This window comes from Vibrio sp. SCSIO 43086, from assembly GCF_051132235.1.
Classification (GTDB): domain Bacteria; phylum Pseudomonadota; class Gammaproteobacteria; order Enterobacterales; family Vibrionaceae; genus Vibrio; species Vibrio diabolicus.
On the sequence record NZ_CP072678.1, the window covers coordinates 1440803 to 1556145 of the forward strand.

The window sequence follows — 115343 nt, forward strand, 5'->3', positions numbered from 1 at the left end:
GAATCTCCGATTGTGCGACGCACGCATCTCTCGCCCCGGTGATGAGACAGACAAACTGACAAGGTTTGGTTTGAGCATTTTCGAGCGCCGAATGAATGTGGTTGGGTAGATTGCTGAGTACATCGTCGTATAAACGATGTGCCTCGGGCCAGTGGCCTTGTTCCATCAGTTGCTCTGCTTTCAAGTAGCGCATCCAGCATTGCTCAATATTCATGTCCATCTCCACAAGAGTTGATTTGTTTTGATATTAAATGAAATTGATTATCAATTGCAAGTGCGTGTTGATATCACTTTTATGCTCATAAAATGTCCAATCAAACTAGGGTGGAAGGTAAATCACTTAAAATTAAGCAAATAATCTCTACACTCAAATGACGAAAATAAGAAAAAAGGAAGTGGATATGGCAATACTAAGATTGGAAGCTAAGCAGCTATATTCTGTAGCAGATCTAGAGAATATGCCATGTAAGTCGACCAAGGAGTTACCTCCAATTGATGAGATTGTGGGCCAAGAGCGCGCGCAAAAAGCGGTCGAGTTTGCGATGTCCATCAAAGAGAAAGGGTATAACATCTACGCCATTGGTCAGAATGGGCTAGGTAAACGCACCATGATCCTGCGCTATCTGAATCGTCACCAGCACGATGCAGCAGCCTTGTTTGATTGGTGTTACGTTGCGAACTTTGAAGATACCCGCACACCCAAGGTGTTGAAGCTGCCTTGTGGTATCGGGAATAAGTTACGTGTTGATATTGAAGCCTTAATGGGCAAACTACTGAATGCTTTACCCCTAGCGTTCGACAATGAAATGTACTTTAGCCGAGCTGAGCGATTAAAAAACCAATTGGCAGCGAAGCAACAAAACGAGCTGGACCGCATTAGCCGAGAGGCAAAAGAGAAAGGCATTAGCTTGACGCTTACCACACAAGGCGATTATCAGTTTGTCGCCATGAATGGTGACGAGCTTCATACGGAAGAGTCTTTTGATGCACTAAGTAAGAAAGAGCAAGAGCAGTTCAGTGATGCTATTGATGAACTCGAAGTACGATTACGTTCGATGGTCCGTGAACTCACAGAGTGGGAAGAAACTTACAGCGACAAAATCAAAAAGCTTAATGATGAAGTGACGCTCGATGTGATTACTCACTTCATTAAAAAGCTCAAAGTGGATTACGCAGAATATTCTGAAATCAAAACGTACTTAACTGAGCTGCAAAAAGATATCGTTGAAAACGCAGATATCTTCCTTGACCAAAGTGGTGAGCAAGGCGAAATTGCAACGGCGTCGTTGGATAAAAAATTGCCACGTCGTTATAAAGTGAACGTCTTGGTAAGTCGCAACAGCAGTGACTTTCCTATCGTGGTTGAAGAAAACCCCAATTACCATTCGCTCTTCGGTTCGATTGAGACAGCCACTTTCAAGGGAACCGTGTTTACCGACTTTTCGCTGATTCGTGCGGGGAGTTTGCATAAGGCGAATGGCGGCGTTCTGTTAATGGATGCACAGAAAGTGCTTGAACAGCCTTACGTTTGGGATGGTTTGAAGCGCGCACTGCGTGCTCGTCAATTGAGCTTTACCTCCCTAGAAAAAGAAGTGACATTGACAGGGGCGGTATCACTCGATCCCGAGCCTATCCCGCTCGACATTAAAATCATTCTGTTTGGTGACTACCGAACTTATCAATTACTGCAGCATTACGATCCAGAGTTCAGTGAGTTGTTCCGAGTGACAGCGGATTTTGAAGATGAGATGAAGCGAACGCCAGAGTCGGAACTGCACTATGCGCGCTTTATTTCTAGCGTCGTGAACGACAACAATATGCTGCACTGTGATAGAAAGTCCATGGGACGGATTATCGAATACAGTTCACGCTTGTCTGGTGATCAAACCAAGCTATCACTCCACTCTGCCAATATTGCGAATTTATTACGTGAGTCAAACTACGTTGCTCGTCAAGCCAACTCCAACATGATCCGTATCGGTCATGTGGAAGAGGCGCTCAAGAACCAAGAAATGCGAGTGAGCCGATTACGCGACAATGTGATGGAAACGTTTGTTAACGGTACAACCTTGATTCGCACTGAAGGGAAGGCTATCGGTCAAGTGAATGCCCTCTCGGTATTAAGCACTAGCGACTACATGTTTGGCGCGCCGAATCGCATCACCGCGACGACGTGTTACGGCGATGGGGATGTTATCGATATCGAACGCAGTGTGGATTTGGGCGGCAGTATTCACTCTAAAGGCGTGATGATTCTATCGGCCTACTTGTCTTCCGTGTTTGGTAAAACGGCGCGAGTACCATTAACCACAACGATTACGTTTGAGCAATCTTATGGAGGTGTCGACGGTGATAGTGCCAGCATGGCAGAGCTATGTGCTGTGGTGTCTGCTTTTTCAAAGCAACCAAACCGACAAGACATTGCGATTACAGGCTCGATGAATCAGTTTGGTGAAGCTCAGCCGATTGGTGGTGTGAACGAAAAAATTGAAGGCTTTTACGATGTGTGTGTGATTAAAGGTCGTCATGAAGGGCAGGGGGTCATTATCCCGCAATCTAACGTTCACAACTTGATGCTCCGTTCCGACATCGTGAAAGCAGTAGAAAAAGGTGAATTTAATATTTGGGCGATTGATCATGTCACTGAAGCCATCGAGCTGTTCACGGGGAAAGTCGCCGGTGAGCCAACCGATGAAGGTTCTTATCCAATAGATACGATTTTTGGCCTTGCTCAAGCTAAGCTCAATTCGTTGAGAAAATAGCCTAAAACAGCCCTAAATGTGAATGTATCTCATCATAAGTGATCACAATTTATCATAACGACAATATCCCGACACTACTGTCGGGATATTGTCAATAACAGATTGAAAATGGGGACTTTTTGTACTAGACAAAAGTGTGATCGACCTCTAATATTCGCCACTTGTTTATTCGTCTGGGAACTTTCCCGTCGCAAGGAAGCATAGATATTCAAATAACCGAAATGCAGCTTCAGTATTGAGAGTTGCTTGAGTTCGTTTGGATATAGGCATCACGCATACAACTGAGGTCCAGTCATGCAGTTATCACTGAAAAATTTGTCAGTACGAACGCAAATTTTGGTTCCGGTATTATTTACCGCGATTGTTTTGTTTATTGCTTTGTGGATTACTAAAAACAATCTTCAAGCTGAGCAAGATGTTATTGCTTCCAACCAAGAGTCTTTGGTTTTCCATAAAGACACTTTGGCGCGTATTGACGATGAAATTTATCCACTTCGTATTACAGCGGTTTACGCTATCTACGACGCTTCCCGTCGTGAAAATTTTCTTAATGAATTGAAAGAAGGCTTAAAGCAGGTTGAGGCTGATTTAAGTGCGATTGAAGCTCGTAATCTGTTTCGTGAAGATGCGATTAAAGTTCGCCAAGCGATCGAAGCCTATGTTCGATATTCAGAGCGCTCAGTGGCCTTCTTTAACCAGTACGATCAAGGCTTGAAATCGGACAGTGAGTACCGTGCATTCATTAAAGAGTACCGTAATGTTGGCCGAGAAATGGTTCAACAAATCAATACTCTGTCGAAGCATGTGAATGATCAAGCAGAGCAGTCAACCATAAGAAGCCATCAACAGAATGAGCGTGTACAAAACAACGCTATGTTGACAGTTCTTGCGGTATTTGCGTTCTCATTGGTGGGGGCGTGGATCTTATCAGGCATGATTGTTACGCCTATTCAAAAACTTCAAGAAGTGATGCGTCAGTTGGCAATGGGCAACTTATCAGTTCGCGCAGATGTAGATGGTGATAACGAAATTGCGAAGCTGAGCAAAGATGTTAACCAAACAGCAGAACAGCTTTATAACACGGTCGACCAGCTAACTCGTATTAGTGAAGAGGTTGCCTCGGCATCGACTGAGCTTGCCGCAGTAATGACGCAAGCAGAAGCGAATGCTCAGCTAGAGCTCGCTGAGATCGAACAAGTTGCATCGGCTGTTAATGAACTTGCTAGCACGGCAAACAACGTGAGCGATAACGCAACGTCTGCGGATTCGACAGCTCGCGAAGCTGATGGTCTTGCGCAATCAGGTCTGGCTATCTTCCAAGAGAGTGCAGAAGCAAGCGCACAGATGTCTCAGGCATTGAACGATGCAGCGCAAGTGGTACTGCGTTTAAAAGAGCAGTCGGTTCAGATCAACGACGTTATTGAAGTGATTCGCGGTGTCTCTGAGCAGACCAACTTACTCGCATTGAACGCTGCGATTGAAGCTGCGCGTGCTGGTGAGTCTGGTCGTGGTTTTGCGGTTGTTGCGGATGAAGTACGTATGCTCGCGGCACGCACGCAAGACTCGACTCAAGAGATCCAAACGATTATTGAAGAACTTCAAGCGCAGTCTGGGCTTGCGAATGACAGCATGCAAGTCAGCCTTGACATGCTCAGTCGTAACAACGAACTGACGCAACAAGCGAATGAGGCATTGGTTGGTATTACCGAGTCGGTAGCCAACATTAACGATTCAAACACGCAAGTAGCAACCGCAGCCGAAGAGCAGTCTCAAGTCACTCAAGACATCAACCGCAACGTGGTTAACATGTCTGAACTCGTTAACCAGAATGTGGCGGGTATTAGTCAAAGCGCAAGCGCGAGTACTGAGCTTTCATTACTTGCAGAGAAGCAGAAAGAGCAATTGAGCTTCTTTAAGCTTTAATTCGCTATTCGCCTAACAAAATGTATAAATCCCTGAGCTATTGCTTGGGGATTTTTTTGTTTGTGAGAAATTGATTTAAAATCAGGAAGTCTATCTAAAACAGTCATTTAGTGAAAATATTTTGCGAGCAAAATCACATATAATGAGATTGTTTTTACATTTTTTGCGTCAATTTTTTTTTGACGCGAACGATTTTTTTACCTCAACCGATAACTTGATGGTTGAGAGGTATTCATATCGTCATTTTACTTGGTGTTTTCTTCTATAAGTGCTGTTTATTCAACGCGTTGCGTGAAAAATAACAACTGCTACTATGCCGCCAGTTTTCTCGTTGGTACAGAAAAGTCCTGTTTTTCTGGTGAGAAAATACATATAAAACAATGATATGGAAAATAACAATGAAATTAAAAACTTTAGCTGTAGCAGTGGCGCTAATGGCATCAGGATCTCAAGTTGTCGCTTCAGAACTATACAACCAAGATGGCACTTCTCTTGAGATGGGCGGCCGCGCTGAAGCGCGTCTTTCTATGATGGATGGTAAGGCAAAAGACCGTACTCGCATCCGTCTTAACTTCCTAGGCAAACAGGAAATCAATGAAAACCTATACGGTGTTGGTTTTTGGGAAGGTGAGTTCGAAACAAAAGAAGAAGGTGCCGTAGATAACAACAGTGATCTTGAAACTCGTTACGCTTACGCAGGCCTAGGCGGTAAATACGGTGAAGTAACTTACGGTAAAAACGACGGTGCATTATTCGTTCTTACTGATTTTACCGATATTATGGCTTACCACGGTAACACTGCAGCACTTAAACTGCCTGTATCTGACCGTACAGACAACATGCTTTCTTACAAAGGCCAATTCGAGCAACTAGCTGTACGTGCTAGCTACCGCTTTGCTGATCGCACAACAGATGCAAAAGGTTTTACAGACAACGAGGAAGATGGCTTCTCTCTATCTGGTATCTACGCATTTGCTAATACTGGTATTGAACTAGGTGCTGGTTATGCAGACCAAAACGATAGTGATGAGTTCATGCTTGCTGCTGCATACTCTGTAGGTGATTTCTACTTCGCTGGTAACTACACAGGCGCAGACGTGGATGTTGCAGGTGAGTCTGCGGATTACAAAGGCTACGAACTAGCTGCATCATACACTATGGGTCAAACTGTATTTACTTCTACATTCAACAAAGGTGAGCTAGAAGATGCTGATACTGTAGAAAACCTAGCTGTTGATGTTACTTACTACTTCAAGCCTAACTTCCGTGGCTACGCATCATACAACTTCGATCTAATGGATAACGAAGGTGCTGATGAAAAAGATGAGCTAGCGCTAGGTCTACGTTACGACTTCTAAGTCGAAACTGTTATCTAAGATTCTGCCTTATTCTTAGTAAACAAAACCCCTTACTTTACAGTAAGGGGTTTCTTGTTTTCCGGGTATCAAAACTGGCCGCTACTTGGTGCTCGTTATCAAAGCTACCTTTTTAGTGTGAGTTTAGTCCCATCAAATTTTAGGTGACTCAGGAGACTTTTAGCGTTGGTTTTACCAACCTCATCAAACTCCATTCCATAGCGAGCATGGTGTGTCGATTTTTGTAAGTTACAAATACGACCTCTCAATGGCGCGAGCATGTGGCTTTCACCGGGCATGGTTAGGTCCAATGAAACGCGATCACCAACCTGAAGTGGTCGGCTCATTGGTGATGTCACAAAGCGGCACCCACTACGAGATAAATCTCTTATCTCGCATTCAGTTCGATAGGCTTCTAAACAAACGCGAGCCCTCAAATTCACTTCGTAACGTACTTCTTTACGAAGCTGAAAGACCTGCATGGTGTTAGGTAGATTTAGCACTAAAATTGGATACGGGTCGCCGAGTCGGTGCTGCAATTGCGCCCGAAATGGAATGACAGCACCTTCCCCTCGATGAGAGTACGCTTTTACATTGATCCAAAAGCCTTCTTGAAAATAGAATTTCAAGTCCTCATCGGAGATGTTCGGAACCTCTATCAATGCGGTATTATTTGAGTGACAGCCGACAAATGTGCTGGTTGTAATAAACTTGGTACCAACAGGTGTCGTGACGTTTAAACTTACTTCACTGCCATGTTCGACCATTGCCATTGCATCGGTGCTATTTAGTGTACTTGCCTGACGTTCGGGTGCCTTCTTGCTTTGCAGAGGTAGTTTGCCGTCTCTGGCAATAGGGCTCATATTTCTCATTATTATTGTCGTACCTGATTTGAGAAGGTAAGGGCGTGAAGTGACAGAGCACTTCCGCATGGTGTTGATTCTATTCAGTGATATAGTTTGATTCAATCAATCCGTAACAAAAATTAGAGAGCAAGATATGCATAAAGTGACTTATGAAGTTGAAAACAACACATTTTGGGTTGATTTAGAACAAGGTTATAAAGCCAAGGTGGTTTATCAGCTTGAGAATAATGTCATGCACATCACATCAACCGTAGTTCCTGAAGCATTACGAGGTAAAGGGTACGGAAAAGTGATGATGGAAGCGGTATTGCTAGAAATTGAGGCACTCGGTTATCAAATCAAACCAGTCTGTCCATATGTCATTCATTATATGGAGAAAAACCAAGCGTGGTCACATCTGCTTGCATGATGATGAACGACAACCACCAACGTTACCAAAGCATTGGCCAGGAGCTAAAGCTCGGGAATTATCAATCGGTAGAAGTCATACAATCGCTATGGGGAGGCTATGGTGAGTTAGTCCGAGTTAATTATTCAACTTGTTCGGTGATCATTAAGCATGTAAAACTCCCTAAGCCTTCAGAGCATCCAAGAGGTTGGAATACTGACCGATCTCACCAAAGAAAGCTGCACTCTTATCAGGTGGAAGTGAATTGGTATACGCATTTTTCCAGAGAGGTGAGCACTCGCTGCCGAGTACCACAAGGTCTAAAAACGTTCCAATCGGAGAATGAATGGCTCATCGTGATGGAAGATCTCGCCGAGGCGGGCTTTCCAAAAGTCATCACAGATGCAAAGCTAGAGCATCTACGAGCCTGCCTTGCTTGGTTGGCGAACTTTCATGCGCGCTACATCGGTGTTCGCTCGGATAAGCTGTGGCATAGCGGCACGTATTGGCACTTGGCAACCAGACCCGATGAGCTTGAGGTGCTGCAAGACACCGAGCTAAAAAATGCCGCTCAATTAATTGATCAAACGCTTTCGCAAGCCAAGTTCAAGACGCTTGTACACGGTGATGCCAAATTGGCGAACTTCTGTTTTGATCGAGAAGAATCAAGCGTTGCTGCGGTCGACTTTCAATACGTCGGACATGGCTGTGCGATGAAAGACGTAGCACTGTTCATGAGCAGCGCCGTCAAGCCAGAACGTTGTGCAGAGATGGAAGTTTGGGTCTTGGATACGTATTTTGCTCAGTTGCAACAGGCGTTAATGGTTTATCATCCGAATCTTGACCCCAATGAAGTCGAGCGCGAATGGCGTCCTTTGTTTGCGGTTGCGTGGGCTGACTTTCAACGCTTTGTGAAAGGCTGGAGCCCTGATCACTGGAAGATCAATCCTTACACAGAAGCATTGACTAGCAGAGCGCTGACTCACTTACGAAAGTGAGTAGAAGTTTAAAAAGAAAAGCCTCCAATTAGGAGGCTTTGATATACTTTTTACTTGGCCTGATACGTGCCATGTAATAGGTATTGATGAACTCGCCATCTCGGAAGGAGCCATCAATGGCTTCGCCCTCAATTTGAAATCCATGCTTTTTGTACAGCCCAATGGCGGCGCCATTATCGGCGTTGACTTCTATCTGAATTCTTCTCACGTTTAGCCAGTTATCTGCCAGTTCAGTGACTGTTTCAATCAACTTGCTACCAATACCGAGCCCATGGAAGCTGTCATGCACTCCGATGCCAAATGATGCTGTGTGCATTGTTCTTGGACGCTGCGAGTGATGAAAGCCAATGTTACCCACTACTTTACCATCGATTTCAGCTACGTAGCTGTAAACGCCAGCGGGCATATTTGACAATCGTTCTACCCACATTGCGAGCGAAGGTTTTGGGAGTTGCAGGGTTTCACGTTGTGCTTTTGGTTGTGAATAGATTTCTACGAGTGCCGCTGCGTCTTCAACGGTTGTTGGACGTACGATAATTTCCATGCTTCTCTCCTTCGCTTTTTAGTATTAATTTTCAATCTAACCACAGTTCCTTATTTTGGATAGTATTTTTTTAAGTTTGAGAGATAAACACCTTTTAAATTAGGTTGTTATAGCGATGTTTTTCTAAAATTTAGTAGTCATTTATCTTTGAATTTAGCGAATAGATTGCAAAGGTGTTGAATTATTGTACTGAAAATGGCGTGCACGGCAGAGTATCGTGGTGAATTTCATTTTGGAGGAAATAAATGGAATTATTCAAACTGTGACGACGGCACTGTACATCAGTTGACTTGAATCAATTGAGGGTGGAGTTACCTCTTATGAGGTATGGGGAAGAGGTACGTTTAGCGCTATTTATGCTTAACTTGATAAAGGAGTTTCGTTGAGGAAATAGCATGAAATCCTCTCAGTCTAAAACATCGCAAAGTCGGCGTCGATTTTTGCGTGATACTGTCCGAACTGCGGCAGGCGTTGGCGCAGCGGCGTGTGTGTTGGGCTTACAATCGCTGCAAAGCCAAGCTCGAGAAACTAAAGGTGTGCCTATTCGCCCACCCGGTGCATTGCCAGAAGGCGATTTCGAATCAGCCTGTATTCGATGTGGCTTGTGTGTTCAAGCATGCCCTTACGACACATTGAAACTCGCGACATTACTTTCTCCTGTAGCCACTGGTTCTCCTTACTTTACTGCGCGCGATATTCCCTGCGAAATGTGCGAAGACATTCCTTGTGTGGTGGCTTGCCCGAGTGGGGCGCTGGATCCGAAGCTAACCGATATTGATGATGCTCGCATGGGGACAGCGGTTCTTATTGACCATGAAACTTGCCTTAACTGGCAAGGATTACGATGCGACGTTTGTTATCGCGTTTGTCCGCTGATTGATGAAGCCATCACGTTAGAGATGGTTCACAATGACCGAACCGGTTATCACGCCAAACTTATCCCAACAGTGAATTCCGAAGTGTGTACCGGATGCGGTAAGTGCGAACAAGCGTGCGTGTTGGATGTCGCTGCTATTAAAGTCGTCCCGACGGATTTGGCGAAAGGCAAAGTGGGCAGTCACTACAATTTTGGTTGGAAAGAGATCGACAAACCACTCGAAAATATCCTCCCTAGTGAGACGCCTGTACCGGAAGGTGCGCTTGAATCGCTAAAAGGAGGTAAGTAATGGCAAAGAACTTAGCTCAAAATGCTGGCAAAGAAGTGGTAGAAAAGCTTGGTTGGTGGCGCGCGCATCGGTTTCTGGTTTTACGTCGGCTATGTCAGCTCACCATCATTGCGCTGTTTATGGCTGGGCCGACATTAGGGGTTCTAACCGGTAACCTCTCATCGAGTATGTTGCTCGATACGGTCCCTTTAAGTGACCCGTTAATTGTGCTTCAAGCTTTGGCGACAGGGCATATACCGGAGTTTAATGCGTTGTTAGGCGTAGTGATTGTCGTGGTGTTCTATGCGATTTTAGCACCGCGCGCATTTTGTGCGTGGGTGTGCCCGTTAAATATCGTGACAGATTTGGCGGCTTGGCTGCGCAGAAAGCTCAACATTAAAGCGAGCTATCGTTGGTCTCCTACTATTCGTTATTGGCTGATCCCTGTTTTGATGTTGGGTAGTGCTCTGTCTGGCGCGATTCTTTGGACATGGTTAGATCCAGTGGCGGCATTGCATCGCGGATTGGTGTTTGGTATGGGCGCAGGTTGGGTGTTGATCGCACTGGTGTTCGTACTGGATTTACTCTTAGTTGAGCATGGGTGGTGTGGGCACTTATGTCCACTGGGTGCTACCTATGGTGTGATAGGCCGAAAAAGCCTGTTGCGCGTTACTGCTGTTCGCCGCGAAGATTGCACCAAATGCATGGATTGCTTTTACGTCTGCCCAGAACCTGAGGTGCTTCGACAACCATTGAAAGAGGGAGATCGTCGAGTTATGGATCAAAACTGCATTAGCTGTGGCCGCTGTTTGGATGTGTGTCCAGAACATGTGTTTGAATTTAAGAATCGTCTAACAGTAAAGAATATCGATTAAGTTACTGAGCCTCATCACTGGCGTTTTTACCTATTTCTCTCGATATTTCAACATCGCGCTTAACCAAGGAATTGAGTGCGATGTTTATTTTCATAACAATATCTCTACACCGTATCTGCTTGGCCAGGGTTGAAAATAATAATGATATTGCGAATTTGTTACATTTGAAGCTATGATGATGCCTTCATATTTAAAGGAAACATCATGACTACCTCATCGCAAGGCTGGAGAACGCCGCAAAATTTCCTCCTGTTAATTTCCATTATCGTGCCCATTGCTTTTTCTACCTGGATGGCGTTGTTGAACAACTTCGTTATCGAGAAAGCGAACTTTGATGGCGCTGATATCGGTTTACTTCAAAGTGTTAGAGAAGTACCTGGCTTTCTCGCTTTCACCGCGGTATTCGTTTTACTTTTTATCCGTGAACAACGCTTTATGCTCGTCTCTTTGGCGATGCTTACGCTTGGTACGGCATTAACTGGTTATTTTCCCACTTTATACGGTCTACTTTTTACCACCTTGTTAATGTCCACCGGTTTCCACTACTTTGAAACACTAAAGCAGTCTTTGTCTTTACAATGGCTATCGAAAGAAGAAGCCCCGGAAATGCTGGGTAAATTTATTTCTGTTGGGGCTTTGGCTTCTCTGTTTACCTACGGCGCCATTTGGGTTTCGCTCGAACAGCTCAAACTTGATTTTAAAACGGTCTACTTAATGGCTGGTGGCCTAGGTTTTGTGCTTATTTTGGTGATGGCATTCGCTTTCCCTCAATTTAAAACAAAAGTGCCTCAAAACAAGAAACTCATTCTGCGTAAACGTTACTGGTTGTACTACGCGCTCACGTTTATGAGTGGTGCTCGCCGTCAGATTTTCACTGTTTTCGCTGGCTTCTTGATGGTAGAGAAGTTTGGCTACTCTGCCGCAGACATTACCTTGCTGTTTTTGATCAACTATGTCTTTAACTTCTTGTTTGCGAAGCGAATCGGCCGCTTCATCGGCGTTGTTGGTGAGCGTAAAGCGCTGATGTTTGAGTACGTCGGTTTGATCTTCGTATTCGTCGGTTATGGTTTGGTGCAAACGGCGGAATGGGCTGCGGCGCTGTATGTTGTCGACCACTTGTTCTTTGCGCTTGCCTTGGCGATTAAAACGTACTTCCAGAAGATTGCTGATCCGGCCGATATGGCGTCTACCGCTGGCGTTGCGTTTACCATCAACCACATCGCAGCGGTGGTAATTCCCGTTACATTCGGGATGATTTGGTTAGTGTCGCCTTCTAGCGTTTTCTACATCGGAGCGGGTATGGCCGCCGTTAGCTTGTTGTTGTCACTCAATATTCCAGCGAAGCCGGAAGAGGGTAACGAAACGCGATTGTTGAGGTGGAGTTAGTGCTCACTACTCAAAAGACTAAGCCATAATCTGGATAGAAAAATGGGATGCATCGGCATCCCATTTTTATGATTATCTCGCGTTAAAACGGATACCAGAACAGTTGTGTGTCCAAAACACGCTTGCTGATCGCAGCAATCACTATCACCGCAATCCCCGCCATAAAAGTCATATCGGCTTTGGTCAGTGGTTTTAAGCTGTACCAAGTGCGAGATGAGTGACGGCCGAAGCCACGCAGCGTCATCGCGTTGGAGATTTGGTCGGCTCTGTCCAAACTAGAGAAAATCAGAGGGCCAAGAATCTTCGCCACGTTCTTCATACGAGTGAACAACGGAGCCTTCTTACTCAGTTCTACTCCGCGTGCTTGTTGCGCGTGCATGATGTTAACAAAGTCCTTTTTCACTTCCGGCAAGTAGCGCAGCGTTAAGCTCACGGCATAGGCGATTTTGTAAGGCACACCTAAGCGGTTCAAGCTGGCTGAAAACTCCGTCGGGTGAGTGGTAAATACAAACACCAACGCGATTGGGAACATGCTGAAGTATTTCAATGTCACTGTTACTAAGTAAAACAACGTCTCTTGAGTGAGCGAGTAATTACCGGGTAACGAGAGTAAAACCGTTGATGAGCCCATGAACTCAGTACCTTGTTGCGGCGCTAACGCGAACATAAACAGGGCATTGATCAGCAATACCGTGCCTGTACCCAGTAAAAGCGGTTTGTAGACATGAAATGGCACTTTGGTCATTTTCAATAAGCCTAAACCAAGCACGATCAACAGCGCGATGATTCGCAAGTCAAATGTGGTCAACACCACCGTCACCCAAGCAATGAAAAGCAAGAACTTAGTAATGCCATTCAACTTATGAAGTGGCGATTGGGTATCGATGTAGTTGATACCAAACTTCATCTTATTGTCTTTCATGCCACTGCTTTCTCTGGTTGGTTTACTTCGCTGCTTTTTTGTTGGCGGTGCGCTTTTTCTACATTGATAAAATGCTGCATAAAGCCATTGGTGTCTTCGATGCCAACTTTCGTAGCCAACTCAAACAGACTTGTTGTGGTGAGGTTCGCTTGGTCTAGTAACTCTGGACTGCTGAATACCTGCGTCATTGGTGCATCCGCGACTAATTTACTGTCTGCAATCACGATAGAGCGTGTGGTGTATTCCAGCACTAAATGCATGTCGTGGGAGATGATCATCACGGTTACGCCCAACTCGCGATTGAGCTTTTCGATGAAACTCAGCATAGACGTGTAGTTCCGGTAGTCCTGACCTGCCGTCGGTTCATCAAGGATCAGAAGCTCTGGTTCCAAGACCAAAATTGACGCAATGGTTACGCGCTTTTTCTGGCCGTAGCTCAATGCTTCGATTGGCCAGTGACGGTATTTGCTCAAACCACACAGCTCAAGGACTTCAAGTACTTTAGCTTCGATCTGTTTCTCTTCAATGCCACGATTACGGAGACCGAAGGCCACTTCGTCGAAAATCATGTGATGGGAAATCATGTGATTCGGGTTTTGCATCACCACGCCCACTTTCTGGCTGCGCTCGAAGATGGTCAGTTCGTTAAGATCTTGACCATTCATGCTCATTGAGCCGCTATCCGCTTCAATAACGCCCATAATCAGTTTGGTGATGGTCGATTTACCCGAGCCATTTTTACCAAGTACAGAGACAAACTCGCCACGCTTGATGTCAAAACTCACGTCTTCTAACGCGTTTTTCTCACCGTCGTAAGAATAGGTGAGGCCACAGACTTCAAGTAAAGTCTCGGCTGGTGTTTTAGGTCGTTGTGCTGTTGAACCATCAAACCATGCTTGTACTGCTGGTTTATATTGCTCTAACGGTAATGTGGTTAAGCTAGAAGGTTTTGCATCGCCCTCAATCGCGCAGCCTGCTTCTTTCAGAGCTGAAATATAAAGCGGTTCGCGGATACCGTAATCTTCTAGCAGAGGCGACGCTAAAATTTCATCTGGTGTTGTATCGGCAATGATTTCGCCGCTTTCCATCAAGATAATACGGTCAACTGAGCGATGCAGAACGTCCTCAAGACGATGCTCAATGATTACGATGGTTTTGCCCGTTTCGCGGTGTAGATCATCGATGATCTCGATGGTTTTTTTACCCGTTTTAGGGTCAAGCGCAGCTAGTGGTTCATCAAACAAAAGGATATCGACGTCATCGACGAGAATGCCCGCCAAAGAAACACGCTGTTTCTGCCCGCCAGATAAATCGTGGGGAGAGCGATCTAACATCTGTTCCAAGTCGACCATTTTGGCCGTGGCTTTGACCAATGGGTACATGTTGATGTTAGAAGTTAGCTGGTTTTCCAGCGCAAATGCGATGTCTTCGCCAATGCTCAAGCCGACAAATTGGCTGTCCGTATCTTGCAGTACGGTGCCAACTTGCTCAGTGTATTGGTGCATGTCGAAAGGGGCGGTGTCTTGACCATTGATGGTCAGTGTTCCACTGGTTTCCCCTTTGATTGCGTGTGGGATCAGTCCGTTAAGACATTGCCCAAGGGTAGATTTACCACTACCACTTGGACCGATAATGACGATTTTCTCTCCTTTCTCTATCCTTAGATTGATATTTTTTAGCGTCGGTTTGTCCAGCGACTCATATCTAAAAGAGAAGTTAGAAAATTCGATTGTCATTCGACATTAAGCCTCTGTTAAGTTACGGCTTTGCTTGTTACGTTTAGCGACAGACTTAAGAATGAAGAAGCCAACAATAGCAATAAGAATGGTGTTACCGATCGCGATAATTGAAAGCTGGGTAAACACTTTAGTAAACGGTTCTGCGTATAAAATCGTGTCGAGGAATGCAGAGCAACCGTAACCAAATACGTTGCCTAATAGCGCAAGTACTACGAATAACGCGAAGTCTTTCATATTGAAATCACCTTTCTCCAAACGGTAGCGCGTTAGAGAAGGGAATAGACCGATAATCAAACCAACAATACCTGAACCAAGTACCCAAGTGAGCCATACGCCCCAACCTGCAAATAGGTCAGTAACCCAGTGACCAATAAAACCAACCAAGAAGCCAACAAGTGGTCCAAATAGTACTGAGAACAATGCTAATACTGCCATTGCTGGTTTTAGCGTTGTGTTTGCAAACACAGGGATGCCAAACATAGGTAAGCCACCGATACCATAAAGAGCAGCACCGATTGCAATAACCACAACAGTTTTAGCGGAAAGATTCATAGATAACCTCAGTTCAATAGTCGATTTTAAAGAACATTTAATTGTTTTGTCGGAAAGCGTTAGTTATTTGATTGTGTAACATATATTCAAAACAACCAAGCTGCTTATTGTTTGCTCTATTTTTCTTCAGGAAATGTGTGATTTGATTCACGCATCCCTTTGACTGGCTTTGGTTTTAGCAAGCATTAAAAATAAGGCGCGCATTATACAGAATATTAATAAAAGTGGGAATGCTATCTATCTGGATGGCTAGAATGAATCAGGGGCTGATCGTCAGCCCCTGATTACACGGTTTGATGTTATTTTTACCGATAAATGAATGCGCTATATGTTCATTAATGGTCGAGGTATAAATAGTTCTGCCAGCTCTTCATGCGAATCAGCACTTTGCGCATCACTGACACGTGAGTAAAGCTGTCTGAGTAAACGGCGACTTCAACCGCGGTACCCATTGGTAGGTGGTATTCGCTCAAATCGTCCGTGATTTTCAGCTTCGCAAATACACGTCCGCTTGTGCGCAGGGCATCGGTACCAAGCAGAGCACCTCTGGCTTGAATTTGGCTTTCACCAATGGCTGGAATCACGTCGATGACTTCGCCACGGAATACCTTGCCCGGTATCGCACGGAACATAAACTCCGCTTCAAAGCCTGCCTTCAAACGTTGTAGCGAGTTTTGTCTGAACGCAGCGGTGTACGTAATGTCTTCGGTATGCACGAAGGTCATTGCAGGGGCAAGCGGCAACGGCACAGCCATCACACCAGGGCGCAAAGCCAATTGCGTAACGTAACCATCGGTTGGCGCACGAACGACGGTTTGCTCAAGGTTGAACTCTGCTTTACGTAGCTCAGCGAGTAGTTGCGCGACTTGGGTATTCTCACCGCCGATTTCCGACTCTAATGCGATCTGTGCTTGCTCTTGCTGCAAAATCGCAACGTCTAGCATGGCTTCTGCCGCTTTGTACGCTTGGCGTCGAGTATCTAGATCTTGTTCTGTAAACGCGCCGCGATCAAAGCCCCTTTGATATCGGCTAAATTCTCTTTGTGCTTTATCTCTATCGGCTTGCGCTTTCAAAACCGCCGCTTCTGCTTCTCTCAAGTCAGACTCTAAACCCAACGCACCTTGGCTTGCTTCTTTCACTTTCGCTTCAAGGCGTGCGACTTCTGCTTCAAAAGGCACAGGGTCGATTTTGAAAAGAATATCGCCGGTTTTGAGCGGTTGGTTCGCTTGAACGGGCACTTCCACAACGCGGCCACGTACACCAGAGACGATAGGCGTGGTTGGGAATACTTGGTTACCTAACTGAGTAAATGGGTGGTTGTAGTTCATAAGAAGGACGAGTGTGCCCACTAACACTACGCCGCCAAGTACGGCTGTGGGTACAGTCCATTTGTTCAAAGGAATATTAAAGACTTTAAAAATGGCGATACAAAGGGCTGTATAAGTCAGAATCAGCAATAAATCCATTATTCGTCCTCTTTACTTTGTTCAGGCAAAGGCTTTTGCTGAATCTTTTGTTGTTTCAACATCGATACTTCGTTTTTGAGTTCGTTGACTTCATCGATGAGTTCTTCAAGGCGGTGATGAATGTCGTGCGTTTCTTGCTCAAGTTGTTTGAAGCCCCAGCCTCGCTCCTTGCGCCACAATGTTGCCCATATCCATAAAAATGGCCACAGTGCATGTAAAGTGAAAAGGCTAACCCAGCCTGCGTAATGAATTGCGTCTTGATGAGGGTGTTCGCGTTCTTTAGCAATTTCATACGGAATATCATGAATAACGATAATCCCGTAGAAGATCACCAAAGCAACGAAGATGAGTAACCCAAGTGCAAAATAGTCTAGAAACATCTTACCTGCCTGTGCTTGTTACCTAATGGAAAATCTTACGTAAATGAACAGTTTAAGTATTTGTCTTAACTATCGTTCAATCAAGTTATTTTGTACTTGAATTATGTTTATGCGATATCCGTATCGATTGCGATTCGAGGACAATAAGAAGTGAAGGCGACTATATTCAAACTAAGTAGTAATAAAGGAAGGAATGGAGAATAAAAGCCACGGTTATGCCCCAAGTGAAGATTGGGGCATGGTTTAAAGTTCGGTACAGACTTGGTTTCGGCCATTGGCTTTGGCGCGGTACAAGGCTTTGTCGGCGCGATAGAAGGTACGTTGGGTATTCTCTCCTTCTCGATGTAAGGTAATCCCGATCGATACGGTCAACCCCCGCTCGCCAAGAATATCGTCCCAACCATATTGATAAATGCGTTCGCGGTAATTCTCGGCATGCATTTCTGCCCGTTCTAGATTGCTATTCTCTAGAATGACAAGAAACTCTTCACCGCCAAAGCGAACGCAAGAAGCGCCTTTAAATTTGAAGTATCCTGCTAATTCTTGAGACACACGTTTAATCGCTTTGTCTCCAACAAGGTGACTGAGCTCATCATTGATGGACTTAAAATGGTCAATATCGATGACCATCAACGCAAATTCAGTATCGTGCAAAAGCAGGTCTTTGAGTTTGACTTCTAACCAACGTCGGTTGTGCAAAGAGGTTAGCGGGTCAGTAAAGACATCTTGCTGTAGTTGGGCGACCGTATTCTTATGTTGTTTGGTGGTTTCCTTGAGCTCTTTGTTTTCAAGTTCTGACAAAATGAGTTTGAGCTGTAGCTCAAAACGAGAAAGTCGACGTAATTGAGTAGAACCCAATTCACCAATTGGAATGTGTTTGACAAGGTCAGATTCAATGCGAAACGCTTTTTTTTCACAGTTTAATGCTTTCTGAAATAACCCTTGAGAAGCGTAAACTTGACTCATTGCGTTGTAAAAATGCTGAGCGACAAGAGGAGACGAGTGTTTCTGAATTCGTTTACCGATAGAGTCCAGCACTAAGTTGGCTAAAGAGATGTGTCCGACACCGTTTAGACAATATGCGGTCTCGATTTTGACCATCGTGGATAACCAGTACGTGGTAGCACTGCCCGTCGTATACTGGACATTCGAGATAGCAAGCAATGCGTTAGGGTAATCCTCTTGCAAACGATGCAGTTTGGCTCGGTAGAGATGAATTTGCGCAGCAAGGTTTTTATCACTGACGAGGATACTTAGCTCTTCACACTCACTCAATAATTCTTGTGCATCTGCGGTACGGTTCAAACTGATGTAACAGGCAAGCATGTAAAGTTTGTAGCGCAGACGTAGGGAGCGACTGCTAATGGCGTGGTCGATCGCATCGATTTTTTGGTAATAACGCAAGGCGCGATGGTGATCCCCATAGGCATCGCACAAATTGCCCATTCCAATAATAGCCAGTACGTACTCATCAATATAGCCATATTCGACGGCGATATTCGTTGCAGCAACATACTCGGTTAATGCTGCGTTGTAGTCACCTACTTCTACCAAACGATCACTCAAGCTTGCTTTTACAGACAGAATATCTTCTACATCGTCGGGTAAAACGAGCAACTCAAGGGCTTGTCGTAGTTCTTCGATGCTGTCGTTGAGCTGTTTAATTTCTCGTCGATACTCGGCACTAATGATATAGCAATGTGCTTTTTCTCGGTTCGTGGATGCAATATGTAACCCGATGTGCTCCCACAGCGTAATCGCTTCTTCACCAGAGACGGAAGAAGGATCGATGCCTGCGTCAGTCACCTTGCTAAGCAGTTGTTCCATGCTTCATTACCTCAATATAGCTTTCTTCGAGTTGCTCCAAAGTGAATGGGAAGGTCAGGATATCTTGCAAATACAGTATCGGTTTGGGACCTTTTAGCCCGCGACGTTTCCATGGATAGATGTCTAACATTGCCTGAACCGTGCGATAGACATCTTCTGCTGCTTGACCTTTCTCTGCAATTAACATAGCTAGTCTGTCACTGGAAATTCGTGAGATGAGATCACTTGAGGTCGTCAATGCATGAACTAGCTCAGTACAAACATCGAGAAATTCGGGGTTTGCATGCTGAATCATAATGATCGCGTGGTTGGAGCGTTTGAGCTCTGTTTTAAACAGAACTAACTGTTCCCACCAGTAGGTCTCGGACACAACATTGGAAAACTGTTTTTCAGGGTCATATTCATGTTGGGAACGGATACGATTAATCAGCTTACGCGCTCGTTGCTCTAGCTGGCGTTTGGAGCCGCGTGCTTTATCCATACTGACTCGATGAGTCTGTTCTTTGAGCATTTTAAGTGCATGTTTACGGTATTTTTTAAACGCGTTAAACGCTGATTCAAAATCACCTTGCTCTTCAGCGACTCGAGATTGCTGAAAGCAGATCTGACTTAGTAGCTCGCCGTTGTCAAAACTAAGTGCGGACTCTTCTGCTGCGAGTAGTAACTTTGCTGCACTATCCGTATTTTTGCGCAAGAGTTCGAGCCTTGCGCGGCTGATAAACGAGTGTGCCTTCATCCAAATTAGATCATGTTCAATAGCGAGTTTATGGGCCTTTTGTGTGGCTTCTTCTGCGGCATCAAGGCGTTCTAGCCCAAGTAGCGCTAAGCCTTTAAAGTCCCAGATCTCGGCTTGCCATGTGCTGTCATCATGATCTTTTAGTACTTCGGTTGCACCATCCAGCACAGTGAGCATTTCGACAAATTTATTCAGTAAGTAATAGTCCCAAGCCAACAGGATACGAGCTTTGCCTTCCAACCAAGCAATACGGACGTTGTTTGCCACTTTAACCGCCAACTCATGAGTGGAAGCGGCAAGTTGATGCTCATTTGTGATGCGCCATACGTTGCCAAGCCCAATTAGAGATTCGATTTGAATTTCAATATCATCAACGAGGGCGGATTGTTCGAGTGCATTAATCCAATATTGTTGGGCTGAGTAATACTTTGCTTGTCCCCAATATTGGAGAGCAAACAAATGAAGAATTTCGGGCAGGTGGTCGTCGGTTTCAAGTTGGGTTTGCTTGCTGTAGGCGTCTTTGACTAGCTTTAAGCCTTGTCGGTAATCCATTAGGCACCAACAGCACTGCGCCATTATCAGCAATGCTCTGATTTCACCATCCACAAATAAAATTTGCTCCGCGCGGATACGGTATTGCTGCGCAATACTGAAGGTGTGTTCAGGGGCCGTTTTTATTTGGCCTTTAAGCTTTTTGAGCTCATCTTCTAGCTGAATTTGGTTTTTATCCAACGTTCACATCCATGACTATCGAACTGGAATTCACACCTAATATTAAGTGGTTAGATGCATGTTTTATTACCAAAACGATGCGGATAGCGCTTTGGTAAACGATTAGGTGCCGTAATGTATACTGTCACAGCCCCTAATTACTACATCTAAATGCCAATAGTTACGATAGGAGCTGTTTGATGGTCAAAGGAGCATCAGTGACTTCTAGCCTTTGTGCGGCGGTAAGACCCTGCTTATCCTGATAGCACAAATTATGCCAAGCTCTGAATATATCTAAAAGAGGTAAAATTCCAGCAGGTCGTAATTTGCGACGTGGCTCGTTAATGAAGCTTTCGAAAAGGATCTGGAAGCGATTTTGATAGAACTGCACATGGCGAGTTGTTGCAACGTTAAACCATTTCTCGGGCTCATTTCTATCACCAGCAAGGTAGCAAATGCCTTTGTGGCTTTCGTCTTGAGTGGAGATCGCCCAGCGATCTCGCCACCAGCTCATATAGGCGATATCGACCTTGCCAAAAGGTGTGCTCATGTCCCAATTTGCATCTTCTTCTACGTACATCAAGTCGACATTTTTCTCTTTAATTCGAGACAAACAAACGCTCAGTGCTGCCGAACGTAGCAGGGGATCTTGAGGCATATATAGAGATACACGTTTGTTGGGGCAACACATATCAAGTACATGCAAGTAATGAGCGTATGATGTGTAAGGCGGACGAACTAATGCACCTTTAGATGGGTAATGGAATACAGAAAGATTACCAAGAGGATCTTCCACGTTACCGCGAGCCAAAATGGTTTGGTATTTTTGGTCAATACGCTCACGCAAGAGGTTCGAAGGTTCCGCTGGCGGTTCACTTGCTTCCGCTGTGTACTCTTGGGAAACAAAACGAGAGACCTCGTCGTACGGGTTATGGTCTAGCGTGGCGATTGGCTCTTCATCAGCAGAATAGTTCACATGTTGACAAAGAATATAGCCTGAGTGGGCTTCACCAGAAACAATCCAGTAGACACCATTATTGCTGTTTGGCTGCAATGCAACATAGTTTGAGGCCAATTCATAGTGCGTTGCGTGGTTTACCCAACGAGCATCAATAGTGGCTAATTTACGGCGACAGCGACTCGCAATATGATCAACATGGTCGTAAAAGGTTTTCGGGTTGATACTGAGTTTTCGGCAGATCTCGCGCACAGAGTAACCAGTAAACAATAAGCCCATTAAATTCTCTTGGAATTGTAGCTTTTTGTTCGCGCCTGACCATTTATCAACAAAGGTACTTTGACACGCTTTACAACGGTAACGTTGACGATCACCACTGTAACCGAAAGCGTGGTAGAGGTGTTTATGTGTGTGGACGGATAGTCCAAAGTTCTCGCAATCATCATTGCGGCACGCAGGCAACCCGTCACTGTGGACGTGTCGCAGGCGATGAAGTTCGTTAACTACATCGCGATTGTTAAGTAAGGGGGGGAAAGCTCCACATTCACGGCATACCATCGCCGGACGTTTAGGGTTAGCATGTTGCAGAACGTAACGCTTTGCATCACTCAATCCAAAGTTGTCACACGCCAATGTTTTACAAAAGTTGAGTTGTAACCCATCTGCGTCTTTTGGCAGTTCGCCGTTAGACACAATCGCCCCCTCGGGATAATTCGGGCAGCCAGCAATAACTCTGGCTGCAAATTATTACTTACTACTTGTTCTTAGATGTTGATTGCGGTTTCTAGCGCAACTTTCATCATGTCGTTGAACGACTTTTGACGCTCTTCTGAGCTTAGTTTTTCGCCACGGATGATGTGGTCAGAAACCGTTAGGATAGTTAACGCCTTCGCACCTAGGTCTGCAGCAACACCGTAGATACCAGCCGCTTCCATGTCTACACCTAGGATGCCTAGTTTTTCCATCTTCTCGAAGATGTCAGCTTCTGGTGTGTAGAACAGGTCTGCAGAGAATACGTTACCAACTTTCACTGGTACTTGTTGAGCACGCGCTTGGTTTACCGCTTCTTCTAGAAGGCCGTAGTCAGCGATTGCAGCGAAGTCGTGGTTGTTGAAACGGATACGGTTTACTTTAGAGTCTGTAGAAGCACCCATACCGATAACAACGTCCATTAGGTTAACGTCGTCACGTACCGCACCACAGCTACCTACACGGATTACGTTTTTCACACCGTATTCTGCGATTAGCTCGTGTACGTAGATACAGCAAGAAGGGATACCCATGCCGTGACCCATAACAGACACTTTTTTGCCTTTGTAAGTGCCAGTAAAGCCGAACATGTTACGAACGTCACAAACTTGCTTCACATCTTCAAGAAACGTTTCTGCGATGTATTTAGCACGTAAAGGGTCGCCTGGCATTAGAACCGTTTCAGCGAAATCACCTGGTTGTGCATTGATGTGTGGGGTTGCCATAAGTGCTCTCCAAAGTTTTGTTTTGATAAAACGCCTCTAGTATAGAACGCTATTACCAATTCTGTTGAACTTGTTCGTTTTCGTTGAAGCAATAATATCGGGACGTACAGTGGCCCCTTGAGAGCTTAGTCACAAAAACCACGCTTTTAGAAACCATGAACATCATTGATAACTAAATCTGTTGAAAGCAAAAGAGCAATCGATTCGCTTTTGAGCGATTTGTCGATTGCGCGCACAAAATGGACATTGAGAACATAAAAAACTTTTGAGAAAGCGCTGATCGAAATGCTCTTGAGAAAAGTAAAACGATTAAATTGTACAATTTATTTTCTTGTACAATCTGAAAAGCCTTGCTATAAGTTATACAACAAAACATTTTGTATAGGGATGCGTCATCATGGAATCTTCAATCAAAGTAGGTATCAGTTCTTGTGTTTTGGGTGAACGGGTTCGTTTTGACTCTGGTCATAAAGTCAGTAACTTTGTGACTAAAGAGCTCAGCCCATATTTTGACTTTGTTTCGGTATGTCCCGAAGTGGGCGTCGGAATGCCAGTGCCGCGACCAACAATTCGTTTGATTTCCGAAGAAGAGCGTGTGGCGCTGGTAGAAACTAAAAATCCAGAAAATGACCATACCGATAATATGCTTGCTTACTCTGCTAACAAAGTGGAGGAGCTACAAAGCGAGCAACTTTGTGGTTACATCGTCTGTGCCAAGTCTCCAACTTGCGGTATGGAGCGCGTCAAGGTTTATAGCAAAAATAACGCAGCGAAAGAAGGCGTCGGTTTGTACACACAAACGCTGATGAAAAAAATGCCTTGGTTGCCCGTCGAGGAGGATGGCCGACTTAACGATCCTGTATTAAAAGAAAACTTTATTACCCGAGTATTTTGCCTGAACGACTTTTATGACTCGATGGACGGAGAGCCAACTCGAGGCAAAATTATCGATTTTCATTCGCGCTATAAGTTGACCTTGATGGCGCATCACCCTGAGTCATACCGCTCTCTTGGTCGTTTAGTTGCCGATGTCGCTAGCTATGAAATCGAAGAATTCTATCAAGAGTATCGCTTAGGTCTTATGAGGGCACTTGCGAATCGTGCTAGCCGAAAAAACAACACTAACGTACTAATGCATTTACAAGGGTATTTTAAGCGCGCTTTAACTAAAGACGAAAAAGAAGAATTAGCAACAGTAATTCATGACTACCGTACTGGTACATTGCCATTATTAGCACCGTTGACATTGATTAAACACTACTTAAACACTTACCCAGATGAGTATTTAGCAAAACAGAAGTTTTTAGAACCGTATCCGCAGGAGATGAGATTACGCTATGGTTTGTAGTTCAGAAGAAAAACTATACGCGATCCGAGATGTCGCAGAAATCACGGGTGTGAAGCCAGTTACGCTGAGAGCTTGGCAGAGAAGATACAATTTGATCCAGCCTCAGCGAACAGAAAAAGGGCACAGACTTTATCGACAGCAAGATCTCGATACGATTCGTGAAGTCCAGAGTTGGCTCGCGAAGGGGATTGCCATCGGTAAAGTAAAGGGACTTTTGGGAAAAAGTGCTGACGTAGAAGTCAACAATGAAGTTCGTACTCTCGAAGAAGTAGAAACCATGTTATCAGCACTTTCGAAACTGAATCGAGGAAAAGCGGAGAGCTTACTTGCTTCTGTTCTCAAAGAGTATCCATTGAACTTGGTTATTGAACAATTTATCGACCCTGTATTTGACGCGCTGGAGATGGTCAAAGGATCGCTGAGATCGTTGCAGATGGGGTTATTTCAAACTTGTTTGATCACTCGTCTTGCACTTGTTATCGACTCTGAAAACAAAGCCGCTTCCAAAGGGAAGTGCTTGCTTATCAGCTTTGAACAACATAGGGAAGCAGAGAGCTGGATTCAAGCAGCGAAGTTGTGTGAGCAAGGGTATCACACGACGTTGATCGACAAAGTTGATGATGTCTCTGGTTTACTGGAGCACGAAGTTGTTGATAGCTACTCGCTCATTTACCTGTTTTCCAATAAAGCGCTGGCAGCTAAGCAAGTGGAGTCTATCAAAATGCTTCAAACACGTTTTGGCGAACGTATTGGATGTTCTGAAGTGATTGAGAAACTGCACCTAACAGAATAGACGAAACGAAGGAGACACCATGATCTTAGTATGGTTTCGACGTGATTTACGAACGTTAGACCACACCGCACTTAAAGCGGCGTTAGATTCAGGTCAGCCTATTGTCGCTTGTTTTATCGCGACGCCAGAGCAGTGGCGAGAACACCACATGGCGCCGATGCAGGCGGATCTCATTGCTCGTCGTTTAGAGTATCTCAACGACGAGTTGGAAAGCCTGAATGTTCCTTTTTTATATAAAGAGGTGCCGTCGTTTTCTGATTGTACCGAAGTGATTAGTGAATGGGCGAAAACACTTGAAGCAACGTCTGTTATGGCGAATATTCACTATGAAGTAAATGAACGAGAGCTCGATGCACAAGTGAGTGAGGCGCTAGCTTCCCATGATATCGATTTTGAACTGTTTCACGACAAATGCGTGCACCCACCAACGACGGTTCTCAATAAGCAAGGTGAGTATTTTAAGGTATTTACACCATTCAAACGTGCTTGGTTGACGCAGTTTCAAATGCCAGCGGTAACAAAGCCTCAAGAACAAGCGCCGCTAAGCAGCAAACTATTGGAACAATTAGAGCCGATTCGATTTAGTTCAGACTTCACGTTTAGCTATCCTCGAGAGTCCAGCGAGGATTGGTTTGCTTCGACCAATGATGTTTTAAAGCAGCTTAGGGAATTTGCTCGTGAGCGCAGTGATGCTTACAAGGAAGATCGAGATTTTCCGGCTATTGATGGCACCAGTCAACTGTCTCCCTATCTTGCGATTGGTGCATTGTCACCAAGGCAATGTATTGCTCGCTTGTATGCTGAAAACCAACAAAATGACCTAACAGAAGGAAAAGCAACTTGGTTGAGTGAGATCATTTGGCGTGAGTTTTATCAGCATCTGTTGGTTTTCGAACCAAAGCTCGTTAAAGGCAAAGGCTTTATCGACTGGGAGGATAAAATTCAGTGGTCTTATGATGAGCAGGCTTTTGAGCGCTGGAAGGCTGGAGCGACAGGGTACCCGATCGTCGATGCAGCAATGCGTCAGCTCAACCAAACAGGCTGGATGCATAACAGGCTTCGTATGGTTGTCGCGAGCTTTCTCACCAAGGATTTACACATTGACTGGCGTTGGGGCGAAGCGTACTTCATGAGTAAGCTGGTGGACGGAGATTTCGCAGCAAACAATGGTGGTTGGCAGTGGTCTGCATCGACGGGTTGTGATGGGCAGCCGTACTTCCGTATTTTCAACCCGATAAGCCAAGGTGAGAAGTTTGACTCTGATGGTCAATTCGTGCGCCACTGGGTGCCTGAAATCAAAAGTGTGCCAAACAAATACATCCATAAACCTTGGACTTGGGAGGGCTTTTCTTTACTGGAATATCACAAGCCGATGGTTGATCACAAGACAGAAAGAGAGATAACCTTACGGCTCTTTAAAAGTGCCAAGGAATAAAGTGAAATGCTTAGCAAAAAGCGATCAATGAGTTTCGCAAAACGTACGCTGTTATCTGTATCGTTATCTTTAGCGAGTGGTTTGTCATTCGCTAAAATGTACGAGCTACCAGAGGATGGCAGTCGTTTAATTGGTCGCCTTGAAAACCACGTCGTGCAAGAAGGCGAAACCATGGCAAATATTGCCAAGCACTATGATGTCGGGATGCTAGGTTTAATGGCGGCAAATAAAGGCGTGGATCCCTTCTTGCCAGAAGAGGGACACGTTCTTACTATTCCAACACAACTGATCCTCCCAGATGTACCCCACAAAGGCATTGTCATTAATTTAGCGGAATTGCGCTTATACTACTTCCCGAAAGGAGAAGATATTGTGCATGTATTCCCCGTGGGAATCGGGCGAATTGGGCGAGACACCCCGGTGATGACAACGCGTATTAGCCAAAAGCGTCCAAACCCTACGTGGACGCCGCCAGCCTCGATTCGTGCCGAGTACAAAGCGAAGGGCATTGACTTGCCAACCGTTGTACCTGCTGGTCCAGACAACCCACTTGGGATGTTTGCATTGCGTTTAGCCTACGGAAATGGCGAGTACCTTATTCACGGTACCAACAAAGATTTCGGCATCGGTATGCGAGTCAGCGCGGGTTGCATTCGTATGGACCCAAGCGACATTGAATGGTTGTTTGAAAAAGTTCGTAACGGTGAAGAAGTGAATATCATTAACCAACCAGTGAAAGTATCACTAGAGCCGGACAGAAGTGTATTTTTAGAGGCACATGAGCCATTGACTCGCAGCAATGGTGAGAAAGATCACCTACAGGTACCAAAAGAGTTAAAGTGGTGGCTGGATGAGTTCGGACTGAAAAATGTGAAGGCTAAAGCAGCGATTGCCGCACAGAATGGGGTTCCTGTCGAAATAACCGCGCCTTAACAGGCGTTAAGACGCGGTATCAAATCTTACTTAGTGTAATGCGTAGAGCACTCTACAATCCAGTAAAATTAACACTTAATAACTAATTTCAATACCTTAAAAACAATCCCTTTAGTATGTCTCACCGTCGACCGAGCTGCACAACCATGTATTAGAGGTGGAATCGGTTCGCTTCACGGTCAATGATACGGTTCAGAAAAACATCGTCAGTGAGTTGAGTCAGCTGCTCGGGGAATTACGAATAGCTGAGCGAAGTGTGCATCCTCTAGAGTTGGGAGAACTTTCAGCGCGTTGGTAGCAAGACGGCAGCACGACATCAGAAATACTCAAAGGGTCTTACTTTTGGAGTAATGATACATTTTTGGGGTATGACCAAAATTCGTGATTTGTTGTAGTTTCCCGTCAAGCAAGTCGACCCGATGACCTGTAGCGAAAAAGTGTTAAACTTGATGGAGTGGGACGCGAATATTATTCAGTTCTCTGGGGAACTGAAGCGATGTTTCGCAAGCGTGTAAAGTAAGCCTTTTAGAATGCGAAAGATGCTGGCTGTCAGCAAGGTTTTACCAAGACCTTTGAGCGGAACGACGTTAAAGCTCTTGCACAAAATGAGCGATTACCAGGCCGAGACTGGTAAATTAGTAGGATAAGAAGGAATTTGCCACTGCTTAGTCATTTAGTGCACCATTATGGCAGAACGTGTCGGTGGCGCAAAGCATGTAAATGTAAAGCAATTGTCTTTGATTCACTCTCAAGCTTACACCACTGATTCAAAAGAGTGGACTAAAGCCGTGGAGCTGAGCAGCGAGTGCTTCATTAAAAGGCTGTGGTTTGGTGCTGGCTACGGCGATGAATTTAGTGTTAACCAGATATGCCGAAGTGATCGTGACCTCAGGTAGTTTTATAGGAGTATACAAAATCACAGTAAGAGGGTACAGGCGCATATATCACTTCAAGAATCGTCAAATGGGTCCAAGGTTTGTTTAATCTCGACCTGTCTGTGCTATTGGTCCTTCTTGTAAGTTTCCAGCTAAGCCCATTTGACCGAGCGTAAACAAAGCATTGCCTATTTCGTCTAAAGTTTCATTTCCTTTTCTTTCAGGGAAGTCGTTCGCTTGGTTAAGACTTTCAGGCTCAATAATATTTTTACAAGCTACACTAGCACAACCTTGTTCATCTGCGTCAAAAAATTGAATATTTAGACCTTCGTTTGCCGCGCTTCCTGCGGAATAAATACTTACTAAGATTAAAACAGGACTGAGAAGCCGATTTTTCATTTTCTACTTTAACAATTGATTGACGACACTGCTCACACATAATTATTGCTAAGATAAGAAATACGAGTGCGTCGGTAATATTGGGTGTCTTCTTATCGTAGGGGCATGTGTGGTGCAATTAATACGGTTTATATACCTGATTTCACCAGAGTCAAGAAGGTAATTCTCTTGCCTGATACCTCTGTAATTATATACGCCATTTAAAGCTACTAATATAGTATTTTTAGGGACGGATAAGAAACTTTGCATTGATGACCCAAACTCATCGAGACTTACTTCTCCCCATCCTTTGAAAGGCATTTCACGTTCTATATTTAGAGATTTGACATTACTCATCACCTCCCCCATGACATTGATATTCAATCCTTCAGTGGATAATTCTAGATAAATTTTTAGTGCTATCTAAATAGGAAATAATGTCATCATACAATACTTGAGAGTTTTCCATACTTAACTTGCTAATGATTGGGACTGAATTTCTAATGCTATAGACTCCGCACAACCCATCTAGTGTCCCTTGCTTGAAGGTCTAATATTCTATCCTTACACATGCATACCAATGAGAAATCAACGCGTGCTCTAGTGTATACGACGCTCGACTAGTTTGTTGTAAAGCTACATTTCGCCTGATTTAATTTTGAACTGAGCTTCACTGACCGTTTGTTTCCCAAATAACAAATCCATCATAGTGATTATTCGTTTATTGTCGTTTCCAATTTGTTGGTATTGGCACTGTTTGGTGCTTTGAACTCGATTTGACCAACTTTATCGTTATTTTTATATGCATTAACTCGGGCATCTGCAATAAACGTTCTAAAGTCCCAGCTCCAGCGAGATACATAAATAAGTGTCAGTTCAGAGCTTTTAGGAGGAGTTCCAGTGCTCACAACAGTGCATTTATGAGCTGTATCCAAACACCATTCTTGCATTGAATCTAAGAAAATGTCTCGTGTTGCGTCGTCTTTTATAATAGTAATTTCTGTGCTTTGGAATTGTTCAGAGATTGCTTCTGCTGTATATTTCGGAGCAGCGCACGCTGCCAAAAGAACAGGTGAGCTAAGAATGATTAGTTTTTTATACATTTTAAGTATCTTTTTATAAACTTAGAAGTCTACATAAATTTCTTTTATCTGCATAACTCCTGCAGCTTTAAGGTGTGAGCGACTCCAGCATGTCCGTAAACCAATATCCCCTTAAACACGAGACATAAAAATTAAAATCAAGTGCAATATCTGACCAAAAGTCTATCAGTGATTAGCTTACCTTCGACTTCGGAGGATTCCCTAAGTAAGTTTAACGATACTCTTTGAAGTAATGCTTTTCCATTTCATTTGCTCCCTCAACCGGGATATCCAAGCCTCATACCACCGTAGTGTTGATAATATCCCCATAGAAAACACCACTTGAGTCAGTTGTTTGCAGATTTGGAAGCGTATTAAGACGATAGCAAAGACAAGTCTCGTTACGAACTGATACAGGAAAAGAATTATCCCACTATTCTCTTGGTAAGCAACTTGTATGCTGTTGCAGATCCGTAGCCGAACCATGTAGAGTAACATATCATCATGGGGAATGGCCGTGTTAGGGCCATGACTAACGCTCGGTTGCAAATGTTCATGTACGGAATAGGCATTAATGATTCAATTAATGGAATTTGGCTTCCTCGTTCTACCGCCTACAAAGGGCATTACACTACGCCAAAAGCGCCGACGCACTCGCGCATACATGGCGATAACTATCAGAGGTGGGTTGGCAGGTTAGCGGTTATTCGCAACAATGAAAGTGCATTTAGAGCGAGACTTGTGACTATCAAATCTCAGTTAAAGGATGGCTCTCATCCTCCCCAAATTCTTATGAAGAAAGATCCATCTTGGAAGCCAGCTTAATGAGTATATATCAGGTAAGAAACCTCAATCGTTACTTTAAAGTTCTTGAGCATGATCCGTTTCAAAGGGCCATTGATGCGGGCGATGATGCCCTGTTGGATAGGCTTTTCAATGAGCCAGTAAAAGCACAAGGGCTGGCTGATGTTTGGGTAGAAGAGAGTGTGGAGTTTACCGCTCACTACAAGACGTCGGTAAAAATCCCGGACATATCCGTTTGGGGTGCGAGCTTGGTGCTAACGCCTCGAGCGGTCGAAGTGTTAAAGCCATACATTGAATCAGATGGTGAGTTTTTACCTATCGTGATTGATGGCGAGAAGTTTCAGGTTTTCAATGTCATGAGTTTTGGCGAAGAAGACAAGGAACATACGAAACACGAATACATTGATGAGCATCCGGTTGGCTTGGTGTCGCTCAAGTTCGTTGAGTCTAGCGTTTCCGATAAGTACGTTTTCAAGTCATTGATGGAAGGATGTGAGTTGTTGTATTGCGATGACAAGCTAAAGAACTTGTGTAATGAACATGACTTACGTGGTGTTGAATTCGATTTAGATCTATTGGATATATTCGACTACTAGTCAACGGTTTTAGCGTGACTCATCATTTAGTGCTTCACATCGCTTGCTCCTAGCTGATAAAAGAAAGCATGCAGTAATGAGTTTCAACCCTTGATTTCGGCCGAACTAAATTAACAAAATGATTCAGGTTGTTTTTGTTTAAGTTCACATAGCATGGTCACATAAGTGACAGCAACAATAAAACAAAATGGCGGCATAGTACATGTCGCCATTTTATCGCCATTTTTGTTTTTAATGGCCACTAACTAACTGATAGTTAATGATGTTTTTTCTTTTTTGTCTTACTTAGTGTAAGACTGAGCGATGTTATCGATACGCTCGTTAGCACGCTCAGCTTCTTCTTGAGCAGCCATTGCTGCTGCACCTGATTTTTGAACGTCAGATTGAAGAGCTTGTACGTCTTGGCTTAGTTGGCTAACTTGGTTGCTTAGTTCGTCTAGTTTTGCTGCATTTGCTGTTGCTGCGTCATCAGAAGAAGCGCAACCTGCTAGTAGAAGTACTGAAGTTGCTGCAGCTGCGATCAACGTTTTGTTCATATAAGAACTCCTTGCTTATAGTGAAAGTCTCGCTACCAACTATTATTTTATACAGTAGCGAGGTTAAATGTGGATACATTTTATCAGTACATGATGTAGCAAAAGTCAAAAAAACCCAAGAATTTCATGGAGTACCTGACGTCAACTTTTACCTGAGCTTAACAAAGGTGAGTGAATTATCCTCTCCCTTATTCCCACAACAGTTCTCATAGCAGGTGTTTTTGCCACGTTCCTGATATCAATAATTTAGACGATATTGACACAAATGAAAGTTTCTCGGCGCAAATAACTGCTATTTACGCAGTTTTATTGGAGAACGAGAGGCGCACCTTGAGCTCGCTTTTCTCTAAATCTTAAGCCAAGCAGCTGACCAATAAAGCGAGGGTTTGTTCTTAATTGAGCCGCAAGTGATGTTTTGTTTTCATCGGTGGGAATTAGTTTGTGTGATCTCTATCTATACTCCTATGATTTGCGGTATTATACCGAGCTTTATTTTTTTGCTGCGTTAGAGCGGAAACGACATTACAGAGCGCTCAGACGCTGACTGATTTATTGGAGAATACTTTGCAATTTAAAGATCTAGGCCTAGACAACCGATTGTTGAAGAACCTAAAACACTACGATTTTAAAAAACCAACTGACATTCAAAAGCAGGCGATTCCTGTTGCGATTGCAGGCAAGGATTTATTGGCATCTTCGAAAACGGGTTCGGGCAAGACTTTGGCGTTTGTATTACCAATGCTTCACAAGTCTTTAAAGACAAAATCGTTTTCTGCCAAAGACCCTCGCGCAGTTATTCTTGCTCCCACTCGTGAGCTAGCGAAACAAGTGTATGGTGAGCTTCGCTCTATGCTTGCTGGCCTATCTTATGAAGCTGCATTGATTTTGGGTGGTGAGAACTTTAATGATCAAGTGAAAGCACTGCGCCGTTACCCGAAATTCATCGTGGCGACACCAGGACGTCTGGCTGACCACTTAGAGCACCGCTCGCTTTACCTTGAAGGTTTGGAAACGCTGATCCTTGATGAAGCAGACCGTATGCTGGATTTGGGCTTTGCACCAGAGCTTCGTCGTATCCATAAAGCAGCTAAGCATCGTCGCCGTCAAACATTAATGTTCTCTGCAACGTTGGATCACGCCGACGTAAATGACATTGCGGCTGAAATGCTCAATGCTCCGAAACGTATTGCTATCGGTGTTTCTAACGAAGAACACAAAGATATCACACAAAAATTCTACTTGTGTGATCATCTTGATCATAAAGAGGCGATTCTAGATCGCGTACTTTCAGAAGCAGAATATCGCCAAGTTATCATCTTTACGGCGACGCGCGATGATACAGAGCGCCTAACAGCGAAGCTAAACGAGAAGAAACTGAAGGCCGTTGCACTGAGTGGTAACTTGAACCAGACTCAACGCAATACGATCATGAGCCAGTTTGAGCGAGCGGTATTCAAGATCCTAGTGACAACAGATGTTGCGTCTCGTGGCTTGGATATTGCGACAGTGACACACGTCATTAACTTCGATATGCCAAAGCATACTGAAGAATATGTACACCGTGTTGGCCGTACGGGCCGTGCTGGTAACAAGGGTGATGCGATTTCTCTTGTTGGTCCAAAAGACTGGGATAGCTTTAAACGTGTAGAAGCTTACCTACAACAAGATCTTGAGTTTTCAGTATTCGAAGATCTGAAAGGTAAGTTCAAAGGCCTGAAGCCACCTAAGCCAGATTTCCGTAACAAGAAAGCGACAGCGAAGAAATCACGCCCTCAAGCGAAGAAGTCGGCTAAGAAACCTGTTAAACGTGACAAGAGTTTCTACAAAAACGTATCAGTGGGTGATGATGTGTTCATTCCGAAGAAAAAGCCAGCGGCACCAAACTCTGAAGAGTAAAAGTCGCTCCAGTTTTCAACTGATTTTAGTTTTTCAAAACCCGAGTGTTCGCACTCGGGTTTTTTTATGCTTATCTCCAGGCGAAATGATGTCTTTCTATACTAACGTGTTTGCTAGGCTTTTATATTTATCTGGTTTTATATAAACAGCATAGATCGCTAATTTAGAGAGATATTAAGTTTTATCACCTCGGTCCAAGCAAACGTTTTTCCTCACATACTAGATAAAAATTTCACATGATTATGAAAATGATAATTGATCTCATTTTTATTTAAGGGCAAAATACGCGCCATTGTATTAATCCTATAAATGAATTCGCTCTCTATATGAAATTTACTCATGTTTTTTTAGGGCTCATAATTACCTCTAGTTCTTGCTTTGCCGTTAATGACTTTAATTGGTTGCGAGATGACGCTCGTAAAGATGAGCGAGTTCTTACCTACCTAACAGAGCAGAACCGTAAGACTGAACAGCATCAAAAAAAATATCAGACGTTGACGCAAGATCTGCTCGCGCAGTGGGAAGCCATGGTGGCAGATAAAGGTGATAAACCATGGTCGATCGTAAATGGACGCGAATGGACGTTAACGCGTCGTGACAGTGGTTATGTGTTGCTATCACGTTCGAACCAGTATGCACAAGAGAACACAGTATTTGATTTCTCTGAACGTCAATCTGCATATCCGTATTATCAAGTAGGGCAGTGGCAAGTAAGCGGAGACACTTTGCTTTTCACTGAAGATATTGATGGAAGCGAGCAATATCGCGCCGTGGTTGTTGATTTACTCTCTGGCCAATCTACGGAGCTGGCAACGCACGTCGATAGCGGTGTATTGCTTTCACCTGATGGTAAGATGGCTTACCTCGTTTCGAAGGAAATGCGTACACAGCGACCTCATAAGATCCTACGCATCTCCACTGAATCTTTGGCTAAAACCGTTGTATGGCACGAATACAAATCAGATTGGTTACTTTCTTTCTACCGTGCGGCAGATAGCCGTTACGTGGTACTGCAAAGCAACAACGAGTCAACCACAGAGCAGAAGCTTGTTGATCTAGAAACGGGCACCGTAAGCGATTCACTAAGAGTGCCGGAAGCGGGCGTGGAATATTACGCGGATGTGGCGAAAGGGCGCGTTTACATCAACAGCAACCTTGAAGGTACATTTGCACTTTATCAAACCGATCTAGCACCTCTTAGCGCAACATGGCAACGCTTTACGACCCCTCGTGAACCGCTTGACCAGTTCTACCTTTATGATGCAGGAGTTGTGGCACTCAGTAAGCCGAACAACGTGGCGACATTGACGGTGTATTCATACCAAGGTCAGGAAAAAGTGATACTGCCATTAGAACAGGATGGCAATGTCGCTTGGTTGAGCACGTTGGGCGATTTTGAATCAAACAAGATTCGTATACGAAGCATGTCGATGACTACGCCTCCTCAGTGGGAAGAGTTCGATGTAAAAACGCTGACTAAAGCCTTGTATTCTCAAGATGCTTACCAAGATTTTGATAGTCAACGTTATGTCTCCCAACGCATTTTTATCAATCACGATGGTGTTTCTGTCCCGGTCTCTTTGGCGTATCGCAAAGACAAATTACACGCGAAATCACCCGTGATGATTTACGGTTATGGCGCATATGGTTTTACGATGAAACCGTACTTTATGCCTCAAGTCATAAGCTTGCTCGACCAAGGCGTGATTTACGCTATTGCCCATGTCCGTGGCGGTGGGTACTTTGGTGATGAATGGCACGAACAAGGCCGTGGTGTGCGAAAAGCCAATTCTATTGGTGATTTTGTCGCGGCGGCTAAGGCGTTGCAAACATTCGAACGTGGCAATAGAGAGGTTTTTGCCATCGGCTCAAGTGCTGGTGGCACGTTGGTCGCAGGAGCGGTTAATCAAGACCCTAAATTGTTTTCAGGTGTCGTGCTTAAAGTACCTTTTGTTGATGTGGTAGCAAGCATGTCGGATACCTCACTTCCGCTGACCACACAGCAGTATGGCGAATGGGGTAACCCAACCAAATCTGAGCAACTGGCGCTAATGAAAGCGTACGATCCAATTCTCAACATTCATAAAGACGCTTACCCACCCATGCTGGTTCAAGTCGGTTTGATCGATCAGCGCGTGCCTTACTGGGAAGGTGCCAAGTATCTCGCCAAGGTTTCCGCGCTAAGTGAGCGCGACGGGCCGTACTTGTTGCAGACCGATTTTAATTCGGGCCACCAAATGGACCCACGACAAGCGCAAGAACAACAAGCAAAAGAATACGCCTTTCTTTTATCACTAATTAAAACATCTAAAGCGGAGCAGTAAATGAAGCTTACCCCAGTGTCAGCGGCAGTACTTTCGGTACTAGCTGCCAGCCAAGTGCACGCCAAATCTGACGTTTTCTCTATGGAAGAGGTCGTGGTGACGGCGAATCGGATTGAACAACCAATGTCTGAACTAGCAGGCAGCGTCGCAGTTGTCACTAGCGAAGAGATTGAACAAAAGGGCGAAACAGAGCTTTATGATGCGCTGCGTCACGAACCTGGGGTAAGTGTGTCGGGTGGCGCTGGGCGTCCACAAAACATCACGATTCGAGGCATGACGGGTAACCGCATTATGATCATTCGTGACGGCATTCGCTCAGCAGACGGTTTTGGTGCGAATGACAGCAATGACAAAGTGGGCCGCGATACGTTTGATCTTTCTAATTTGGAATCATTAGAAGTAGTGAAAGGGGCGAGCTCCTCAGTCTTAGGTTCTGGTGCTATCGGTGGCGCTGTGATTCTAAAATCCAAACAGCCGGGCGAGTTTTTAAAAGATCGTGACTTTTATGTTGACGCCACGGGCACGTACACGGGGATCAGCAATAAATACAAAGGCGCGAGCAATCTGGCATTTCGTTCTGGCGACACGGAAAGCTTAGTCAACGCGGCGTATTGGCAAGGTGAAGAGACGCGTAACTTCAGCCAAGATTTGTACAACCGCGATTTGGATGGTTACAGCGCGTCATATGCCATCAATCATTTCTTCAATGATGAAGTGATGGTCAAAGCGCGTGCCGAACTTTATCGGCAAGATCAACAACGCCTGGAAGGGTCGCCATCTATACAGAAGGATGGCAAATGGCATATCGAAGACTTCGCAGAAGATGAATCGACAAAAGAGTACAGCGCTTATATTGGTGCAGAGGTTACACCGATTAATCCAACTTGGTTCGAAGAGTTAGATACAAAGGTCTACTGGCGCCACACCGAAGTGGTGGAAGACACGAATCGTTTAATGAGACAAGTTGACCACAATGGTTTGACTGTTAGACGTCGCGAGCTAGAACACAAAACCTTCATTGACGAAACAATTGGCTTCCGTGGTGATTTCACCAATACGATTTATGCTGCAAATGCTGAGCACCAATTGGCTTACGGTATCGAGCTTTCTACTGACTATTATGAACGCACAGATAGCGATTCCAAGATTGATTGGAACGGGGTAACGCCTTCGACCAAACAACCTTTCGCTCCTGCTCGCGCTTATAACATTGGTCTGTACGTTCGAGACATGGTGGAGCTGGATAAATGGACCATTACAGGCGGCCTGCGCTTTGATGCGCATCGTCTAACACCGGACGGTGAGGGTGAAGTGGGCGGCTTCCCATTAAAAGACATGGATAGCTCAGAGGTATCTCCAAGCCTATCGATTTCTCGTGAAGTGTTTGCCAATAACATCGCTTATGTATCTTATAACCACGGTTATCGTGCTCCGGAATACGACAAAGCGTATGGCTTCGTAAACCATGACTTTGTGCCGCTAACGCCGTTTGTCATTGCACCGAACATGGACCTAGAGGCTGAAACTTCGGACTCCTTTGAAATCGGTAACAAATTCGATAATGGCCGCGCGCAACTTTACGTTTCTGCGTTTTACAACAAGTTCCAAAACTTCATCGATGTTGTTACCACAGGGCAAGATAACTTCGGTAACTACATCAAGCAATACCAAAATTTACACGGCGTTGAAACCTACGGCGCAGAGCTTTCTGCTGCGTATGCTCTCACTTCGTCTTGGAAGCTAAGTACCAAGCTTGGTTATGTTGACGGAAAGGACGCCGAAGGCGAGTACGTTCGTAGCATCACACCTTTCGAGGGCAATGTTGGGCTGAACTATCAGCAGCAAGACTTTAATGCGTTCGCGACGTGGAACTGGGCTGGTTCGATGGATCGTGTGCCGAGTTGCCAAACGTCACTTGGACAAAAGACCGAGTGCGCACAAACAGATTCATGGAACACGTTCGATTTGGGGGCAAGTTACCAAATCACCAAAGATTTTCGTTTGAGTGCGACCATCATCAACCTGTTCGACAAAGAATACATTCGCTACCAAGACGTTGCTGGCATAGCAGATGAGAGCAAACGCTACTCAACGGAACCAGGTCGTTACTTTACGGTTAACGCGAAGTACATCTTTTAGTAGGAGCCCTGCATGAAACTCAAACTTTTGGCGCTTTCTCTTACGTTGGCAGGCGTTCAAGTGACGAACGCTGCAGAGTGGGATTATCCTAGCGCGGCTATTACGGTCACGAACCAAGCCGAAGCGCTGCGCTATTTACAAGCCAATTACGCTAGCGCTGGCGAACTTAAGTTTCGCTATCAAACCCGTTCTCAGCTCGGAGATCATTACAACTTTGATGTGTGGGTCGATGGGCAGTATCAACCGCAACGCACCATTGTGCTGTCGACTAACCAAGACAGCGAAGTCGAGCGTATTTTCAAAAGCCTTGAAGATACGGTGATTCGTAATGGCGAGGCGATGCCAGCCGGAGAACTGGAGCTGCCTGTTCGATTGGAAGTGACTGAGCCGCCAGCATTGAGCTCTGGTGAGTTAGTGACCGTTCCCGTCTCACTCTTTGATCCTGATTTACGTACAATGCAACAACAAGCTGCGCCTGATTCTGCTTGGAATTCGTTAGAGGATTATCCGCAGCCACTTCAATATGTTGAGAAGCAGATTCAAGTTTTGCAGTCTGGTGGCAAGTTCTACCTAGCTAACGAGCGCGTTAAACAGGTGGATGCACTTGCATTACTGTCTTCACCTGCGGTAGGTACGGAGCCTGTGCGTGATACCAGCAGTATTTTGCCGCCTGAGGGGGTTCAATCTTTTGCGGATGTAAAAGCGATGCAAAGCGCTCAACTTGGCGACAATGCCTTTTTGCAGTTGATGGCGTTTTACCATCTTGACAGCTCACTGCAGTACTTATCGAGCTTGAGCTATGACTTATTTGAAGAGCCGCTTCGTTTTGATGGGCGTGGTTTAGCGCTCGACAACTCTTCTTACTACACAGGTTCGCGTGCGCTGATGTTAGGCGTTGGCGGAGTATCTCCAGATGCTGCAGATGCAGATGTGATTTTGCACGAGCTAGGACACGGTATTCACTATCAAATCGTTCCTGATTGGGCGTATGGACATACTGGCGCGATTGGAGAAGGTGTTGGTGATTACTGGGCGGGCAGCGCGAGCTACCGAACACAGTATTTAGACGCAGCTCGCCGTGGCCAAGAATTCGAGTTAGATACGGTGTTCAACTGGGACGGTATGTTCGGAACACGCAAAACAACTCGTAGCTTATGGAACCAAAGAGCGCGTTACTTCGAGAGCTCAGAGTATCCAGCGCACGTTAGTGTGGGCGGTGAACTAGGCGATGAGCTGTGGTCAACGCCACTGTTCCAAGCACTTAAAGCGTCGGTTGAACGATATGGTGATGATACCGATAGCGTGTTCCGCGAGTTTGACGCCATTGTTCTTGAAGGCATGTACGGTATTGGTCGTGGTGTAAAAATGCATGATCTTGCGGAATCGACCGTGTTTGCAGCAAACACCTTGTTCCCAAATAAAGACTATGCCCAATTTCTGACGGACAGCTTCAACAAACACAACTTACTTAAAGCGCCTCTTCGCGTTCGCTATGACGCTCGATACATCGCACAAGGTCAAGGCGTGGGAGTGAGCCTGAGCCAAACTGGCCGCGAAGCGAGCATCAAAGGGCAATGGCAGCTAAATAACGCATCCGTTTTTGACTTTGATGAAACGCTTTCTGATTCGACCTCAATGAAGGTGGCGTTACCAAGCGGTCTGACATGTGGCACGCAATTCGATTCCTCTATTTCATTGGATTACCAATTTGCTGAAGGCTTAAAGACTCACCAGTGGAGCAAAAAGGTGATGCTGGTTAACGGTACGCCAGAGCTCGATATCCAGCCTCAACCAGTGAACTCCGCTTTGCCGGAGCAGGGCGACAGACTGTTCTCTCAGACGCTATCGGACAAGTCACGCATGATTGATGATTCGTTTGCGGTTTACCTGAACATCGAACATGACTCACTGCAGGATCTGCAAGTGACGCTTGTGTCTCCACAAGGTAGATCGGTTGTGCTACTTAGCCATCAATCAAGCAATACCAATGGATTTAAAGGTTACTTCACCGCTCAGTATGACGAGGAGTTACAAGCACTTGTCGGTCAACCGAGTTGGGGTACTTGGCGTCTCGAAGTATCTGACCGCGTGTCAGGGAACTCTGGGGTGTTGAAAGAGTGGGGTGTGAGTCACTTTGCTCAGTATCAGTGTAGTGCTGATACCACTAAAGAAAGCAGTGGTGGTGGTTCAGGTGGCAGTGGTTCGCCTTGGACCTTGTTAGGACTTTTCCTGCTTTCAATGGTGAGAGTGATTCGTTCTCGTTAATTAAAATCTAAAGAAGACAAAATTTATGAAGTTTCAATATTCTTTCGTTGCTATGTCACTAGCCCTAGCTGGTTGTGGCGGTGGTTCTGGTGGTGACACGTCAACACCGACCTATAATGTAGCTGGCACCATCGTTTCTGCAGGTACACTTCTTGATACGCCAGTATGTATCGATTTAAACCAGAACTACGTTTGTGATACTACTGAACCGAGTGCTAAAACGGATAATGCTGGTAAGTTCTCCCTGACGTCAAGCGACAAGAACATTTTGACTAGCACGATTCTTGCTCAAGTTGATCAAGGCTCAAACCAAACGTTGCGTCTTGCAGCTCCAGGCCAAAACTTAGCCACGGGTAACACAGTAAATGGTGTAACAACATTGCTCGCAGGTCTTGTGGTTGACGGTAAAACCGTTGCTCAAGCTGAAGAGATTGTTAAAGCGCAACTGGCTAGTGTAGGCGTTTCGCTGAATGGTTCGGTGATGTCTAACGCAGAAGCCAGCGAGCTAGACAAGCTAGAGCAAAACACGGTTGCGCTATTAGCTGCGATGCAACCACAACAAATGACCAAAGGCGTAGCGCTGCTTGCTCAAAGTCTTAGCTTCCAAGGTAAATCGCTAGCCTCTGATCTTCTGTCTGAAGCTGAAGTGAGTGCATTTGCTGAAGAAATTGCAGCGGTTGCTGAACAAACGGTTGGTAGTAACGATACGGGTGCCATTCTTCACTTTGCTGATGGCGCTGCAGACGTTGCAGAGGTTCAAGCTTCTTACCCTGGTCAAGATGCGGAATACGGCTTCGACAAACAGGACAAGCAAACGTCGACAGGCGCGGGCTTTAAGTTCGTTAAGCTAGATTCACAAGGCGCTGCTTTAGCTGCAGATGCCACTGAGTGGGCTTGCACTTTGGATGAGCGTACTGGTCTTGTTTGGGAAAACAAGAGTGCGGATGCGAGCTCTATTCAATTTAAAGACCGCCTATTTGCGTTTGAGTCTGAAACATTTAAGCCATTTAGCAAAGATGTAGATCTTGCGGGCTGTAAAGAGGTGGGCGATGAAATTTGTACTACGAGCCAATACGTTGAGTACATAAACAAACAATCGTTATGTGGAATCACTGGTTGGCGCCTGCCTACTTACCGTGAAACTTATGACTTACTAGATTTCGGTGAAAAGACACTATTTGCGCCGAGCACAGAATATGAACCGAACAATGTGTATGGTTTTAATGTCAAATACTTCCCACAGCAAACTTTAGGCAGCCCTTATTTAGAAAAAGGTGCGTTTTGGCATGATGGTTTTAGGTTTACGGAAACATCATCACAGCTCATGGATGGTGAGATTTATTTCCCCGCAATTGTCTCTCGGGGCGCAGATAGAGGGGCCACTTCATTCGTTGAGATTCGCTCAAGCAGTACAAGTGAAGATGCCTATGATTCCTACCAATTCCCAATCCGTCTAGTAGCAGTTAAGGGACAATAAGATGAAGAAACTAATGACCGCGCTATCTCTTGTGTTGGCTTCTCAAGTAGCAATGGCAGCACAAGAGTGTTCGACTGAGTTTGCTAAAACAGCACCTAATACACGTTACACTTATTCAGATAAGGGAACTGTAACTGACTTAAAAACAGGTCTTACATGGATGCGCTGTCCAGTCGGTATGACATGGAATGCAGCAAACGAAGAATGCACCGGAACGAGAGCTACGATGTCATGGCAATTCGCGCTGTCTACGGCCCAACAAATTCGTAATCCGTCCGGTAACCACCCTCTACACAACTTTGCTGGCAAAAAGAATTGGCGACTAGCAAACATTAAAGAGTTGGTATCGTTAACGGAGCAAGCTTGCTATAGCCCAGCGATGAATGGTACAGGCTTTGCGAGCGGTTATACACTGACAGACAAGGACGATATTTTAGGACGTAATATCTGGAGTAACACACCTAATGGTGACGGTAAGCATGTTGCTACTCTTGATACGACTAATGGTGAGGTTTTCAATAGAGATCCATTAGACTCAAGTTTCAAAAGCTCTCTCTTGTTAGTGACAGATGAATAATACTTATTACGTTAATAAAGATTGATAGCTTTGCCTTTATAAAAAGCTCCGCCAGTGCGGAGCTTTTTTCTTTTCTAACCTTTGGCACTTATCGTGTTGAGCAGAATGTTTAAACTTGGAACTGCTTAAGTTGGTGCTTTTGGTTTTCCGCTAAGCCTGAAAGCTCTTGAGCGGCAGAGGCGGACTGCGTAATGCCAGTCACGTTCTGGCTCACTAGTTCATAGATGTTCGTTAAGTTGTTGTTGATATCGGCCGTGACCTGTTTCTGCTCTTCTGATGCGGTCGCCACTTGAGTGTTGATTGAGTTCAGATCGGCGATAGCGTTACTGATATTAACAAGTGATTGGCTAACTTCTTGTGCCAGAGCTTGGTTGTCTGACAACATGGCTAAGCTAGAGTGCATGCTTTCATTTGCGTGACCCGATTGCTGCTGAAGCTCTTCGATGATGGTTTGGATCTCTTTCGTCGATTCCTGAGTTCGCGCCGCTAACATACGTACTTCATCGGCGACTACCGCAAAGCCTCGGCCACTTTCGCCCGCTCGTGCAGCCTCGATCGCTGCATTCAGTGCAAGCAAATTGGTTTGCTCAGAAATGCCTTCAATCACTTCGATCACGCGACCAATGTGTTCTGATTGATCTTTCAGCGATGTCACGACGGCTGCGGCTTCGTTGAGTTGTTCTGCCATTTTTTCGCTTGCGCGAGTGCTTTCCTCAAACATGCTCAGACTTTGTGAGGTAAGCATGCGTGCTTGATTTGATGCGCTATCGGCTTCTTGTGCATTGGTCGACACTTCAGCTGCAGTCGATTCTAGTTGGTTGATTGCCGAAGCCACTTGCTCAACTTCTTGCTTTTCTTGATCTGAGTTAACGCTGCTTTGAGTCATAACAGTCGCTAACTCGGTCGATGCTGATGCCACATCTTCACTAATTCGAACTAATGCACTCACGGTTTCACGCAGTTTGTCGATGGTTTGGTTTACATCCTGAGCCAGTTGCGACACTTCGTTTTTTCCGATGGCTTCGGCTTTAACCAGTAGATTTCCCTTCGCGACTTCTTGCATGGTTCCTTGAAGGTTACGAATCGGTGCAACGATATAGCTGGCTAGTATCCAACTAATAAGCGAAGCAGCACTCAAGATCACCGCAAGTGAAACCGCACTGTAAGTGAGCGTGGTTGAATGCTGTTCGCCATTCGCTTCCACTTCATCGGTGACGATTTGATTTAATTGTTTAGACAGGTTGTCGATGGCGTTGATCATTGCTTCGCCAGCCAATCGATATTCTGCCATCGCAGATTCGTACTTTTGATTGAAATCGGATGTGGTGTAGCCAGAAGAGTGTTTGGTGGTGAGCAGAGGTGTCATGGTGACGCGCGTGAAATCAACATAGTGATCCATGGCTTTGCGCATAGCATTCACTTCGGTTTGAACGCCTGGGAGGCTATCGATGGAATTGAGAAAATCGCGGTTTTTGTTTTGTCGTTCAGACAGTTCTTGGTTGAGAGATTGGACATCTTCGGCTCTAAATAGACTGTAAATGGCTTTGATGCGCATAGCGTAGGTGTTGTCTACGATGGCGCTGAGTTCCTCTTTATGAATGATCAGCTTGTTGGTGGAAGTGGAAACCTTATTGAATGCTTGGTCGAGCTTGCCGATTCCGACGCTCAATCCAATGACGAGTAATACAACGGTGAATAGAACAGGTAAAAAGACCTGAAGTTTAATAGAAAGCGTACTAAGAAATTGACGCATGATTGACCCTCTATCGGTTTGATTATTATCTTTTTTATAAATAAGCGTCTCGATTTTAATTGCCACATTCGCCAAATCAATGACTTACTCATATCCAATTGTTATGAAATGTACCAAAATCGATGGAGTTATCATTTTGAGCGCGCGGCAATTTATAAAAGCGCTAAGCTAAAAACGGTAGAGGGATCAGTCGCGGAATTAATATACAGAAATGACAACGTGTCATAGAGGGTTCAACTAAGTGAAACACAACTGTCATATTCAAATTCTAAAGTGAGCACCGTTCAAGTGAAACACAACGGCAATAAAGCCACTTAAGGAAATTGTGATGAAAAAGACAGTAATCGGTGCAATCGCACTTCTAGGCGCAATGGCAGTGACTCCTGTTTCTGCTAAAGAAACTATCTCTGCAGTGGGTTCTAGCAGCGTAACTCCACTGATGGAAGTTTTCTCTGAAACGTACATGAAGAAGAACCCTAACGTATTTATCGAAGTTCAAGGCCCTGGTTCTTCAGCTGGTGTTAAAGCAGCAAAAAATGGTTCAGCAGACCTTGGTATGTCTTCTCGTAATCTAAAAGACTCTGAAAAAGAATCAACACTAATAGAAGAAGTGGTTGCTCGTGATGGTATCGCAGTGGTTGTTAACCCACAAAACAAACTGCCTGGCCTAACAGCAGAGCAAGTGACTGCAATCTACAAAGGCGAAGTATCAAACTGGAAAGAAGTCGGTGGTGCAGACAAGCCAATCGTAGCAATTACTCGTGACACTGCTTCAGGTACTCGTGGCGCATTTGAAGACATCATGTCTCTTAAAATGAAGATTTCTGGTAAGAAGGTATCAGCTATCTCTCAACGTGCTCAAGTTGCAAACGGTAACGGCGCACTCAAAACAATGGTTGCATCTAACCCATACGCAATCGGCTACATTTCACTAGGTACGGTAGACAACACTGTTAATGCTCTAGCAATCGACGGCGTTGATGCAACGGTAGCTAACGTGAAAAACGGTTCTTACAAAGTAGCTCGTCCATTCCTTGTGCTTTACAAAGAAGGCAAGCCATCAGCTGAAACGCAAAAATTCCTAGACTGGATGCTAACTGAAGATGCGCAAAAGCTAGTTGACCAAAACGGTTACATCTCAGTTAACTAATTCTATCGGGACTCTTAAGTTTGCTCAGCCCACCATTTAGGGCTGAGCCTTTTCTATCCATAGTGTTCACCGGCAAAACGCCCAGAACCGTGAGATTTTTTAAATGACCATCGCAACAAATAGTGAAAAGCTTATGAATACTGACGCTAAAGCTATCAGCAAGCCCGGCCTGCGCGAGAAACGTCGCGTAGACTGGAAAGAGCGTATCTTCCACGGCTTGTTCCTAACCAGTGCCGTTATCGGCATCGTCTCATTAGCCGTTATTGCTTACTTTATTGTTCGAGAAAGTATCCCGGCATTCCAAGAAGCTGGTGTATCGGGCATCGTTCTTGGACAAAACTGGCTGCCGCCTGCACTTTACGGTGTTGCGACAATGATTGTTGCATCTATTGTATCGACGGCAGGTGCGGTAATCGTTGGTGTACCAATTGGTGTGCTGACGGCTATCTTTATTGCCGAAATCGCACCAAAGCGTCTTGCGGATATTATTCGTCCTGCAGTTGAGCTTTTGGCAGGTATCCCGTCTGTGGTTTATGGCTTCTTTGGTTTGGTCATCATCGTACCGCTGATTCAAAACATCTTTAATGTCCCTGCGGGTAACACGATTTTGGCAGGTATCATCGTGCTTGGTGTGATGATTCTACCGACCGTAATCACGGTATCTGAAACGTCTATTCGAGCTGTGCCTCGCGCATACAAAGAAGGCTCTTTGGCTCTTGGCGCTTCGAAAATATACACAATCTTCAAATTGCTCGTTCCAGCGGCTCGTTCAGGCATCATGACGGGTGTGATTTTGGGTATTGGCCGTGCTCTAGGTGAGACAATGGCGATCATCATGGTGATGGGTAATGCACCTGCTATGCCAGAAGGCATCCTAGATTCGGCACGTACGCTAACCGCAAACATCGCGATTGAAATGTCTTACGCAAGTGGTATTCACGCCAACGCTCTTTACGCCACTGGTGTTGTACTTCTGGTCTTCATCATGTCGTTGAACGCTGTACTTCTTTACCTAAACCGAGAAAAAGCGAAGTAATCGCTCGTTAAAGGTGACTATTATGGATCGCGCAAAACTAAAACAAGCTCGCCAGTTCAAAGATAACGTCTTTAACGCTTTGGTTTGGATTTCGGCAGCACTAACGGTAGGTTTTTTGTTCTGGATTATCTGGTACATCCTATCAAATGGTCTACAACACGTAGATTGGAACTTCATTACTGATAACTACACACGTACTGGTGAAGAGCACGGTATCTTCCCGATGATCGTCTCGACCATCTACATGGTTATCGCATCCATCGCGGTAGCGGCGCCACTGGGTATCATGACGGCAATCTATTTAACCGAATACGCGAAAGTCGGTAGCCGATTGGTAAAAATTATCCGATTCTGTACTGAGTCGTTGGCGGGTATCCCGTCGATCATCTTCGGTCTATTCGGTATGACGTTCTTCGTGGCAATTCTTGGTCTGGGCTTCTCGATTCTGTCGGGTGCACTGACTCTAAGTATTCTTATTCTGCCAGTGATCATCCGTACTACGGAAGAAGCACTAATGGCAGTGCCTCAAACGTATCGTGAAGGCTCTTACGGCCTTGGCGCTTCAAAAATTTACACTATCTGGCGTTTGATTCTTCCGAGTGCAATGCCAGGTATCTTAACCTCGGTCATTCTAAGTATTGGTCGTGTCATTGGTGAGTCTGCTCCAGTATTCCTGACAGCAGGTATGGTTGCACGTATTCCGGATTCTTTATTGGATTCAGGTCGTACATTAACCGTTCACCTATACAAACTGACTACCGAACTGTTTACCGTTGAAGAATGGAATCAGGCTTACGGTACCGCAACAGTGCTTATCGTGGTTGTTCTTCTGATCAACATGGTAACGAAACTGATTGCTAGACGTTTTAACACCGCAACTTACTAACAACACTAATTAAGAACGCACGTTAAAAGACACGAATTCAAGATTTAAGAGATTAAGAAAATGAACAAATTTGATATTGAAAACCTAGACTTATTCTACGGTGAAAACCAAGCACTGAAATCGATCAACCTACCAATTCCAGTTCGCCAAGTAACGGCACTTATCGGCCCGTCAGGTTGTGGTAAATCAACGCTTCTACGTTGTTTGAACCGCATGAACGACCTAATCGAAGGCGTGAAAATCACGGGTAAATTGGCGATGGACGGCGAAGACATTTACGGCAACATTGATGTCGCGGATCTTCGCATCAAGGTTGGCATGGTGTTCCAGAAGCCAAACCCATTCCCGATGAGCATCTACGAAAACGTGGCTTACGGCCTACGTGCTCAAGGTATCAAAGACAAGAAACACATTGACGAAGTGGTAGAGCGTTCACTACGCGGTGCAGCACTTTGGGACGAAGTGAAAGATCGTCTGAAGTCACACGCATTTGGTCTATCGGGTGGTCAGCAACAGCGTCTTTGTATCGCACGTACGATCGCGATGGAGCCGGATGTGATTCTGATGGATGAACCAACGTCGGCACTTGACCCAATTGCGACACATAAAATCGAAGAGTTGATGGAAGAGCTGAAGAAGAACTACACCATCGTTATCGTGACCCACTCAATGCAACAGGCGCGTCGTATCTCTGACCGTACTGCGTTCTTCCTAATGGGTGAACTGGTTGAGCATAACGATACTCAAGTGATCTTCAGTAACCCTCAAGATGACCGTACTCAAGGCTACGTAAATGGTGATTTCGGTTAATTCGCCATATTTACAAGCATAACTAAATAACTATAAGCGATGGTAACTTTGCCCCTCTTTTTGAGGGGCCTTTTTCTTTTCAAGCTGCAGATTTATAACACCAACCTATACCAATAATTCTTGCAAGGAAGCACAAATACCCCCCTTTTTATAGAACATGTAACTTATGTGAAATACGGTTATAAAAGTGCTGAAGAGCTCTCGAATGTGAAACTAAGTCTGATAATTTTGCGAATGACTTAACAGCTCAAATTTGATTGTATTGATTGCATATGATGGCCTAAGTAGTTTTTTATCGAGAATAAAAAAGTAGATTAGGTTGGTAGGGTGAGTTTAAGAAGTTTTACAAGAAAAGTGTCTTCAACGAGGGATCATCGCTTATTAGCGGAGGCGATATTTGATCATTTAGAGAGTTTGTTCTCCCCTCAAGCCTTAGCCATTTTTGAAGATCCTTCAATCAATCCCCGTTATTCTGTGAGTTTCTCTCGCGGGGAGCTTTACCCAATCCAAAGCTATCCTGACAGCTTCTGGGAGTGGGCAAGTCAGTTTGACACTTCTGAAAGCATCATTCCTCTGGCGATCAATACTTGTAACTGGAATCACACCCAAGATTTAGGTGGAGATAGTTACATAATGATGCTCGATAACACGCCTATCAAACGCACCTACCTACTGATTCAATCTGTTCATGCTCGCACGGCACACAATATCTATGAAGAAAGCTATGATGCAATGCAGCTTGCAGCGGCGCGTTGGCAGTGCATTCGCGCCGAGAAAAATGCGTCGCAAGAGATGAGACACAGAGACATTCGTGAAGCGCAATATGTCGATGAAATTAACCAACGCGAGCGCTTTATCGAGAACATGAAGTTAGTTCAGCAAGTTGCTCTCGAGATCTCCAACCCTGATTCCTTAAAAGATTTGTATTACAAAGCCGTCGAAGCGCTACGTCAACGGTTGGGGTTTGATCGCTCCACACTGATGCTTCTAGATATGAAAAAGCGCAGTTTCAGTGGAACATACGGCACGGATGAATCAGGCATCACCATTGATGAGTTCCACACGCAATACGATTTACACCAACTGAGCGAAGAATACATCGCTGCGCTGTCAAGCCTTGAGAGCAACCTAGTGATCGTGGAAGATGCGCCGATATACACAGCTGGTAAAGTGGTTGGGCAGGGGTGGAACGCGATGTTGATCCTACGTGATGGCAATGAGCCATTTGGTTGGTTCGCGCTTGATAACTTTATTCATCGCAAGCCGATAACAGCGTATCAAAAACAGATGTTGGACTCGTTTGGCTCCCTTTTCTCACAAATTTACATTCGAAAGCGCCAGGAGCAGAACGTGCGTATGTTGCATTCAAGCATGGTTGAGCTATCACGCTGTACAACCGTCAGTGATGTATGTAAATCGGCCGTCACTTTTGCCATCAAAAATCTTGGTATTGATCGGATGGCGGTGTTTTTGACCGATGAAAATTGCTCATACATGCAAGGCACTTGGGGGACTGACATTCAAGGCAATGTGGTGGATGAGTCTTATTTCTTTGGTGAGACACAAGACTTTTCGTTGATCAATTTAGCTCGCGCCGTACCTAGTGAAGTGGCATTTGAGGAATCCGTTCCTATTTATCATGACTGTAATATTGTCGGCTTTGGCTGGGCTGCGATGACGGTTTTGACTTCGAACAGCAGCGGGCCCATCGCCTTTATTGCTGTTGATAACTTATTGACGCGCGCGCCGCTGACTTCTCAGCTACGTGAAGTGATTCGTATGTTCGCTTCCAGTCTAGCGGAGGTTTTGCAGCGCACTCAAGCGCAAGAGGCGATTCGCGGATTAAACGAAAACCTGGAGTTAGAAGTACAGAACCGAACCAAAGAGTTGGAAGAAGCCAACCGACAGCTTGAGGTGCTTTCTAAACTTGACCCTCTGACACGTCTTGGCAATCGCCGTATGTTAGAACATGTGATGCAGAAATATTGCGCGCTAGAGTGTGAGGAAGCGATGTCCTTTGGTCTTATCCTGATTGATATTGATCACTTTGGCTTGTTTAACAATCACTATGGCCATCTCGAAGGGGATATCGCACTAATGCGCGTGGGTCATATCTTGGATCATCATACCAAAGGTGAAGACGAGGTTTTCTGTCGCATTGGTGGAGAAGAGTTTGTGTTACTAATGATCGGCTCTGATCAAGAGGCGGTAAAGCAGAGAGCGGAACGTATTCGTCAATGCATTGAAGATGAAGGCATCAAACACCAACACAACCCAGAAGGGGAGTTGCTCACTGTGTCAGTCGGTTATTCTTGCTACAAAACGAAAGGCAAAGACTTTAATTTCGACCATCTTTACCAACTGTCGGATAAGGCACTCTATCAAGCGAAGAGTCATGGTCGAAATTGCGTAAGGCGATATGAGCAAAAAGATCAAATAGTGGCGTGACGTGAACAATAATTTGTCCACTATTGTTATTTTTATTTGTAAATTTATTGCTGGTATCTATCTTGTCCACTACTTTTATATTGCAGTGTGCAACTTGATTGGTATGGGTGTGATTATGAAAAAAGGTAGTGTGTTACTAGCAATGTTGGCGTTGAGTTTCACCGGAGTATCTCAAGGAAAGCAATATAATAGTGTAAGTGAATTTGAACCTTTTGGATATTTGGGGGTAGGCTATCAGTACGCCGACGCTGATATAAATCTTGGCTCTTTGGGAGCGTACTCGTTGAATAACTCTCTTCTAGGCGCGATGTTTGGCTACAGGTTCCATCAAAACTTTGGTGTTGAAGTCCGAGGTTATGGAAGCGTATCTGATGATGAGTTATATGGCATTTCAGTTGAGGTGGAACGTAATTTTGCTTTGTTGGCAAAAGGTTTGGTTCCTTTGGGTGAAAATGTAGACCTGTATGGGTTACTAGGATACGGGAAAATAACAGTGTCAGCGGACGGAATCTCTGACAGTGATGAAGATTTGCAATATGGGGTTGGATTTGCATTTAATAAAGGAACACCATTAGAACTGCAAATTGAATGGATTAAGCTTTATGATGACAAAGGATTAGATTTAAGCGGTGTTAATTTAAATATTGTTTATCGTCTATAAACACATTTTGATTCTTTGAAAATAACAATGGCAGCGTTTAGAGCGCTGCCATTTTTCTTTATAGTTTTTCTAGCTGGTGGTCGGTTTTCCTTACGTTTGCTTTGCTAAGGTTTTGAATTTTTGCCAGTAGCGAGTCTGGACGCCAAGGTTGTTGATTGGCACTAAAACGCGCTTGGTTCATGGCATCAAGTTCTTGTTTTACGGCTTGCGCATCACCAGGGCTTAACCTGTCTCGGTGAGTGTTTAGATACTCGTTTACTGAGCGTTCAATTTTAGCAGCGTCCCCTTCATTGATGACTTGTTTCAACGCATCAACGCAAAGAGGTTGCTTGGTATTCGAAACCGTTTTACTCGCCGTCATAGGACGCTTCTTCCATGCCCAAATCGCGATTCCTAACGTCGCCACCCAAAGCCCAGCGAAAACAAAGGTCAGGGTTTGCCAGAGGCTGCTCACTCCACCGTTTGGTTCGGGACTGATGGCTGACTCAGGTGGTGTTGGCAGAGGCGATTCCGGCAATGTGATAAGCCCGGTGTCACTTTGCTCTATTTCTAATTGTAGCTCTGGTAACGTCGCTTTTTTCGCTTCATCATTTTGGCTGTCCCACCAGTTCAAATGGTATCCCGGCAAGGTATATGACCCAGCCTCAGTGGGGATAATGACTTGCTTCACGGTCATGATAACGGTGCCATCTCTCGCGCTGTCGAATTGAGGCTGTTCTGGGTAGACCCGCAGCGAACTTGGATAATCAATACTTACTCGTGGAAGGTATTCGGCTTGTGTTCCGCGAGCTTTAATTTGAATGGTTCGAGTGAGTGAAGAGCCCTGTTTGACAGTGTTGAGCGCATTAACCGACAGAGGATTACCTTGATCGTCTTGCCAGCTCTGCGTCATTTCTAACGCTGAAGCTGGAAGCCATTCCCCTTCAAATTCGCTTGGAATTGGTTTTACCTCGATAGGCATTTGCTCAGCTTTGGTGTTGATTGGCATGATCTTGGTAGAGCCCGTCAAGCTGTCGCCATAAATGTAAGAGCCTGTCAGTCTAGGACCTATCAAGGTGTAAGTACCCGGCTGATTCGCCGTTAAGCGAAACGACTGTTCAATGACCGCTACTTCTAATCCATTTAAGATCTTTTGTCCCTGCTGTAAGCCACCAATCGCTTCAAGCTTCATGCCTTCAATCTGTGGAGGCACAATTTGTGGGTTATCAAGACGGCGGGTATCCGCTTTGACCAAAAGCTGCATACGTAATGTCGCAGATTGTTGAGGGTACAGCGTGCTGTTGTCGACACTGATATTAAAGCTAAATAGGTCATCGAGATTGGGTTCAGCTTGGCTTGCGGTGACACGAAGCTTTATTGGCTCCGTTCTCATACCATCTGCGGAAAAGCTCGGAATAGTCAGAACACCTTCTTTCATCGGCGCAATCGAGATACTCCACTCAGTACGTACAGATTTTCTTCCGTTAATGTTATTGCTGGAGCGCCCATAACGAGGTTGACCCAAGAAAAAGTCGTTCTCAAGTACATTAAAGTCAATTGCATCTGAGCCGAGCTCAGTATCTGCCATGATTCTGAGGTTGATCACTTCATTCTTAGCAACTTGTGTTTTATTGACGCTTGCTTGAAGCGTCTGTGCCATCACCGAGAAGCTGGATAATAGGCTGGCCACAAGAATAAAGATCAGTTGTACGCCTTTGTTCATCACGGGCTTACCACTCCTTTTGAGATTGTTGTGGAGGTTGTTTTTGTTGAGCTTGAAGTTGCATTTGTGCACGAATCAAAAAGCTTGGATCGCGAGCGCTTTCGACTGCTTCTAGACGACGGAATTCAGGATCATCCCGATGCGTGTTTTTTGGCTGCACTTGAGCCTGCATTGGTTCACCTTGTTCCTGAGCCTGCTTTTCACCTCGTTTCGGTCGATGTTGCTCTGTTTTTTGCTTTTCTGTTTTATTTTCAGATTCTTGCTGATTTTGTGACTGTTGTCCTTGCTCTTCCTTCTCACCGTTTTGAGACTTTTGTTGCTGTTGCTGTTGCTGTTGCTGTTGCTGTTGCTGTTGCTGTTGCTGTTGCTGTTGCTGTTGCTGTTGCTGTTGCTGTTGCTGTTGCTGTTGCTGTTGCTGTTGCTGTTGCTGTTGCTGTTGCTGTTGCTGTTGCTGTTGCTGTTGCTGTTGCTGTTGCTGTTGCTGTTGCTGTTGCTGTTGCTGTTGCTGTTGCTGTTGCTGTTGCTGTTTCAGCTTTTGTTCCACAACCGACAAGTTTTTCTTTGCAGCTTCAAAGTTGGGCTTTTCTTCAAGCAGTTTTTTATAAAGCTCTGCCGCTTCTTCTAATTGACCATTTTGCGCCAGAGAGTTGGCAAGGTTATAGCGGCCGTTAGGAGAGGCGTCATGAGAAAATGCTTCGATAGCGGCTTCGTAGTCACCTTTTTGGTAACTGGCTGCCCCTTTCCAGCTTGGGTTTGTAAATAGATTTTGCGCCTGTTCATACTCACCTTGCTTGTAGAGTTCCGCTCCTCGTTGGTCGGCATTTAAGAACGGATTTGCTTCGGCGTGTTGTGTCCAAGTCATAGGTATTATTGTTGCCACAAACATCCAAATCAGGCCGCGTCGGAACAGTAAAGCTGCAGGCAGAAGTAACAGCGGCAGCAACCAAAAGCCACCGTTTAAGCGAGAGTCAGTGCTCACTTCTTCACTCTGCTTGGCCGAAAGTTGACTGCCAACGTTGTTCGTAAAGGCTGAAATGTTCTCAACATCGCGATTGGTGTGCTGAATAGGAACAAAAATTCCACCTGTTTTCTTTGCTAGTATTTGTAAATTCTTCAGATTTGTTTTCGCTACGACTGTTGTGCCTTGTGCAGTTTTTAAAAGAGAACCATCGGGTAGGGCGATGGGAGCGCCATTAGCGGTTCCTACTGCGAGAACTGAGATGCGAATGTTTTTACCTTCGACCAAATTCAACGCGCGAGACAGTTCTGACTCATCAAGGTCATCAGCTAACACGATGATGTCGCCTTGTTGCACACCTGCTTGAGAGAACTGGTTGAGCGCTAATTCAATTGCGGAAGGCAGGTTTGCCCCTTGAAAAGGCATTAGCTCTGGTGACAAATTCTCGATAATGCCGGCAAGCGTACTGGAATCAGTCGTCAGTGGACTTAAGTTATAGGCATCGCCAGCGTAAGTAATAAGACCCGTAGCCCCTTCTTTCCATTTAGGAAGTAAGTCCAGCGCCTTATAACGTGTTTGCGCGAGTCGATTAGGCTTGATGTCCGTAGCGAACATCGAGCGAGACATATCAAGCACCAAAATGCGGTTTTGGTTTAACTCAAAGCTTGGGCGAGCGTTGGATTGCCAGCTTGGTCCCGCTAGCGCAATACAGGCAATGGCCCAAGCTACGCCCCAGAGAATAAAATAGTGTTTGGACTGCGTGTTTTGTCCGAGCACTTTAGCTAGGTGAGGGGCAATCAGTGTCGATTTTTTTGCTCTAAATTTGTGATTGAGCAAGAGCGCAATAGGGATTGCGATAAGCCCCAAAAGCCAATAAGGGTTAAGGAAAATAAACTCAGCCATGTTTTCTCCTCAGTAGGAATAACAATACCGACAGTACGAATGCAGCGCTTAATGGGTATGGGAACCATTCTGACTGCGGACGCCAAGTTTGCGTGTCGCTTGACACGGGCTCGAGCTGGTTGATCGTGTCGTAGATCTTTTCGAGCTGATCAGTATCTCGCGCCCGAAAATATTGTCCACCAGTCATCTCTGCCACTTTAGTTAGTGTTTGCTCATCCAAGTCGGCTGCGGTGTTAACCTTACGAGTCATGAAAAACTCTTTCACCATCATTTCACCAGCACCTACGCCTACGGTGTAAATGGTCGCATTGTATTTTTTTGCGATTTCCGCTGCTTCGAGCGGTTCGAGCACACCGGCTGTGTTGCTGCCGTCACTAAGCAAAATCATGACTCGTTGCGGAGCATCACTGTCTACAAAAGTTTTCGTGCCTAGACCAATGCCATCACCAATGGCGGTTCGTTGACCAACCAAGCCGATGACGGTTTGATTAATCTGCTGCATGACGGTTTTACGGTCTGCAGTGAGTGGCGTTTGCAAATACGCGTGATCGCCAAACAAAACAACCCCGAGACGGTCACCTTTTCTTTTTGCCACGAAATCCGATAGAACTTTTTTGACAGCGGTGAGGCGGTCGATGTATTCGCCGTTGAGCTCCATGTCTTCTTGCTGCATCGAGCCAGATAGGTCGACGACCAACATCAAGTCCCGATATTTGGGTTGGAACTCAACTGGATCACCAAACCAAACTGGACGCGCACAAGCAATGATAAGAAGAACCCAGATCGCCATTGATAGTGATTTTTGCAGGGCTTGCCTAGGCTTGCTGCCATTCTCATTAGTTGGTAAGTACGCCAATTTGATCTCGGCTTGTTGAGATTCTTGTGGCAGGAGCTTGTATACCAGCCAGGGGACAGGCAGCAAAAATAGTGCCCACCACCAGACAAATTCAATGTTTAGCCATTGGGCAAGATCGGTTATGAGTGTTTGCTCAGTCACGGTTATTTGCCTTTTTCTTTGGTGGCAAAGCGTGAGTTATCCAAAAGACACAATCATCGACCAAGCTTTGATGATTTTCTTGAGAGGATTTCTGATACAGCGCTTCTTGCCACTGATGTTGTTTGTCTACGAATCGAGTTTCTTTTGTATGGCTATCGAGAAACTCATACCAAGCGATTCCAGTTAATGGCGCGATTTCTTCACGCGGAAAGTAACTCAATGCCGCCTGACGCAATATTTCCAGAGCAGAGGAGGGGGTATGAGGTGTGACAGATTGAGTTAAAAGTTTTAAGGCTGCCTTTTGCGCGCGTAGGCGTTTTTTACGCCATTTCGTATAAAGATAAATGCTGAAAACGAAAAGCACGGTGGCCGCAAGCACTGCCCACCATCCCCAAGCGAGCGGAAACCAATCCGGAGCGTTTGGTAAAATCAGAGGTTCAAGGTCTAGGCTTTGGTTGTTTGTTGTCATTATTATTACTGCTTAATAAATGCTGCTTGTACAGTTTGTTAGCTTAATTGTGAAATCAAGGGCCAACCACTTGATAGCGTGTTAAATGGAATCGCCATCGAATGGCATTGCTGTTTAATGGTTTCTTGGTGTTGAGTAAAGTGTGTTTCGAGTTCCTTTCTTTGGCCCTTGGAGCCAAAGTTGAACCATTGACTACGTTGTCCATCCGAGGCTTTTACTTGACCTCTAAAGTTTGTTTCACCTCTTTCTAAAGGATCATAAAACTGAATAGCCCTCACACTGTTGTGCTGTTTTAGTCGACGTAACTGCGTCAACTTTGCTGCGCTTATGTGGGCAAAGTCGCTGAGCATAATCAGTTCGCTGCCCTTAGGTGTCAGTGTATGAAGTGTTTCTAACACCTGAGTATACGGCAGTGTACGAGCCTCGTTGTTGGCAGTACGAGCCACCTGCGCGTTATGTGTATCGACGATAGCATTAAGAATCCGCAGCCCCTGTTTTTGTAGAGAGGAAGGGCGAAACTCAAAACATTGATGTCCATCGTCAATCACCGCACCGATGCGATCCTTTTTAGCCAAAGTGAGCCAAATCAACACGCTGGCAAAGTGAGCCAATTGAACCGACTTCAGCATATACTTAGACCCAAAATGCAGGCTAGAACTCAGGTCAAGGTAAAGAATCACAGCTTGCTCTTTGTCTTCTGCAAATAACTTTGTGTGCGCTTTCCCTGTACGAGCAGTTACCCGCCAATCAATACTGCGGATATCATCGCCAGGTTGGTATTGGCGTACTTCCATAAAATCCATGCCTCGCCCTTTTTGGCGGCTGGTATGGTTACCGCTCATTTGCGACCAGATACTTTGTGCTGGTGGCAACCAACGTACAGATTGAGTGCGGTATTGCAGCAGCTCTTCAAGGGTTAATGTCACCCCATTCGCATGAGGTGGCAATGGATGCGTTGTGGACATATCACTCCCTCGTCTTATGCACTGCCAACGAGGTTTAGCAGCTTATCAATGACTTGGTTTGCCGTAATGCCTTCCGCTTGAGCGTGGTAACTCAGTAATAAACGGTGGCGCAAAACCGGATAAGCCATGGTTTGAACATCTTCTGGGGACACAAAATCACGACCTGCAAGCCAAGCGTGCGCACGGGCACAACGATCCAGAGCGATGGTGGCACGTGGACTAACGCCCATTGACAACCACTTATCCAGCTCAGTGTCATATTCGCTGGCTCGACGTGTTGCCATAACTAAACGGACGATGTACTGCTCTATCGTTTCGGCCATATGAATATCCAACACTTCTTTACGCGCAGTGAATATATCTTGTTGGCTTAACATTGGGCGCTCGACGGTAGTTTCGCCTTTTGCTTCACCGCGGTTAATACGCAAGATAGATAGCTCATGCTCCGCATCTGGGTATTCCACTTCTAAATGTAATAAAAAGCGATCTAGCTGTGCTTCAGGTAGTGGATAAGTCCCTTCTTGTTCAATCGGGTTTTGAGTCGCCATGACCAAAAACAACTCTGGCAACGGGTAAGTATGGCGACCTGCTGTGACTTGTTTCTCTGCCATTGCTTCAAGCATCGCCGCTTGTACTTTGGCCGGTGCACGGTTTATCTCATCCGCAAGGATAAGAGAATTGAAGATAGGACCAGATTGGAAAGTGAACTCTCCGGTTTCGGGGCGGAAGATATCGGTGCCGGTTAAATCGGCTGGCAGCAAGTCAGGGGTAAACTGAATTCGGTGGAAGTCGCCTTCAACACAATCTGAGAGTGATTTTACTGCACGGGTTTTTGCCAGCCCAGGAGGGCCCTCAACCAAAATATGTCCATCTGCCAAAAGGGCAACAAGCAGTTGTTTGACTAGATCTTGCTGACCAATGATCTGCGACTCTAGGTATTGCTGAAGAGTTTCGAAGTTAGATTTATGCATGCTTTGGACTCTCGATATCCATTTGATTTTTGTGTTGAGTATTGGTCATTTTCCAGATGGAAAAAGTTCCAATGCGCTTTCGCAATTTATCTTTTCAATATTGGGACTCTGCAGAGAATTGCAAGTACTTGCTATCACTGAAAGTTCTTATCTGACAGAGCGTTACATTTATTTTTCATAATATAGTGAGAAATGCCTCTAGTTTTGTATATGTGAGCCGATAAAGTTTCTGTGATGTGCGTGTCATGAGATATGCACCAGATTCCCCTTATGGGGCCAATAACAAGTGATTCTTTTAAAAGGTCCGAATATGTTGAAACTTCATTCCTTGAGCATCAAACAGAAGGTTGTACTTGGTATTACGTTTGCTGTTTTAGCATCAACAATTATCGTTGGTGTTATGGCTCAGCGTCATGCAAGAGATGTGTTGAGCCACCGTCTTATTGATATCGAACTACCTGCGATGCTGCAGCAAATCAATACAGAAATTGACCGCGAAGTTGTAGAGATGCAACAAGCCGCAAAACAGCTCGCAACAAACGAGTTTATTGTCGAAGCCCTATCTAATACAGACCGCGACCCGTCGGTAGAAGTTCAGTTAGTTCAGCAGCTCAATAACGTTAAATCCCAGTACGGACTTAATGATGCGTCGGTAGCCAATCGTCAAACGGCATATTACTGGAATCAAAACGGGTTCTTGCGTCAGCTTAATCGAACTCAAGATGCTTGGTTCTTTGGCTTTACGTCTTCTGGTCAAGAAACGTCAGTGAGCGTTTTCCAAGAGGCAAACGGCGAAGTAAAAATGTTTGCCAACTACCAAGACTTAAATGGCACATCAATGTCAGGTCTTTCAAAGTCGATGGACGACATGGTTGCGCTGCTCAATGGGTTTAAAATTGAAGATACGGGTTATGTGTTCCTCACTAACGAACAGGGTGAGATTCAAATACATCGTCAACAAGGTAAAAACCAAACTTCTATCACCAAGCTATTTGGTAGTGATGCGAGTGCACTGCTGAATAAAAACAGCTTCAATTTGATTAATGTGGACTTTGAAGGGCAGGACACGTTTGTTTCCAGTTTGTATGTTCCTTCAATGAATTGGTTTGTCATTGGTGTAGTTCCTGTCGATGAAGTCTTCGCGGACCTAAATGCTACTGCGCAAAAAATGCTGTTTACGACCATCATTGTCGCCGTTGTATTCATTCTGATGGGCGTATGGTTGGCAAATAGTATTACTAAACCAATTCGACTGATTGCCGATCGTTTTACCGACCTTGGGCAAGGTGAAGGCGACTTGGCGCAGCGCATTGAAATTCAGGGTAATGATGAAATTGCTCAGCTTTCAAAAGGCTTCAACGGATTTATTGAGAAGATCCACGCCACAATGAAAGAAGTTGCTTTGACCAGTGGCTCATTAAGTCAAGCGGCAGAAAGTGTTTCGACGAAAGCAACATCCACACATGACAACAGCCAAGAGCAACGTGATCAAACCATTCAAGTTGTTGCGGCGATTAACCAGATGGGTGCGACCATCAGCGAAATTGCATCGAACGCGGCTACTGCTGCCGATACGGCAAATCAGGCTTCTGATAATACTCAAACGGGTCGTGAAGTGGTTATGAAAGCCAAAGAGGTGATTAGCCGCCTAGCTGATGACGTAGAAACGACCAATATTGTCGTCACGCAGCTGGCATCGACAACTAAAGATATTGGCTCGATTCTGGGCGTAATTCGTGACATATCAGAACAAACCAACTTGCTTGCGTTGAACGCCGCGATTGAGGCTGCACGTGCTGGAGAGCAAGGTCGTGGTTTTGCGGTGGTTGCTGACGAGGTAAGAAACCTAGCGTCACGCACGGCTGATTCAACAGAAGAGATCCAACGGATGATCAACCAACTTCAAAGTGACGCACAAGACGCAGTAAGTGCGATGGAAGCGGGTAAAGCGGTCACTATTGAAGGGGTCGCTTCAACCGATGAAGCAGTGGAAGTGTTAGTCAATATTTCTGAGCGAATTACAGACATCTCTGATCGTAATACACAAGTTGCAACGGCGACGGAAGAGCAATCCACTGTGGTGCATACCATTAATCAAAACATTGAAGAAATCAACGCGATCAATGAAATGACAACGGCAACGGCAGAAGAGCTGGCGGATGCAAGTCGTGATCTTCAAGCGCTCTCTTCACGTCTGGACAAGATGGTTGGTAGCTTCAAGCTATAGAGTTGGATAGAATAGCCGAAGTTTAAAAGTTCACTAACTAAATTTAGGTAAGTACTATGAATGACTTCGAAAAAGAACTAGAGCAGATTTCTCAGGAAGCCGCTCAGGAGCCAGAAGTAAAACTGCCGTCGCTAGAAGAGCAAAAAGCGATCGTCGCTGAGCTAAAAAAGCTGGAAGCAGAAGGTAAGTTGACGCCAGAAGTGTTAGAGCAACACTTTGGTAAATTTAACCAAAAAAACTCTGTTCCAGTTCACTAAGCTAGGGTGAGGTTTCGGCTCTAACGGGCGCGACAAAATCACCAACTCAAATACAAAAAAGGGAGTGTATGCTCCCTTTTTAATGTCTGAAAAATGCTAATACCTCTTACAGACTTGCCACTTAAAAATTATTGACACTTCAATGAGTTATTAATTAGTACTAGTTATTTTCATACTTGACAATACTACTGCTCTATCTAAATCTATTGCGTATTTCAATAAAAGCGACCAAGGGAATGCGATCAGGATGGAGCAACAAAAAACAAGAAATGTCATTTTAATCACGGAGGGCAGTCTGCAGTCATCTCTGCTGAAAGATGTATTGGAGACCAAACTCGGTATTAGTGTTGCTCTAATCACACCAGACTCTCTTATTCACGGAGCGTTAGATTCGCCTTTAGCGTCAGCCATTATTGTTGATTGCAGCGTGATCACTGATGAAATATTTCGGCGTTATTCGGAATTTAAAGAGTCGCAACAGAAAGATACGCTCGAAATCTTAATTAATTGTGATCAATCCGTTTCGACTGAAGATCTTTTTGCTTGGCGTACTCTAGCAGGTATTTTTTATACCTCTGATGATATAAAAACGCTGCAAGTTGGGATTGGTAAGGTACTTCAGGGGGATATGTGGTTCAGCCGTAAGTTTTCTCAGCAATACATTACTCACCTTCGTCGCCACTGCAAACCTATAAATAAGAATGTTCCCGCTATTTTGACCAAACGAGAGCAACAAATAATTACCTTTCTCTCTATGGGGGCTTCCAATCAACAAATTGCTGAACAACTATTTGTGAGCGAGAATACGGTAAAGACTCATTTACACAATATTTTCAAGAAGATTGAAGTAAAAAATAGAGTCCAAGCACTTATTTGGGCGAAAGAAAATATTTCGGATAACTCGTTAACAGTGTAATCTCCTTGAAATACTACGTTATTTAATTTAGTGAATTCTTAATCATTACTGTGACCTAAATGTGTTAAAAGTGTTTCTTTTATGAGAAACACTTTTTTTGATTCTCTTTTTAATAACTTTGGAATTTAAAAAAGTAGCAAATAACTTTACTCTGTGGACTAGCACTTACATATCACACTAAGTGCGGACGATTAACGACGAATTTAAGAATGTTAAGTCACTGAAAGTATGAGAAACATTATGGAACAGTATATGGAAAAGCCTGAAGTCCTAATGCTCACTCAACAAAGTTTACAGAGTGAAAACTTTAAGGAAATGCTTTCTAAAAATATAGAAACTAAAATAACGATCATAGATACTAAAAACCCTAGTTATCACGAACTCATTCCGGAACGCTACTTTTTGCTTGTTGATTTTTCAGTTGAGATTCCATCCGAAACTTTAGTTTATTTAAAAGATAGTAATAAAGTGCTAGGAACCATAATGCTTAATTTAGGTTATGACTTAGACACAGAAGAACTCGCCTCATGGCCGCATGTAAAGGGTATATTCGGTCCGGGAGACTCTATGGACAAGGTGTGTCAGGGGTTAAAAGCAATAATAAAAGGAGATAATTGGCTGTCTCGAAGATTACTGGATCAGCTGGTTAATTATTATCGAGGAAAAGAAGCGAATAGCATTATTGAGCCCGCTATCGAGGTAGAGCTTACTCGGCGTGAAATTCAAGTTTTAAAAATGTTGAAAGAAGGAGGCTCAAATATGGAAATTGCTGATTCTTTATTTATCAGTGAGCATACTATTAAATCACATCTATACAATATTTTTAGAAAGTTAGAAGTAAAGAACCGTACGCAAGCAACAAGTTGGGCTAGGCGAAATCTGTAGTACTAGTATTAACTTACTGTAATAAAAAGAAAATACTCTATAAAGTACTAAGTTTTATATTTATTATTAAAATGTCAGTCTGAAATATCATCCCATATTCAAACTTATTCCTATTCGGTTGACTATTAGACTTCTCATGTCTGTTACAAATCTACTCAGACATAGAATAAAAGGTCTATTCAATTATTAAGACAAGAGGGAATAAAAATGAGCACAAGTGACAATGACACGTATCTAGGCGATGCAGGTGTAAATAACCAATTTGCTGATTTCGATGGCGGCGATGACTTGTTTATTGGTTTTGGTGGTAATGATTCGTTTGTTGGCGGTGGCGGTAACGATTATGTGATCGGCGGCGACGGTGATGATCGCCTAACTGGTGGTGCTGGTGATGACATCCTAAGGGCTGGTACAGGAAACGATTACCTCGGCGGTGGTACAGGTAATGATTTGCTTTTGGGTTTGTTGGGTGACAACAAACTAAATGGCGGCGTCGGTGAAGATATTCTTGTAGCTGGTTCTGGTGATAATGTTCTAGTTGGCGGCAGCAATGGCGATAAGTTTGTGTTCACGGATAAGTTTGGTGGCCATGGTGAAGCAAAAGTTGTGGATTTCACCATTGGTGAAGATTCTTTGCACATTATTAGCGACTCGGTCACAGACTTCGGTGATTTAAGCTTTAGCTATGATGCTGTAGGTAATGCCGTGTTTACCGATGGTGCTGATCTAACCGTGAAACTCATTGGCGTTACCGAAACTGACATCAATACTTACGGTGCGGATTTATTTGCAATCTAAATGACTTAAATCACTCAGAATGGGATTAGTTTATGTGGCTCTGTCACGCTGAGGTGAACTAACTCGGTCATTCTAGAGTGTATTTGAGGCTGTCTTAAGTTAGGTGCTAGCTTTTGCTGGCGCCTAAATTTTCAATTTAAACGGAAATAGTCGTGCAAAAAACGGTTTTCAAAGAAGTGAGACAAAAACTATGCACGCTTGCGGGCTTGCTAATCGCTTTTAGCCTTTTTATCAACATACTAGTCCTCTCGATTCCCTTGTACATGCTTCAAGTGTACAACCGAGTGATATCCTCCTATTCAACCGATACTCTACTTTTGCTCACTATTATCGTGATTGTCGCGTTACTAACCATGTCGATTATTGATATCGCTCGCGCGCAAATGAGTAAATCATTTGGTTATTGGATGGACACCAAACTGTCCACTTTTATGCTTAAGCGCAGCATTCAATACCAATCGCACACAGGGAAGAGTTACACCTCGCAAACGCTGCGAGATATTCAGAACATCAAAAGCTTTTTGAGCAGCCAAGCACCCTATCCACTATTGGATGCGCCTTGGACACCGCTGTTTATTTTGTTCGTATATTTATTGCACCCAGTATTGGGTCACATCGCGTTACTCGGGTCTATCGTATTGTTTAGTCTCGGGCTACTCAATGAGCTAATGACGCGTAAAACCATGCAAGAAAGTGAAGTTAGGGCGATCTCTCATATCAACAACGCCGAGCTAGCCACGCAAAATGCCAATTCAATTCTTGCGATGGGGATGATGAACGCGTTTTTAGAGAAATGGCAGTCGCGCGTGAATGAAGTCAATATGCTCGAAGAGCGAGTGGCAGGTAAGTCCATTTACATGGCTAACTTTTCTAAGTTTGTACGTGGTTCACTACAGATCTTTTTGTTGGGAGGCGGAGCATGGTTAGTGATCCAACATGAGATTACTGCGGGAGCGATGATCGCGAGTTCCATTTTAATGAGTCGGGCACTCTCGCCGATGGAGCAGGCGATTGGAACATGGCGAAGTGCTATGTCTGCTAAAGCCGCGTATAAACGACTAAAAGAAATCGACACAATCGTGCGCCAAGATGAATCGAATATGCCACTGCCAAAGCCAAAAGGACACTATGAACTTACTGGGCTTGCTTATCGCCATCCTGGCACAGCAGAGCCTGTACTCTCATCGATCAACTTATCCATTCCTCCCGGAGTCGCTGTCGGAGTTATTGGCCCTTCTGGTACTGGTAAATCGACGTTTGCTCGGTTGTTATTAGGTACGATCAAGCCATTAGCAGGTAAGGTTACGCTTGATGGTATGGAAGTGTCTACTTGGGCATCGGAAGATCGCGGCGCCCATTTTGGTTATCTCGCTCAAGAAGTAGAGTTGTTTCCTGGCACAATTCGGGAGAACATCGCGCGCTTCAAAGAGGAAGACCCCGCTAAAGTCATCAAGGCGGCGCAACTAGCAGGATGTCATGAATTAATACTCAAGAAAAATAAAGGTTATGATTTCGTTATTGGCGAAAATGGCCGTGGTTTATCTGGAGGAGAAAGGCAGAGAATCGCACTTGCTAGAGCCGTTTATGGCGATCCACCTATTGTGATTTTCGATGAAGCTAATGCCAACCTTGATGGTGAAGGAGAGGCTGCATATCAACGTTTGATTGCCCATTTAAAGGCGCAAGGCTCAACGATTATCGTCATTGCCCATAATCCGAGTACATTACGACAAATGGATAGATTGCTGTATTTGGCTGAAGGTCGAGTCAAATTATACGGTGCTAAAGATGAAGTATTAAAACGCTTGATGGGCGAAGAAAGAACAGATATTCCAAGGGTAAGAAATGAGCAATCAACTGCCAGTCGTTAATCAGCATCCGTCTGAAACCGTTTATCGTTTTAGTCCGCAAGCGAAACTAAGCTTTCGAAAGCCAATTTTACTTGGTGTGGTGACGCTAAGTATTTTTCTTGGTGGCCTAGGCTACTGGGCTGCGACAGCGAAATTAGAGAGTGCTGCAATTGCTTATGGCGATTTGTCTGTTCTCACTAAGCGACAAGAAATTCAACATCTAGAAGGCGGCATTATTGAAAAGCTGTACGTGCAGGAGGGAGACTTGGTTGAAAAAGGTCAATTATTAATTCAACTCTCTAAGCGACAAGCTATGGCGAAGTTGGATTCATTAAGTGGTCAGTTTATTCATACTCTAGCGAAGGAAAACCGTCTAAGTGCTGAGCTAGATGAATTGCCAACGATCGTATGGTCTGATGATCTTGAAAGTATTCCTCGCGTCGATATCGTCCAAGAAGCTCAACTGGTTCAAAACAAGATCTTTGAAGCGAGAAAGCGATTCTTTGATAGTAAGCTGAGCATCATTGAGCAGAGTATTTCTGGGGCAAATTTGGAGCTAGAAAACCTCCAGCAAACCAAAGTCATTGAGAGAGAAAGACTCAATTTTATCGCCGAAGAAATAGACAGTAACCAAGCTTTAGTTCAAAAAGGCTTTTCGGGTAAATCCACCTTACTTCAACTCAAACGTCTTGCAGCGGAAGTGCGGAGTACCTTAAGTCAGTTAGACAGACAATCACTCACAGTAAGCAAAAGGTTGGATGAAAACCAAGCGCAAATTGAAGAGTTGAAGCTTGAAAGACTGAATGAGATTGTCGAGGAGCTACGAAACACCAAAAAGGAAATCGTCGCCATCCGTGAAGAGTATCGCTCAGCCCAAGATATTGTAGCGAGAACAACCATCAATGCACCTATTGCAGGCCGTGTGGTCAACATGCAGGTATTTACCGAAAAAGGTGTGATTGGTTCGGGTGAAACGCTATTAGAGTTGGTTCCTCAAGACGATAAGTTGTTAGTCGAGGCTCGCGTGAATCCTCAGGATATCGATTTAGTTAACCCGGGTCAGCAGGCGCATGTTCGTCTGACCGCTCTGAATGCTAGAACGTTGGCACCATTAGACGGTACGGTGTTAACGATTTCTGCGGATAAGCTTTCACAAGAAAACCAAGAGGATTTTTACCTCGCTAGAATTGCAATTTCGCAAGAAGATGTAGCCAAACACCGCTTAACTTCAGGAATGAACGCGGAAGTGCTTATTTTATCTGAACCGCGAACGCCTTTAAGTTATTTAATAAAGCCAATCACTGAAAGCATGAATCGCGCCTTTAGAGAGGAGTAATCTCAAAAGTACTTGAGTGAACACGGACAACTGACAAAATAATTTGTTATGGTTACCCGTTACTAGGCCGTATTTTAATTCTAAGGGAGCCGTGGAATGGAGAAAGTGCAGTTAGTCGTCGATTTTCTTCTCACTCATAAACTGATTTTTACCGCACTGATCTTTGTGATTATGTGGTTAATTCGTCGTACCATTTTATCGATGATTCGTGGTGACCATGCCTTTCTTTCTGAAGATCAGCGCAGCTGGATGTCCAGAACTAAGAACGGCACCTTTGCCGTTACATTACTGATTTTATTTATTTTATGGCAATCAGAAATAAACGAGTTTGCTCTAAGTGTCACGGCGATAGCGGTTGCCATTGTTGTGGCATCCAAAGAGATAATTTTGTGTTTTACAGGCTCGATTCAAAGAGCAAGCTCACGTTCTTTTCGTGTCGGTGACTGGATTGAGGTCGGTAAACTGTGCGGCGAAGTGATCGAGCACAATATGATGGCGACGGTGATTCAAGAGATCGACCTGCACCATGGGCAATATCACTACACCGGAAAAACCGCGACCTTACCCAATAGTATGTTTTTTACTTACCCAGTAAAGAACCTCAATTTTATGAAGCGCTACGTCTACCACAATTTTTCTATCGTGGTGAAAGACTTCGTTAATTTGTATCCTCTGTTACCAATCTTGACCGACAAGATTGAAGAGCATTGTAGCTACTTCAGTGATGTTGCGCATCGCTACAATGCGATGATTGAAAAACACGCGGGGGTCGATCTTCCCGGTGCAGAGCCACATATGCATATTTCTAGTAATATCAATGGTGAGCAGATTTTGCATGTTATGATTTTCTGCCCGACCGATAAAGCTAACCACTTGGAGCATTTGATTCGTAAAGACTTTATGGAACTTTATGAGCAGCGCTTTCCTGTGGTGAGTGAAAAATAGAGAAGTGTCGTACGCCAGTTAAAACAAACCCCGCTATCAAACATAGCGGGGTTTGTTTTTCTAACGGTATTTCCAGCTCTAACTATATTCCCTGAATACTTAGCTGAATTTACTTTTCAGCATTAAAAACAGAAAGTAAGTACTGCCTAAAATAGCGACCAATGTGCCAGCTGCGACCTGACTTGGATAAATAGCGATTTGTCCCAGCCAATCTGCCCACAACATTAGGGTTGCACCAATTAAGGCTCCGACACTTAGTTGCTCTTTCACTTTTCTTGCTCCTAACATCATCGCCATATGGGGAGCGACCAAGCCAACAAAAGATATCGGACCAACTGTAGCGGTAGAAAAGGCGCATAATAAAGCAACGATGGTGAGCATTAGCGTATTGGCTACGGTGGGGTTAAGTCCTCGTGCATTTGAGAATTGTCGTCCGATGGAAATTAATGTTAGCCAGCGAGAAATCGCGAATACAGCGGTAAGCAGAACCATTATTGCCAAACATAGCATCAGTGCGGTGTCGGCTGTGACTCGATAAATTGAACCAGTTAGCCACAATAAAATTTTGTAACTGTCACCAGAACCTTGAGCTAGCGAAAATTGAACAAGGGCTTCTAATAGTGCCGTTAGTGCTATGCCGGACAACACGAAGTTAGATGGATTAAAATGGCTTCGTTTACCGATAATCAGCAATAACATCAATACGGACATACTTCCGAAAAAAGCGATACCCCAGTTAAATGCGGAGAGAAGTGACCCAGCGATGACTCCTGTCGTAATAATGGCAAACGTGGCTCCGGAAGACACACCGAGAATATCTGGGCTGGCCAGAGGGTTGTAAACAATGCGTTGCAAAATGATTCCGGCAACGGATAGCGCAATACCGACAGAAAGTGCGGTTAGCATTCGCGGCCAGCGTAATTGCCATTGGAACTCCCCTGGCACGGACCATTGGATCCCGTTTATACCATGGGTAACGAATGAGTAAACCAGAACCCCGACGATGCTCATTATCACTATGCTACAAACTGCGCGCTTAGAAAGCGCCGTTTTTCCTTGGCTCATTGAAAGGTTAAGTTGATCGGTTGCCGTCAGCTTTTTACGAGTAAACCAAATTAAAGCGGGAGCGCCAATAGCTGCAGCCGCTACGCCGCTAGGAATGGTTTTCTCTAACCATAAGCTTAATGAGATGGCGGCAGAGTCTGTGATGATTAACAGCATTGCGCCCAAAAGCATGCTGCTGATCAATTCGTCGTGCGGTGTTCTTGCCCCCATCGCTCTGGCAATATTGGGTGTCAGTAATCCGATGAAGCTGATAATGCCAACTGCGGTGATTGAGGCAGATACCAGCCAAATACCCATCACCATTAACGTGCCAAAAGCAGGTAATACCGCTAAGCCTCGGGCTGCTGCGCCTTCTTGCCCTAGTTTCATTAGAGTCAGAATACGTGGTGCGACGATCAAAATTACGATTGCGATAGCGCAGCGAGGCAATAACCACTCAAACCAATCCCAGCTGTATTGAGAAAGGTCTCCTGCTCCCCACATAAAAATATTCTGTGCAAACTGAGCGTTTAAAATAATAATGGCTGTGGCGATAGAACCGAGCAAGATATTGATCACCATCCCCGAAACGACCAACGGCAAACCTGTCATATTACGCACACCGGCAATTGATACGATCAGGCCAAACGCCACTAAAGCCCCCGCCATTGCGGCTAATGCAGAGTAATCGGCTACCCAATCGACGAACCAAATATTTACCACAACTAATGCAAGCCAAGCGCCAGAAGAGGTGCCAAGAGTCAACGGCGAGGTGAGGTTGTTCTGCGTTAATTGCTGCATTAAGCTGCCGGTGAGACCAAGCATGGCACCAACAAGCAGGGTAATACTTAACCTAGGAAGCTGAGCTTGCGTAAAAAATACGTCACGAAATTCGCTCGCTACCTCTGGTTTTGTTAATAATTGCCACTGTTCGAAGAGTGATAAATTAGTGTCAATTTGTAGACTAAAGACGCTAAGTAACGTAATCAGCGCCAGATAACCAATATAATGTTTCGTTCTCATTGCTTTGGTGCCAACTCTATTAGACTGTCGGTAATCGCTTCAGCGGTGTATTGCAAAGACATAGCACCGCCATACGCCCACACTGCTCTGACTGAATTTACCCGCTGCTTCTTTACAAACGGCATCGCTTGCCAAAGTGGCGAATCTTTCAGTTTGCGTTCTTCTGGGAAAGGTTGTACGTAGAGAACATAGCTGTTGTGAAGGTTTTGAAGTCGATTAATCCGATCTTGCTTTACCCCCCACGCACGTGGGTCCTCTTTAATTGGAGTCTGTAATCCCAGCTTTCTGACCACGTAGTCTGTGGTGGAATTTTCGGTTGCAAGAAACACTGTATTCGGCGTTGAAAAACGCATCACCAGAACACTGAGTGGCTCAGAGTAATAGTGGCGAATTCGCTGGCGCATTTGCTCAAATGATGTGTCTAATTGTGTCAGTTTCTGTTCAGCAAGTGCCTCTTTATTGAATAGCTTGCCAAGCGTACGAAAGTGGCGAATAGCAGTCTCGGCCGCAGCCTCATTTTCAGAAAAATTAGGTAAATAGATAACCGGAGCAATTTGTTTGAGTAACGGAATCAAGTCTTGCTGTGGAGACGCAGCAAGGATGACATCTGGCTTCAAGCTGGCGATTTTTTCTAAGTTGGGCTCGGCTCGGGTTCCAATATCTTCAATTGACTCTGGTGCAGTTGGATTTACGACCCATTGGCGGTAGCCTGATAAATTTGGGGCTGCGATTGGTTCTACGTTTAGCGCCAAAACTTGTTCTAAGATGTCCCAGTTTAAGGCAACAACGCGCTGCGGCGCTTGCTCAAAACTATGCTCACCATATTCATCGGTAACGGTGATGACTGCATTTGCATTAGTCATAAAAAATGCTAACAGAAAAGCAGATTGTGTAACCACAGTAATTAAACGAGCTATTATGCGCATACAACAGCCACCTTTTGGCTCGCCAATGTGTTGGCTGGCGTTGGATGAGCAATGAGCTTAATCGGTGACTCATACAACTCAGAAAGGCGATCCTCATCTAGCAACATGTCGGCGTTGCCTTCGAACGCAATTTGACCTTTCTTGAGCGCAACAATGTGGGTTGCATAGCGCAGTGCTAAGTTCAAATCGTGCAGGATCACGATAATGCCTACGTTCTCGGTTCTATTTAGCTCTGCCAGTAACGCCATCAGTTGAAATTGATGGTGAACATCGAGCGCGGAGGTCGGTTCGTCTAGGATCAAAATCGGTGATTGTTGAGCCAACAGCATAGACACCCAAGCGCGTTGGCGCTCACCGCCCGATAAATCGTCCGCTAATTCTTGAGCAAACGGAGCTACGCCAGTGAGAGCCATGGCTTCTGCGATGATCTGTTTGTCTTCAGGCTTCCAACGACCAAGTGCGCCACGCCACGGAAAGCGGCCTAAGCGCACTAGCTCTTCTACCGTTAAACCAGCCGAGGAGGGCAGCTTTTGTGGCAAATAGGCTATCTGCTTTGCCAGCTCTTTGGTTTTGAGTGATGAAAGGGAAGTGTCGTTTAATGCTACTGTGCCTTTATCTGGAGACATTTGACCAGAAAGCAGGTTCACCAGTGTCGATTTGCCCGAACCGTTATGGCCCAAAACGACAGTCAGTTCATTCGTTGGGATGTTAAGTTGGTCGATGCCGAGGATCTGACGTCCACCTCGAACGATCTCAATATTAGACAGTTGAAACATGGATGACTCTTAGGAGAAAACTCCCCTCAAGAGAGGGGAGTAGAAAGTTCAATTACCAGCGGTAGTTTGCGTTTAGCATGACAGAGCGAGACTGGCCGTAGTAACACCAGTAATCGCAACCTGAAACAAACTCTTTATCCAGAATGTTGTTCACGTTTAGCTGTGCTTGCCACTGTGAAGTGATGTCGTAAGTGACTGACGCATCCCAAAGAGTGACTGAAGGAACAGTTAGGTTCGAGCTCTTAGGGTTATCTTTAGACTCACCTACGTAGCGCACACCAGTACCGATATTGAGGCCTGGAATCAGGCTGTAGGCGCTGTAGTCTACCCATGCAGAAGCTTGGTGCTCAGGAATAAGTGCGGCTTGTTTTTTACCTTGGCCAAAGCTCTCATCTGTTTTCGCTTTAGTGTAGGTGTAGCTTGCCATCAGTCTTAGATCGTCGGTTAGCTGCGCCGTGCTTTCAAGCTCAATACCTTGAGATGTCACTTCACCTGTTTGTGTCGCAATCCATGTTGATGGGTTAGTGACCAACGCGTTCTTTTGCGTGATGTCGAACCATGCAAGGTTGATAAAGCCATCCATAAAGTTTGGCTCATACTTCACACCCACTTCTACTTGCTCGCCTTCCAGCGGTTTGTAAAGCTCATTGGTTGCCGTATCAATAGTGCTGATCACTTCAAACGACTGAGAGTAGTTTGCGTAAGGTGACAGGCCATTGTTTGCAAGGTACATCACACCCGCACTTAGAGAGAGCTGACCATCATCACGAGATTCGTTTTGATCAACGCCTGCGCCTTTGCCAGAGTTTTCTGTTTTCACCCAGTCGTAACGAGCACCGATGTTACCAATCCACTGTTCATGCAGTTTCAATTGGTATTGTGAGTAGACACTTGCTTGAGATTTCTCAATCTCACGTTTCACGTTGTTGGCAGGATCAAGAGGGGTGAAGTTGCCGTAAACTGGGTTCCACGGGTTGATGGTGCCAAACGCGTAGTTGTCCTGCTCGTCGCCATCGGTTTTGTGGAATTGCAGATCCATACCGACAAGCACCGTGTGCTCTGCGTTGTCAGTCATCCAGTTGCCGACAGCGTTATTGTCGAATGTGATGCTCTGGTTTTTGCCGTCACGGAATACGATGCCTTGCGCTAATTCTTCTTTCGCAGGATCGTTGTTTGAGAATGCGTAAGAGCTGCGCAAGTACAACTCATTGGAGCCGTAGTTGAGGTTTTGAGAGAATGACCACGTGTCATTGATGTCGTGCTCTAGCAAATAACCTAGAGAGAACTGCGTGCGTTCGTATTTATCGTAGTTTGGCTGACCAAGGTTAGTCGAAGGATCGATTTTGCCAAAGTTAGAACCAATCAGAGTGCCTGCCGCTGGGAAAAATGGGTTGGTTGGCACACCGTCATCACGAAGGTAAGTGGCCAAAACGGTCAGCATTGTGCGGTCAGAAATGTCGAACTCGACGCTTGGCGCTAGATAAAAACGCTCGTTATTGGTGCCGTCCAGTTCGCCATCTTGGCTTGTCATCAGGCCAACCAAACGGTAGCGGATTGTGCCATCGTCGTTTGCTTCATCAGCAATGTCAAAACCCACAGACTGGTGTTGGTTGTTGCCCACTTCGACTTTTACTTCGCCTTGAGGCGTAAACGTTGGTTTTTTCTGCACCGCATTCACGATGCCGCCTGGTGCCGATTCACCAAACAGAATAGCTGATGGGCCTTTAACCACTTCCACACTTTCTAGGCCGTAAGGTTCGACCAACCATGTGTAGTAACCATCGCGGAAGAGGCGGTTGCCGTTTAGGTAAGTCGCAGCATCAAATCCACGAACTTTGAACCAATCGGTGTCGTTGTCGGCACCATAAGGCTGAGCGGTTACGCCAGATGTGTAGCGTAATGCTTCGTCCAATTTTTGCGGTGCACGAACACGAAGTTCATCTTCAGAAATGATAGATACGCTGCGCGGCGTTTCTGCCGCAGGGGTTTCTACTTTAAGTGCTTGCGCGGTGACCGTAATGGTCTCCATTGCAATAATGTCATCTTGTACAACGTATTCTTGAGCTTGTGCTGTGAATGCAACCACTGCTGCTGTTGGTGCCAAAGCACAGACCAACGCGTTACGGATCGCGATGGTCAGTAAGTTATTCTTTGTCATAAATATATTCCCGACAATTATGATTAACGCTAAGCTTAATTGTAATTATTATCATTTGAACTTTTGTTTCGGTATTTTACTGACTTTTGTATCAAAAGATAGTAAAACGTTCGCAAATTCATTCGCGGTACTTAAAGTCGTTGTTATGTTCAATTGGTTTGAAAAACTGACCCAACCCTTTCCCCAGATGGAAACCGAAAAGCCACCGAAGACACTTGTTGGCTTCTGTCGCTTTTACACTCGTGGCTTTGAAGCCCCTTTACTTGTTATGGCTGTGTTCAGTGCGCTTATTGCCATTACTGAGGTGACGCTGTTGCGTTATATGGGCGAGCTCGTCGATATTCTCTCTAATCAAGATCGCGCAACATTCTGGCAAGATCAGGGTGATCGCATGCTAATGATGCTGTTCTTAGTGGCGGTTGTGATGCCAGTTCTCGGTTTTGTCCACTCAATGGTGATGCACCAAACGTTATTGGGTAACTACCCGATGTCTATCCGTTGGTTGATTCACCGTTACTTGCTAAAACAAGCGGTTGGATTTTTCCAACGTGACTTTGCAGGCCGAGTTGCGACCAAAGTGATGCAAAGTGCGTTAGCGGTACGAGAAACGGTCATGAAGTTGGTGGATGTACTGGTTTATATCAGCGTTTATTTTCTTTCGATGCTTTGGATGATGGGCGAGGCCGATGGTTTGCTGATGTTGCCTATTGTGATTTGGATAGGAATGTACGCGGTTATCCAGTTCTACTTTATCCCTAAAATGAAACAAGTAGCGACAGAGCAAGCGGATGCTCGCTCTGTAATGACTGGGCGCATTGTCGATTCTTACACCAACATTTCTACCGTAAAACTATTCGCTCATTCACAGCGAGAGTTGGAATACGCAGAAAGCAGCATGAAGCAATTTTTGGTGACGGTTTACCGCCAAATGCGCATGGTGACTTGTTTGCTGTTTAGTGTCGATGCCATCAACTATTTACTGCTGATGTCTATCAGTGCCATTTCGGTTTATCTATGGCTAGATCACGCTGTAACAATTGGTGCTATTGCGATTGCCATTAGTATTGCGTTGCGCGTACAAGGAATGTCGAAGTGGATCATGTGGGAAGTTAGTGCATTGTTTGAAAACATCGGTACGGTAGTGGACGGTATTAATACGATTTCAAACGACGTTGAAGTGAAAGACATACCAAATGCCAAGCCTCTACAAATCTCTCAAGGTGAGATCTGTTTTGATCACGTAGGTTTTAACTACAGTGATGAAAAGGCGGTATTTGAGAACTTGAATCTGACCATCAAACCGGGCGAAAAAGTCGGTATTGTCGGTCGTTCTGGGGCAGGAAAATCCACGTTGGTTAACCTGTTGCTGCGTTTTTACGACGTAAATACGGGGAAAATTTGTATTGATGGACAGGATATTTCTCAAGTCGAACAAGAGTCGCTGCGCCAACACATTGGTATGATCACGCAAGACACCTCTTTGCTACATCGCTCAATTAAGGAAAACATTCTTTACGGTGATCCAGATGCTTCAATGGATGCCGTTATCGCAGCTGCTGAAAAAGCACACGCGCATGACTTCATCCAAACGTTGAAAGATGAACAAGGCAATGCCGGCTACGATGTTGAAGTGGGTGAGCGCGGCGTGAAGTTGTCTGGCGGTCAGCGTCAACGAGTGGCGATTGCTCGCGTGCTGTTGAAAAATGCGCCAATTTTGATCATGGACGAAGCTACGTCTGCACTTGATTCAGAAGTGGAGTCGGCAATTCAAGAAAACCTTGAAGTTCTGATGGAAGGAAAAACAGTGATTGCAATTGCTCACCGTTTATCAACGATTGCCGCGATGGATCGTTTGATTGTGATGGATGACGGCAAAATCATTGAGCAAGGCTCACACCACGAGCTGCTGCAATTGGGTGGTGTTTACGCTCAGTTGTGGAAGCATCAAACCGGCGGCTTTTTGTCTGAGCAAGGTGATGCTCAACTGCAAGTCATATAATATGACGCTACACGAAAGAGGAGCAAATGCTCCTCTTTTTTATGTCTGCCGTTTATACCGAGTGAGTAGGCGTCAATGGGTGACGTTTACTTGTGATTATTCATTAAGTTAGGCTAACTTAATGATGGTTATGTTTATAACTGACTGTCGTTCTTGCATTTTTTACGCTTTTTTTACGCGAACTCCGAATGGGCTTTTGCTAAAGTTTCTGCATCGAATTTTGGTTGATGTACTTTATGTTTGCTCATTGGCGAGATAACACATTTCTCTTTTCTGCCATCGTGATTATTGGCGCGGTTGTGGCCTCATGGCTGTTAGACCAATTGTTTGGCTCTACCGCTGCGGTCCTGCTGATTTTGCAGTTAGCCGTCGTGGTGGTGGCATTTCAATGCAACTCGCGATTCGCTTATGCGGCGGCGGTGATCGAAGCGCTGAGCTTCAACTTCTTTTTCACGACGCCTCGTTACTCTTTGCAGATGTTTCGTCCGGAAGACATTTTTAATCTAGTCGTGTTTATGGTGGTGGCATTTATCACCAGCACTTTTGCAGATCTTTATCGTCGCCAGCAGGGCGAGTTAAAACAAACCAAGCTGCAAAATAGCATCCTGCTATCGGTGTCCCATGACCTACGCACGCCGCTAGCAACCATTATTGGAACACTGACCACACTCAACGAGTACATGCCCAAGCTCAAAGACTTAGAGCGCAAAGAATTGCTCGACAGTGCGACTTCAGAAAGCCACCGCTTGCATCAATATATCGAGAACCTCTTACAGGCGACTAAGCTCCAGCATGGCACATTAAAAATTACTAAAAAAGATGAGCTGATTGCGGATATTGTGCGGGATGCGGTTTCTCGTTTGCCGAATTACACCGAGAAAGTATCCATGAATATGGATGATTCCGTTGGTTATTTATCAGTAAGTCGTTCGCTTATCGAACAAGCGATCTTCAATGTGTTGGATAATGCCATGCGATTTTCGCCAGAGAATAAATCTGTTGAGGTTTCTCTTTCTAAGCAGGGTTCGTCGTGCGTGATTGATGTTCGGGACATGGGGATTGGCATCAAAGCTGAAGATGCGGAAAAAATATTCAACCTTTTCTATTCCGGCGTGAACAACAAATCGGCCGATTCAGGAACCGGAATGGGACTCGCGGTTGCCAAAGGCATCATCACCGCACACCAAGGAGAGATTCAATCTATGCCAGTATCAGAAGGGACGCTGATCCGCATTCGACTTCCACTCAATCAAGGAGCAGAGCAGTCGTGAGTTACAAAGTTTTAGTCGTGGACGATGAGCCTCGCATTCATACCTTTATTCGAATTTCGCTGTCTGCTGAAGGGTTTGATTACATTGGCGCGAGTACCATTGCAGAAGCCAAAGCGTGTTTCGAAGCGCATTCGCCGCACGTCATTCTGCTAGATTTAGGCTTGCCCGACGGCGATGGGACGGAGTTCCTCACTGCGCTTCGTCAGACCTATAAAACGCCAGTGCTAGTGCTGACAGCTCGCGATCAAGAAGAGGAAAAAATCCGCCTTTTAGAAGCGGGCGCGAATGATTACTTGAGCAAGCCTTTTGGCGTAAAAGAGCTCATCGCGCGCATCAAAGTGCTGGTTCGAGATTTGGTGGATGAGCAAGCCGTCGCTGATGAGCTGGTGGCTGGCCGAGTCAAAATCATCAAAAGTACTCACCAATTTTGGTTGGATCAGAGGGAAATTCCACTCACCAAGAAAGAGTTTTCCTTCATTGAACAGTTGATTCTCAAGCCGGGAAAACTCATTGAGCAAACTCATTTGCTATCGGTAATTTGGGGAAAAAGTCATATCGAAGATACTCACTACTTACGCGTGTTAGTGAGTCAACTACGCAAAAAACTGAACGATAGTGCTGACGAACAGCGGCTATTAAAAACCGAGCCGGGGCTGGGTTATCGTTTAGTGCTTGAGACGTCCAAGCACCACTAAATTCCAAATTTAATCAACGTTAATGCCAAGGTTTAGTGCTGGTTATCGGCACTCGAACAGGATTCGTGTTGCCTATTTTCCGCGACGGAAAATCAGTCTAGCTCTTAACGCATTAGCATTTTCTATACATAAAACACAGTTAGGTATTGATATGGCTCACTTTACAGTAATTGGTTTAGGGCGATTTGGCGTTGCCGCCAGCTTAGAACTTATTCATCTTGGACACACCGTAACGGGGGTGGATAGCGACCCGAAAATCGTCGAAAAATACGTCGAAGAGTTAACGCAAGCGGTTATATGTGACGCAACAGACGAAGGTGCACTCAGAGAGTTAGCGCTAGCGAACAGTGATGTGGTGTTGGTGGCGATTGGTGAAGACATGCAAGCCAGTTTGTTGTGTACGCTGGCGCTGAAAAATCTGGGTGTGAAATCCATTTGGGTCAAAGCGAGCACCAAAGCACACCACACCATCGTATCTAAGCTGGGTGTACAACGCATTATTCATCCGGAAGAGGAGATGGGCGTAAGAGTCGCGCAGGCACTCAACTATCCGATGGTGAACAACTATTTGGAAATGGGCCATGGTTTGTATGTGGTGGAAATCCACGTTAAATCCAATCTGCACGATACGCCGCTTTCTAAGTTGATCAGCCGAGGCAGTTACAACATTCAGCCGATATTGGTGAAGCGCGAAGAAGCCGTCTACACCAATATCAATGATGATTTTGTGCTTAATGAGTTCGACACGCTGCTGCTTTGCGGTAGTCGCGCTGAGCTGAAATACGTCGCTCCAAGGTTGGTGTAACATGGTTTTGTGGCATCCCTCTATTATCCCAATCGAGCGAAAACCCAAAGCTGGCAAAAAATTGTTGGGCGCACCGCCATTAATACTTAGCCTCAGCTTTGCGTGCTTGATCATGCTCGGCACAGTTTTACTCAAACTGCCGATTGCCACCACAGAGCCCATCACTTGGATTCAAAGCCTGTTTACAGCAACATCGGCCATTACGGTGACGGGATTAGTTGTGGTAGACACGGGCACGGCGTTTACGCCTTTTGGGCAAGTGGTTATTGCTTTTCTGATTCAATGTGGTGGCCTAGGTTTGATGACGTTTGCCATCGTGACCTTGCTGGCTCTGGGCGGAAAAATTGGCTTTTTGGAGCGAGCCGTCGCGAGAGAGGCATTCAACCAAACTGACTCGTCGACACTCATTGCCACTGCTAAATCTGTATTGATGTTCGCTCTGCTCGTTGAACTTATTGGTTTCACTATTTTGAGCGTTTATTGGAGTGAAGAGCTGGGCTGGAAAACCAGTCTGTTCCATGGTTTCTTCTACACCATCAGTGCGTTTAACAATGCAGGTTTTGCGTTGAGTGCCGATAGCTTAATGCCTTACGTGGACGACCCGGTCGTTAACTTCACCATTACCAGTTTGTTTATTATTGGTGGTTTAGGCTTCTCGGTTTGGATTGACTTAAAACGCAATCGCCGTTGGCACCGACTCACCGTTTACAGTCGAATGATGATCTTAGGCACGGTGATCATTAACGTGGTGGCACTTATCGCGATTTACCTGATTGAATATGACAACCCCAACACGCTTGCCCCGTTGAGCGAAGCAGGGAAATGGTGGGCATCGTGGTTTCAAGCGGTGACGCCAAGAACGGCAGGCTTCAACACTTTAGCTATCGATCAGTTGGAAGATGCCACAACGGCGATCATTCTGGTGTTGATGTTTATCGGCGGTGGATCATTGAGCACGGCAAGTGGTATTAAAGTTGTGACATTTATGGTGTTAGTCTTGGCAACTTACAGTTATTTGCGTCGCGATGAAGCTACCTATGCCTTTCAACGCGAGATTCCCAAGGAGACCATCAGCAAGGCATTGGCGCTGACTCTGATCTCGGTGGGTGTGACTTGGTTTGCCATCTTCATGCTGTTACTGACAGAGAAAGCGTCTATGTTAGACATTATGTTCGAAGCGGTCTCGGCACTGGGTACGGTTGGTTTGTCGCGAGGCTTAACGGGCAGTTTGTCCGAACCGGGTGAGTTAGTGATCATCTTCATGATGTTTATGGGACGATTAGGGCCTCTTACTTTAGCGTACTTCTTAGCCAGCCCAAGAAAGAAAAAAGCGCGTTACGCGAGCACTAAACTGGCAATAGGGTAAATGGGCTAACTCGGAGAAAATGACCAAAAGGCTAGGCATAAGAGGAGTAACTGCTCCTCTTTTTTGTGCTCTTTGTAGCCACGAAACTGTATACGGTTGCCTCTCTCACAACAATTTATGATTCATCTCAATTTTTTATCATTTATAAATTGTCGTTTTTGAGGTGTTGTCCAGAATGGCATTATCCACGTGCAACATAAGATTGCCGGGAATAAAAATAATTACAATACTGCCTTACTGGAAGATACATGAAAATCAAACCCCTCCCACCTTTAAATAGCCTCGTTGCGTTTGAAGCGTCGGCGCGGCACTTGAGTTTTACGTTAGCCGCTGACGAGCTAAACGTGACCCAAGGTGCCATCAGTCGCCAAATTAGACAATTAGAAGAATACTTGGGCAAGGCTATGTTCACGCGAGCCAATCGAAGCATTAACTTAACGCCTACAGGTCTTCAATATTATCAAGCTGTCAGCCAATCTTTGCTCGATATTGCTCAAATCACGGGTGAAGTGAAGAAATGGCAGGGCGAACAAAAGATCACGGTTGCGACGACAAATGCAATGGCAGCCTTGTGGTTGTTGCCTAAGGTTGCTCAATTTCAAAATGAACATGATGACATCGATATAAGGATATTGGCCTCAGATAATGTGTTGGACTTACGCCGATTAGATTGCGATATCGCCTTGTTTTATTGTCGCACTCCACCTGCGGAAATGGATGTGACAACGCTATTTTCAGAAGAAGTCTTCCCTGTGTGTAGCCCGCTTTATTTAGAGAAAATCGGCCAGCCTAGTGAGCCAGAAGAAATCTTCAATAAAACGTTACTCTATCTGGAAGAGTCTCAAAGAGACTGGGTGAATTGGGAGCAGTGGTTTGCGAGTGTGGGGTTGCCAAATATTTCGCCTCGTAATCGCATGAACATCAATAACTATCCAATGCTGTTACAAGCGGCTATTAATGGTCAGGGCATCGCGTTAGCCTGGGGCTCATTAGTGGACGACTATTTACAAAGCGGTGCTTTGGTTAGACCAGTCGAACACGTGCTTTCAACACCTTCCAATTTCTCTATGCTTGAACCTAAAAATAGAGGTTTAATCCCAGCCAGCGTCAAGCGTTTTAGAGAGTGGCTTTTGCAACAGTTGCCAGATGAGGTGGGTGATCGAGGTTTAGCCTAAATCAATAAGCAGAGAAAAGAACAGAGTTTGGTAATGTTAAAAAAGCGGGAATATCAGTTCCCGCTTTTTTAATTGATTGATGAAACGACGCACTAACTTAGTACTGGTCCCTGATTAAGTGTGGAATCATCTTTCAGCGAGGATGTTGAAGCGATAGGCTCGGAAGCCACAGTTTTGCTTTCAACAAGCGGTTCAACAGGACCATCAAGTTTCTCTTGCTCTGGGTGAACATGCTCAGGAAGCATTGCCCATGGCTTAGGTTCGCGTCGAATACTATGGAACAGCGTTAAGCTCATCACCGCGATAAAAATCGCGATAGGGAAACCGGCAATAATTGAGGCCGTTTGCATTGCTTTTAACCCTCCTGCATATAGAAGCACTCCCGCAATGGCGGCGATCATGATCCCCCACAATACGCGTATAGAGGTAGGAGGCTCACTGTGTCCAGCGGCATCGAGGGTACATAGAACTAAGGTACCTGAGTCAGCGGAGGTAATGAAATAAGTACCGAGTAATAAACACGCAAGCACGCTAAGGAGTTTACCAAACATACCTGTATCTAGGTTGTCGAATAGCGTAAACAAAGCGCGTGTCGTATCAGCTTTAGTCGCTTCAAGAATCGGGCCGCCAGAAAAATCCGCAGGTGGTGTTTGTTTGGCTTCTTGTGCCGCAGTGACTTGCTCTTGATGAGCAACACGAGCGTCTTGCTCTTGATGAGCAACACGAGCGTCTTGCTCTACCTTTAACGCTGCGCCACCAAATACTGAAATCCATAAAAACGTGATCAGCGTAGGAACTATGAGAGCACCGCCGATAAGCTCACGTATTGTGCGCCCTTTAGAGATACGAGCCACAAACATGCCAACGAAAGGTGCCCAAGTCATCCACCAAGGCCAGTAATAAGCCGTCCACCAGTTTTGCCAGCCAGAGTCATTCTGTGCATCGCTCCATAAGCTCATACCGACAATGTTTTGTGCATAAAGCCCCGTGCTTTCAAGTAGCGTATTTAAGATATAGCGAGTTGGGCCAATGTAAAGTACGACTAGCACGAGTGCGAGTGAAAGCAGCATATTCCATTCTGATAAACGGCGAATACCTTTTCCTACACCAGATAGCACCGACGCAACCGCACAAGTACAAAGGGAAACGATAATAAAGAGTTGAATCCCCAAACTAATGTCTAGACCAAAGGCTTGATTCAAACCAGAGTTTATTTGGATAACTCCCATCCCCAAGGTTTGAGAGATACCGAAAGCAGTCACCGCGACTGTTAGGATATCAACCGTGTGCCCGATAGGCCCATAAATACGATCGCCAATCAAAGGGTACAAGATAGAGCGTAGGGTAAAAGGCAGATCTTTACGGTAGGAAAAGTAGGCTAATGCGAGTGCAACAATGATAAAGACAGACCAAGGATGTAGACCCCAGTGAAAGAATGTCAGTTTCATTGATGTTGTTGCGGCTTCATTGGTCAGGCCTTGAGTAAATGGGTTGTCAGCGTAATGCCACATCGGTTCGGCGACCGACCAGAAAATTAAGCCTATCCCCATGCCTCCGGAAAAAAGCATGGATACCCAAGACAAATAACTAAACTCTGGTTTTTCGTCATCTTTACTCAAACGAATATGTCCATATCGACTAACCATAAGATAAAGAAGAAAACCGACAACGAGTGAAACAAGTCCGATGTAAAACCACTTCATATTCTGCAGCAAAATGCCGGAAATCGTTTCGAAGTATTGGCCCGCTTGGTTGGCGAGAATGGCGCAGAAAAGTACAAAACCGATAACGACGATCTTTGATGCGATAGTCACAGTCGGATTGAGTCCTTTCAATATCCCAGATGTTGCTCTCATAGGCATCCCTCACAGTGCTTTTGTTTTAGCGTTATTGTTTGTTGCGTTATTGTTAATTTTTGAAAGAGAGTAGAGAGAGGGCTTTTGTGTTTCAACTGATTAATACTCATCGGTTAATGAGTATTAATCATGACAAGAAGAGCCTTGTTAATTAAAAGGTTATTTTGTTGTTTGAGATCAATGCATGAATGACAAAAACTCATCCAAACCCGGCGAAAAAGTCGTTTGTTTGTTGCTGGGTTGTTAATCAAAATCATCTCCACTAACACAACACGATGTTGTACGCACTGGATGCAACTCGACTCTCGGAGATAAGAATATGAGCAATGTCAACCAAACCATTATTCCTGTTGAACTTGTTGATAATGTACTGAACCCAATCAGTGAAGCAACAGGAATGCCGAATCAGGCCTACACCAGCGAAGAGTATTTTACTTTTGAGCGTGATCAGGTGTTTGGTAACACTTGGGTATGCATTGGTTTTGCATCAGACCTGCTTAAAAATGGTTATGTGATGCCACTTGATTTCATGGACCTTCCACTACTCATGATGAGAAATCGTCAAGGTGAAGTCCAAGTCTTCCACAACGTATGTAGCCACCGAGGTATGAAGCTGGTGCATGAAGCGGGCGAAGTTCAAGGCATGATTCGCTGTCCTTACCATTCATGGACGTACGATCTTGACGGCAATCTAAAAGGCACACCACACATCGGTGGTATCGCAAAACACAAAGATGATCGATTTAAGTGTGAAAAACACGGCCTTAAGCCACTTCGTTCAGCCGTTTGGATGGACATGGTATTCGTTAACTTATCGGGCAATGCAGAAAGCTTTGAAGATCATATCGCGCCACTAGAGCAACGTTGGCAGCAATTCTTAGGTGAAGATGGGTTAGGGCTTCTTCGCCGCGTGAACATGGGTGGCAACTTAGAGATCGAAGTGAAAAGTAACTGGAAGCTTGCCGTAGAAAACTACTGCGAGGCTTACCACTTACCTTGGGTGCATCCGAGTTTGAACAGTTATTCTCGCCTAGAGGATCACTACAACATCATGTTTGCAGAGCGCTTTGCTGGTCAAGGTAGTCTCGCGTACAACCTTTCTGATACAGCAGGAACACACTTACCTAAATTTCCAAGCTGGCCAGAAGATAAACTGCGTCATGCAGAATACGTTGCACTCTTTCCAAACGTGTTGCTTGGTATTCAAGCCGATCATGCCTTTGCAATGATGATTGAACCAATCACTGCGAATAAGAGTGTTGAGCACCTACGCGTTTTCTATGTGGGTGATGAAGCAACGAAAGATGAGTTTGCTGCGTGTCGTACTGCTACCGTTGAGTCGTGGCGAGTCGTGTTCGGCGAAGATATTGGCGCGGTCGAGGGTATGCAGGAAGGTCGTTACTCACCTGGCTTTAGTGGTGGCGTGTTCTCACCAGAAATGGATGTTCCGACGCATTTCTTCCAAACCTGGTTGGCAAAGCAAGTGAAAGCGGCATTGGAGCAGTAAGATGATGCATTACCTTAATTATATTGATGGTAAGTGGTGCGATTCAGAGCAAGCGCTGACCGTCATGAATCCTGGCACTGCCGAAGCGTATGCGACGATTGCAGAAGCCACTATCACCGATGCAGATCGCGCAATGGCGGCGGCACGTCGAGTAGTCAAGCAAGGTCTTCTTTCGGACGTTCGTCCAGCCGTCAGAACCGAGTGGATGTTAAAAGCCGCCGCAGCTATTCGTGAAATGGTTGATGAAGGTGGGTTAGTTGCCTGTCGTGAAAATGGGAAATCTTTGCAAGATGCCAAAGATGAGTTTTTAGAGTCGGCACGTTACTTCGAATACTACGCTGGCATGGCCGACAAGCTGGAAGGCACGTCAATTCCGTTGGGTAAAGACTATGTCGACTTCACTCAATATGTGCCGTTTGGCGTGTCGGTGCAGATTGTGCCGTGGAATTTCCCTGTCTCTATTTGTGCACGCTCATTGGCACCTGCATTAGCCGCAGGTAACGCAGTGGTGATCAAATCGCCAGAGATTTCCCCACTTGCCATGACGTTGTTGATTAAAGCGATTGAAAAAGCGGGCTTCCCAAAAGGCACGATTAACTTGCTATGTGGCAAAGGCTCAGTAGTTGGCAGTCATTTGGTGCAGCACCAAGAGGTCGATCAAATTGTCTTTACGGGTTCCGTTCCAACCGGCCAACGCATCCTGCAAGATTCAGCGCAACGCGCTACTCCATCGGTGATGGAGCTGGGTGGTAAATCGGCTGCTATCGCGCTGAAAGATGCGAACCTCGAAACACTTTTGAAAAGCGTTCAGGTCGGTATTTTCTTTAACGCTGGTCAAGTGTGTTCGGCAATGTCTCGTTTGCTGATTCAAAAAGAGCGTTATGAAGAAGTAAAAGCGGTGGTAGTGGAAATGGCAAAAAGCCTAACTATTGGTCAAGGCGAAAGCCAGCCGGACATCACACCGTTGGTATCTGCTGATCAACAAGCACGCGTGCTTGAAATGATAGAGCAAGCAAAAGCCGACGGCGCGAATATCCTAACGGGTGGCTACGCACCTGATTTATCGGGTTACTTTGTGGCACCAACGGTGATTGAAGCCTCACCAGATATGCGTATTGCTCAAGAAGAAGTGTTTGGCCCTGTACTGGTAATTACACCGTTTGAAACTGAGCAAGAAGCAATCGAAATCGCGAATGGCACCGATTTTGGCCTGGTCGCTGGTGTCTTTGGTGAAAGCCTAAACCAAACATTGCGTGTGGCGCAGCAACTGCGTGGTGGGCAAGTGTTCATCAATGAATGGTTTGCTGGTGGTATCGAAACACCATTTGGTGGCGTGGGCTTGTCCGGTTTTGGGCGAGAAAAAGGACAAGAAGCGATTTATAGCTATGTCCAGACACGCAATATTGCCATTCGTTTGCAGCAAGACAGCAACGTATAGCTACCGTGTAACTTGATTTTCATCACCTCGCACCGGCTTGGATTTCAGACCACAAGCTAGGGCGAGGTTGATGGAATCGCTACAAATCTGACAGTGGTTTGTAAACACGGAAATTCTGAACAAGGTAGTTGGAGTAAAAGTGATGAGAAAGTGGCTCTGTATTATTTGCGGCTTAATCTATGATGAAGCACAAGGTTGGCCATCCGATGGCATTGCACCAGGAACAGCATGGGAAGATGTGCCGGATGATTGGTTATGCCCCGACTGTTTAGTGGGTAAGGCCGATTTTGAAATGATCGAAATCACCGACGATGAGCCAGTAGAAGAGGTCGCGGCAGTGTCTTCGGTGTCGGTAGGATCGTCTGTTCAGCCAAATGCGACTCAGCCACTTCCATCTGAAGTCACTCAGCCTATATTTTCAGCTGACCCTATTGTTATCATCGGTAGTGGCCACAGTGGTTACCAGTTGGCAGCGGCACTTAGAGCGCAATCTGAAACGGTTCCGATCACTGTTTTTACCGCTGATGATGGCGCACTGTACAGCAAGCCTGCCTTGTCTAATGCACTGGTCATGAATAAAGACGGCGACGCGCTACAAAGTGAAAGCGCGTTGGAGTGGGAAAGCCGTCTCAATATCCGCGTTTACCCGCATACCCGAGTTGAACATATCGATCGTGCCAATTCAACGCTACATACCTCCATCGGTAAATACGCCTACAGTCGCTTGGTACTGGCAACAGGTGCATCACCGATTGAAATCCCAATTGAGGGTGATCGCTCTTGTGTTATGAGTGTGAACGACTTAGTTGATTACCGGCGTTTCAGAGCGGAGCTGCAAGACAAAAAGCGCATCGCAATCCTAGGTGATGGCTTAATTGGCTGTGAGTTCGCGAATGACCTGATCGAAAGCGGTTATGAAGTAACAGTTATCGGGTTGGGTCAATGGCCAATGGAGCATTTGATCCCGCAACAGTTGGGTGAATCATTACAAAGCGCACTTGCAGATCGAGGTGTGCAATGGGCTCTACAAGACAGTATCGCCAGAATCGAGCCAAGGTCCGAATCAAGCGCGGTTTTGCATCTAAACAGTGGCAAGCAGATTGAAGCAGACCTAGTGCTAAGCGCGGTTGGGCTCAAGCCAAATGTATCGCTGGCTGAGCAAGCAGGGCTCGAAGTGGGCCGCGGCATTAAAGTGAATCAATTCGGCCAGACGAGTGATGAGAGTATTTACTCGCTAGGCGACTGTGTTGAAACCGAGCAAGGTTGGCAGCCGTATATTGCGCCGATTAATCAAATGATTCCTTCCGTAGCGAAAAGCTTGCTAGGCGATGTCGCGTCAATCTCGTTAACGCCAACTCCTGTGATTGTAAAAACGCCGATTCTTCCACTCACTATTTTCCCGGTTGCCCCGAACGAGCTGGGACAATGGTATATCGAGAGTCAGGCAGATGAATTGACCGCTGCGTTTTATTCTCCTGAGGGAACGATGCTTGGCTTTGCGTTGCTAGGAAGAAAAGTACAGTCATTACGTAGTCCTTGGCTAGATCAATTGTCATTGAAACTTTCAGCAGCGTAACGGAGAAAGAAGATGATTCATTTACCCAATGATGATGCAACATGTGGTTGGTACCATGCGTTGCCAAGTATTGCAGAAAAACCAGCGTTAAAAGGTAAACAAACTGCTGACTATGCCGTGCTAGGTGCCGGTTTCGCTGGACTAGCTATGGCAAGACGTTTAGCTGAGCTTCAGCCTAACGCACGAATTATACTGATTGATGCGCAACGTATCGGCCAAGGGGCGTCAGGGAGAAATTCGGGCTTTGTGATCGATTTGCCTCATAAGTTTTCACTTGAGCATCCCGACCCTGAGCACAAACAAAAGTTGTTATCGCTCAACCGTTCTGCGATTGCTCAGCTAGACACTTTAGTGTCGAAGCACAGTATTTCTTGTCAGTGGTCAGCAAAGGGCAAATATCAAGGAGCCGTAGGGGCGCGCGGTGAAGCGTATCTCGATCACTTTGAGCACCTAATGAAAGACCTTGGCGAACCATACTTCCATGTTAATGGCAGTGAGCTGGCGAAAGTCTTAGGGACAAATTACTACAGCCGCGCAATTTACACGCCAGGTGGTTATTTAATGCAACCTGCTGCTCTGGTGCGTGGGCTAGGGGAAAGCCTTCCAGAGAATGTCGAGGTGTTAGAAAACTCGCCAATCCGCAAACTCAGTAAAGAGAACGGTTACTGGGTATTACATGGAGATAGTGGTTCTGTTGAAACCACTGAACTGTTACTTGGCACCAGCATTTTTACTCGTGAGTTTGGTTACCTTAAAAACAGATTACTGCCAGTGATGACGTTTGCAAGCTGGACGCGTCCATTGACTGACGCAGAAATGCAGCGATACGGAGGAGAGCTGAATTGGGGCCTAACCCCAGCTGATCATGCGGGAACGACGTTACGTATGACCGCCGATCGACGTATTTTGATCCGAAATACTTACAAACATGTGCCGAAGTATGGCTCAAGCATGAACGATAAAGTCAGAGAGCAAATCCGAGACGATCATCGTCAAGTCTTTTTGGCGCGTTACCCCGAGCTGGCCGACGTACCATTTACTCACACATGGGGTGGGGTATATGCCATCTCTCGTAACTTTACTAACTTTTTTGGTCAATTAGATGAAGGTGTTTATGCCAGCGCTTGTGACAATGGTGTTGGTGCCGCGTGGGGAACCATTTCTGGAACGCTGTTAGCTGACTATGTCGTAGGTGCGACATCTAAATCATTGGATGACATACAGCAAGTGACAGGGATGCCTTGTTTGAATCCGCCAGAGCCTTTTTTAGGCATGGGAGTAAAAACGCGTATCCAATTAGCAAAATGGCAAAGCAGGAGTGAGTTATGAAGCAAGTCAAACTCGTTGATAGTAAAAACCTAGATTTTAATGTTCGTGGTGATACACCGGGAATGGCGTACGTAGCCCGAGCGTTAAGCCCGGAAATTTCACCAAACATTGGCGTAGGTTTTGCTAAATGGGAAGGCGCTCAAGTGGCTTGGACGCTGCTTTATGATGAGGTTATTTTTGTGATTGAAGGCTGTTTCGAGCTGACCGCAAACGGTGAAACACATCTTGTTCACCCAGGTCAAATGCTGTGGATCCCGGAAGGAACCGAGCTGGTTTATGGTGGGCATGCCCTGTTCGGCTATGTGGTTCATCCAGGAAACTGGAAAGAGCTACACGGGATTAAATGATTTGTTTTACAGACGAGACAACGACTTGAAGTTCTACTCGTGCTAAATCAAAAATTGTTCACAGTGTATGTGAGCCAAATCAACTCGCTCGTCAAGGGCGTGTCACCGAAGCCTCCTTCTTGAAGTCATTTGGGTATATACATCAGTTTTAACGATAGCCATATCGAGATGCTTGGTATGGCTTTTATCGTTAAGGATAATAATCTCATTGGATCAAGGGGTATATAATCGTTAAATTGCACTTGCGACATCTTTGCGCTGTGACTGGCAATTCAAACTATTGTTTTAGCCAATAGAAACACTAAAAATTATCCACCAAATAATACGTTACTGAGTCTGGCCGTTGCATTTACGGCTGCCTATTTCGCAGCCGATGATTATTACTTAATATAAGAACTCACCATGCACACTCGTCGTGAACGCGTATTTGACCCCTTTCATCGTCTAACGGTATTTACAGATAAATGGCGATTTGGATCTAAATCTTATCTTACTGATCTCGCATCTATTGCCTTATTGCTGTTACCGCTGACGCTATCTAACGCACTTGCTATCTTTCTTGGTCACGCTTCTAGAATCCTAGGGGTGTCAGAGGTTTCTCAGTTATTGTTCCATCTTTCTGATATTTTAATCAACTTATATCCCACAGCGTTTTGCATTGTGGCTGGTTACTATTTATCGCATAAAGTGAATGTGTCGAGCGCGATTATCATCATTTATTCGTTGGTCATGTTCTATTTAATTTCAATAGAGAATGACAGCCTTTCTAGTAATTACATGTTGCCGAATAACCCTTTATTAGCACTCTTCAGTGCAACGGTGTCATACGTTTATTGTAAAAGTTTCCGAATTGAGCTGCTTGATCCTCAAGCAATGGACTTCTCTTCTCGTCTTTTTAAAGATGTCTTACATTTTTTCGTATTCGTTTTATTTGCGGTTAGCTTATCTCATGTCACCGCAGCGGTGATGGATGCTTTTACTACAACAGTGGCTGGACTTAACTTTGATCCGCTGACGTTCACAGGAGGATTATTTTATCAATCCATCTTGAGCTTATTAGGAGCGGCGGGCATTAATGGTCACAACATGTTGTTTGCCATCAAGCAGCAAATATACGCTGCGACCGAAGCCAACATGGCTGCTTGGCAAACAGGCGAAGCGTCGCTTAACGTCATTAGCCAAGGTTTTTACGACGCATTTTTATCCATGGGCGGGTCAGGGAATAGCATCAGTTTACTCCTGTGTCTGTTATGGTTCGCTAAAGAGCGCAATCATATTTTACTGGCGTTAGCGGCAGCACCATTGGTGATGTTCAACATCAATGAAGTGCTGCTATTTGGGTTGCCTATCATCTTTAATCCTATTCTGGTCGTCCCATTTGTATTAGTGCCGCTGGTAAGTTTTATCATCACCTACTGCGCAATTGCTTCCGGCTTAATTGCGCCTGTTGAAAATATTGTGAACTGGATGACACCGCCTCTGTTGAGTGGTTATGTTGCAATGGGGCATCAGGTCCAGGGGGCGATACTTCAACTGGTGGTGATTGCGATTGGTGTACTAATTTATCGACCTTTTTATCTAGCCTATACAGGCAAATATGTGGGGCAGCTTGGTGTAAGTAATACTTACAATGGTTTAGAACAATCCCTATTTAAATCACTACTCAGTAGTGTGAAAGATGCGAACACATCGAGTATCAGCAAGTCATCCGCGCAGAAGCGTTTAACTTCCATTCTTCGTGAAGGCGAGTTGGTGATGTTTTATCAAAAGCAGCATTCAACAAAGGATGCGGAACAGTATTCTTACGAAGCGCTTATTCGATATAAAGATGAAGATGGAAACTTACTTTCACCAACGTTTATTGAAGATTTTCACCGGTTAGATGCTATGCCACTGCTCGATAAACTAGTTCTCGAAAAGGTGTTGTCGGATATGAAGGAAATGGGATTATCTGATCAGCGAAGAGTGGCCATTAATGTTTCTGTTGCTACCATTCAACAAGTGGATTTTGTTCAGCATTTACAAGGCAGGTTGGTCTATTTTGGAATCCCGGCTGAATGGCTTGAAATTGAAATTACTGAAGAAGCCGTATTAGACAATGAAGTTTCTTTAACTAACACCATGAAAGCTCTACAGAGTATGGGAGTTCGTATCACAATGGATGATTTTGGTACGGGCTACGCGTCGTTTCCTCATTTGTTCAAGTATCCATTTAACAAGATTAAGCTAGACAGATCGCTGCTATTGGACGCTAACGATCATCGTGGACGTCAACTGTATCGATTGGTTGCTAAGTTAGGACATATTGCAAATTGCGAGGTCGTAGCGGAAGGGGTGGAAACGCAGTCTGACTATGACTTTGTGCGGTCAAGTGGGGTTGATAAAGTTCAAGGATTTTACTTAGCAAGGCCTGTACCTTTGGATGAGATTATCCATCGACGTGCTTAACTAACGTGCAATAAAAAGGGAAGCGATGGCTTCCCTATAGTGAGTCTTGTTTTGACTTTGTTAGCTCTTATTTGAACTCAAATTTACCCTGCATGATCGCCCAGTGACCAGGGAACGAGCAGAAGAATGAGTAGTCGCCGCCAGCTTTCATTTTTTCAGTGCTGAAAGTAATGCTGGTGCTTTCACCGCCGCCAATCACTTTTGTGTGAGCGTATACACGGTCGTCATTTGGCTTCACGTAATTGTTTTCTGCACCTGCTGCCATGCCGTCCGTACCTACTGCTTGTAGATTAGCGGTATCTGCGATAACGACGTTGTGACCCATTGATTGTGCAGGCATTTTACCTGTGTGGTTTAGCGTCAGTTTTACTTCTTTACAAGTGGCTGGAACGCTCAGTGTTTTAGTAGAAAACTGCATCATATCGTTAGCATCTAGGGACACTTCACACTCGGCACTGGCTTGGGCACCAAAGCTCATTCCTACTAATGCGAAGGTTGCTGCTAATAAACGTAAAGACATATAACACTCTCCATTTTATATTTTGGGCTGACTTGGATTAATCTCATCCAATAGTTCTCATTATCAGCCAATTTTCACTCGAAAAACGTGCTTCAAGCGGTATATTGACGTTTTGTTGCAAAGTTGTACTGGTTAGTTCCACTATTTGATCACTCATAGGCCCTATTTCATGCGATGGCGTGAGGTAAATCAAAAAAGAAAGGAATACGCCCCGTACAGAGATAAGGTCTATCTTATTAAGCCTTTGGAGCAGTATCTTGGCGTTTATTAGAAGTAGATTAGAGAAGGTGAGAGGAGAGGCTCAAGTATAAAAAAGCTCAGCCAAATTGCTGAGCTTTAACAGTTAGAGCGGCAGTTGACGTTTAGCGATTTTGCTTCAACGCATCTAACGCTTCATGTAATGACGGCACGATGGAATGACCAAATTGTTTTACCTCTTCGCAAGGTTCAACTAAATCCGGAATCTGATAAGTAACCATATTCGCTGCCACGGCTGCACGAACACCGTTATTGGAATCTTCAAAGGCCAAACATTGGCTTGGTTCTACATCCAGACGATTCGCTGCCAGCAAATAGATTTCTGGATCGGGTTTACCGTGGTTTACCTCGCAGCCTGTGGTGAGGTTGTCGAAGTACTTACTCAAACCCGCTAATTCCAGTTTGATTTTCGCTACCTCCTTTGCCGTAGAAGTCGCTACTGCGATTGGTAAGCCTTGTGCTTTCAGCCATTCTAGCAGCTCAACAACACCATTTTTCACTGGGATGGCTTGGTGTTTGACGACAGCATTGTAACGAGTACGCCATTCATGATGCAGGCGGTCTAGGTTCTCACCGTAGGCTTTGCGGAAAATTGCTTCAATACCTGCCGCATTGCGACCAATGATCGACTGGTAAACATCTTCATAAAACGGAAGGTTTTGGACTTCACATGCTTCTTGGAAAATACGCATACAGACGCGCTCAGTATCAAGGAGCAAACCATCCATATCAAAAATAGCAGCTTGGTAGTTCATTACATTACAGACTTTTCGATTGTGATGGTGCATTTTGACATAAGCGAGATAGATTTTCTTGCGGAATTCAAACCGTCCGTATCCTTTTTTTACTTTATACCTAACCGTTTGGCTAAGCGGTGTAAATTACCATTATCGAGTTCTAACTGACGTGCTGTTGCAGCCCAGTTTCCTTGATTCTGCTCTAGTGCTTTTAGAATCATGGATTTTTGGAAGGTGTCAGTGGCTTGTTTTAAACCAGCGTCTGACAGTTCAAATGAAGAGCTAGGTATACCTGGCTCTTCAGTGATGGGCTGATTGTTCGACGCTTTGATATCGAAATCTTGTTCCACCAATTCGATATCCAGCGATTGAGTTCTAGCTTTGGCAAGCACGCCCGCTCGTTTGATGACGTGTTCCAGTTCACGCACGTTGCCCGGCCAAGAGTAATCTTTAAGTTCTTGAACTAGAGTGGGAGAGAGTCGAACACTGTTCAGCCCCAACTTGCTGCGTAGTTGCTCTGCAAAGAAACCAGCCAGTAGCACGACATCGTCTTCACGTTCACGAAGTGGGGGAACATGAAGAGGGAATACACTCAAACGGTGGTACAAATCTGCTCTGAAACGGCCAGCTTTTACTTCTTCATGCAGAACACGGTTCGTTGCCGCCACAATGCGTGTATTGACTCGAATATGGCGGTCATCACCCACACGTTGGATGTCGCCGTATTGGAGAGCTCGAAGTAACTTAGCTTGCAGTTCTAACGACAGTTCGCCAACTTCATCCAAAAACAGTGTGCCACCATCTGCTTGTTCGAACTTACCCTTGCGATTACTGATAGCACCAGTAAAAGCACCTTTGATATGACCAAAAAGCTCACTCTCTGCGACAGACTCAGGTAATGCGGCACAGTTTAAGTACACCAAGGTATTATTGGCTCGGTGAGAGCGATGATGAATTGCGTTTGCGACGAGCTCTTTACCAACCCCTGTTTCACCCATTATCAACACTGATAGCTCGGTATCTGCCACCGCATCGATTTGCTCTTGAAGTGCTTTCATCCCAGCCGATTTGCCAATGATTTCGTTGCTCAAGGTGCGTTTCTCAGTGTAAGACTCACGTGGCAAGCTTGCTTGTGTTTCTAACTGCTCCAGTAGTAGAGCAGTGTGCAAGCCCCCCGCGGCTAACGCACTTACAAAGCGTAGTTCTTGATTGAGTAAACCATCGAACTGATTCGGGTCGAAGGCATCAATAGTGATCGCGCCAATCAATTGATCGTCGATCAACAAAGGGAGACCAATACATGAATGAACGTGCAGATTGTCGTCGTGGTTCGGAATTAACCCGTCATAGGGATCGGGTAAGTCGCTATTCGATGGAAACCGTACGATATCGCCAGCGCGTGCAATGGCTTCCAATCTCGGGTGTTGGTTTATAGAAAAACGGCGTCCCAATACTTCCTTTGCTAAGCCATTGATAGCCAGCGGCTTAAAGTGCTGATCTTCATACAAAAGAAGAGCAGAAGCATCACATTTTAATATCTCGCGAATCGTTGTTAATAAGGTATCAAATCGAGCTTGCCGAGTGAGCGCTGAATTTAGGTCTTGCGTGATGTGTAGCCATTGCGCGATTAAAGAAGTCATAGCCAATACCAAATGTGTCAATATGACTATTGTAGTGTCTTAATGACAATTTTCAACTGTGTCTAAATGACAGTTGTTAAAGTTGTGTTTTAATTAAATTATTGAAATATATAGCAATTAAAAGTTGGCATGCCCAGTGCATTACAAGAAGAAATTATTTTTGTTTATCCCGTCATTCAAGGTAGTAATCATGACAATTCACGTAAAAAACAACATCCACTGGGTAGGTCAACGCGATTGGGAAGTTCAAGACTTCCACGGTACAGAATACAAAATGACAAAAGGTACCAGCTACAACAGTTATCTAATTCGTGAAGAGAAAACCGTATTGATTGATACGGTCGATCATCGATTCAGTCAACAATTCATCCAAAATTTAGAAATGGAAATCGACCTTAAGTCTATCGACTTTATCGTAGTAAATCATGCTGAAGAAGATCACTCAGGCGCATTGTCGGCATTGATGGAGAAGATTCCGAACACGCCAATTTACTGTACAGAAGCGGCGATTGATTCGATTGTTGGCCATCACCATCATCCCGAATGGAACTTTAAAACGGTAAAAACGGGTGACAGCATCGATATTGGTAACGGTAAGCAATTGGTGTTTGTGGAAGTGCCAATGCTGCATTGGCCAGACAGCATGATGACATACCTAACTGGCGATGCAGTGTTATTCAGTAACGACGCATTTGGTCAGCACTACTGCGATGAACGCTTATTCAATGATGAAGTGGATCAAAATGAGCTGATGGAACAGTGTTTGCGTTACTACTCAAACATTCTAACGCCGTTCAGCAGCTTGGTAACAGCCAAAATCAAAGAAGTACTGAGCTTCAACTTGCCTGTCGACATGATTGCAACTTCACACGGTATTGTGTGGCGCGATAACCCAGTCCAAATCATCGAACAGTATCTAGAGTGGGCGGATAACTACCAAGAAGATCGTATTACCATCTTCTACGATTCTATGTCGAACAATACCCGAATGATGGCGGACGCGATTGCACAGGGCATTCACGATGTCGACCCGGGTGTCGCGGTTAAAGTCTTCAATGTGTCTAAGCACGATAAGAATGAAATTCTCGCCAATGTGTTCCGCTCAAAAGGCATCTTGGTTGGTTCGTCTACCATGAATAACGTCATGATGCCGAAGATTGCTGGCATGCTGGAGGAGATCACAGGTCTTCGTTTTAAAGCCAAGAAGGCCGCTGCATTCGGTAGCTACGGGTGGAATGGTGGTGCGGTAGACCGTATCCATGCTCGATTGACTGACGCAGGTTTTGAAACCGCGGTGAGTTTGAAAACCAAATGGCGACCAGATGGTAAAGCGATGCGTGAGTGTCGTGAACATGGTAAGAGCATCGCGAAATTGTGGGCAAAGCATGACCTTACGAGCCCAGTTCTTGCTCCGGCGATTTCTTCGTCTGCACCACAAGTTCAACCACAGCCTGCTGTACAAGTAGCAACACAAGCGGTAGAAGAAGTTGTTGCTAGTAACCCTAGTACCGAGGCGCATCCCGCAGATTGCCAGTGCATGATTTGCACCGTTTGTAACTGGGTGTATGACCCTGCTCAGGGTGAGCCTAACCAAGGAATTGAACCGGGTACCACGTGGTCAGACGTTCCGGATTACTTCCTTTGCCCTGAGTGTCACTTGGGTAAAGATGTATTTGTTGAGTTCAAGGGTTAAGGAGCTGTGATGCAAGCACCAATTGTAATCATAGGCAGTGGCTTTGCTGCGTATCAACTGGTTAAAACTGTGCGTCGAATGGATGCACAGGTGTCAATTCAAGTATTCACCGCTGATGACGGTGCGGAGTATAACAAGCCCGATTTGAGCCATGTGTTCAGTAGAAAACAGACCGCGAGGGATCTGGTGGTAAAAACGGGAGAAGCGTTTGCTCAAGAGCATCATATCGAGTTATTAACCCACACTAAAATTGATAGTGTGGATACGCAAGCCCAACAAGTGGTAGCAGGTGGACAAGTTTATGCGTACTCCAAACTGATTTTTGCAACGGGCGCGAAAGCCTTTGTTCCTCCAATGCGAGGTGATGCTTCTGGCGATGTCCTAACGCTCAATTCGTTACAAGAGTATCAGCTCGCAGAAGAGAGAATCAGTCAAGCAAAGCGCGTAATGGTTATCGGTGGTGGTTTGATTGGCGTTGAGATTGCAATGGATATTGCGAGCAGTGGTAAAGCCGTTACGGTGGTTGAATCAAACCAACGCTTGCTTGCCAATCTTATTCCTGAGTTTGTGGCGTTGCCTCTGGAAAGCCAACTTAAGCAGCAAGGCATTCAACTGGCGTTGGGAAATGGGGTTGTTGAGGTGAATCGTACAGCCGATTCGTTGGTAGCGACTTTGAACAGCGGTGAAGTGATCGAGACTGATGTAGTGATTTCTGCTGCTGGCTTGCTTTCAAACACTCAATTAGCGAATGCTTGTGGATTAGAGGTTGGGAAAGGCATTGCTGTCGACGCTAAGCTGCAGACTTCTGCGAACAATGTATTCGCTCTGGGCGATTGCGCCGAGATACAAGGGCGCATGCTTCCATACCTTCAGCCAATCGTGTTGAGCGCTAATGTTTTAGGTAAGCAGTTGCTTGGGCAGGAAGCGCAATTGAAGTTGCCGCCAATGATGGTAAAAGTCAAAACGCCGAGTTACCCAATTCAGCTTGCCGGGGACTTCAGTGCTGTCGCGAATTGGAATGTGCAGATTTCTCAATCTGGCATCGTAGCAAAAGCTGAAAATGAACAAAGCATATTGACAGGGTTTGTTGTTACGGGCGAGCAAGTGGCTCAGGCTTTTCCGTTACTGCGTGAACTGTCTCAAGTCGCGCAATCGTAACTCGCTTCAAGCAGCACAATTTTATATTCAAAGAGGGTATAACCATGTCACATCTTCGTATTCCGAAAGACTGGACGGTTCAACGTTCGACGCCATTTTTTACCAAAGGCAGTGTGCCTCCAGCTCTTCTAACTCATCACAACACAGCCGAAGGCGTGTTTGGGCAGTTATGCGTAATGGAGGGGCAAGTCACCTACTATGGTTTTGCTGATGAATTCACGACAGAGCCTGAAATGGTCGTCGTGATCAATGCAGGTCAGTTCGCGACAAGCCCGCCACAGTATTGGCATCGTATTGAAATGAGCGATGATGCACAGTTCAATATTAACTTTTGGTCGAATAAAGATAAAAGTGGACAAGCGATGTTCCACGCTAAGCAGTAAACCTTTCTAGACAATTTGATTATTGCGTGAATTTATCGGGAAAAGCGCATATTAAGTAAAAGAGCAGAGACGTTTCTCTGCTCTTTTTTGCTTATTGGCAGTAACGACATGTGAACTTAATCAGCGATATTAACTGTAAGCCCGCGCCACACGACCTTCGCAATTCAAGGTGTATTGTTTTGCGTAAGCCGGAATGAAAACAGATTGGCCTTTATCTACTACACATGTTTCACCATTTGCGTGTGTAATCACGAGCGGGGAATCTAGCGGCAACAGGATTTCTGCGGTTCTTACAGCAAGCGTTCGTTGGTTGGCTTGTTTTACAATCGCGAATTTGAAATCGTCGACGGGAATTGGGTATTCCAACATGTCGTCGTTTTCGATTGGCGCAAGCAGTAGAGTGTCGAATGGCTTTTCTTCGAAGCGTGTGCATGCAACGAGTTCTTTTACGTCCATATACTTCGGCGTTAAACCGGCACGTAGCACGTTGTCTGAGTTCGCCATGATCTCAAGCCCCGTACCTTTCAAGTACGCGTGTGGCGTTTCTGCATTCAAGAACATCGCTTCGCCTGGTTTCAGCGTGATGACGTTGAGTAGCAAGGGCGCAAACAAACCAATGTCACCCGGGTATTGCGTTTCTAACTCCAAGATCAGGTTGAACAGAGGTAAGTCGGTGATGCGAGCTTGTGCCAATAGCACCGTCAACGCCATCTCTTTCTGTTCGCCTTCTAGTGACAGTAGACCGGAGAAGAAGGTCGCTAAGCCCGTTGGCGTTTGGTTTGCGATAAGGTCATCCACCAAGCCTTGCAGCTCAGGAATCGCCAGCTCAGAGAAGAAGCTGATGATTTCACTTGTTGGGCGGAAGCCATTCATCGCTTGGTATTCGGTTAGCGCGTAAACCAATTCTGGTTTGTGGTTTGGATCTTTGTAGTTACGGTTTGCAGCGGTTAGGGGAATGCCTTGTTTTTCTTCCAGTGCAAAACCCAGTTCTGCTTGTTGCTTGTTTGGGTGCACCTGAATCGACAGCGCTTTCTCGGCGGCAAGCACTTTAAACAGGTATGGAAGTTCACCAAAACGGTTTGCGACTTCTTCACTCAGAAAAGCATTCATGTCTTGAGCAATCAGTGAAGAGAGTTTGGTCTCCTCGCCGTTTACCGTCACCATTGAGCAACCGTTTGGATGCGCGCCCATCCATACTTCTGCTTGTGGTTCGCCTGTTGGGTTTTCAATGCCAAACAGTTGGTTAACAGAAGTAGTACTGCCCCAAGCGTAGTTTTGAATCAGGTTGTTCATCAGGAAAAACGTCGGATGCGCAGCTTGAGTTTGAATCGTTTGTTTATCGGACATCGTTAAATCAGACATAGAGTGTCACCATGAGAGAAAATCATGGCTTGGGCGACATTGCCCAAGCCATAGGAGCCATTTGGGGGAGGGGGGATTAAGCAGCTGCTTGCATCATTTTTGCTTTACGTACTTTCTTCAACGTTACACACGTTACTGCGGTAACCGTTGCGCCAGCTGCCATACAAATCAGAGCAAGGACTGGGTGGTTCATCGCGCCAAGTAGAGCGACAACTGGACCGCCGTGAGCAACGCTGTTGGTGATGCCGAATGAGAACGCCATTACTGCCGCCACCATTGAGCCAAGTACGTTTGCTGGAATCACTGACATTGGATCTTGCGCTGCGAACGGAATAGCACCCTCAGAGATACCAACCAGACCCATTGCACCTGCGGCTTTACCCGCTTCGGTTTCTGATTCTTCGAACAGGTCGAACTTACGACCAAGCGCCGTTGCCAGTGCCATGCCTAAAGGTGCAACAGGGATTGCACACGCCATCGCACCCATAAATTGAGTTTGACCGCTCGCAATCATGCCCACAGAGAATAGGAATGCGACCTTGTTGAATGGACCACCCATATCGAAGCCAGCCATACCTCCAAGTACGATACCCAGTAGAACGACGTTACCTGTACTCATGCTCGTTAGTAGCGCAGTCAGACCGTCCATTAGGCTTGCGATTGGCGCGCCGATAACGAAGATGAAAAGACCTGCGATGAACAACGAACCTGTGATTGGCGCAATCATGATTGGCACCAAAGGTTGAATAAACTTGTGGTAGTTAATCGACGTAATCCACTTCACGAAGTAACCCACAAGCAGGCCTGCGATGATGGCACCGATAAAGCCTGTACCTGCGTCTGCGCCGTAGAAAGAACCGTTGTTTGCAATCCAACCACCGATCAAGCCAGGAGTTAGAGCAGGGCGGTCAGCAATCGCGTAAGCAATGTAACCCGCTAGGATTGGGATCATCAGCGTAAAGGCAACCACACCGACGTTGAGGATTTGGTTCCACATGCTGCCTTCAGGGATGGCCATGCCGGCTTCACTTGGCTGACCGCCGATTGCAAGAGCAAGTGCAATCAACAGACCCCCCGTTACGACGAAGGGGATCATGTGTGATACGCCGTTCATCAAGTAGCGATATAAGTCAGAACGGGCTTGAGAAGCTTTGTTTGCAACTGACGCTTGCGTATTGCCATTGGACTCAGCTTGGTACGTCGGTGCGTTTAACGCTTCACTAATCAGTCCTTGAGCATCGCGGATTGGGGCTTTTACGTTGGTTGTAACCACGCGTTTGCCCGCGAAGCGGTTCATGTCGACTTGTTTGTCACAGGCGACGATGATGGCATCTGCACGCTCGATTTCTTCTGCGGTTGGGCTGTTCTTCACACCGATTGAACCGTTCGTTTCAACCTTGATTTCGTAACCCATCGCCGCTGCACCTTTCTCTAGCGCTTCCGCCGCTAGGTACGTGTGGGCAACGCCAGCAGGACAACCAGTAACACCAATGATGAAACCTTGGTTTGCTGGAGCATCTGTCACTGGTTGCGGTTCTTCTTTAGCAAGAAGGAGTGCCAGTGCGTCGTGGCTGTTTGTTGCGCCTAAGAACGCATCGATGAAACCATCTTCAATCAATTTTGAAGACAGTTCTGCAAGTACTTCGATATGGTGGTTATCGCCACCGTCTGGAGAAGCTATCATGAAGAACAGTTTTGAAGGCAAGCCGTCTTCCGCGCCGTATTCGATACCTGATTTGCTTACGCCGATCACAACCGCTGGTTCAATCACAGCGGCGCTTTTCGCGTGTGGAATTGCCACGCCATCTTCAAATCCAGTATTTCCTAATTCTTCACGTGCTTTTATATCTGCAAGAAATTGTGTTTGGTCAGAAATACGACCTTGGGCATGAAGAACGGCAACCAGTTCTTTAAATACGTCTTCTTTTGAAGACGCTTTAAGATCAAGCTTAATTAAGTCTTCATTTATTAGTTTGGTGATCATTGTAGAACCCCTATAAATATAATTTTTATTTCAGGGATATTTTTAAATTAGTGAGAAAAAGACTGTAGTGAAGAAAAAATGCATTTACTGGAGGATTGTAACCGACTAACTATAGTGTGATTTAGATCGTTCACTGGACAAATCTAGCTGCATATCTGTGACATGATGGATAAGAAGCTAAACGATAAGTGAAATGTGGCTTTGCTCCCATTTGAAAAGGGATTGAGTGTTGTTGATAGAGTTTTTGTTACTGGAGATTTGATGCGTTAACTGGATTTTTGTAACATTAAAATGGAAGTGTGATTTTGCTCAATAGCACAAAATTCCAGTCCGGTGTATATCTATAGTAAATAGCATCATTGATGTATATATAGAGTGTGAGACAATGATTTTTCATGATTTAATTTCAGCGGTATTAAATGAAAGAGAGCCATTTCATAATATTTGGTTTGCAGGAGATTTTCATACGCCGCCTGAATTTAGCTATCAAGTTAATTTCCCTCGCCTAGAGTTAGTTCTGGATGGGGAATATATTAATGAAATGGAAAGTCATGATCGAAAAGTAACGCACATCGTTGCTAAAAAAGGCGACGCGATATTTATTCCACCTAACTGTTGGAATAAACCAGACTGGGATACCAATTGTTCAGTGTTAAGTATTTTGTTTGGGCGTCGACAACTTGGGTTAAGTTTGGTGAGCAAACACAAAGGTGAGGCAAACTTTTACGATATTCAAAAGCATAGCATCCAAACGCGTTCAGGATTTGCGATAGATAACATCTTAGAAGCGCTGAGCTCACTGGCTCGTGAGAATACTAAAAAACCAATGGATGAGCTTCTACTGCAAGCATTACTGCAATACGCGAAGACGATGTTGGATGCGCCAGTCGAGCAGCAGTCACATAGCCGTGTGCAAGATCTCTATCAAGGGATTTGTATCTACATTCAAGAGAACTTCCATCGCCCAATCACGCGCGACAGCATTGCGTCGAGATTCAGTATTTCCTCGAACCATTTGTCGCGCTTGTTCCGTCAGCAGGGGCACATGACTTTGGCTGACTACATTACTTGGGTACGTGTGGATCGCGCGAAGTTTATGCTCAAGAAATACAACTTCAAACTCAATGACGTATCAGTGCGCTGTGGATTTAAAGACGTGAACTATTTCTGCCGAGTATTTAAGAACCGTACAGGCAGAACGCCGACGGAATATCGTGGTTCGATTTAAGCCTTCAGTCAGAGTGCGTAAATCATAGAAAAGTTTAGGCGAGCAGCCTCGACATGGCGTACATCAGCAGCGCTTGTAAGTCGACGCTGCTTTTTGTTAGTAGTAGGCGTTCCGCCATTTGATCGGTAAGCAGATTTCGTGTGAGATTAGTGGCCGCAATGATCTGTTCTCGGGTCGGCTTTTCTGGCATCACCAGTGCTATAGCCAGATGAACATCACCCATCTTTGAAGCCCAATCCATCGACTTGTCATTTGCAATAACGGCAATGGAAATATGGTCAACACCTGAAAACATCACATGCGGTAGAGCGATCCCCGGAGTAACGCAAGTTGATGAACGTTCTTCACGTTTAATAAAAGCAAGGATCAGTTCGTCAGGATGAATGGGGTGGATCAGCTGAGCTAATCCTTTAAGACATTCAAACTTGGTGAGCTCGGTATGCGCTTTGGCGTAGTGCCATTTGATTTCACAAGGTGGGCAAATTTGCGGTAAACGCTCGGCCAGTTGGCTAGAAAACTCATAGTTGATATGAGATCCCACCACAGTAAAGTGTTCAGCAATCATGTCTTTGATGACGAAGCAGGCCAGTTCTGCGTCAATGCCAATCGCTGTGATTTGGCACAAATCACCTTGTTGTAGACCTGCTTGAAAAATCGCCACGGACTTGGTGAGTTCCGCAACACGATTTTGCGTTACATTAATGATATGTAAGGTACTTTTGAACTTCTTTGCCACTCGATTGAGTGGCTGAGCAACGTGCGCACTGGCATTTGCATTATCGACGAAAAAGGTGATTTGGTATTCGTTCATCTGCAAATTTAGTCGCGGCAGTGGACGAGGAATACTTTGTCGACGTTCAGCAAAACCTCTTCAATGGGGATTTGAATTTTGCGCGTCCCTTCGAATCGGCCTGGTTGTTCTATCTCAATATCCGACACGATCAAAACCCGATCCGCTTGAGCGATATCGTGAGGAGTGAGCTGATTTTCTATCCCCATCGCACCTTGCGTTTCTACTTTAATTTGCACGTTATGTTTTGGCGCAGCTTTCATTAGTGCATCTGCTGCCATATAAGTATGAGCGATGCCTGTAGGGCATGCTGTCACCGCTACGATTTTCATGTTCTATCCATTTTATTTTTTTGTGGATATTAGCACAGCCACCGCAGATTGAATTGATTTGAGCTGGATTAACGCAAGAGCTCTATCACAGTTTGAATCTCATGTTACATTAATCCAGTTAATGCACTTTTAGTCCTATATATCAAAGGGTAGGCACTGGTTAATCTATGCCCAAATAAAATGAGTAGGAACGCATACGAGCCAGGGGATCCTGTATCTCAAACTCACTTGGGTATATATTCGAGCGTGAATATTGGAAGGTAAAACAATGGACATCACAAACCTAATTGAGCTGGAAACGATATGTTTAGATCTAAAAGCTCAAACCAAAGATGAAGCGCTCAAAGAGCTGGTCGAGATGCTAGAGGCCGCCGGCAAGCTCAATAGTCAAAGCCAGTTCTTGGCAGATATCTGGAAACGAGAAGAGATCGGTAACACAGGATTTGATGATGGTATTGCGATCCCTCATGCCAAAAGTGATGCTGTAGCAAAACCGGCTGTCGCGGTCGGGATCAGCCGTAATGGGATTGATTATGGCGCCGAAGATGGCGAGCTGTCCGATGTGTTTTTCATGCTGGCGTCCCCAGATGGTGATGATCATCATCACATTGAAGTATTGGCACAAATTTCCACCAAAATTATCGAAGACGGCTTTGTTGAAAAGCTCAAGTTGGCTCAATCGCGAGAAGAAGCGCTTGAGATGCTGACTGATATTCAAACCCAATCCAATGAATTTCTCCCAACTTCTTTAGAATTTGCATCAGTACCCCTGAGCCCTTGGGCGCAAAAACTTGGCCGGATTAAAGAGCACCTGCTGTTTGGCACATCCCACATGATCCCGTTTATCGTTGCGGGCGGTGTGTTGTTGTCGTTGTCGGTGATGATCTCTGGTCACGGTGGTGTACCACAAGAGGGCATTCTGGCCGATATTGCCCAAATGGGGATTGCTGGCCTGACATTGTTTACTGCCGTTCTTGGCGGTTACATTGCTTATTCCATTGCCGACAAGCCGGGCCTTGCGCCGGGTATGATTGGATCTTGGATTGCGGTCAGTCATTACAATACGGGTTTTTTAGGTGCGATTGTGGTCGGCTTTTTTGCTGGCTTTGTCGTTTGGCTATTAAAGAAAATTCAGCTACCAGACAGCATGAGTTCACTCGGCTCGATTTTTATTTATCCGCTAGTGGGGACGTTTGTTACTTGCGGCGCGGTGATGTGGGTGATAGGTGCTCCTATTGCCAGCGCAATGACCAGCATGAACGAGGTGCTGACGGGCATGGCGGGCTCGGGCAAGGTGATGCTCGGTACCGTGCTTGGGGCAATGACCGCGTTTGATATGGGCGGCCCAATTAACAAAGTGGCGACGTTGTTTGCTCAAACTCAAGTGAACACGCAACCATGGTTGATGGGCGGGGTCGGTATTGCGATTTGTACGCCGCCATTGGGTATGGCACTAGCCACGTTTTTGGCGCCGAGTAAATTCAAGCGAGATGAACGCGAAGCAGGGAAAGCCGCAGGTATTATGGGGATGATCGGTATTAGCGAAGGTGCGATTCCTTTTGCCGCTGGTGACCCTGCGCGAGTGTTACCAGCTATTGTGGCGGGTGGCATCGTTGGTAACGTGATTGGCTTTATGTTCCACGTAATGAACCATGCACCGTGGGGCGGTTGGATTGTTCTCCCTGTTGTGGATGGAAAAATTGGTTACATCATCGGCACGATTGCGGGCTCTGTTACCACGGCGTTGATCGTGATTGCACTAAAGAAAACCATCACCGAAGATGAGAGTTACACTGGTCATTCTCAAGTATATGGCTCCGTTCAAGGCGAAGGTGAGGCGGATGTTTTGGCGGTCACATCTTGTCCATCAGGTGTGGCACATACGTTCTTAGCGGCGAAGTCATTGGAAAAAGCGGCTTGTGCACTCGGCATTAAGATTAAAGTCGAAACCCAAGGGGCGAATGGCGTCATCAACCGAATTACCGAGAAAGACATCGAGAAAGCCAAGTTTGTGATTTTTGCTCACGATGTGGCGATTAAAGAACCGGAACGCTTTCGAAAAATCCAAGTCTTGGATGTCAGTACCAAGGATGCCATGTTGAACGCCACGGCTTTGTTGCAAGCTCGTAGAGTGTCTTAACATTTAACTTCTGAGAAATGTCTCCTCGATGACCCTGATGAATGCTTTTGGTATTTACTCCAACATCGCGGTTCGCTTTTATTTGTGCCGCGAGTGAAGGATAAATTACGAGTAATGTTTTCAATTCTTTAGTAGCATGTTACAAAACATTTCAGTCAGGTGAACTAAGGGAAGCGTGCAATGGAAAAACAACGAGTAGCATTTATTGGTTTGGGTGTTATGGGTTACCCAATGGCGGGCTATTTGAGCAAAGCGGGATATGAAACCAAAGTATACAACCGCACCAAAGCCAAAGCTGATAAATGGGCTGCAGAATACAATGGCATTGCGTGCGAGACACCGCGAGAAGCGGCAGAAGGTTGCGATATCGTATTTACTTGTGTCGGTAATGACGATGACGTGCGCAGCGTTGTATACGGTGAAGAAGGCATTCTAGTCGGTCTAAAAGCAGGCGCGGTACTGGTTGATCACACCACGACTTCCGCTGATTTAGCCGTTGAATTGGCCGATGCTTGTACCAAATATGGCAATCACTTCATTGATGCTCCGGTATCTGGTGGTCAAGCAGGCGCAGAAAATGGCGTACTAACCATCATGTGTGGTGGCGAGCAGAACATTTTTGATCGTGTGTCTCCAGCGATGGACGTATATGCAAAGCAAATGACGCTTCTGGGTGAAAATGGCCAAGGTCAACGTTGTAAAATGGTAAACCAAATCTGTATTGGTGGTGTGCTTCAAGGCTTGAGCGAAGCGTTGTTACTCGCGCAGAAATCCGGTTTGGATATTGAACAAGTAGTTGAAACACTCAAGCACGGTGCTGCAGGGTCATGGCAAATGGAAAACCGCGCCAAGACGATGGCGCAAGATAAGTTTGATTTTGGCTTCGCGATTGATTGGATGCGCAAAGACTTAGGCTTCTGTCTGCAAGAAGCAGAGCGAATGGGTCTAGAGCTCCCACTGACTAAGAAAGTGGATGAGCAATACGCAGACCTTCAACGCGATGGTTTAGGCCGCATGGATACGTCTGTTCTGATTAAGGCTGTAGCCAAAAATCAGTAGTAGATAAACAGTTCTTTAGTATCAAAGAGCTTGAAGAAATTTAAGTTGATCATGATCGTTCCCCTTGAACATTAGTGTGTGATTAACGAACTTGAATGAGGAGGTGCTTTGGGGCACCTCCTTTTTTATGTCTTCTTATCACAGCATTTGCTGGTGCAGTGTCCGTTTACTTGTTTAAGCCTAGCGCAATCTCAAGGCCTTTGCCGTAAGCTTCGTCCGCTTGGTAGGCGTGGTTAACGTGACGTTCTTTGATGAAGTCTGGCACACCATCCATTGCACGAGCGGTGTTGTCGAATAGAGTTTGACGCTGTTCTTCGCTCATAAGACGGAATAGGTCACCTGCTTGGCTGAAGTAGTCTTCGTCTACACGGTGATCGTAATGATCAGCATTGCCGTTGATGCGTAGAGGTGGCTCAGAGTAATCTGGTTGCTCTGCCCATTCTTGTTTGTAGTTTGGCTCGTAACCTAGTGTTGAACCAAAGTTGCCATCAACGCGCATTGCGCCATCGCGGTGGTAGCTGTGTACCGGACAACGAGGCGCGTTAACTGGAATTTGGTGATGGTTTACACCTAGGCGGTAACGCTGCGCGTCTCCGTATGCAAACAGACGGCCTTGCAGCATTTTGTCTGGCGAGAAGCCAATTCCAGGAACGATAGCTGCCGGGTTAAACGCGGATTGCTCAACTTCCGCATAGAAATTTTCTGGGTTACGGTTCAGTTCAAACTCGCCTACTGGGATCAATGGATAATCTTTTTGTGACCATACTTTTGTTAGATCGAACGGGTTAAAGTTCACTTCATCCGCTTCTAACTCAGGCATGATCTGGACGTACATCTTCCATTTAGGGAAGTCTTGACGCTCAATCGCTTCGTAAAGGTCACGGTGATGGCTTTCGCGGTCTTTACCTACGATCGCTTCTGCTTCTTGGTCAGTCAGGTTTTTGATGCCTTGCTGAGTTTTAAAGTGGAATTTCACCCAGTAACGCTCGTTTTCTGCGTTGATAAAGCTGAATGTGTGGCTACCGAAGCCGTGCATATGACGGTAAGACGCTGGAATACCACGATCACTCATAACGATCGTAACTTGGTGGAATGCTTCTGGTAGTGATGTCCAAAAATCCCAGTTGTTTGTCGAGCTGCGCATGTTGGTGCGTGGATCGCGTTTTACTGCGTGGTTTAGATCTGGAAATTTTAGTGGATCACGGAGGAAGAACACTGGTGTGTTGTTACCAACCAAGTCCCAGTTGCCTTCTTCGGTGTAAAACTTTAGCGCGAAACCACGGATGTCGCGCTCTGCATCTGCGGCACCGCGCTCCCCCGCAACGGTGGTAAAGCGGGCAAATAGCTCGGTCTTTTTACCAATCTCCGAGAAGATCTTCGCGCGAGTGTATTTTGTGATGTCATGAGTCACAGTAAAGGTGCCGTAAGCGCCTGAGCCTTTGGCGTGCATACGACGCTCAGGAATCACTTCGCGGTCAAAGTGTGCCAGTTTTTCAAGGAACCAAACGTCTTGCAGTAGTTGGGGACCACGAGGACCTGCAGTCATCACATTTTGATTATGGGCGACAGGACAGCCTGCGGCGGTGGTTAATTTCTTATTTGTCATTTTTCTTCCCCTCCAGGGATCAATACCTTAGCAACTGAAGAGAAGATTATTACGGAAAAGCTGGAAGCAAAAACTGATACTGCTTATCAATTCAATAGGTGGTAACGATGATGAAAAGTAACTTAGAATCAAATTCTTAGCTGATTTTTATGATTGGTTTATTAACGTATTGGCGAAAAGGGTAAAAAGAGCACGCTGGCATTTGCATGAATTGCGCTTTGTTGACAAGGCTAATGTCGGAAATCGCCCCTTTGATATCGCTTTACTGAACATCAAAGGGGCGGAATGATTAGGAGTACTTCACTTCAATTTGCTCAGCTTTTTCAAACGCTGGATGCGTTGCGAGTTGTTTTCCATAACGCTCAATATTCGGGAAGTGACCAGCCAAACCGAACTTATGCACGAGCTCGACAATAAATGACATCATGATGTCTGCGCCAGTTAAACGTTCTTCTACTAGGTAAGTTTTGCCTTCTAGCGATTGCTCGAAATAACCCAGAACGTTCATCGCTTCTTTGTCAGCATAGCTTGATAGAAATTGAGTTTCGTTTGGCTCTTTGCTAATAAAGATTTTTAACAACATTGGTAAGATTGCTGAACTTTCAGCAAAGTGCATCCATTGTAGGTACTCAGTGTGCGCCTTCGTCCCACGCTCAGGAGCCAACGCACCATCACTGTACTTCTCAATCAAATATTCGGTCATCGCGCCTGATTCAATGATGAACTCGCCATCATCTTCAAGCAGGGGCGATTTACCGAGCGGATGAACGCTCTTTAGCTCAGGCGGTGCCATGAAAGTCACTTTGTCACGAACATAAGGCACGATTTCGTAATCCACATTTAGCTCTTCAAGTAACCAAATGATGCGCTTTGAGCGAGACTGATTCAGATGGTGAAGTTTAATCATTTATTTATCCCTTCCTTATAATGGGTCGTTAATCTGTACTACAAGCTTGCCGAAGTTCTTACCTTCCAACAGACCGATAAATGCTTCTGGTGCATTCTCCAGTCCTTGTACTAGATGTTCACGGTATTGGATCTTTCCTTCTGCCAACCATTGATTAATATCTTGCGCAAATTCACCGTAACGATGTCCGTAGTCATCAAAAATGATGAAGCCTTGCACCTTGATTCGTTTAGTCAGCAGCTTACCCATTAATAATGGAAGATGGTCGGTACCTTCAGGCAGTTCTGTTGCGTTGTATTGAGAAATCAAACCACAAAGTGGGATACGTGCGCTGGTATTCAGAAGTGGCATTACAGCTTCGAATACTTTGCCACCTACGTTTTCGAAGTAAACATCGATACCTTGGTCACAGGCGTTTTTCAACTGCTCTGCAAAGTCGTCAGCTTTGTGATCGATACATTCATCGAAGCCAAGGACTTCTTTGGCGTAACGGCACTTTTCTTCTCCGCCTGCAATACCAACAACACGGCAACCTTTGATTTTGCCAATTTGACCAACAGTCGCGCCCACAGGGCCCGTCGCGGCCGCTACCACAATGGTTTCACCTGGTTTTGGCTGACCGATATCGAGCAAGCCCATATACGCGGTAAAGCCTGGCATGCCAGCAACACCTAGAGCGTATGATGGGTTTTGTGGTTCTTTGCCAAGTTTAATCACCATCTCACCAGTTGAGATGGCGTAGTCTTGCCAGCCAACAGTGTATGCAAGAACCCATTCACCCGCTTCATAATCTGGGTGGTTCGATGCTTCTACCTGACAAACTGTGCCAGCGATCATTACGTCATCAACCGCAACAGGATCGGCGTATGACTCGGCATCGCTCATGCGACCGCGCATGTATGGGTCGAGAGATAAGTAAACGGTTCTCAGTAGCATCTCACCATCTTGAGGAGTCGGTTTCGCCACTTCTTCTAGACGAAAGTTTTCTTTTGTTGGTGCACCGTGGGGACGTGACGCGAGTACGATTCTGCGATTTGTTGCGTTAGTCATATTTATCTCACTTATTGATTAGACCGGTCGTCTAGTTTTGATTTCAAAATATCCCGCTCATAGAGCGGGAAGGTGTATTGTGCAATCACAGGAGTTATTACCAACTGTGAAACACATGTAGGGTGTTCATCTTACTTTTACGCTACCTACTATGGGCAAGTTCGCGTGTTTTGCAGTAGATGTTGAGTATAGGTCAGACTTTGCGTTAATGCTGCCTGATCTTGATACAGTTTGTTCAGCAAGCTTGCGCCGTTCCAAAGGTAGTATATCTGCCTTGCCAATAAAGCACTGTCACCATTTGGGATAGAGCCATCTTGAATGCCTACGTCAATGCAATCCGCCATTGCTTGAATGGTTTTGTCTGCACCTTGGCGTAACGCTAGACGCATGGACTCTGAGAGATCGGAGACTTCCGCACTTAACTTGACCAACAAACATTTGTTCGCATTACATACGTCGTCTTCTACTTTGACCATTTCTTCAAAGTAGCTCATTAGGCGTTGGTAGCCATTCAGATCGGTATTGGTAAAGCGTGCGTTTAAACGCTCAAAATACTTAGTAAAGTAGTCTTGAATCATCGCTTCACCAAATTGTTCTTTGGATTTGAAGTAATGATAAAACGAGCCTTTCGGCACCGCGGCCTTTTTTAAAAGCTCTGAAAGGCCAACACTCGTAAACCCTCGGTTTACGATTAACTCGTATCCGACGTCGAGAATATGTTGGCGTGTGTCGTTCGTCTTTGCGTTCATGAAGCGTACTATAGAATGAATTAGACCAGTCGTCTAGTTTTTGTTGTGGGTTATTTGATTAGCTCGTACTCAATAACAAATAGCGTGTCGGTATTTGGGTAGATTTCTCGAATTAACTGCTTGAGTTTTGGTAGTTCGATGGCTTCTTGTTCAGCATGAAACTCATTGATATCTTCAAAGTTGAGTGGTTCTACAGAGCGTATTTTGATGTTGCAGACTTTACGATCCGTCTCTAGGGTAAAAACTTCGACCTCTGTATTTGGAACGTAGTGACTTTCTGATTCATCTCGAATCGTAATCGTTTTTTTGCCTGATGTGATCAACGGGGTTAAGAATTCAAAAAAGGTAATCTTGGTTGGGTGGGATGACATGATGTACTCGTTAGTCTGATTGTTTGGCGTAATTATATACCCAAATAACCTTGAGGTGCTTATTTCAAGAGAACGAGCGAGTGCGCAGGAAGCGAATCAACTTGGCACTAAAGTAACCCGAGATAATGCCTATCCAGTTGGTACTGAGATCATCAAAACTAAATGAGCGACTTGGAATAAAAAGTTGACTTATTTCTTCCATTGAAACGATAGCCAACAGTAGTAGCAAAAGACGGATGCCAAAGACGTCGGCTTTACTTGAACTTACTAAAGAGGGGAAGGTGAAGACCGATAAAAAGCCGATCAATAAACTGAATGTGAAGTGAAGCGTACTCGATCCACCTAAGTAGGTTTCCATTTGCAGGTAAGTGGCATGGTGTAAGTCAGAGCTTTTCCACAAAGAGAGTGAAGCCGTAAGCGTCAGAACGAAAACAAAACTTATCCGTGTCAGTATTGAAACCATAATTAACCTATTGGAAAGAAGCCTAAGTAACGTTTTACAAAGTACAGCGCTGCCAGATTCTGAATTGCCATGCCAATTGCCATCGCCCATGCTGCACCAATAACACCGAACGTTTGGCAAAGCGCAACGAGCAAGCAGATAGAGATTGTGCCGGAGGAAATTGTAATGTATTTCATGGTTCTTTCGTGACCGCTCATGAGCAATAAAAATCCTACAGAGCCAGTCGCAACATTGATTAACTGCCCTAAAGACAGGACGACTAACAGTGGCGCAGCAGCAAGAAACTCTTCACCAAAAAACCGCATCACAAACTCTGGGAATAGAGTGCAAATAATCACGGGCACAATGGCCAAACCAACGTTGGCTCGGCAAGCTAAACGGCTAAGGCTTTGCAGTTTGATCATTTGACGTTCTTTGTAGAGAGAGGCAAACATAGGAGCGACCACAAAGTTAATGGTAATCAGCACAAAGCCAATCAGCAGTGATGTACGTTGAGCTGCGGCTAATAGACCGAGTTCCGCTGTTGAGATAAAAAAGCCCGCAATGACAAGGCTTCCCCATTGAAGGACGTTCGTGAAGATACTGCCAATCCAGACTTGCTTGGCAGAAGCGACCATTTTTTTGTTTGGTACGAAAGCTGATGTCTGATACTGACCTGAACCTAGCCAATTAACACTGGATATTACCGCGACGCTCATACTCGCCAGAAGCAGTGCGGTCATCAGATTGTTTATATTTTGCTGACCGATATAGTCCAAGCCAAAGACAAAAAAGACCATCAACATACTCACGCCAAGCTGTAAAGCGAACAGTGATGACACGACCTTTCTACATGCTTGAAGCACACGACTGTTGGTCTGTGCAAGCACCAAAAACGGTATGCAGAACAAGCCTAAAGTAATCGCATGCATTGGCGATTGGGTCTGGTTTAGCTGTTCAGGAAACAGATTAAATCCTGCCAACAAAACGGCAATGGCTAGCAAGCAAAACGCCATACTTCGATAAAGTGCTGTTTTATAGTTATGGCTTTGTTGAAGTGTCTCTTTGTTGTTAAAGGCGATCGCATTGTAGCGAACTAATGAGACATCAAAACCTAGCTGAGAAACGATCGCGAGTAGTGAGACTAGGTTGAATAAAAAGAAAAATTGACCGGAAGTCGAAGCGTCACTGGCCTTCGATACAATCAGTGTCAGTAAAAAAGCAAATAGCGCACTCAACACACGCGTGATTGCGGTTTTCAATCCAGTAGATAGCAAGCTTTTTTTACCGCTGGGCATCAACAGTAATTTTTGTTGAATAGTGTGAAACATAGAGGTATTTAACCGTAAATATTATTGAGTGCGAGGCGCTGTTTTTCTTCACTGAAGGCGTCGTTTAACGCTGTTGTATATTGGCAAAAATCAATTTCATCATAATGATTGACACAGTGCGCGATCTGCTTGGCCATTTCTTCAGGTGTTAGCGCTAAAAATGGGTAGTTTAGATCTTGGGTCGCGCCGATAGTTCGAATTACCATAGGAAGATGTAATTTGGCTGCTTCTAGAATAGTTAACGGCATCCCTTCCCATGCTGCAGTATGTAAGTAAAGGTCTGAACCCTTGAGCTTTTTAACCACTTCATCACGAGGCAACATGCCAGTCACATCCACATTTTCTGTACGCAATTTTTGTTCGAGTGTGTGGTCACCGCCACCTATCCAAGTGATATCTAATGGGCGGTTAAGCGCATATCGATTAAGGTGTTGCAATGTGTCGATGAGAAATTGCGGATCCTTTTGGGGCGCGACACGACCAAGCACAACAAGTCGCAGCGCTTCTTGTCTGTTTCGCAATAAACGCTCTTCACTTTGATAGGACACGTAGTTGTTGAGCAGTTCAGCACGTTTCGCGCCAATACTAATCGCCAAGTCACATTCTCGTTGGCTACAGCCTGCCACCACATCAATTTTGCTTAGTTTTACTTTCTCTAGCGCTTTATAGAGCTGGCGCGCGAATTCGGGGATATCTTCACGTTCGAAAGCATAACAGTGCGGCGTATAAACCAAGCGCGCCTTGCCAAGTTTTAGAAATCGCCCGAGAAAGCCCGCTTTACTCGAGTGCAAATGCACAACGTCAGGCGCAAGAGATGCAACCATGTGGTTTGCATCGCGAACAAATTGAAGTAAGCCGCCTTCCACCCATTTGGTCTGTGTGAAAATATGATGGTTGTTCTCATTGGTTAAGTCGTTTTCTCGAGCTCTGGCTAGCAAGAAATGTTGATAGGGTTCGTCTCGAGAGGAGTGAGCATAACTATAGAGGGCGGTTTGAACGCCACCTCCGAAGGCTTCTGTAATATGGAGCACTTTTTTCATGATGATTTTGTTCCTGGTGTCTGCATCCATTTATGCTTGAAAGCATCACGTTCTTGTTCTGAATAAACGTGGCGATATAAGGGAAGATCGTACATATAGAACAGCTTTGAAAAGTCGTAGTGATGCTTAAAGTGCTGGTGGATATTGGAGTACCACTTGTTTTTCGCTTCATTGCTGTTTTTCAGCACGAAGTCTTGCAGCCCGAGAAACTCGCCAATTTCTTTATCGAGAGAGCTGAGCTTTTCGCATTTGATTAGCATGACGTTGGCTTGCTCGTTCTTGAATGTGAAGAAAGGTTGAGTGTTGTCCAATTCTTGACGCATCACATCGATATTGAAGTTACGTTTTAACTCGTTGTCGAACCAGTCCGCAAAATAGTTGAGATTGATATAGTTATCGAAACAATGTTCGAGGTGCTGATACGTGACTGCCATATCTCGGTGAATTGCATCATTCTTTTTGCCTTCGATAAATTGCAAATGGAGGTCTTGAAAGAAACGAGAAAAGACTGTTGCGATTGGATCGCGGACCAGTGTGACGATTTTGATCTGTTCGCGTTTTTGTAAGATACGTTTTCGTTGCTTGAGCACTAAGCGATAGAGCGCACGGTTTTTGAAATCGAAAAATTTACTCACGTCTTTTTTATTGTGATACATGTGAAATTCTTCGTGATCATCAAAGGTGTGGATGTGATAGCTCGGGATATTTCTTTCTCCCAGCGTGTGCTCAATTGACGATGAGCCAACTTTGCCCATTTGGTAAACTAAAACAAAATTGTCAGCTTGGAGTTCTCGGTTCTTTTCAAATTGTCGAGAGATTGAATACTTCATCTATCCTATCCTTGATTATTCAAATTCGTGGTGATGGTTTACCGGAAAAGTATGAGCAATGGTGTTGACCTTTGACTCGCGGCTCATGCTTATCATGACGGGTAATAAGAGTATTAAAATGATGGTGGTATTTACCGCAACGAAGAACACCATGATGAGGGCGTATATCGCGAGTAAGAGGCTTTTTCTGTTGTCATTGAGACTACGGAAGCAAAAGCGAATAAACAGAAAATAACCACCAAACAATAGGGCGATACCGAGCAACCCGTATTCAATTGCGGTATCTAACACAAAGTTGTGGGTGTAGATCGCCAGCTCATCATAGTTAAAGTAACTGATCATAAAGTTGGGTAACATTTTCGCGCCGACACCTAAAACAGGGTGCTGAAGTAAAATGTCTAACCCATTGGCAAGTAAGAGTTTTCTATGAAGATTCGATACCCAGCGGGCTTCACTTTGGTTGGCAAATAAGACGTCTTCTTGGGTTATTTCCAATGTGTCCGCTAGCGTTTCAAACCCAACGTAGAGTGTGGTTGTGACGGCAGTAAACACAATGAAGCTTAAGGCTAATAAAATCGTCCACGTGTACGTTTCATTAAGCGATT

96 protein-coding genes and 1 pseudogene (2 of these 97 running past the window's edge) are annotated in these 115343 nt (G+C 45.2%); 53 read left to right on the forward strand and 44 right to left on the reverse strand.

Annotation, left to right across the window (positions count from 1 at the left end; all coding sequences use genetic code 11):
• Nucleotides 1–214, reverse strand: partial view of a hypothetical protein gene (locus J8Z23_RS22650; protein WP_434635442.1) — the 5' end (the start) only. The gene continues 284 nt to the left of window position 1, outside the view; only the first 214 of its 498 coding nucleotides appear in the window; the start codon lies at nt 212–214; the stop codon falls past the left edge of the window.
• Nucleotides 215–401: 187 nt separating this feature from the next.
• On the opposite strand from J8Z23_RS22650, the gene J8Z23_RS22655 reads away from it, so the two are divergent.
• The 3 genes from J8Z23_RS22655 (at nt 402) to J8Z23_RS22665 (ending at nt 6043) form a co-directional block, all read left to right on the forward strand.
• Nucleotides 402–2762: a Lon protease family protein gene (locus J8Z23_RS22655; RefSeq protein WP_005394880.1), complete on the forward strand. Its 2361-nt coding sequence runs from the start codon at nt 402–404 to the stop codon at nt 2760–2762.
• 294 nt (nt 2763–3056) lie between these two features.
• Nucleotides 3057–4685: a methyl-accepting chemotaxis protein gene (locus J8Z23_RS22660; RefSeq protein WP_005394881.1), complete on the forward strand. Its 1629-nt coding sequence runs from the start codon at nt 3057–3059 to the stop codon at nt 4683–4685.
• Nucleotides 4686–5083: 398 nt separating this feature from the next.
• Complete coding sequence (locus J8Z23_RS22665) at nt 5084–6043, forward strand: porin (RefSeq protein ID WP_005394882.1); 960 nt, start codon at nt 5084–5086, stop codon at nt 6041–6043.
• Nucleotides 6044–6165: 122 nt separating this feature from the next.
• Here J8Z23_RS22665 and J8Z23_RS22670 read toward each other — a convergent pair whose 3' ends face one another.
• A complete protein-coding gene (locus tag J8Z23_RS22670; RefSeq protein WP_434635443.1) occupies nt 6166–6912 on the reverse strand; it encodes a flagellar brake protein in 747 nt (248 codons plus the stop codon).
• A gap of 127 nt (nt 6913–7039) precedes the next feature.
• Here J8Z23_RS22670 and J8Z23_RS22675 point away from each other — a divergent pair, with 127 nt between their 5' ends.
• Both J8Z23_RS22675 and J8Z23_RS22680 read left to right on the forward strand, forming a co-directional pair.
• A complete protein-coding gene (locus J8Z23_RS22675) occupies nt 7040–7315 on the forward strand; it encodes a GNAT family N-acetyltransferase (RefSeq protein ID WP_301658881.1) in 276 nt (91 codons plus the stop codon).
• A 2-nt stretch (nt 7316–7317) separates the two neighbouring features.
• Nucleotides 7318–8292 carry a phosphotransferase gene (locus J8Z23_RS22680; RefSeq protein ID WP_434635849.1) on the forward strand — a complete coding sequence of 325 codons (975 nt, stop codon included), beginning with the start codon at nt 7318–7320 and terminating at the stop codon, nt 8290–8292.
• Between the two features lie 28 nt (nt 8293–8320).
• On the opposite strand, the gene J8Z23_RS22685 is transcribed toward J8Z23_RS22680, so the two are convergent.
• Nucleotides 8321–8836 (reverse strand): GNAT family N-acetyltransferase, encoded by a 516-nt coding sequence (locus J8Z23_RS22685; RefSeq protein WP_053340260.1) that lies wholly within the window; start codon nt 8834–8836, stop codon nt 8321–8323.
• Between the two features lie 395 nt (nt 8837–9231).
• On the opposite strand from J8Z23_RS22685, the gene napG reads away from it, so the two are divergent.
• The 3 genes from napG (at nt 9232) to J8Z23_RS22700 (ending at nt 12242) form a co-directional block, all read left to right on the forward strand.
• Nucleotides 9232–10002 carry a ferredoxin-type protein NapG gene (napG, locus tag J8Z23_RS22690; protein WP_015313573.1) on the forward strand — a complete coding sequence of 257 codons (771 nt, stop codon included), beginning with the start codon at nt 9232–9234 and terminating at the stop codon, nt 10000–10002.
• On the forward strand, nt 10002–10856 hold the full coding sequence (gene napH / locus J8Z23_RS22695; RefSeq protein ID WP_301658880.1) for a quinol dehydrogenase ferredoxin subunit NapH: 855 nt from the start codon (nt 10002–10004) through the stop codon (nt 10854–10856). The genes napG and napH overlap by 1 nt, the downstream gene beginning before the upstream one ends.
• Before the next feature lie 204 nt (nt 10857–11060).
• Nucleotides 11061–12242: an MFS transporter gene (locus tag J8Z23_RS22700; protein ID WP_301658879.1), complete on the forward strand. Its 1182-nt coding sequence runs from the start codon at nt 11061–11063 to the stop codon at nt 12240–12242.
• 82 nt (nt 12243–12324) lie between these two features.
• Here the strand turns inward: J8Z23_RS22700 and J8Z23_RS22705 are convergent, their stop codons facing one another.
• The 9 genes from J8Z23_RS22705 to deoD all read right to left on the reverse strand — a co-directional run bounded on the left by J8Z23_RS22705 (nt 12325) and on the right by deoD (nt 23008).
• Nucleotides 12325–13164, reverse strand: a complete 840-nt coding sequence (locus J8Z23_RS22705) for an energy-coupling factor transporter transmembrane component T family protein (RefSeq protein ID WP_301658878.1) — start codon at nt 13162–13164, stop codon at nt 12325–12327.
• Entirely contained in the window at nt 13161–14900 is a 1740-nt protein-coding gene (locus J8Z23_RS22710; RefSeq protein ID WP_301658877.1) for an ABC transporter ATP-binding protein, read from the reverse strand. The genes J8Z23_RS22705 and J8Z23_RS22710 overlap by 4 nt, the downstream gene beginning before the upstream one ends.
• Before the next feature lie 6 nt (nt 14901–14906).
• Entirely contained in the window at nt 14907–15455 is a 549-nt protein-coding gene (locus J8Z23_RS22715; RefSeq protein WP_005375133.1) for an ECF-type riboflavin transporter substrate-binding protein, read from the reverse strand.
• A gap of 335 nt (nt 15456–15790) precedes the next feature.
• On the reverse strand, nt 15791–16921 hold the full coding sequence (locus tag J8Z23_RS22720; RefSeq protein ID WP_005394904.1) for an HlyD family secretion protein: 1131 nt from the start codon (nt 16919–16921) through the stop codon (nt 15791–15793).
• The gene (locus J8Z23_RS22725; RefSeq protein ID WP_005375135.1) at nt 16921–17301 is read right to left on the reverse strand and encodes a DUF3302 domain-containing protein; all 381 of its coding nucleotides are present in this window, start codon (nt 17299–17301) and stop codon (nt 16921–16923) included. The genes J8Z23_RS22720 and J8Z23_RS22725 overlap by 1 nt, the downstream gene beginning before the upstream one ends.
• A gap of 243 nt (nt 17302–17544) precedes the next feature.
• Entirely contained in the window at nt 17545–19128 is a 1584-nt protein-coding gene (locus J8Z23_RS22730; protein ID WP_006741935.1) for a diguanylate cyclase, read from the reverse strand.
• Nucleotides 19112–20596 (reverse strand): tetratricopeptide repeat protein, encoded by a 1485-nt coding sequence (locus tag J8Z23_RS22735; protein WP_047009573.1) that lies wholly within the window; start codon nt 20594–20596, stop codon nt 19112–19114. Before J8Z23_RS22735 ends, J8Z23_RS22730 begins: the two co-directional genes overlap by 17 nt.
• 160 nt (nt 20597–20756) lie before the next feature.
• On the reverse strand, nt 20757–22226 hold the full coding sequence (locus J8Z23_RS22740) for a hypothetical protein (RefSeq protein WP_005394913.1): 1470 nt from the start codon (nt 22224–22226) through the stop codon (nt 20757–20759).
• Nucleotides 22227–22297: 71 nt separating this feature from the next.
• Nucleotides 22298–23008: a purine-nucleoside phosphorylase gene (deoD, locus tag J8Z23_RS22745; RefSeq protein ID WP_005394915.1), complete on the reverse strand. Its 711-nt coding sequence runs from the start codon at nt 23006–23008 to the stop codon at nt 22298–22300.
• A 397-nt stretch (nt 23009–23405) separates the two neighbouring features.
• On the opposite strand from deoD, the gene J8Z23_RS22750 reads away from it, so the two are divergent.
• The 5 genes from J8Z23_RS22750 to J8Z23_RS22770 all read left to right on the forward strand — a co-directional run bounded on the left by J8Z23_RS22750 (nt 23406) and on the right by J8Z23_RS22770 (nt 28413).
• Entirely contained in the window at nt 23406–24356 is a 951-nt protein-coding gene (locus J8Z23_RS22750) for a YbgA family protein (RefSeq protein WP_161446086.1), read from the forward strand.
• Nucleotides 24346–25149: a MerR family transcriptional regulator gene (locus tag J8Z23_RS22755; RefSeq protein ID WP_047009571.1), complete on the forward strand. Its 804-nt coding sequence runs from the start codon at nt 24346–24348 to the stop codon at nt 25147–25149. The genes J8Z23_RS22750 and J8Z23_RS22755 overlap by 11 nt, the downstream gene beginning before the upstream one ends.
• Nucleotides 25150–25168: 19 nt before the next feature.
• Nucleotides 25169–26584, forward strand: a complete 1416-nt coding sequence (gene phrB, locus J8Z23_RS22760) for a deoxyribodipyrimidine photo-lyase (RefSeq protein ID WP_104970478.1) — start codon at nt 25169–25171, stop codon at nt 26582–26584.
• Between the two features lie 6 nt (nt 26585–26590).
• On the forward strand, nt 26591–27517 hold the full coding sequence (locus tag J8Z23_RS22765; protein ID WP_005394922.1) for a L,D-transpeptidase family protein: 927 nt from the start codon (nt 26591–26593) through the stop codon (nt 27515–27517).
• Between the two features lie 686 nt (nt 27518–28203).
• Entirely contained in the window at nt 28204–28413 is a 210-nt protein-coding gene (locus tag J8Z23_RS22770; RefSeq protein ID WP_256894828.1) for a hypothetical protein, read from the forward strand.
• Nucleotides 28414–28497: 84 nt separating this feature from the next.
• Here the strand turns inward: J8Z23_RS22770 and J8Z23_RS22775 are convergent, their stop codons facing one another.
• On the reverse strand, nt 28498–28791 hold the full coding sequence (locus J8Z23_RS22775) for a hypothetical protein (RefSeq protein WP_272165311.1): 294 nt from the start codon (nt 28789–28791) through the stop codon (nt 28498–28500).
• Nucleotides 28792–29406: 615 nt separating this feature from the next.
• Nucleotides 29407–29873 (reverse strand): annotated as a pseudogene (locus J8Z23_RS22780) (Sbal_3080 family lipoprotein).
• Nucleotides 29874–30356: 483 nt separating this feature from the next.
• On the opposite strand from J8Z23_RS22780, the gene J8Z23_RS22785 reads away from it, so the two are divergent.
• Nucleotides 30357–30677, forward strand: coding sequence for an AHH domain-containing protein (locus J8Z23_RS22785; protein ID WP_309474387.1), 321 nt, complete (start codon nt 30357–30359; stop codon nt 30675–30677).
• Nucleotides 30677–31252, forward strand: a complete 576-nt coding sequence (locus J8Z23_RS22790; RefSeq protein WP_193279572.1) for a hypothetical protein — start codon at nt 30677–30679, stop codon at nt 31250–31252. The genes J8Z23_RS22785 and J8Z23_RS22790 overlap by 1 nt, the downstream gene beginning before the upstream one ends.
• 281 nt (nt 31253–31533) lie before the next feature.
• Here the strand turns inward: J8Z23_RS22790 and J8Z23_RS22795 are convergent, their stop codons facing one another.
• A complete protein-coding gene (locus J8Z23_RS22795) occupies nt 31534–31788 on the reverse strand; it encodes an Lpp/OprI family alanine-zipper lipoprotein (RefSeq protein ID WP_005375145.1) in 255 nt (84 codons plus the stop codon).
• A 552-nt stretch (nt 31789–32340) separates the two neighbouring features.
• Between J8Z23_RS22795 and J8Z23_RS22800 the strand changes: the two genes are divergently transcribed.
• The 6 genes from J8Z23_RS22800 (at nt 32341) to J8Z23_RS22825 (ending at nt 42466) form a co-directional block, all read left to right on the forward strand.
• The gene (locus J8Z23_RS22800; protein WP_047009779.1) at nt 32341–33684 is read left to right on the forward strand and encodes a DEAD/DEAH box helicase; all 1344 of its coding nucleotides are present in this window, start codon (nt 32341–32343) and stop codon (nt 33682–33684) included.
• Nucleotides 33685–34010: 326 nt separating this feature from the next.
• The gene (locus J8Z23_RS22805; protein WP_434635444.1) at nt 34011–36008 is read left to right on the forward strand and encodes a prolyl oligopeptidase family serine peptidase; all 1998 of its coding nucleotides are present in this window, start codon (nt 34011–34013) and stop codon (nt 36006–36008) included.
• Nucleotides 36009–38147, forward strand: coding sequence for a TonB-dependent hemoglobin/transferrin/lactoferrin family receptor (locus J8Z23_RS22810; RefSeq protein WP_432603592.1), 2139 nt, complete (start codon nt 36009–36011; stop codon nt 38145–38147).
• A 12-nt stretch (nt 38148–38159) separates the two neighbouring features.
• Nucleotides 38160–40412 (forward strand): proprotein convertase P-domain-containing protein, encoded by a 2253-nt coding sequence (locus tag J8Z23_RS22815; RefSeq protein ID WP_301658872.1) that lies wholly within the window; start codon nt 38160–38162, stop codon nt 40410–40412.
• Between the two features lie 25 nt (nt 40413–40437).
• Nucleotides 40438–41889: an Lcl domain-containing protein gene (locus tag J8Z23_RS22820; protein ID WP_109169202.1), complete on the forward strand. Its 1452-nt coding sequence runs from the start codon at nt 40438–40440 to the stop codon at nt 41887–41889.
• 1 nt (nt 41890) lies between these two features.
• Nucleotides 41891–42466 (forward strand): DUF1566 domain-containing protein, encoded by a 576-nt coding sequence (locus J8Z23_RS22825; RefSeq protein WP_053808314.1) that lies wholly within the window; start codon nt 41891–41893, stop codon nt 42464–42466.
• Nucleotides 42467–42575: 109 nt separating this feature from the next.
• On the opposite strand, the gene J8Z23_RS22830 is transcribed toward J8Z23_RS22825, so the two are convergent.
• On the reverse strand, nt 42576–44219 hold the full coding sequence (locus J8Z23_RS22830; RefSeq protein ID WP_434635445.1) for a methyl-accepting chemotaxis protein: 1644 nt from the start codon (nt 44217–44219) through the stop codon (nt 42576–42578).
• 328 nt (nt 44220–44547) lie between these two features.
• On the opposite strand from J8Z23_RS22830, the gene J8Z23_RS22835 reads away from it, so the two are divergent.
• From J8Z23_RS22835 to J8Z23_RS22860, 6 genes are all read left to right on the forward strand, one after another.
• Nucleotides 44548–45369 (forward strand): phosphate ABC transporter substrate-binding protein, encoded by an 822-nt coding sequence (locus J8Z23_RS22835; protein WP_006741922.1) that lies wholly within the window; start codon nt 44548–44550, stop codon nt 45367–45369.
• Between the two features lie 103 nt (nt 45370–45472).
• Nucleotides 45473–46405 carry a phosphate ABC transporter permease subunit PstC gene (gene pstC / locus J8Z23_RS22840; RefSeq protein ID WP_006741921.1) on the forward strand — a complete coding sequence of 311 codons (933 nt, stop codon included), beginning with the start codon at nt 45473–45475 and terminating at the stop codon, nt 46403–46405.
• Between the two features lie 22 nt (nt 46406–46427).
• On the forward strand, nt 46428–47291 hold the full coding sequence (gene pstA / locus J8Z23_RS22845) for a phosphate ABC transporter permease PstA (protein WP_005397882.1): 864 nt from the start codon (nt 46428–46430) through the stop codon (nt 47289–47291).
• A gap of 60 nt (nt 47292–47351) precedes the next feature.
• Nucleotides 47352–48101 (forward strand): phosphate ABC transporter ATP-binding protein PstB, encoded by a 750-nt coding sequence (gene pstB, locus J8Z23_RS22850; protein ID WP_005397884.1) that lies wholly within the window; start codon nt 47352–47354, stop codon nt 48099–48101.
• A gap of 327 nt (nt 48102–48428) precedes the next feature.
• Nucleotides 48429–50549, forward strand: a complete 2121-nt coding sequence (locus J8Z23_RS22855; RefSeq protein ID WP_258644217.1) for a sensor domain-containing diguanylate cyclase — start codon at nt 48429–48431, stop codon at nt 50547–50549.
• A gap of 1 nt (nt 50550) precedes the next feature.
• Nucleotides 50551–51210 carry an outer membrane beta-barrel protein gene (locus J8Z23_RS22860; RefSeq protein ID WP_434635447.1) on the forward strand — a complete coding sequence of 220 codons (660 nt, stop codon included), beginning with the start codon at nt 50551–50553 and terminating at the stop codon, nt 51208–51210.
• A 58-nt stretch (nt 51211–51268) separates the two neighbouring features.
• Here the strand turns inward: J8Z23_RS22860 and J8Z23_RS22865 are convergent, their stop codons facing one another.
• The 6 genes from J8Z23_RS22865 to J8Z23_RS22890 are packed head-to-tail and all read right to left on the reverse strand — an operon-like array spanning nt 51269 to nt 58175.
• Nucleotides 51269–52915 (reverse strand): BatD family protein, encoded by a 1647-nt coding sequence (locus J8Z23_RS22865; RefSeq protein WP_301658869.1) that lies wholly within the window; start codon nt 52913–52915, stop codon nt 51269–51271.
• A 4-nt stretch (nt 52916–52919) separates the two neighbouring features.
• Nucleotides 52920–54773 carry a VWA domain-containing protein gene (locus tag J8Z23_RS22870; protein WP_434635448.1) on the reverse strand — a complete coding sequence of 618 codons (1854 nt, stop codon included), beginning with the start codon at nt 54771–54773 and terminating at the stop codon, nt 52920–52922.
• The gene (locus tag J8Z23_RS22875) at nt 54766–55770 is read right to left on the reverse strand and encodes a vWA domain-containing protein (protein WP_006741917.1); all 1005 of its coding nucleotides are present in this window, start codon (nt 55768–55770) and stop codon (nt 54766–54768) included. Before J8Z23_RS22875 ends, J8Z23_RS22870 begins: the two co-directional genes overlap by 8 nt.
• The gene (locus J8Z23_RS22880; RefSeq protein WP_047008481.1) at nt 55763–56239 is read right to left on the reverse strand and encodes a DUF4381 domain-containing protein; all 477 of its coding nucleotides are present in this window, start codon (nt 56237–56239) and stop codon (nt 55763–55765) included. The genes J8Z23_RS22875 and J8Z23_RS22880 overlap by 8 nt, the downstream gene beginning before the upstream one ends.
• A 38-nt stretch (nt 56240–56277) precedes the next feature.
• Entirely contained in the window at nt 56278–57204 is a 927-nt protein-coding gene (locus J8Z23_RS22885) for a DUF58 domain-containing protein (protein ID WP_301659076.1), read from the reverse strand.
• A 14-nt stretch (nt 57205–57218) separates the two neighbouring features.
• Nucleotides 57219–58175, reverse strand: coding sequence for an AAA family ATPase (locus tag J8Z23_RS22890; RefSeq protein ID WP_005392397.1), 957 nt, complete (start codon nt 58173–58175; stop codon nt 57219–57221).
• Between the two features lie 310 nt (nt 58176–58485).
• Between J8Z23_RS22890 and J8Z23_RS22895 the strand changes: the two genes are divergently transcribed.
• The 8 genes from J8Z23_RS22895 (at nt 58486) to J8Z23_RS22930 (ending at nt 67389) form a co-directional block, all read left to right on the forward strand.
• Nucleotides 58486–60402: a methyl-accepting chemotaxis protein gene (locus J8Z23_RS22895; protein WP_005392399.1), complete on the forward strand. Its 1917-nt coding sequence runs from the start codon at nt 58486–58488 to the stop codon at nt 60400–60402.
• 56 nt (nt 60403–60458) lie between these two features.
• Nucleotides 60459–60659: a restriction endonuclease subunit S gene (locus tag J8Z23_RS22900; RefSeq protein WP_005392406.1), complete on the forward strand. Its 201-nt coding sequence runs from the start codon at nt 60459–60461 to the stop codon at nt 60657–60659.
• Nucleotides 60660–60906: 247 nt separating this feature from the next.
• Nucleotides 60907–61575, forward strand: a complete 669-nt coding sequence (locus tag J8Z23_RS22905; RefSeq protein ID WP_182035853.1) for a LuxR C-terminal-related transcriptional regulator — start codon at nt 60907–60909, stop codon at nt 61573–61575.
• Between the two features lie 228 nt (nt 61576–61803).
• Entirely contained in the window at nt 61804–62460 is a 657-nt protein-coding gene (locus J8Z23_RS22910) for a LuxR C-terminal-related transcriptional regulator (protein ID WP_080619247.1), read from the forward strand.
• A gap of 207 nt (nt 62461–62667) precedes the next feature.
• Complete coding sequence (locus J8Z23_RS22915; protein WP_005392412.1) at nt 62668–63258, forward strand: calcium-binding protein; 591 nt, start codon at nt 62668–62670, stop codon at nt 63256–63258.
• 152 nt (nt 63259–63410) lie between these two features.
• Nucleotides 63411–65129, forward strand: a complete 1719-nt coding sequence (locus J8Z23_RS22920; RefSeq protein WP_434635449.1) for a type I secretion system permease/ATPase — start codon at nt 63411–63413, stop codon at nt 65127–65129.
• Nucleotides 65104–66444, forward strand: coding sequence for an HlyD family type I secretion periplasmic adaptor subunit (locus tag J8Z23_RS22925; RefSeq protein WP_258661439.1), 1341 nt, complete (start codon nt 65104–65106; stop codon nt 66442–66444). The genes J8Z23_RS22920 and J8Z23_RS22925 overlap by 26 nt, the downstream gene beginning before the upstream one ends.
• Nucleotides 66445–66540: 96 nt before the next feature.
• Nucleotides 66541–67389 (forward strand): mechanosensitive ion channel family protein, encoded by an 849-nt coding sequence (locus tag J8Z23_RS22930; RefSeq protein WP_005392418.1) that lies wholly within the window; start codon nt 66541–66543, stop codon nt 67387–67389.
• Between the two features lie 99 nt (nt 67390–67488).
• Here the strand turns inward: J8Z23_RS22930 and fhuB are convergent, their stop codons facing one another.
• From fhuB to J8Z23_RS22950, 4 genes are read right to left on the reverse strand one after another with little or no spacing between them, the layout of a single operon-like run.
• Nucleotides 67489–69456 carry a Fe(3+)-hydroxamate ABC transporter permease FhuB gene (gene fhuB, locus J8Z23_RS22935; protein WP_434635450.1) on the reverse strand — a complete coding sequence of 656 codons (1968 nt, stop codon included), beginning with the start codon at nt 69454–69456 and terminating at the stop codon, nt 67489–67491.
• Entirely contained in the window at nt 69453–70319 is an 867-nt protein-coding gene (locus J8Z23_RS22940; RefSeq protein WP_434635451.1) for an iron-siderophore ABC transporter substrate-binding protein, read from the reverse strand. Before J8Z23_RS22940 ends, fhuB begins: the two co-directional genes overlap by 4 nt.
• A 53-nt stretch (nt 70320–70372) precedes the next feature.
• Entirely contained in the window at nt 70373–71158 is a 786-nt protein-coding gene (locus J8Z23_RS22945; RefSeq protein ID WP_434635452.1) for an ABC transporter ATP-binding protein, read from the reverse strand.
• A 52-nt stretch (nt 71159–71210) separates the two neighbouring features.
• Nucleotides 71211–73316: a TonB-dependent siderophore receptor gene (locus J8Z23_RS22950; protein ID WP_434635453.1), complete on the reverse strand. Its 2106-nt coding sequence runs from the start codon at nt 73314–73316 to the stop codon at nt 71211–71213.
• Nucleotides 73317–73461: 145 nt separating this feature from the next.
• On the opposite strand from J8Z23_RS22950, the gene J8Z23_RS22955 reads away from it, so the two are divergent.
• The 6 genes from J8Z23_RS22955 (at nt 73462) to gcvA (ending at nt 80627) form a co-directional block, all read left to right on the forward strand.
• Entirely contained in the window at nt 73462–75315 is a 1854-nt protein-coding gene (locus J8Z23_RS22955) for an ABC transporter ATP-binding protein (protein ID WP_434635454.1), read from the forward strand.
• 236 nt (nt 75316–75551) lie between these two features.
• Nucleotides 75552–76586, forward strand: coding sequence for a sensor histidine kinase (locus J8Z23_RS22960; RefSeq protein WP_434635456.1), 1035 nt, complete (start codon nt 75552–75554; stop codon nt 76584–76586).
• Complete coding sequence (locus J8Z23_RS22965; protein ID WP_258687396.1) at nt 76583–77281, forward strand: response regulator transcription factor; 699 nt, start codon at nt 76583–76585, stop codon at nt 77279–77281. The genes J8Z23_RS22960 and J8Z23_RS22965 overlap by 4 nt, the downstream gene beginning before the upstream one ends.
• Before the next feature lie 151 nt (nt 77282–77432).
• Nucleotides 77433–78086: a potassium channel family protein gene (locus J8Z23_RS22970; RefSeq protein WP_237311288.1), complete on the forward strand. Its 654-nt coding sequence runs from the start codon at nt 77433–77435 to the stop codon at nt 78084–78086.
• Between the two features lies 1 nt (nt 78087).
• The gene (locus J8Z23_RS22975; protein WP_434635457.1) at nt 78088–79452 is read left to right on the forward strand and encodes a TrkH family potassium uptake protein; all 1365 of its coding nucleotides are present in this window, start codon (nt 78088–78090) and stop codon (nt 79450–79452) included.
• A gap of 248 nt (nt 79453–79700) precedes the next feature.
• Nucleotides 79701–80627, forward strand: coding sequence for a transcriptional regulator GcvA (gcvA, locus tag J8Z23_RS22980; RefSeq protein WP_047103923.1), 927 nt, complete (start codon nt 79701–79703; stop codon nt 80625–80627).
• A 92-nt stretch (nt 80628–80719) separates the two neighbouring features.
• Here gcvA and J8Z23_RS22985 read toward each other — a convergent pair whose 3' ends face one another.
• Nucleotides 80720–82483 (reverse strand): BCCT family transporter, encoded by a 1764-nt coding sequence (locus J8Z23_RS22985; RefSeq protein ID WP_434635459.1) that lies wholly within the window; start codon nt 82481–82483, stop codon nt 80720–80722.
• A 319-nt stretch (nt 82484–82802) separates the two neighbouring features.
• On the opposite strand from J8Z23_RS22985, the gene J8Z23_RS22990 reads away from it, so the two are divergent.
• The 6 genes from J8Z23_RS22990 (at nt 82803) to J8Z23_RS23015 (ending at nt 91128) form a co-directional block, all read left to right on the forward strand.
• On the forward strand, nt 82803–83990 hold the full coding sequence (locus J8Z23_RS22990) for an aromatic ring-hydroxylating oxygenase subunit alpha (RefSeq protein WP_434635460.1): 1188 nt from the start codon (nt 82803–82805) through the stop codon (nt 83988–83990).
• 1 nt (nt 83991) lies between these two features.
• On the forward strand, nt 83992–85428 hold the full coding sequence (locus J8Z23_RS22995; protein WP_258680597.1) for an aldehyde dehydrogenase family protein: 1437 nt from the start codon (nt 83992–83994) through the stop codon (nt 85426–85428).
• Between the two features lie 142 nt (nt 85429–85570).
• Nucleotides 85571–87004 (forward strand): FAD-dependent oxidoreductase, encoded by a 1434-nt coding sequence (locus J8Z23_RS23000; protein WP_434635461.1) that lies wholly within the window; start codon nt 85571–85573, stop codon nt 87002–87004.
• A 12-nt stretch (nt 87005–87016) separates the two neighbouring features.
• Entirely contained in the window at nt 87017–88333 is a 1317-nt protein-coding gene (locus tag J8Z23_RS23005; protein ID WP_074189840.1) for an NAD(P)/FAD-dependent oxidoreductase, read from the forward strand.
• Nucleotides 88330–88680, forward strand: a complete 351-nt coding sequence (locus tag J8Z23_RS23010; RefSeq protein ID WP_139059213.1) for an ethanolamine utilization protein EutQ — start codon at nt 88330–88332, stop codon at nt 88678–88680. Before J8Z23_RS23005 ends, J8Z23_RS23010 begins: the two co-directional genes overlap by 4 nt.
• A 402-nt stretch (nt 88681–89082) precedes the next feature.
• Nucleotides 89083–91128, forward strand: coding sequence for an EAL domain-containing protein (locus J8Z23_RS23015; RefSeq protein WP_434635462.1), 2046 nt, complete (start codon nt 89083–89085; stop codon nt 91126–91128).
• Nucleotides 91129–91195: 67 nt separating this feature from the next.
• On the opposite strand, the gene azu is transcribed toward J8Z23_RS23015, so the two are convergent.
• The 3 genes from azu to norR all read right to left on the reverse strand — a co-directional run bounded on the left by azu (nt 91196) and on the right by norR (nt 94283).
• Nucleotides 91196–91648, reverse strand: coding sequence for an azurin (azu, locus tag J8Z23_RS23020; RefSeq protein WP_005392455.1), 453 nt, complete (start codon nt 91646–91648; stop codon nt 91196–91198).
• 362 nt (nt 91649–92010) lie between these two features.
• On the reverse strand, nt 92011–92661 hold the full coding sequence (locus tag J8Z23_RS23025) for an HAD family hydrolase (protein ID WP_434635463.1): 651 nt from the start codon (nt 92659–92661) through the stop codon (nt 92011–92013).
• Nucleotides 92662–92750: 89 nt separating this feature from the next.
• Entirely contained in the window at nt 92751–94283 is a 1533-nt protein-coding gene (gene norR, locus J8Z23_RS23030) for a nitric oxide reductase transcriptional regulator NorR (protein ID WP_237311282.1), read from the reverse strand.
• A 190-nt stretch (nt 94284–94473) separates the two neighbouring features.
• Between norR and norV the strand changes: the two genes are divergently transcribed.
• Genes norV through J8Z23_RS23045 form a run of 3 tightly spaced genes read left to right on the forward strand, consistent with a single transcriptional unit; the run spans nt 94474 to nt 97517 of the window.
• Nucleotides 94474–95976, forward strand: coding sequence for an anaerobic nitric oxide reductase flavorubredoxin (gene norV / locus J8Z23_RS23035; protein WP_434635464.1), 1503 nt, complete (start codon nt 94474–94476; stop codon nt 95974–95976).
• Nucleotides 95977–95985: 9 nt separating this feature from the next.
• Nucleotides 95986–97134 carry an NADH:flavorubredoxin reductase NorW gene (gene norW, locus J8Z23_RS23040; RefSeq protein WP_434635465.1) on the forward strand — a complete coding sequence of 383 codons (1149 nt, stop codon included), beginning with the start codon at nt 95986–95988 and terminating at the stop codon, nt 97132–97134.
• 44 nt (nt 97135–97178) lie between these two features.
• On the forward strand, nt 97179–97517 hold the full coding sequence (locus J8Z23_RS23045) for a DUF1971 domain-containing protein (RefSeq protein WP_114322822.1): 339 nt from the start codon (nt 97179–97181) through the stop codon (nt 97515–97517).
• Between the two features lie 129 nt (nt 97518–97646).
• On the opposite strand, the gene manA is transcribed toward J8Z23_RS23045, so the two are convergent.
• Together manA and J8Z23_RS23055 are read right to left on the reverse strand one after the other, a co-directional pair.
• Nucleotides 97647–98879 (reverse strand): mannose-6-phosphate isomerase, class I, encoded by a 1233-nt coding sequence (manA, locus tag J8Z23_RS23050; protein WP_434635466.1) that lies wholly within the window; start codon nt 98877–98879, stop codon nt 97647–97649.
• Between the two features lie 76 nt (nt 98880–98955).
• Nucleotides 98956–100863 carry a PTS fructose transporter subunit IIABC gene (locus J8Z23_RS23055; protein ID WP_182018227.1) on the reverse strand — a complete coding sequence of 636 codons (1908 nt, stop codon included), beginning with the start codon at nt 100861–100863 and terminating at the stop codon, nt 98956–98958.
• Nucleotides 100864–101248: 385 nt separating this feature from the next.
• Here J8Z23_RS23055 and J8Z23_RS23060 point away from each other — a divergent pair, with 385 nt between their 5' ends.
• Nucleotides 101249–102091, forward strand: coding sequence for a helix-turn-helix transcriptional regulator (locus tag J8Z23_RS23060; protein WP_065645709.1), 843 nt, complete (start codon nt 101249–101251; stop codon nt 102089–102091).
• Nucleotides 102092–102125: 34 nt separating this feature from the next.
• Here J8Z23_RS23060 and J8Z23_RS23065 read toward each other — a convergent pair whose 3' ends face one another.
• A complete protein-coding gene (locus J8Z23_RS23065; protein ID WP_193231528.1) occupies nt 102126–102902 on the reverse strand; it encodes a PTS sugar transporter subunit IIA in 777 nt (258 codons plus the stop codon).
• Between the two features lie 8 nt (nt 102903–102910).
• The gene (locus J8Z23_RS23070; RefSeq protein WP_005463048.1) at nt 102911–103213 is read right to left on the reverse strand and encodes a PTS fructose transporter subunit IIB; all 303 of its coding nucleotides are present in this window, start codon (nt 103211–103213) and stop codon (nt 102911–102913) included.
• Between the two features lie 268 nt (nt 103214–103481).
• Between J8Z23_RS23070 and J8Z23_RS23075 the strand changes: the two genes are divergently transcribed.
• Nucleotides 103482–105353, forward strand: coding sequence for a fructose-specific PTS transporter subunit EIIC (locus J8Z23_RS23075; RefSeq protein ID WP_434635467.1), 1872 nt, complete (start codon nt 103482–103484; stop codon nt 105351–105353).
• Between the two features lie 180 nt (nt 105354–105533).
• Nucleotides 105534–106412: an NAD(P)-dependent oxidoreductase gene (locus J8Z23_RS23080; RefSeq protein WP_434635468.1), complete on the forward strand. Its 879-nt coding sequence runs from the start codon at nt 105534–105536 to the stop codon at nt 106410–106412.
• A gap of 166 nt (nt 106413–106578) precedes the next feature.
• On the opposite strand, the gene J8Z23_RS23085 is transcribed toward J8Z23_RS23080, so the two are convergent.
• The 10 genes from J8Z23_RS23085 to J8Z23_RS23130 all read right to left on the reverse strand — a co-directional run.
• Complete coding sequence (locus tag J8Z23_RS23085; protein ID WP_124007529.1) at nt 106579–108018, reverse strand: catalase; 1440 nt, start codon at nt 108016–108018, stop codon at nt 106579–106581.
• Nucleotides 108019–108307: 289 nt separating this feature from the next.
• Nucleotides 108308–108925: a glutathione S-transferase family protein gene (locus J8Z23_RS23090; protein ID WP_182033003.1), complete on the reverse strand. Its 618-nt coding sequence runs from the start codon at nt 108923–108925 to the stop codon at nt 108308–108310.
• 15 nt (nt 108926–108940) lie between these two features.
• The gene (locus J8Z23_RS23095; RefSeq protein WP_006742222.1) at nt 108941–109975 is read right to left on the reverse strand and encodes an NADP-dependent oxidoreductase; all 1035 of its coding nucleotides are present in this window, start codon (nt 109973–109975) and stop codon (nt 108941–108943) included.
• Nucleotides 109976–110124: 149 nt separating this feature from the next.
• Nucleotides 110125–110724, reverse strand: a complete 600-nt coding sequence (locus tag J8Z23_RS23100; protein ID WP_006742221.1) for a TetR/AcrR family transcriptional regulator — start codon at nt 110722–110724, stop codon at nt 110125–110127.
• Nucleotides 110725–110774: 50 nt separating this feature from the next.
• Nucleotides 110775–111095, reverse strand: a complete 321-nt coding sequence (gene yqfB / locus J8Z23_RS23105) for a N(4)-acetylcytidine aminohydrolase (protein WP_005392475.1) — start codon at nt 111093–111095, stop codon at nt 110775–110777.
• Between the two features lie 64 nt (nt 111096–111159).
• A complete protein-coding gene (locus J8Z23_RS23110) occupies nt 111160–111558 on the reverse strand; it encodes a VanZ family protein (protein WP_253651324.1) in 399 nt (132 codons plus the stop codon).
• Nucleotides 111559–111560: 2 nt separating this feature from the next.
• Nucleotides 111561–112868: an oligosaccharide flippase family protein gene (locus J8Z23_RS23115; protein WP_434635469.1), complete on the reverse strand. Its 1308-nt coding sequence runs from the start codon at nt 112866–112868 to the stop codon at nt 111561–111563.
• A gap of 8 nt (nt 112869–112876) precedes the next feature.
• Entirely contained in the window at nt 112877–113908 is a 1032-nt protein-coding gene (locus J8Z23_RS23120) for a glycosyltransferase family 4 protein (RefSeq protein ID WP_434635470.1), read from the reverse strand.
• Entirely contained in the window at nt 113905–114738 is an 834-nt protein-coding gene (locus tag J8Z23_RS23125) for a putative capsular polysaccharide synthesis family protein (RefSeq protein WP_104972863.1), read from the reverse strand. Before J8Z23_RS23125 ends, J8Z23_RS23120 begins: the two co-directional genes overlap by 4 nt.
• 15 nt (nt 114739–114753) lie before the next feature.
• Nucleotides 114754–115343: the final stretch of an O-antigen ligase family protein gene (locus J8Z23_RS23130; protein WP_434635471.1), read on the reverse strand. 664 nt of this gene lie beyond the right edge of the window; only the last 590 of its 1254 coding nucleotides appear in the window; its start codon lies off the right edge, out of view; it ends in the stop codon at nt 114754–114756.

What these genes read in the sequence shown, in the direction of transcription:
- J8Z23_RS22655 (WP_005394880.1), top strand. Translation starts at nt 402, where the DNA reads ATGGCAATACTAAGATTGGAAGCTAAGCAGCTATATTCTGTAGCAGAT.
- J8Z23_RS22660 (WP_005394881.1), top strand. Translation starts at nt 3,057, where the DNA reads ATGCAGTTATCACTGAAAAATTTGTCAGTACGAACGCAAATTTTGGTT.
- J8Z23_RS22665 (WP_005394882.1), top strand. Translation starts at nt 5,084, where the DNA reads ATGAAATTAAAAACTTTAGCTGTAGCAGTGGCGCTAATGGCATCAGGA.
- J8Z23_RS22670 (WP_434635443.1), bottom strand. Translation starts at nt 6,912, where the DNA reads ATGAGAAATATGAGCCCTATTGCCAGAGACGGCAAACTACCTCTGCAA.
- J8Z23_RS22675 (WP_301658881.1), top strand. Translation starts at nt 7,040, where the DNA reads ATGCATAAAGTGACTTATGAAGTTGAAAACAACACATTTTGGGTTGAT.
- J8Z23_RS22680 (WP_434635849.1), top strand. Translation starts at nt 7,318, where the DNA reads ATGAACGACAACCACCAACGTTACCAAAGCATTGGCCAGGAGCTAAAG.
- J8Z23_RS22685 (WP_053340260.1), bottom strand. Translation starts at nt 8,836, where the DNA reads ATGGAAATTATCGTACGTCCAACAACCGTTGAAGACGCAGCGGCACTC.
- napG (WP_015313573.1), top strand. Translation starts at nt 9,232, where the DNA reads ATGAAATCCTCTCAGTCTAAAACATCGCAAAGTCGGCGTCGATTTTTG.
- napH (WP_301658880.1), top strand. Translation starts at nt 10,002, where the DNA reads ATGGCAAAGAACTTAGCTCAAAATGCTGGCAAAGAAGTGGTAGAAAAG.
- J8Z23_RS22700 (WP_301658879.1), top strand. Translation starts at nt 11,061, where the DNA reads ATGACTACCTCATCGCAAGGCTGGAGAACGCCGCAAAATTTCCTCCTG.
- J8Z23_RS22705 (WP_301658878.1), bottom strand. Translation starts at nt 13,164, where the DNA reads ATGAAAGACAATAAGATGAAGTTTGGTATCAACTACATCGATACCCAA.
- J8Z23_RS22710 (WP_301658877.1), bottom strand. Translation starts at nt 14,900, where the DNA reads ATGACAATCGAATTTTCTAACTTCTCTTTTAGATATGAGTCGCTGGAC.
- J8Z23_RS22715 (WP_005375133.1), bottom strand. Translation starts at nt 15,455, where the DNA reads ATGAATCTTTCCGCTAAAACTGTTGTGGTTATTGCAATCGGTGCTGCT.
- J8Z23_RS22720 (WP_005394904.1), bottom strand. Translation starts at nt 16,921, where the DNA reads ATGGATTTATTGCTGATTCTGACTTATACAGCCCTTTGTATCGCCATT.
- J8Z23_RS22725 (WP_005375135.1), bottom strand. Translation starts at nt 17,301, where the DNA reads ATGTTTCTAGACTATTTTGCACTTGGGTTACTCATCTTCGTTGCTTTG.
- J8Z23_RS22730 (WP_006741935.1), bottom strand. Translation starts at nt 19,128, where the DNA reads ATGGAACAACTGCTTAGCAAGGTGACTGACGCAGGCATCGATCCTTCT.
- deoD (WP_005394915.1), bottom strand. Translation starts at nt 23,008, where the DNA reads ATGGCAACCCCACACATCAATGCACAACCAGGTGATTTCGCTGAAACG.
- J8Z23_RS22750 (WP_161446086.1), top strand. Translation starts at nt 23,406, where the DNA reads ATGGAATCTTCAATCAAAGTAGGTATCAGTTCTTGTGTTTTGGGTGAA.
- J8Z23_RS22755 (WP_047009571.1), top strand. Translation starts at nt 24,346, where the DNA reads ATGGTTTGTAGTTCAGAAGAAAAACTATACGCGATCCGAGATGTCGCA.
- phrB (WP_104970478.1), top strand. Translation starts at nt 25,169, where the DNA reads ATGATCTTAGTATGGTTTCGACGTGATTTACGAACGTTAGACCACACC.
- J8Z23_RS22765 (WP_005394922.1), top strand. Translation starts at nt 26,591, where the DNA reads ATGCTTAGCAAAAAGCGATCAATGAGTTTCGCAAAACGTACGCTGTTA.
- J8Z23_RS22770 (WP_256894828.1), top strand. Translation starts at nt 28,204, where the DNA reads ATGGCAGAACGTGTCGGTGGCGCAAAGCATGTAAATGTAAAGCAATTG.
- J8Z23_RS22775 (WP_272165311.1), bottom strand. Translation starts at nt 28,791, where the DNA reads ATGAAAAATCGGCTTCTCAGTCCTGTTTTAATCTTAGTAAGTATTTAT.
- J8Z23_RS22785 (WP_309474387.1), top strand. Translation starts at nt 30,357, where the DNA reads ATGGGGAATGGCCGTGTTAGGGCCATGACTAACGCTCGGTTGCAAATG.
- J8Z23_RS22790 (WP_193279572.1), top strand. Translation starts at nt 30,677, where the DNA reads ATGAGTATATATCAGGTAAGAAACCTCAATCGTTACTTTAAAGTTCTT.
- J8Z23_RS22795 (WP_005375145.1), bottom strand. Translation starts at nt 31,788, where the DNA reads ATGAACAAAACGTTGATCGCAGCTGCAGCAACTTCAGTACTTCTACTA.
- J8Z23_RS22805 (WP_434635444.1), top strand. Translation starts at nt 34,011, where the DNA reads ATGAAATTTACTCATGTTTTTTTAGGGCTCATAATTACCTCTAGTTCT.
- J8Z23_RS22810 (WP_432603592.1), top strand. Translation starts at nt 36,009, where the DNA reads ATGAAGCTTACCCCAGTGTCAGCGGCAGTACTTTCGGTACTAGCTGCC.
- J8Z23_RS22815 (WP_301658872.1), top strand. Translation starts at nt 38,160, where the DNA reads ATGAAACTCAAACTTTTGGCGCTTTCTCTTACGTTGGCAGGCGTTCAA.
- J8Z23_RS22820 (WP_109169202.1), top strand. Translation starts at nt 40,438, where the DNA reads ATGAAGTTTCAATATTCTTTCGTTGCTATGTCACTAGCCCTAGCTGGT.
- J8Z23_RS22825 (WP_053808314.1), top strand. Translation starts at nt 41,891, where the DNA reads ATGAAGAAACTAATGACCGCGCTATCTCTTGTGTTGGCTTCTCAAGTA.
- J8Z23_RS22830 (WP_434635445.1), bottom strand. Translation starts at nt 44,219, where the DNA reads ATGCGTCAATTTCTTAGTACGCTTTCTATTAAACTTCAGGTCTTTTTA.
- J8Z23_RS22835 (WP_006741922.1), top strand. Translation starts at nt 44,548, where the DNA reads ATGAAAAAGACAGTAATCGGTGCAATCGCACTTCTAGGCGCAATGGCA.
- pstC (WP_006741921.1), top strand. Translation starts at nt 45,473, where the DNA reads ATGACCATCGCAACAAATAGTGAAAAGCTTATGAATACTGACGCTAAA.
- pstA (WP_005397882.1), top strand. Translation starts at nt 46,428, where the DNA reads ATGGATCGCGCAAAACTAAAACAAGCTCGCCAGTTCAAAGATAACGTC.
- pstB (WP_005397884.1), top strand. Translation starts at nt 47,352, where the DNA reads ATGAACAAATTTGATATTGAAAACCTAGACTTATTCTACGGTGAAAAC.
- J8Z23_RS22870 (WP_434635448.1), bottom strand. Translation starts at nt 54,773, where the DNA reads ATGGCTGAGTTTATTTTCCTTAACCCTTATTGGCTTTTGGGGCTTATC.
- J8Z23_RS22880 (WP_047008481.1), bottom strand. Translation starts at nt 56,239, where the DNA reads ATGACAACAAACAACCAAAGCCTAGACCTTGAACCTCTGATTTTACCA.
- J8Z23_RS22885 (WP_301659076.1), bottom strand. Translation starts at nt 57,204, where the DNA reads ATGTCCACAACGCATCCATTGCCACCTCATGCGAATGGGGTGACATTA.
- J8Z23_RS22890 (WP_005392397.1), bottom strand. Translation starts at nt 58,175, where the DNA reads ATGCATAAATCTAACTTCGAAACTCTTCAGCAATACCTAGAGTCGCAG.
- J8Z23_RS22895 (WP_005392399.1), top strand. Translation starts at nt 58,486, where the DNA reads ATGTTGAAACTTCATTCCTTGAGCATCAAACAGAAGGTTGTACTTGGT.
- J8Z23_RS22900 (WP_005392406.1), top strand. Translation starts at nt 60,459, where the DNA reads ATGAATGACTTCGAAAAAGAACTAGAGCAGATTTCTCAGGAAGCCGCT.
- J8Z23_RS22905 (WP_182035853.1), top strand. Translation starts at nt 60,907, where the DNA reads ATGGAGCAACAAAAAACAAGAAATGTCATTTTAATCACGGAGGGCAGT.
- J8Z23_RS22910 (WP_080619247.1), top strand. Translation starts at nt 61,804, where the DNA reads ATGAGAAACATTATGGAACAGTATATGGAAAAGCCTGAAGTCCTAATG.
- J8Z23_RS22915 (WP_005392412.1), top strand. Translation starts at nt 62,668, where the DNA reads ATGAGCACAAGTGACAATGACACGTATCTAGGCGATGCAGGTGTAAAT.
- J8Z23_RS22925 (WP_258661439.1), top strand. Translation starts at nt 65,104, where the DNA reads ATGAGCAATCAACTGCCAGTCGTTAATCAGCATCCGTCTGAAACCGTT.
- J8Z23_RS22930 (WP_005392418.1), top strand. Translation starts at nt 66,541, where the DNA reads ATGGAGAAAGTGCAGTTAGTCGTCGATTTTCTTCTCACTCATAAACTG.
- fhuB (WP_434635450.1), bottom strand. Translation starts at nt 69,456, where the DNA reads ATGAGAACGAAACATTATATTGGTTATCTGGCGCTGATTACGTTACTT.
- J8Z23_RS22940 (WP_434635451.1), bottom strand. Translation starts at nt 70,319, where the DNA reads ATGACTAATGCAAATGCAGTCATCACCGTTACCGATGAATATGGTGAG.
- J8Z23_RS22945 (WP_434635452.1), bottom strand. Translation starts at nt 71,158, where the DNA reads ATGTTTCAACTGTCTAATATTGAGATCGTTCGAGGTGGACGTCAGATC.
- J8Z23_RS22950 (WP_434635453.1), bottom strand. Translation starts at nt 73,316, where the DNA reads ATGACAAAGAATAACTTACTGACCATCGCGATCCGTAACGCGTTGGTC.
- J8Z23_RS22955 (WP_434635454.1), top strand. Translation starts at nt 73,462, where the DNA reads ATGTTCAATTGGTTTGAAAAACTGACCCAACCCTTTCCCCAGATGGAA.
- J8Z23_RS22960 (WP_434635456.1), top strand. Translation starts at nt 75,552, where the DNA reads ATGTTTGCTCATTGGCGAGATAACACATTTCTCTTTTCTGCCATCGTG.
- J8Z23_RS22970 (WP_237311288.1), top strand. Translation starts at nt 77,433, where the DNA reads ATGGCTCACTTTACAGTAATTGGTTTAGGGCGATTTGGCGTTGCCGCC.
- J8Z23_RS22975 (WP_434635457.1), top strand. Translation starts at nt 78,088, where the DNA reads ATGGTTTTGTGGCATCCCTCTATTATCCCAATCGAGCGAAAACCCAAA.
- gcvA (WP_047103923.1), top strand. Translation starts at nt 79,701, where the DNA reads ATGAAAATCAAACCCCTCCCACCTTTAAATAGCCTCGTTGCGTTTGAA.
- J8Z23_RS22985 (WP_434635459.1), bottom strand. Translation starts at nt 82,483, where the DNA reads ATGAGAGCAACATCTGGGATATTGAAAGGACTCAATCCGACTGTGACT.
- J8Z23_RS22990 (WP_434635460.1), top strand. Translation starts at nt 82,803, where the DNA reads ATGAGCAATGTCAACCAAACCATTATTCCTGTTGAACTTGTTGATAAT.
- J8Z23_RS22995 (WP_258680597.1), top strand. Translation starts at nt 83,992, where the DNA reads ATGATGCATTACCTTAATTATATTGATGGTAAGTGGTGCGATTCAGAG.
- J8Z23_RS23000 (WP_434635461.1), top strand. Translation starts at nt 85,571, where the DNA reads ATGAGAAAGTGGCTCTGTATTATTTGCGGCTTAATCTATGATGAAGCA.
- J8Z23_RS23005 (WP_074189840.1), top strand. Translation starts at nt 87,017, where the DNA reads ATGATTCATTTACCCAATGATGATGCAACATGTGGTTGGTACCATGCG.
- J8Z23_RS23010 (WP_139059213.1), top strand. Translation starts at nt 88,330, where the DNA reads ATGAAGCAAGTCAAACTCGTTGATAGTAAAAACCTAGATTTTAATGTT.
- J8Z23_RS23015 (WP_434635462.1), top strand. Translation starts at nt 89,083, where the DNA reads ATGCACACTCGTCGTGAACGCGTATTTGACCCCTTTCATCGTCTAACG.
- azu (WP_005392455.1), bottom strand. Translation starts at nt 91,648, where the DNA reads ATGTCTTTACGTTTATTAGCAGCAACCTTCGCATTAGTAGGAATGAGC.
- J8Z23_RS23025 (WP_434635463.1), bottom strand. Translation starts at nt 92,661, where the DNA reads ATGAACTACCAAGCTGCTATTTTTGATATGGATGGTTTGCTCCTTGAT.
- norR (WP_237311282.1), bottom strand. Translation starts at nt 94,283, where the DNA reads ATGACTTCTTTAATCGCGCAATGGCTACACATCACGCAAGACCTAAAT.
- norV (WP_434635464.1), top strand. Translation starts at nt 94,474, where the DNA reads ATGACAATTCACGTAAAAAACAACATCCACTGGGTAGGTCAACGCGAT.
- norW (WP_434635465.1), top strand. Translation starts at nt 95,986, where the DNA reads ATGCAAGCACCAATTGTAATCATAGGCAGTGGCTTTGCTGCGTATCAA.
- J8Z23_RS23045 (WP_114322822.1), top strand. Translation starts at nt 97,179, where the DNA reads ATGTCACATCTTCGTATTCCGAAAGACTGGACGGTTCAACGTTCGACG.
- manA (WP_434635466.1), bottom strand. Translation starts at nt 98,879, where the DNA reads ATGTCTGATTTAACGATGTCCGATAAACAAACGATTCAAACTCAAGCT.
- J8Z23_RS23055 (WP_182018227.1), bottom strand. Translation starts at nt 100,863, where the DNA reads ATGATCACCAAACTAATAAATGAAGACTTAATTAAGCTTGATCTTAAA.
- J8Z23_RS23060 (WP_065645709.1), top strand. Translation starts at nt 101,249, where the DNA reads ATGATTTTTCATGATTTAATTTCAGCGGTATTAAATGAAAGAGAGCCA.
- J8Z23_RS23065 (WP_193231528.1), bottom strand. Translation starts at nt 102,902, where the DNA reads ATGAACGAATACCAAATCACCTTTTTCGTCGATAATGCAAATGCCAGT.
- J8Z23_RS23070 (WP_005463048.1), bottom strand. Translation starts at nt 103,213, where the DNA reads ATGAAAATCGTAGCGGTGACAGCATGCCCTACAGGCATCGCTCATACT.
- J8Z23_RS23075 (WP_434635467.1), top strand. Translation starts at nt 103,482, where the DNA reads ATGGACATCACAAACCTAATTGAGCTGGAAACGATATGTTTAGATCTA.
- J8Z23_RS23080 (WP_434635468.1), top strand. Translation starts at nt 105,534, where the DNA reads ATGGAAAAACAACGAGTAGCATTTATTGGTTTGGGTGTTATGGGTTAC.
- J8Z23_RS23085 (WP_124007529.1), bottom strand. Translation starts at nt 108,018, where the DNA reads ATGACAAATAAGAAATTAACCACCGCCGCAGGCTGTCCTGTCGCCCAT.
- J8Z23_RS23090 (WP_182033003.1), bottom strand. Translation starts at nt 108,925, where the DNA reads ATGATTAAACTTCACCATCTGAATCAGTCTCGCTCAAAGCGCATCATT.
- J8Z23_RS23095 (WP_006742222.1), bottom strand. Translation starts at nt 109,975, where the DNA reads ATGACTAACGCAACAAATCGCAGAATCGTACTCGCGTCACGTCCCCAC.
- J8Z23_RS23100 (WP_006742221.1), bottom strand. Translation starts at nt 110,724, where the DNA reads ATGAACGCAAAGACGAACGACACACGCCAACATATTCTCGACGTCGGA.
- yqfB (WP_005392475.1), bottom strand. Translation starts at nt 111,095, where the DNA reads ATGTCATCCCACCCAACCAAGATTACCTTTTTTGAATTCTTAACCCCG.
- J8Z23_RS23110 (WP_253651324.1), bottom strand. Translation starts at nt 111,558, where the DNA reads ATGGTTTCAATACTGACACGGATAAGTTTTGTTTTCGTTCTGACGCTT.
- J8Z23_RS23115 (WP_434635469.1), bottom strand. Translation starts at nt 112,868, where the DNA reads ATGTTTCACACTATTCAACAAAAATTACTGTTGATGCCCAGCGGTAAA.
- J8Z23_RS23120 (WP_434635470.1), bottom strand. Translation starts at nt 113,908, where the DNA reads ATGAAAAAAGTGCTCCATATTACAGAAGCCTTCGGAGGTGGCGTTCAA.
- J8Z23_RS23125 (WP_104972863.1), bottom strand. Translation starts at nt 114,738, where the DNA reads ATGAAGTATTCAATCTCTCGACAATTTGAAAAGAACCGAGAACTCCAA.